We start from the raw sequence: 110,975 nt of genomic DNA, 5'->3' as shown, positions 1-110,975 counted from the left end.
GGCTCGCGACATGAGACGCCGCCCGTGCTGAAGACCCGCATCATCCCCTGCCTCGACGTGAAGGACGGGCGCGTCGTGAAGGGCGTGCGCTTCGAGGGCCTGCGCGACGCCGGCGACCCCGTCGAGGCCGCCAAGGTCTACGACGCGGCCGGCGCAGACGAGCTGTGCTTCCTCGACATCACCGCGAGCCGCGAGGCCCGAGGCACCCTGCTCGACATCGTCAGCCGGACCGCCGAGGCCTGCTTCATGCCGCTGACCGTCGGCGGCGGCGTGCGCACCGTCGAGGACGTGCGCGCGCTGCTGCTCGCCGGCGCCGACAAGGTCGCGATCAACACCGCCGCGGTGAAGGATCCCGACCTCGTGGCCCGGGCCGCCGAGAAGTTCGGCGCGCAGTGCATCGTGGTGGCGATCGACGCCAAGCGCGTCTCGCCCCCCGGCACGCCGGCCGCCTGGGAGATCTTCACCCATGGCGGCCGCGACCCGACCGGGATCGACGCCGTGGCCTTCGCGCGGCTGGTGGCCGAAAAGGGCGCCGGCGAGCTGCTCGTCACCTCCATGGACAAGGACGGGACGCGCTCCGGCTACGATCTCGCTTTGACGCGAGCGATCAGCGATGCCGTCACCGTGCCGGTGATCGCCTCGGGCGGCGTCGGCGGCCTCGACGACCTCGTGGCCGGCGTGGCCGAGGGCGGCGCCAGCGCCGTCCTGGCGGCCTCCATCTTCCATTTCGGGCAGGCGAGCGTCGCCGAGGCGAAGGCGCACATGGCGGCGGCCGGCCTCGCCATGCGCCTCGACGACCCGGCCTCTTCCGCGAGGGCGCCCCAGTGAGCAGCTACCTTCTGGCGAACGCCGACCTCCTCGATCCCGTGACCGGTCGCCAGACCGCCGGCGCGGTGCTGGTGAGGGACGGCCGCATCGCCGATATCGCCGCCGGCGCGGCGCCGGGCGCCCCGGCCGACGCGAAGCGCGTCGACTGCGCCGGCCGCGTGCTGACCCCCGGGCTGATCGACATGCGCGCCTTCGTGGGCGAGCCGGGGGCGGAGCACCGCGAGACCCTGGCCTCGGCGAGCGCCGCGGCGGCCGCGGGCGGCGTCACGACGCTCGTCTGCATGCCCGACACCAATCCGGTGATCGACGAGCCGGCCATCGTCGACTTCGTGCTCCGCCGCGCCCGCGACACGGCGAGCGTCAACGTCCTGCCGGCGGCCGCCATCACCAAGGGCTTGGCCGGCCGGGAGATGACCGAGTTCGGCCTGCTCAAGGAGGCCGGCGCGGTCGCGTTCACCGACGGGCTCAGGGCCGTGGCGAATGCCCAGGTTCTGCGCCGCGCCCTGACCTACGCCCGGGATTTCGACGCGCTGATCGTGCAGCACGTGGAGGAATCCGCCCTCGTCGCCGAGGGCGTCATGAACGAGGGCGAGCTCGCCTCGCGCCTCGGGCTCATGGGCATCCCCCGCGAGGCCGAGACCGTAATGCTGGAGCGCGACATCCGCCTCGTGCGGCTGACCGGCGCCCGCTACCACGCGGCGATGATCTCCTGCGCCGATTCGGTGGAGATCGTCCGCCGCGCCAAGCAGGACGGCCTGCCGGTGACCTGCGGCGTCTCGGTGAACAACCTCGTGCTCAACGAGAACGACATCGGCCATTACCGCACCTTCTGCCGGCTCTCGCCGCCCCTGCGCCACGAGACCGACCGTCAGGCGGTGGTGCGCGCCCTCGACGAGGGCGTGATCGACGTCGTCGTGTCCGACCACAACCCGCAGGACGTGGAGACCAAGCGCCTGCCCTTCGCCGAGGCGGCGGACGGGGCGCTGGGCATCGAGACGCTGCTCGGCGCCGCCATGCGCCTCGTCCACACCGGCGACCTCGCGCTGCCCAAGCTCGTCGCCGCGCTCACCGTGAATCCGGCGCGCATCCTCGGCCGCGAGGCCGGCCGGCTGGCGGTCGGCGCCCCCGCCGACCTCGTGCTGATCGATCCCGATCTCCCCTACGTCCTCGACAAGCGCCGGCTGAAGTCGCGCTCCAAGAACTCCCCCTTCGACGAGGCGCGACTTCAGGGCGCGGCGGTGCTGACGCTGGTCGGTGGCCGGATCGTCCACGCGGTCGACGACCTCGCGGCCGCCGCATGATGCCCCCCGATCTCGCGACCCCGGCCGCCCTCGGCGGCCTCGCCCTCGGCTACGCCCTGGGCTCGATCCCGTTCGGGCTGATCCTCACGAAGTTCGCCGGCCTCGGCGACGTGCGGGCGATCGGCTCCGGCAATATTGGCGCCACCAACGTGCTCCGCACCGGCCGCAAGGGCCTCGCCGCGGCGACGCTCCTGGGCGACGCCCTCAAGGGCACGGCGGCCGTCCTCATCGCCCGGCAGTTGGGCGAGGGCCCGGCGCTCGCGGCCGGGCTCGGCGCCTTCCTCGGCCACCTCTTCCCGGTCTGGCTAGGCTTCAAGGGCGGCAAGGGCGTCGCGACCCTCATCGGGGTGCTCCTCGCCTTCAGCCCGCCCGCCCTCGCGGCGTTCGCGGCGATCTGGCTCGGTCTCGCCTTCGCGCTCAAGTACTCGTCGCTGGCGGCGCTCGCCGCCTCCGCGGCCACACCCCTCGTCCTCTGGGCGCTGGGTGCCCCGACGCAGGCGTTGCTGTTCCTGCTCCTCGGCCTGCTGCTATGGTGGAAGCACGCGCCCAACATCCGCCGACTCGCGTCCGGCACCGAGGGGCGCATCGGCCAGAAGGGCTGAGTGCCGGCGCGCCGCGCCGACCTTCGGGCAGGTGTGGGGGTGGTGGATGCAGCTCACCGAGGCCCAGCGGCTCGACTGGCTGCGGCTGATCCGGACCGAGGGCGTCGGCCCCCGCACCTTCCGGAGGCTCGTGAACCGTTTCGGCGGCGCGGCTGCCGCACTCGACGCACTGCCGGAGCTCACCGGCCGCCAGGGGCGGCGGATCGTGCCACCAACCCGCGCTGAGGCCGAGGCCGAGCTGGCGGCCCTGACCCGCCTCGGCAGCCGGCTGATCGCCACCGGCGAGGCGGAATACCCGCGGCTCCTCACACAGGTCGACGCGGCGCCACCGCTTCTGGCCCTGCGCGGCGCACCGATCCTCAATCGGCCCGCCGCCGCCCTCGTCGGCTCGCGGAACGCATCGTCGGCGGGGCTCGCCTTCACGGAGCGGCTCGCCCGCGGGCTCGGCGAGGCAGGCCTCACGGTGATATCGGGCCTCGCCCGCGGCATCGACGCGCGCGCCCACAGGGCGAGCCTCCGGACCGGCACGATCGCCGTCATGGCCGGCGGCCAGGACCGGATCTACCCGGCGAGCCACGCGACCCTGGTCGAGGCCATCCTGGCGGAGGGCGGCGCGGTCCTCGCGGAGATGCCGATGGGCTGGGAGCCCCGGGGGCGGGACTTCCCGAGGCGCAACCGGATCATCTCCGGGCTGTCCTACGGGACGGTGGTGGTGGAGGCCGCGCGCCGCTCCGGCTCGCTGATCACGGCGCGCTACGCCCTGGAGCAGAACCGGGAGGTCTTCGCGGTTCCCGGCTCGCCGCTCGACCCGCGCGCCGAGGGCACCAACGACCTGATCCGCCAGGGCGCCACCCTGGTCTCCGAGGTGGACCACGTGCTGGAGGTGCTGGGACCGATCATCGAGCGCGGCCCGGACGCCGAGGCGGCCCCGGCGCGCGGGCGGCCGGACCTGGCCGAGCAGCCGGATTTCTGGGACGAGATCGCGCTCGACGCGGCTCTCGACCCGGGACCGGAGCGAGCCGACGGCGCGTCCGCCGACAATCCCGCGCGCGACGAGCCGCCCGAGGCCGAGGACGACCGGGCGCGGATCGTGGCCCTGCTCGGCCCGAGCCCGGTCGGCACCGATGAGCTGGCGCGGAGCGCCGGGGTCAGTGCCCGGACCGTGCAGAGCGTGCTGCTGGAACTGGAGCTCGACGGACGGATCGAGCGCCACGGCAGCGGCACCGTCTCGCTGGTCAGCCGCTGAGGGAGTCCTCTTCGGGATCGTCGTCCGCATCGGCGTCCGCGAGGTTGCGCATGACGTCGAGGCAGCCCTGGAGGATGTAGGCGGCGGCGAGCTTGTCCACGAGTTCGCCGCGCCGCGCCCGCGAGGCGTCGGCCTCGATCAGCGCGCGGGTGACCACGGCGGTCGAGAGGCGTTCGTCGAAGAAGACGTGGGGCAGGGGGAGGATCGGCGCGAGGTTGCGCATGAAGGCGCGGGTCGACTGCACCCGCGGCCCTTCGCTCCCGTCCATGTTGAGCGGCAGCCCGACGACGAGGCCGCCGACCGCGTGCTGCCGGCACAGGGCGGCGAGCCGCTGCGCGTCGGGGGTGAACTTCACCCTGCGGATCGTCTCCAGCGGCGTCGCGATCTGGCGGCCGAGATCCGACAGGGCGAGGCCGATCGTCTTGGTGCCGAGATCGATGCCGATCAGGCGGGCGCCGCCGCGAGACTCGGCCGCGAAGGCGCGAATCGCGTCGAAATTCATGGTTCCGCCCGCGCGGCGCGCGCCAGAAGGGCCTCGGTGACGCCCTCGAACCGGGCGGGGAGGGGCTCCGAGCCCGGTCCCAGGACCAGGGCCGCGGACGGCGCCGTGACCCGGGTGAAGAAGTCGTCGAGGCTCTCGCCGCCGAACCGCACCGTCTCCAGGTCAGGCGCCAGCAGCCAGACGTCGTACTCGCCGTCGGTCCCGGTGACGTCCCAGAACAGGAAGCTGCCGTCCTCGCCCGCGCCGAAGAAGCAGGCGCGCTCGACGACGCCGGCGTCGCCGCCATCGACGTCGAAGCGGTGCGGCTCCGCCCCGTCCTCCAGCATGGCGACCGCGGCGCCGACGCTGTGGGCGATGAGGGCCGCTTGGCTCACCAGATCGCAGGCCTCGAACGGTGCCGGCACGGCGACGCGGAACTGCCCGCCCGCGAGGCCAACGCCGCAGGTCCGGCAAAAGTCGCGGTAGGAGGCCGGCAGGGCGAAGCCCAGCGCTTCCGCCGCATGGTCGAGGGCCGCCTCATCCGGCACGAAGCCCGGCGCGAGCTCCTCGAAGACCGTCTCCCACATCGCTCCCGCTCCACCGTCCACAGACTTCGGTTCCTCCGCAGATCGCCCCCGGTGCGCGCGGAGCCGTTCGCGTCTAGGTAGGTTAATGTTCCGTTAAACCACGCTGTAGGGGTCCGCCTTGTCGACGAACGGCCAGCTCTCCTCTTCCGCTCCGTCCGGCCGCCGGCGGGCGATGCCGCGCAAGCACCGCTGGATGCTGCTCCTCGCCTTCGAGGTGCTGGTCGCGGGCTTCACCCAAGCCATGATCCAGCCGGTCCGGCAACCGGGAATCACCATCGAGATGTCGGTGACACCCCACCACGTCGTGACCTGATCCGCCCGTCCCCCGCCCGCGCCGAGCGCGCGGTCAGCCGGGTCCCGCGCGGCCGGCCGCCCTGCGGGCGGCGCGGCATAGCCCACCCGCGTTGCGGTGCGTCGAGCGCCGATGCTATAGCGCGACCGACTTCGGGAGAGCGCTCCCGGGCAGGGACGAACGGGACGGCATGTCGGTCGACGAGAAGACGGTTCGGCGCATCGCGCATCTGGCGCGGATCGCGGTCACCGACGACGAAGTCGGGCCCCTGCAGGGCGAGCTGAACGCCATCCTGTCCTTCGTCGAGCAGCTCGGCACGGTCGACGTCGCGGGCGTCGAACCGATGACCTCGGTGACGCCGATGGCGATGAAGAAGCGCGAGGACGTCGTCACGGAGGGCGGCCGCGCCGCCGACGTCGTCGCCAACGCACCCGAGACCGAGGACAATTACTTCCTGGTCCCGAAGGTGGTCGAGTAGGCCGAGGACGGCCCAAACCTTGCGGACCGGATTTCTGGCGGGCAGGCGCGCGGCGGCGCGCGCGGGGACGTGAACAGCGTGGATCCGAACGAACTTACCCTGGCCGAAGCGCGCGACGCCCTGAAGGCGAAGCGGATCTCGGCCCGCGAGCTGACCCAGGCCCATCTGGACGCCATGGCCAAGGCCCGCGTCCTGAACGCGTATATCCGGGAGACCCCGGACCGCGCCCTGGCGATGGCCGAGGCCTCGGACCAGAAGATCGCGTCCGGCGAGGCGCGGCCACTCGAGGGCATTCCCCTCGGCATCAAGGACCTGTTCTGCACGCACGGCGTGACGACTACGGCGGGCTCCAAGATCCTCGAGACCTTCGAGCCGCACTACGAATCGGCCGTGTCGGCCAATCTGTGGCGCGACGGCGCCGTGATGCTCGGCAAGCTGAACCTCGACGAGTTCGCCATGGGCTCGTCGAACGAGACCAGCGCCTACGGCAACGTGGTCTCGCCCTGGCGGCGCGCCGGATCGGACGCGCCGATCGTGCCCGGCGGCTCGTCGGGCGGCTCCGCCGCGGCGGTCGCCGCGCGCCTCTGCCTCGGCGCCACTGCGACCGATACCGGCGGCTCCATCCGGCAGCCCGCCGCCTTCACCGGCACGGTGGGGATCAAGCCGACCTACGGGCGCTGCTCGCGCTGGGGCACGGTGGCCTTCGCCTCCTCCCTCGACCAGGCCGGCCCGATCGCCCGGACGGTGCGCGACTGCGCCATCCTGCTCGGCTCCATGGCGGGCGCCGACGCCCGGGACACGACCTGCGCCGACCTCGCGGTGCCAGATTTCGAGGCCGCCGTGTCGCGCGGCGTGAAGGGCCTGACCATCGGCATCCCGAAGGAGTACCGGGTCGACGGGATGCCCGCGGAAATCCAGAAGCTCTGGGACGAGGGCGCGGCGTGGCTCAAGGCCGCCGGCGCGACGATCCGGGAGATCTCGCTGCCGCACACCGCCTACGCGCTGCCAGCCTACTACATCGTGGCCCCGGCCGAGGCCTCCTCGAACCTCGCGCGCTACGACGGCGTCCGCTACGGCCTGCGCGTGCCCGGCAAGGACATCGCCGGGATGTACGAGAACACCCGCGCCGCCGGCTTCGGCCGCGAGGTGAAGCGCCGGATCATGATCGGCACCTACGTGCTCTCGGCCGGATACTACGACGCCTACTACGTCCGCGCGCAGAAGATCCGCACGCTGATCAAGCGCGACTTCGAGGCCGCCTACGCGGCCGGGGTCGACGCGATCCTGACGCCGGCGACGCCGTCGGCCGCCTTCGGCATCGGCGAAAAGGCCTCGGCCGACCCGGTGGAGATGTACCTCAACGACGTGTTCACCGTGACGGTGAACATGGCCGGACTGCCGGGCATCGCCGTGCCGGCGGGGCTCGACGGCCAGGGCCTCCCGCTGGGCCTCCAGCTCATCGGCCGGCCCTTCGACGAGGAGACGCTGTTCGCGGTCGCGCAGGTGATCGAGGACGCGGCCGGTCGCACCGTCCTACCCGAGCCGTGGTGGTCATGACCGTCCCGTACTATCCCTGGACGGTCTGGATCTGGGCCGCGTTCGATCCGGCGCTGATCGTGGTGGCGGTCTATCTCGGCTGGACCGCCAGCCAGTTCGGCAAGGTCTTCATCGCGGCGATCGCGGCGCTCGGCTTCTCGGTGCTGTTCTCCTACGCGGTCAGCGCAGCGGGAATCCCGTGGCCGGCGCCGATCACCCGCGACGGCCCGACCTTCTTCCCGGTCCGCGCCGTCGCGGCCCTGCTCTGGGCCGTCGTGGGCTACGCCGCCCGGCAGGCGGTCGGACGCCGCGCTTGACCCTGCGGGCAGGGGCCTCCTAGAAAATCTCTCGCTCGACGCATGCGGCGCCTCCGCCGTCTCTGCGAGCGCAGCGAAGCGATCCGGCGGTGCAACGCCTGGAAGCCTCGCGCTTCCCTGGATCGCTTCGCTGCGCTCGCGAAGACGGCGACGCCTCGAACGCCAGCCGCCTTTCGGACCGACCATGAACGCACCCGTCGACCCCAAGAAGCTGATCAAGGGCGGCCTCCACGATTGGGAGGTGATCGTCGGCATGGAGATCCACGCCCAGGTGTCCAGCCGGGCGAAGCTGTTCTCCGGCGCCTCGACGGAGTTCGGGGCCGAGCCGAACGACCACGTCTCGCTGGTCGACGCCGCGATGCCCGGGATGCTGCCGGTGATCAACGCCGAGTGCGTCGCCCAGGCGGTGCGCACCGGCCTCGGCCTGAAGGCCAAGATCAACCTGCGCTCCGTGTTTGACCGGAAGAACTACTTCTATCCGGACCTGCCGCAGGGCTACCAGATCTCGCAGTACAAGGACCCGATCGTCGGCGAGGGCGAGGTCCTGGTGGATCTGGCCGACGGCGCCTCGATCACAGTGGGCATCGAGCGCCTGCACCTCGAGCAGGATGCGGGCAAGTCGCTGCACGACCAGGATCCGACCCGGAGCTTCGTCGACCTCAACCGGTCGGGCGTGGCGCTGATGGAGATCGTTTCCCGGCCCGACCTGCGATCGTCCGAGGAGGCGAAGGCCTACGTGACCAAGCTGCGCACGATCCTGCGCTACCTCGGCACCTGCGACGGCGACATGGAGAAGGGCTCGCTCCGCGCCGACGTGAACGTCTCGGTGCGCCGCCCCGGCGAGCCGCTGGGCACCCGCTGCGAGATCAAGAACGTCAACTCGATCCGCTTCATCGGGCAGGCGATCGAGACGGAGGCGCGGCGCCAGATCGCCATCCTCGAGGACGGCGGCAAGATCGACCAGGAGACGCGCCTATTCGACCCGACCAAGGGCGAGACGCGCTCGATGCGCTCGAAGGAAGAGGCGCACGACTACCGCTACTTCCCCGATCCGGACCTGCTGCCGCTGGAATTCGACCAGGCCTACGTCGACGCCCTGGCCGAGGGGCTGCCCGAGCTGCCGGACGCCAAGAAGGCGCGGTTCGTCTCGGCGTTCGGCCTCTCGCCCTACGATGCCGGCGTGCTGGTCGCCGAGCGCGCCTCCGCGGACTATTACGAGGCGGTGGCGAAGGGCCGGGACGGCAAGGCCGCGGCCAACTGGGTGATCAACGAGCTGTTCGGGCGCCTCAACAAGGAGGGGCTGTCCATCGACGCGACCCCGGTCTCGGCGGACCAGCTCGGCGCGATCATCGACCTGATCGGCGAGGGCGTCATCTCCGGCAAGATCGCCAAGGACCTGTTCGAGATCGTCTGGACCGAGGGCGGCGACCCGCGCGCCGTCGTCGAGAGCCGCGGCATGAAGCAGGTGACCGACACGGGCGCCATCGAGGCGGCGGTGGACCAGATCATCGCGGCGAATCCCGACAAGGTCGCCCAGGCCAAAGAGAAGCCGACCCTGCTCGGCTGGTTCGTCGGCCAGACCATGAAGGCCACCGGCGGCAAGGCGAACCCCGCGGCGGTGAACGCGCTGCTCAAGGCGAAGCTCGGGATCGAGTGAGCCTTCCGCGGCGAGCGGCCAGTCCGCGCCCGGCCTCGGGATGAGTGCTGGGATCGGATGGCCGTCGCTTCGACGTCGCCGGCTAGTCCCATGCTCGCCAAAGCCACGACGAGATCCCGCCGCGGCGATGCCGGGCAGGTGGGCCACGAACAGATCCTCGAAGAGAAACCGCGGCGGAACGGCTCGAAGTGGGGCCTTTCGCGCATTCGAAGGCGTGCCATGCGTGGCCGCTTCTGCGCCCCTGGAGCCGCGTCCGTCCGGCTGTTCGTGTTGTGCCGCTAGGTCTCGGGCCGAACCTGTCCCTGAACCGTCTAGGCGGCATTCCGCTGCGGTGGAGTCATCCCTGTCTCCTCCAGCTTCCGACGACCGACACCGCTGCGAAACCTGATCGCGTCGAGATTTCGTGCCGGTCCGTGCCCGCTCTGGCTAAGCACAGATGGAGACTGCGCCCGTCCTCCAAGTCGGTCAATAGCTATTTTCTCGGCAAAAGGCTTTTTCGATCCACTTGCCCCCGCCGCCGCACCGCAGCGCGTGAGAGCTCAATCACTTGGATCGATCCCGTGGCGCTGCGAAATATTGATTGGCCCGCAAGCTACTTGCCGGCGCCCATATTGTTCTCGACCAGAAAGCGGATGCCGCGGTCGAAGGACTCATCCGTGTCGCCGCGCAGGTCGACGCTGTAGGCCTTCTCGGGCGCGTCGCCGGTGAGGGACTTCACGTAGACATTGAGGTTGAGGATCAGGTTCGAGACTTTCTGCACCTCGCCGGTGATCGCGACATCCGCGCCGAGCTTGCGGGCGAAGTCATCCGCGCAGCCATTGCAGCGGCGCAGGTCGGCACTTCTGGTGACCACGTCCCGCATCGGCTCGGTCGAGACCACGACGAACAGGCCCTTCTTCTGGAGGAGGTCGCGCAGTTCGGCGCTGACCCGCTTCAGCCGCGCGGTGTCGGCGGCGTCACCCGGCACCGGCGATAGGTTCGAGAACTGGAAATCGAATACCGCGGCCCGCAGGGGCGCGGCCGCGGCCGGTCCCGCGGTCAGCAGGACGGTGGCGAGTGCGAGCAGTCGGTTCATCGTGATCTCCGGCGCGGATGCGTGTCCGGGAAACCGCGCCCCCGCCAACCGGGTCGCGTCCGCGCGGCGATTCAGCGCCGGTCGGCCTCCCGGGTGGGGCTGGCCGCCGGCTTTGCCAGGCCGGAGACGCGGTCGCGCAGGTCCATGAACCAGCTCGGTGCCGGGCCGCGGCCGCCGTTGACGAACACCGTCGCGGTCATGCCGGCGATGAGCGGGACGCCCGCCGGGACGCGGTCGATGCGGATGCGGACCGGCACCCGCTGGGCGAGGCGCACCCAGGTGTAGACGGGGTTGACGTCCGGCAGCCCCTGCGTGCTGGCGGCGGCGTTCGCCGTGGAGATGCCGAGCGTGATGCTGTGGACCGTGCCGGTCAGGTGCGGATCGAAGCCCATCAGCTTCACGTCGGCGGGGTCGCCGACGCGGATGTTGGACATCTTGGTCTCCTCGAAATAGCCGTCGATCCAGAAGGAGTCTGTGTCGACCACGTTGATGTTCGAGGTGCCGGTCCGGGCGTAGTCGCCGACCCGCATCAGCAGGTTGGTCACCCGTCCGTTGACGGTCGACCTCACCTGGGTGCGCTCCAGATTCACCTTGGCCTGCCGCAGCTGCGCCTGCGCGCTCTCCAGCGACGCCTCGGCGATCTTCGCGGCGCCTGCGAAGCGCTGCTTCTCCTCGATCGAGGTCGACACGGTCGAGAGCGCTTGGCGCCGGGCCGACTCGGCGTTCTTCACCTGCAGATCGGCCTCGCGATTCTTGACCTCGGCATCCGCCGAGGTGACGGCGACCTCGAAATCGACCGGGTCGATGACGTAGAGGACGTCGCCCTTGCGGACGTTCTGGTTGTCCTGGACCCGGACCTCGACGATCTGACCGGCGACCTGCGGGGCGATGTTGGCGACCTGGACCCGGACCGTGCCGTCGCGCGTCCAGGGCGCCGCCACGTAGAATTCCCACACGAAGGCTCCCGCCAGGATCGCCGCGAGCAGGATCACGCCGGTGGCCGCGAGGCGGAACACCTTGGCGGCCCGGCCCCGGCGCGGCACTGCGGGCAGCGGGTCGCTCCGCCCGGGCGCGCCGTCGCGGGCGGCGGACTTCGGATCGTCCTTGTCGGCGGTCGTGTCGGGCATCAGATGAACGCGATCAGGAGAGCGAGGACACAGACGTAGAGGCCGGCTTCGGCGAGCGGGGCGTTGGCGACGTAGCGGCTGAAGCGGATGCGGGCGAAGACGAGGCGAAGGACGACCAGGATCACGAACGCGGCGAGCGCGTAAGCGACGAAGGCCGTGACCAGCACCCCGCCGACATGGATGTCCTCGTGCATGGTTACCCCGGAAGAAGCGGCAATGAGAATAGCGCGATGTCGAGGCGTTGGAGGAATCGCCTGTGGCGGGCGATGGTTCGCGACGCGGTGACGAGGTCGCTGGCGGCACGGGCCGTCGTGAGCCGCACCGCCCGGTCCTGGCTGGAGGCAGCGCGGATCAGGTCGCGCGCCGCCATCTCGAGCCCGCGATCGTCGCCTGCCGCGAGGGCGTCCCGCGCCCGCGGGATCGCGCCGCGCAGGGCTCCGACCGACCAGAGGCGGCGCAGTTCCGCGTGGGCCCGGGCGGCGGCGGCCTCCAGGCGGGCGAGGGCGAAGGCGTGGTGCAGGTTCGCTTGCCGCACCGCCGCGCTCCCCGAGCTGTAGGCGGCGAACTGGAACAGCCGGTCGGCATTCAGGCTCGTGCGGGTGGTGGCGTCGCCGCCCTGGCCGACGAGGGCGTCGGCGAGCGCCCGCCGCGCCGAACCGAGGGCGAAGACCCGCTGCTGGGCCGGCGAGATCGGCAGGATGAGGCGGACGATGATCGACAGGATCACGGCCGCCACGACGACGAGGAACGCGTTCAGCAGGAAGCTCAGGGCGTCGTAAGTCTGCGGGTTCGAGGGCCCCAGCAGGACGGGGAAGAACACGATCAGGATGAAGCCGACCCCGAAGGTCTTCGGGTTCAGCGAGAGGAAGCAGCCCAGAAAGGTCACGGGCGCCATCACGAGCGCCAGCATCGGGAAGCCCTGGACGCCGTTGAGGAGCGCGAACCGTGCGATGCCCGCCAGGGCGGCGGCCAGCGTCATGCCGACGACGACGCCGTTCGCGAACTTCTTCGGGTCCGGCGTCATCGACGACAGTGCCGCGGTGGCGGCCACCTGGACCAGTGCGAACGAGGCCTGGGGCAGGCCGAGCGCCGCGAAGGTGGCGGCGGTGACCGCGAAACTCAGGGCCACCCGCAGGGCGCCGCGGAGGGCGACGGGGAAGTCGCGGTGGGTCGGCAGTTCGGCGTCGCGCAGGGGCCTGTGGCCGTCGGCCACGGCGCGGATGCCGTCCTGCGCGAAGGTCGCGGCGCAGACGAAGTCGAGGGCGCGCTGGAGCACAACGACCTCGTCGAGGGGACGGGTCGCGTCGCGGATGGCCGCGTCGACCAGGTCGCGCAGGCGCTCGTCGTCGCGGTCCAGGGCGTCGGGATCGGGCGCGTCGGCCACCCGCCGGCAGATCGCCATCGCCTCCGCGACGGCCGGGCTCGGATCGCGCAGGGACGCGGCCGCGGCCCCGAGGCCGCGGATCGACGCCGCCATCACGTAGAGCGCGGCGATGCAGCTGCGCGCGCCGGCCGCGCGGTACCGGCCGTCGTCCAGCTCGCCCGCGATGGCGCTGGCATCGGCCCGCATCGGCGCGATGGCGCGGATCAGCGCGGCGGTGCGCGGGGCGCCGAGATCCCCCGACGCCAGAGTCTCGCGGGCGTAGCCGCGCGTCTGGTCCCAGGCCGCGCGCAGCTGCGGCAGCAGCGCCCGCCACGTGCTCGGCGAGGCGAGGGCGTCGTTGATGAAGGTGATCACGACGATGCCGAGCACGATCGCGGCGACGCGGGACACGGCGGCGTCGAAGGTCCCCTGCGGATCGTCGATCTGGCCGAGCGCGATGATCGCCACAGTGTAGCCGGACAGCATCGCGCCGTAGGCCCGCGTGTCCTGCAGAAACTGGGCGACGAAGACGCAGAGGCCGAGCCAGACGGTGAAGCTGAGGAGCAGCAGCACCCGGTCCTGGCCGAAGAGCGCCATGAAGACGAGCGCCACCGCCGCGCCGACGAGCGTGCCGAGCAGGCGGTAGACCGCCTTCGAGATCGCCTGCCCCCGCTTGGGCTGGGCGAGGATCGCCACGCAGGTGGCGGCGGACGAGGCGCTGTCGAGCTGGAGCCAGAATGCGGCGGCCAGCGCCAGCATCATGGCGATCCAGATCCGCAGCGCGAAGGCCCAGGCGGCCGGCTTCGGCACCCAGGCATCGAGGAACGCCAGGACGCGGTCGCCGAGCGGTTCGGGGCGGCGATCTGCGACGGAGCCGGCGGGGGCCTCAGCCATGCCGGACCCCGCGCGGCGCGCTGTCCACCGCCCGACCGGACGGAGAAGGGTCCGTCATCGCCTCGTGCCTCCTGCCAACCCGCCGCGGATGTTCGAACGAACGGAACGCCCCGCGGTTCTAGCCGATCAGGCCTTGTCGCCACCTTTCAGGCGCTTGTTGCACTTGCTCCAGTACTGCGGCCATTTCGGTCCCTGCGCCGCCTTCTGCGCGTCGGTCAGGGCGCGCCACTCGGTGCCGCAGGTCTTCTGGCGATCGCGGGCGGCGGACTGGCCCGCGCTCGGCGCCCTGGCGGCCGGCGCCTCGGCGGCGGGCGGCGCCTTCGTGGGTGCTTCCTTAGCGGGTGATTCCTTGGCAGGTGGCTCCTTGGCGAGAGCCGGGCAGGCGGCGAGCAGCGGCGCGGACAGGACCGCGATCCTGACGAGACGATCGATCATCGGATGTTCCCCCTCGGGCGCCGTTCCGGCGCCCGAGCCGCAATCTCGCCGCTCTCCTGCGGCGCCGGCAAGCCCGGCCGCGCCGCCGCCGCCAGCCCCGGCGCAGCTTCGCCGTGCGACCGCGTCTACGGGCGCGGTGCCCTTGAGCGCGGCCGGGAAATCGTCTTCACTGCCGGGGCAATTCGGAAACGGCGGAGGACCACCGCGCCGCCGACGATCGGGTCCAGGAGCAGGCAGAGCATGGCAGCGGTGTCCGGGCGGCCGATCGACGTCCACACATGGAGTACGCCGAACGGCTGGAAGATCCCGATCATGCTGGAGGAGTGCGGGCTCCCCTATCGCATCGTTCCCGTGGACATCGCGAAGAACGAGCAGTTCGCGCCCGACTTCCTGGCGATCTCGCCCAACAACAAGATCCCGGCCATCGTCGATCCGGACGGTCCGGGCGGACTGCCGATCTCGGTCTTCGAATCAGGCGCGATCCTGCAGTATCTCGGCCGGAAGACCGGGCAGTTCTACCCGACCGACGAGCGCGCCCGCGTGGCGGTCGACGAATGGCTGTTCTGGCAGGTGGCGGGCTTCGGGCCGATGCTCGGGCAGACGCACCACTTCAAGATCTATGCGCCCGAGAAGCTGCCTTACGCGATCGACCGATTCACCGCCGAGGCCAAGCGCCTCTACGGCGTGCTGGAGCGGCGCCTCGAGGGGCGCGCCTTCCTGGCCGAGGACTACTCCGTCGCCGACATCGCGACGTTCACTTGGGCGAAGCTCAACTTCAAGCAGGGTGTCGACATCGACACCCTCCCGAACGTCGCCCGGTGGCTCGAGAGCATCCTGGCGAGGCCGGCAGTGCAGCGCGGCCTCGCGGCGATCTGACGAAGCTCAGTTCTTGTTGGCGGCCTGCTGGTTCACGTCCGGCACGCGCGTCCAGGTCTGCGACCCGCACAGGATCTTGAGCATGCAGCCCGACACGTTGAGCTCGGCCTCGCTCTCCCGCTCGAGGCTGACCGTGTAGATCTTGCCTTCCTCGATATTGTAGAGCTCGCCGGTGAACTTCGCGTCGTCCGGCTTCAGACCTTCGATCAGCTGGAGACCGATTACCGGACGGGCGCGCTTCTTCGGGTCGGGATTCTTGAGGTCGGTGCGCGGGGCGCCGTTGTCGAAGGTCGGCGTCTTGAGCCAGACGACCTTGCCGCAGACCAGCTTCTGGCCGGGGCCGCAGCGGTCGATCCGGATCTTGGCGCGGCCGTCGCCGGTGAGCCAGGTGCCGGACGGGTCCTTGCCCGTGTCGGCGGAGGCGGCGGTGAGGCCGGCGAGAAGCAGGCTGGCGCTGAGAGCGAGTCGCATGGTTCGTCTCCGGGATTGGGGCGCCGCGGGCGCCCGAGGGGTGGACGAAGTCGGTTGGTGCGCGACTGAGCCGCCGCAATCGGGCGATTTTTCGGCGGTGTTGCGGCAGAGCCACGGCCGCGCTTGCCCCGCCAGGGCGCGCCGGGCCGCTTGAGGCACCGGGGGGCGCCCGCTATAAGCCCGGCGCCGAAGCGAAATTCTCGCTGCCGCGGCGTGTCCGGATCGCCGGCGCGCCGCAGATCTTTTCCACAGACAGACCGGACGCACCATGGCCACCGAGCGCACCTTCTCGATCCTGAAGCCCGACGCGACGCGGCGGAACCTGACCGGCGCGGTCAACGCCGTCATCGAGGAGGCCGGCCTGCGCATCGTCGGCCAGCGCCGCATCCGCATGACCAAGGAGCAGGCCGAGAAGTTCTACGAGGTGCACAAGGAGCGCCCGTTCTTCGGCGAGCTCGTGACCTTCATGACCTCCGGCCCGGTGGTGGTTCAGGTCCTCGAGGGCGAGAACGCCGTCGCCAAGTACCGTGAGGTGATGGGTGCCACGAACCCGGCCCAGGCCGCCGAGGGCACGATCCGCAAGAAGTTCGCCGAGTCCGTCGGCGAGAACACCGTCCACGGCTCCGACAGCGCCGAGAACGCCAAGCTCGAGATCGCGCAGTTCTTCAAGGATTCCGACATCGCCGCCTGAGGCGAGGCGGCGCGCGGTGGCGGGTTGGGCACACCGACCCGCCATTCGCGCGCCCCGTACCCGGCGGCGCCGGGAATGCCGCCCTGTGTGACCGGGTCGTCCTTGACGGGACGGAGCCCGGGAGCGTCCAACGGCCGAGCTTAGCCAATCTCAGCCCCCGGACGACCCCGACCATGACGATGCGCCGCCTGCCCCTGCTGATCGCGACCGGCCTGTTCGCCCTCGGCGCGACCGCCGCCCTCGCGGGCGGATCCTCGGCCCCGTTCCAGCAGTACGAGCCGGACCCCGCTCTCAAGACCGCCAGCAAGACCAACCTCGAGGGCCGCGTGCGCCACGCCTGCACGGTGGTCCAGGCCCGCATGACCAGCGCCAGCGAGGCCTCCCTGGAGCGTCCCTGCGGCTGCTACGCGCGGCAGACGCTGCGCAGCCTCGACGCCTCCGAGATCGAGGCCTACCGGACCACCGGCTACTTCAACGACACCGCCCGCGCTAAGGCGCTCTCGGCCCTGGACAGCTGCAAGCTCCAGCGCCCGGTCTGAGCGCCCAGAGCTTCGAAGGCCTCCGGGTCCGCGCACCGTCTTCGTCGGCGGAGCAGCCCCGGGGGCGGAACATGGCGAGCGTGGCGCGGCCGGATCGCGGCGCCCCGCTCGCGCGGACGGAAACGCCCGTGCTACCGCCGCCTAGAGGCTGAACAGAGCGCCGTCCGGCGCCCTCTCGTCGATCACGACGCGATCGCCGTCCAGACGGGCGCGGCCGCCCGCCACCAGGGCGAGCACCGCGGGGTAGAGCCGCCGCTCCTGCACGATCACGCGGTCGGCGAGGCTGTCGGGATCGTCGTCCTGGCGGACCGGGACCGCAACCTGGGCGACGATCGGTCCGGCGTCGAGTTCCGGCACCACGAAGTGGACCGTGCAGCCGTGAAGGCGCACGCCCGCGTCCAGCGCCTGCCGGTGCGTGTGGGTGCCCTTGAACAGGGGCAGGAGCGACGGGTGGATGTTGAGCATCCGGCCGGCCCAGGACGCAACGAAGTCGGTCGTCAGGATCCGCATGAAGCCCGCGAGGCAGACGAGGTCGACCTCGGCCGCCCGCAGCGCCGCGTCGAGGGCGGCGTCGAAACCGGCCCGGTCGGCGAAGGCCCGGTGATCGATGGCCTGCGTCGGGATGCCGGCCTCGGCCGCTTGGGCGAGGCCGGCGGCCTCCGGGCGGTTCGACAGGACCAGCACGATCTCGGCCGGGAAGGCGGGATCCTTCGCGGCTTCCAGCAGCGCCAGCATGTTCGAGCCGCGCCCCGAGATGAGGATCGCGACGCGGGTCTTGCGGGCGGACGCCATCACAGGGCGAGGCGGCCGCTGAAGGTCACCGGCTCGGGGCCGCGCGCCGTGATCCGTCCGAGGCGGACCGGGGTCTCGCCGGCCCGGGTCAGGGCCTCGTCGACGTCGTCGACCGCGTCGGCGGCGGCGATCACCACCATGCCGATCCCGCAGTTGAAGGTCCGCAGCATCTCGGCCTCGGCGACGCCGCCCTCGCGGGCGAGCCAGCCGAAGACCGGCGGCGGGGTCACGGCATCGAGGTCGACGGCGATGCCGACTTCGTCCGGCAGGACCCGGGGGAGGTTGTCGGGGAAGCCGCCGCCCGTGATGTGGGCGAGCGCCCGGATCCCGTCGGTGGCGCCCAGCGCCGCGAGCAGCGGCTTCACGTAGATCCGGGTCGGCTCCAGCAGCGCCTCGCCGAGGCTGCGGCCCGGGGCGAACGGGGCCGGCGCGTCCCAGCCGAGACCCGTCTTCGCGACGATCCGGCGGACCAGCGAGAAGCCGTTGGAATGGACGCCGGAGGAGGGCAGGCCGAGCACGACGTCTCCGGGCCGGATGCCAAGCCGCGGCAGAAGCGCGCCGCGCTCGGCGGCGCCGACCGAGAAGCCCGCGAGGTCGTAGTCGGACCCGTCGTAGAGGCCCGGCATCTCGGCGGTCTCGCCGCCGATCAGCGCGCAGCCGGCCTGCCGGCAGCCCTCGGCGATGCCGCGCACGATGTCGGCGCCGACGCCGGGGACCAGCTTGCCGGTCGCGTAGTAGTCGAGGAAGAACAGCGGCTCGGCGCCCTGGACGATGATGTCGTTCACGCACATCGCCACGAGGTCGATGCCGATCGTGTCGTGGCGTCCGGTCTCGATGGCGATCTTGACCTTGGTGCCGACGCCGTCGTTGGCGGCGACCAGGATCGGGTCGCGGAAGCCCGCGGCCTTCAGGTCGAACAGGCCGCCGAACCCGCCGATCTCGGCGTCGGCGCCCGGGCGCCGGGTCGAGCGCACCAGCGGCTTGATCGTCTCGACCATGGCGTTGCCGGCATCGATATCGACGCCCGCCGCCGCGTAGGTCAGCCCCGTCTTCGGCTCGTTGCCGTCCTTGGCCGTCATGCCCGCGCCACCTCGCTGAATACTGGCCCCGCTCTAGCGGCTTCCCGCGCGCCGCGCGAGTCGTGCCGGCGGCGCCTTGATCGGCGCGCTCCGCATACCCACTCTGCCCGCTGGCGTGGTGTGCTGCTGGGGGGAGCGTCATCGTGCGCGCACGGGCTGTGATCGGGCTGGCCGCTGTCGTGGCCCTGGGATTGATCGTCTACCTCCTGCGGGAGGTGATGCTGCCGTTCGTGGCCGGCATCACGCTGGCCTACCTCCTCGACCCCCTGGCAGACCGGCTGGAGCGGCTCGGCCTCGGGCGTCTGGCGGCCAGCCTGCTGATCCTGGCGCTGTTCGTCGTCGTCCTCGTCGTGACGCTGCTGATCCTGATCCCGCTCACGGCCAACCAGGTCGTGGCGCTCGTCAACGCGCTGCCCGGAATGGTGTCGCGGCTCCAGGCGATCATCGCCGAGCGGTCCGGGACCCTGCTCGAGCGCGTCGGCGGCGCGAACGTCCTTAACGAGCTGCAATCCTCCGTGGGGACGCTCGCCACCCAGGCCGGCACGTGGCTCCTGGCCTTCCTGAAATCGCTCTGGTCGGGCAGCCAAGCGCTGATCTCGATCGCCTCCCTGCTGGTCGTGACGCCGGTCGTCGCCTTCTACATCCTCGTCGACTGGGACCGGATGGTCGCCGCCATCGACGGCTGGGTGCCGCCCCGGCATCGGGCGACGGTGCGCGAGCTGGCGCGTCAGATCGACGGGGCGGTCACCGGCTACGTCCGCGGCCAGACCCTGGTCTGCCTCATCCTGGGCAGCTTCTACGCCGTCGGCCTGTGGCTGGTCGGCCTCAACTTCGGCGTGCTGATCGGCCTGATCGCCGGGTTCCTGACCTTCATCCCCTACGTCGGCACGCTCACCGGCTTCATGCTCTCCGTGGGCGTCGCGCTCGTCCAGTTCTGGCCCTCCGGAGACTGGCTGCATCTCGGCCTGACCGTCGCCGTCTTCCTCGTCGGCCAGTTCCTGGAGGGCAACGTCATCTCGCCGAAGCTCGTCGGCGATTCCACGGGGCTGCACCCGGTCTGGCTAATGTTCGCCCTGCTCGCCTTCGGGACGCTGTTCGGCTTCGTCGGGCTGCTGCTCGCCGTCCCGATCGCGGCCTCGATCGGCGTGCTGGTCCGCTTCGCCCTGGCCCGCTACCTGGAGAGCCGCCTCTACCACGCCGGGCAGCCGATCCTGATCGAGCACGAGGGCAAGGACGCTTCGGCCTTGACCTCCGCGGGCGCGGGATGATCCTGAGCGGCCTATGCGCGAGAACGCCCCACCCCGGCAGCTGGCCTTCGACCTGCCGCTCGACCCCCGCTACGGGCGCGAGGATTTCCTCGTCGGACCGGCCAACGAGGCCGCCTACGCGCTGATCGAGGCGTGGCCGGACTGGCCCGACAGCGTCTTGGTCCTCACCGGCCCCTCCGGCAGCGGCAAGAGCCACCTCGCGGCGATCTGGGCCGAGCGGGCCCACGCCTGGACCCTCCCGGCCGCCGAGCTGGGTGCCGACGCGGTCCAGCACCTCGTCTCCAACGGGGCGCTGGTCGTGGAGGACATCGACCGGGCGGAGCGGCGCGACGAGGCGGCGCTGTTCCACCTGCTCAACCGCGCCCGCGAGCGAGGCTGCCCGGTTCTGCTGACCAGCGCCACGGGTATCGACGCCCTCGGCCTCACGACGCCTGATCTGCGCTCGCGGCTTCGCCTCGCGCCGCGCATCGCCATCGAGGCGCCGGACGACGCGCTCCTGCGTGCCGTCCTGGTCAAGCTGTTCGTGGACCGGCAGCTGGTGGTCGATCTCGGCGTCATCGAGGCGCTGGCCCTGCGGATCGACCGGTCGCTGGGCCGAGCCCGCGACGTCGTCGCCGAGCTCGACCGCGACGCCCTCGGGCGCGGCCGCCGCATCAGCCGGCCGCTCGCGCTGGCCGTCCTGCGCCGCATGGGGCTGGAGGACGAGCCGGACCCGAACGCCTGAAGGAGGAATACAGTGGCCGTCACGAAACTGTCGTGAAGGCCGCCGGTCTAGGGTGATACACGCTCCGCCGCCGCGAGGAGCAGAGACAGGGATCCGGGATGGAATCGACGCAGAAGCCCGTGGACCGCGACGCCGCCGATGAGGCGCCCGAGCCCCGTCGGCGCGCGACGGCCAATCCGGCGACGCGGCGGGCGGTCGCGCCCAAGCGCCTGCAGGCCGATCCGGTCGCGGAGGCGGCGGCTCCGGCGGAAGCCATTCCGGACGCCAACGACGAGTGGCCGGCCTCGGCGGCCGCGACTCCCGCGGAGCCGCCGGTCGGCGCGGCTCGCGAGCCGGTGGTGGAAGCCGGGCGAACCCTGCGCCACTCACCGGAGCGGTACGTGAATCGCGAGCTGTCCTGGCTGCAGTTCAACCGGCGGGTGCTGGAAGAGGCGTCGAACCCCAACCACCCGCTCCTGGAGCGCCTCCGCTTCCTGTCGATCTCGGCCAACAACCTCGACGAATTCTTCATGGTCCGCGTCGCCGGCCTCATCGATCAGGTCCGGGCGGGGATCACGGTCCCGTCGCAGGACGGCCTGTCGCCGTCCGAGCAACTCGTCCGGATCGGCACCGAGGTGTCGCGCCTCGCCGCCGACCAGCAGGCCCGCTGGCGGGAACTGCGCACAGAGCTGCACACGAGCGACATCGACATCGTCGAGCCCGCGGCCCTCACGGCCGAGCAGGCGGCGTGGCTGGAGGAGTACTTCCTCAACCACGTCTTCCCGGTCCTGACGCCGCTGGCGATCGATCCGGCCCACCCGTTCCCGTTCATCCCGAATCTCGGCACCACCATCGCGCTGATGCTGGTGCGGCCGAAGGACGGCCGGCTGCTGCGCGCGCTGATCCGGCTGCCTGGCGTCATCGACCGCTTCGTGCGCCTGCCGGTGAGCGACAGCGAGACTTCCGCCCGTCTGATCACCATCGAGCAGGTGATCGGGATGTTCACCGGGCGGCTCTTCCCGGGCTACCTCGTCAAGGGCAGCGGCGCGTTCCGCGTGGTCCGCGATTCCGACCTGGAGATCGAGGAGGAGGCGGAGGACCTCGTCCTGCATTTCGAGACGGCGCTGAAGCAGCGGCGGCGCGGCGTCGTGATCCGTCTCGAGGTCGAGGCGGGCATGTCGGAGGATCTGCGCAGCTTCGTCGCCGACGAGCTGGAGATCGCCGCGGACGCGATCTTCCTCGTGGAGGGCATGCTGGCCCTGAACGAGCTGTCCCAGGTCGTTGGGATCGACCGTCCCGACCTGAAGTTCAAGCCCTACAATCCCCGCTTCCCGGAGCGCATCCGCGAGAGCGGCGGCGACGTCTTCGCGGCGATCCGGCAGAAGGACTTCATCGTCCACCACCCGTACGAGTCCTTCGATTCGGTGGTGCAGTTCCTCGCGCAGGCCGCCCGTGACCCGAACGTGGTCGCGATCAAGCAGACGCTCTACCGGACCTCGTCCAACTCGCCGATCGTGGCGGCCCTCGCCGAGGCCGCGGAACTCGGCAAGTCCGTCACCGCCCTCGTGGAGCTGAAGGCGCGCTTCGACGAGGAGGCCAATATCCGCTGGGCGCGCAACCTCGAGAAGGCCGGCGCGCAGGTGGTGTTCGGCTTCGTCGAGCTGAAGACCCACGCCAAGCTGTCGCTGGTGGTCCGGCGGGAGGGCGACAAGCTCGTCACCTACTGTCACGTCGGCACCGGCAACTACCACCCGATCACCGCGCGCATCTACACGGACCTGTCGTTCTTCACGGCGGACCCCGCGATCGCGCGGGACGTGTCGCGGATCTTCAATTTCATCACCGGCTACGCCGAGCCGGCCGAGCTGGAGCGCATGGCGGTCTCGCCGCTGACCGCCAAGAACAAGCTCCTTGAGCACATCGAGGCCGAGGTCGCGCACGCTAAGGCCGGGCGCCCGGCCGCGATCTGGATCAAGTGCAACTCCCTGGTCGACAGCCAGATCATCGATGCGCTCTACGACGCCTCGGCGGCCGGGGTTCAGATCGACTGCGTGGTCCGCGGCATCTGCTGCCTGCGCCCGGGCATCCCCGGCCTGTCGGAGACGATCCGGGTGAAGTCGATCGTCGGTCGCTTCCTGGAGCACGGACGAATCTACGCCTTCGGCAACGGCGTCGGGCTGCCGCACCCCAAGGCGACGGTCTACATCTCCTCCGCCGACCTGATGAGCCGGAACCTCGACCGCCGCGTCGAGGCGCTGCTGCCGATCACCAACCCGACGGTGCATCAGCAGGTGCTCGACCAGATCATGCTGGCCAACCTTCTCGACAATCGTCAGAGCTGGCGGCTCCTGGCCTCGGGCGGCTGCGAGCGGATCCAGCCCGCCGAGGGAGAGGAGCCCTTCAACGCCCACAAGTATTTCATGACCAATCCCAGCCTCTCGGGGCGCGGCAAGGCCTCGAAGAAGTCGAGCCCGCGGGCGCTGAGCCGCCGCGCCCAACGCAGCTGAGTTTCGCTGCGCGGCGTCGCTGGGCTAAACCTCCCGCACGGCGCGCCGGCGGCGCGCCGGGCTGATGAAGGACTCGGACGTTTGGGCAGCCCTCTTGCCAACCTCACCCTCGCGCACGACGCGGAGGCGATCGACAACACCGCGCGCCATCCTGTGGCGATCATCGACATCGGCTCCAACTCGGTCCGCCTCGTCGCGTACGACGGACTGACCCGGGCGCCGACGCCGCTCTACAATGAGAAGGTGCTCTGCGGCCTGGGACGCAACGTCCTGACGACCGGCCGCCTGAACGAGGAGGCGGTGACGCGCGCACTCGCCGCCCTGGCGCGGTTCCGGGTGCTGTGCCAGACGATGCGCGTCAGGCAGGTGTACGTCCTCGCCACGGCGGCGGCGCGGGACGCCGAGAACGGTCCAGACTTTCTCCGCGCCGCCGAGGCGGCCTGTGGCCAGGAGATCCAGCTCCTCTCCGGGCGGCGCGAGGCCGAGCTGTCGGCCCTCGGCGTGGTCTCGGGATTCCACGCGCCGAACGGCGTCGTGGGCGACATGGGCGGCGGCTCGCTCGAGCTCGTGGACGTCCGCGGGGCGGTCGTCGGACAGGGGGTGACCATGCCCCTCGGCGGCCTCGCCCTGCAGGACCTGTCCGGCGGCTCGGTCAAGAAGGCCGCCAAGATCGTCCGCGAGTACATGCGCAAGGCCGCCCCGCAGCTCGAGACCCTGCGCGGGCGGACCTTCTACGCGGTCGGCGGCACGTGGCGGGCCATCGCGCGGCTCCATCAGGCGGCCCGCGGCTACCCCGTCCACGTGATGCACGGCTACACGGTGGAGCCCACCGACGAACTCAGCTTCCTGCAGGTCGTCGAGCAGACCGACGTGGCTCTGCTGCAGGACGTCGACGCGATCTCCGAGGCGCGGCGCCCGCTCCTCGCCTACGGCGCCGTCGTCCTCGAGGAGATCATCCGGGTCGGGCGCCCCCGCGAGGTGGCGATCTCGGCATCGGGCGTGCGCGAGGGCCTGCTGTTCGAGCAGCTCGACCGCGACACCCGTCTGATCGATCCGCTGCTGGCCTCGGCGTCGGAATTCAACGTTCTGCGCGCGCGCTCGCCCCGCCACGGCGAGGAGTTGATCACCTGGACGGACCGGTTCGTCGCGACGCTGGACGGCCACGAGACCACCGACGAGCGCCGTCTGCGGCACGCCGGCTGCCTGCTGTCCGACGTCGGCTGGCGGGCGCATCCGGATTACCGCGGTGAGCAGAGCATCGCGGTGATCCAGAATGCCGCGTTCGTCGGCGTGGATCATCCGGGCCGGGCCTATCTCGCCCTGGCGGTGTCCCTGAGGCACACCGGCCTGGCCCCCGAGAAGGCGAACCCGATGCTCCGGAGCGTGGCCGGTCCGCGCCTGTTCGAGCGCGCCCGCCTCCTGGGCGCCCTGCTCCGGATCGCCTTCCCGATCTCGGCCGGCATGGACGGCGCCCTCGGACGGGCGCCGCTCACCGTCGAGGAGGGCCGGGTGGTGCTGCGCCTGCCGCGGGACTGGGAGGCCCTGAACGGGGACCGCCTGCTGAACCGCGTCCGCGGCCTCGGGCGCATCATCGGCCTGGACGGGCGGGTCGAGCTCGCGGACGACGCGCCCTGATCCGCGCGGCGCGGGCGCCGAATCCGGGCAGGGCCTCGCTCGTCGCCGCGGTCCGGTCTCGCACGATGGCCCGGGCCCGTCGCGCGGGAGAGCTCACGCGGGCCGAGGCCGACGGCGGCCTCATGACCGTCGCACCGGCGCACGCCGCCGGAACGGTGAGTGTGCGCCTGCCGACCGAGATCGCCGCGGTAACGTCGGCTTAATTCACGAAGCCAACTTTTTTATTGGTTGATGTCGATTCTCCTCTGAATCCGGAATAGAGCGCGCCGCTCGCAAAATATGTCGGTGCGATAGACTGCCGAACACTGCCGAGCGGCAGCGTGAACGCGCGCGCCGTTCGCCCTATGATGCGAGCAACACGCAGATCCCACTCGCACATCGGAATGTTCACGCGATGAGATGGCTTGGCTACGTCTCGATTCGAGTCGTCATGTGCACGACGATACTCGCCATGGCGATGATGTTACTGGCCTACGCGGGGAATGCTCTGTTCGACGCGCGTCTTCAGGCGCGACAGGCCCGGGACGCGGTCACGCTGACCCGCGCGAGTCGCCAGTTGCTCGGGACGATCCTGCCGACACGCCTCGAGCGGGGGGCAGCGCTCGCCCTGGGCGGGGATGCCTCCGCCGACCCGGAGAGCCTGAAGGCCTACGCGACGAACCGGGACGCGATGGTCGCGGGCTTCGCGAGCGTTCAGGACCTGCTGCGGGACCGGGATCTGCCCTCCGTGACGGCGACGATGGCGAGGCTCAACGCGGCTCAGGACGCCGTGAACCTGCTCCGCCCCCGGATCGATGAAGCCCTGCGCGTACCGAAGCCGAAGCGGGACCCGGCGCTGCTGCCCGCCGTGCTGACGGCCTTTCAGGAACTTCTCGACGCGCTGACGGCGACCACGGACGCCGTGGATTCGGCTATTCCGCGCTCCGACGCCGTCCTGCAGCACTACCTCGTCCTCAAGCGGTCCGCCTGGGCGACCCGTGTCGCGATCGGGAACGTCGCCCTGCGCGTGCAGACCTCGCTGGCGGCGGGAACGTCGTGGTCGCTGCCCGAGACCGTGGCGGCGGCCGAGGAGCGGGTACGGGTCCAGTCGGCGTGGTCGAGCACCAGCGAGGCCGCCGCCCAGAGCTCGGACGCCGTGCGGTCCGCGTTCGAGAAGGCCAAGCGCAGCAATTTCGAGGGCGAGGCGGCGGAGGCGGCGCGCGCGATCTTCGACGCCCTGAGCCAGCATCGCGCGTCCCCCATCACGTTCCAAGACCTCCGTAAGCGAAACAGCGTCGAGCAGATGACGATCGTCGATCTCGCCAATGCCGCCCTCACCGAGATGGTGGCGCGGGCCGAGAGCCTCGCCGCGGAGGCGGACCGCGTTCTCCTGCACAGTGCCGCGGCGCTGCTGGCCGTCCTGCTGCTCGTCGGGCTGGGCCTCATGGCTCTGTTCGGGGGCGTGCTGCGCCCCCTCCGGATCATCGCCACCGCGATGCGCGCGCTGACGGGGGGCGACACCGCTGTCGCCGTCCCGGTGCAAGCGTACCGGAACGAGTTCGCGCCGATCATGGTGGCCGTGCAGGCCTTCCGGGACAATCTGATCCGCACGCGCGACCTCGAGGCCGGGGCCGAGCGGGCGCGGCTGGACGCCGACGACCAGCGCCGGGACAGCCTGCGCCAGATGGCGCAACGGTTCGAGGAGGCCGTCGGAGGCATGATCGGCTCGGTCGCGTCCTCGGCCAACGCCCTGCAGGTCACGGCGCAGACAATGACCGCGACGGCCACCCAGACGGCCGGGCAGTCGACGGCGGTCGCGGCCGCCGCCGAGCGGGCCTCGAGCAACGTCAACACCGTGGCGGCGGCCGCGGAGGAGCTCGGCACCTCCGTCCAGGAGATCGGGCGGCAGGCCGACGGATCGGCGGATCTCGCGCAGAGGGCCGCGGCCGAGGCCGACCGGACCGCCGCGCGCGTCCAGGACCTGAGCAGCGCCGTGGACCAGATCGGTGCCGTCGTGGGGCTGATCTCGTCGATCGCCGAGCAGACCAACCTGCTGGCGCTCAACGCCACCATCGAGGCGGCCCGCGCGGGCGCAGCCGGCCGCGGCTTCGCGGTGGTGGCTTCCGAGGTGAAGGCCCTCGCCGCGCAGACCGCCAAGGCCACCGACGAGATCTCCGGTCAGATCGCGCAGGTGCAGGCGTCCACCGGGCAGGCGGTGGAGGCCATCGCGGCGATCACCGCGCGGATCCGCGAGATCAACGGGGCGGCGACCACGATCGCGGCGGCCGTCGAGGAACAGGGTGCGGCGACCCAGGAGATCGTCCGCAACGTCGGGCAGGCGGCCACCGGCACAGGCGAGGTCACCACGACCATGACCGGCGTCGCGCAGGCGGCGGAGGGCACCGGCCTGGCCGCGAGCCAGGTTCTCGCGGCGGCCTCCGCCCTTTCGGACCAGTCGGACCGTCTGACCGCCGAGGTCGAACGGTTCCTGGCGAGCGTTCGCGTGTCCTACGCGGTCTCCGCCGCCCAGGTCGCGATCGTGCAGCGCAGCTTCGCGACGGTGCAGGCGCTCGGCGACACCGCGGCAGAGCTGTTCTACGGACGCCTGTTCGACATCGCGCCGCAGGTCCGGTCGCTCTTCCCGGACGACATGACCGCGCAGAAGCGCAAACTCGTCGCCATGCTGGCACTGGCGGTGGCCAACCTCGACAAGCCGGAGGCCCTCGTCGCCGCCGTGCGCGATCTCGGGGACCGGCACGTCGGCTACGGCGCGCTGCAGGCGCATTTCGAGGCGGTCGGGGCGGCACTGCTCTGGACCCTGGAGCAGGGACTCGGTCCGGACTTCACGCCGGAGGTGCGGGAAGCCTGGACCGAGACCTACCGGGTCATCGCCGGCCTCATGACGATGACCGGAGCCGCGAAGGCCGCGTGACCGGGTCAGGCGTCAGGCGACGCGATCGGAGAAGATCGCTTTCTTGACCACGGCGTGGACGCCCCAGTTGCCGTCCACGACCTGCGTGATCCCGAAATCGACCGCCACCGACATCAGCGAGATCGCCTCGTCCTCGGTGAGGCCCTTCGCGTGCATCAGGAACTGGCGCATCTTCCGGAAGGCGTCGCGCATGGCGAGGTCGATCGAGGATTTCTGGAAGATCGCGCTCTGCGCGTCCGGACCGAGATCCCGCAGGTAGTTCGGGTAGCTGAAGCCGGACAGAACCCAGTCGTCCCGGGTCTCGATCATCGGAAAGTCGAGCGCCTCCAGCGGCGTGCCGGGCAGGTCCGCCTTCTTGTGCAGGATGAACTGGAAGGTGCCGGTGAGCGAGCACTCGATCGCGGTGCCGCACAGTTCGGAATCGCCCTGGCTGGCGTGGGGATCGCCCACGGAGAACAGGGCGCCCGGCACCGCCACCGGGTAGTAGAGGGTCGCGCCCTTGCCGATCCGCCAGTTGTCGATGTTGCCGCCGGTGTAGCTCGGCGGGATCGTGTTCACCCGGTCGGCCTCGGCGGGCGCCACGCCCATCGTGCCGAAATGCGGCCGGATCGGCACGCGGATGCCCTTCAGGACCTCGAAGGTCTTCTGGGTCTTCGTGTGGTCCACCGGCAGGCCGGGATAGTCGATGGTCGGGTGGGAGACGCCGAACGGGTCGGTCACGCCCGGCCAGCGGAAGCTGTAGACCGCCCGGGCCCAGTCGCGCTCGCCGGTGGCGTCGACCTCGTAGATGGTCACGACCTCCCGGGGTTTATCGCCGGTGATCAGGTCGTTGTAGTGGTAGCCCCACCACGCCGCCGCGTTGCTGCCGAAGGCCAGTCCCTTGTACCTGGGATTGGCGCAGGGGCGGGGGGCGACGTCGAGGATGCGCACCTCCAGGACGTCGCCGGGCTCGGCGCCGCGGATCGCCACCGGGCCGGTGCAGATGTGCACGCCGAGGCCGCCGCCGGGGCCGACCTTGGCATCCATGGCGCCGGCCCCGCGGGGCGAGACGCCCATCTTGTCCTTGGTCCAGAGATAGACGCTCTCGGCGCCCGGATCGCCCTGGATCATGCGCTCGGCATCGTCGCTCGCCTGGTGGGTGAGCGTCTCGATCGTGACGAAGTCGCCCGAGCCGATCTCGACCTTGGGCTTGAGGCTGCGGCTGAAGAAGCCCCAGTGGACCGTCTCGGCATTCGCCGGCAGGTGGTAATGCGCCGTGGCGGCGATCTTGGCGCCGCTCGCCTGGGCCAGGGCCGGGCTCACGAGCGACGGACCGCCGGCCGCGAGGGCCGCGGCCGCGGCGCCGGTCGCCGCGAAGCCGCTCTTCAGGAAGGCGCGCCGCTCAGGCTCGAGATCCCGCCGGAACCGGCGGCGGTGCTCCTCGAAGGCGTGGCAGGTTGGATCGTCGCCCGCGCACATCGCGTCGTCTCCCGGTGGTTTCGTGGTCCCGGGGCGGGCAAGCAAATCGACGGCCACGCTGGCGGCCGCCGACGGGCGCCCCTCACTCCGAGAGCATGCCGACGCCGCCCTCCTCGGCGCGCGCGACGGCCTCGTCCGCCTGGGCCTCGACCACGGCGGCGGCCGTGACGTTGACGATGCCGCGCGCCGTCACCGACGGCGTCAGGATATGGGCGGGCTTGGCCGGGCCGATCAGGAGCGGGCCGACCGGCAGCGCGTCCGCCAGCACCTTCGCGAACTGGAAGGCGATGTTGGCGGCGTCGAGGTTCGGGAAGATCAGGACGTTGGCCGCGCCCTTGAGGCGCGAGCCTGGCAGGACACGCTCGCGCACCATCTCGTTGAGGGCGGAATCGGCCTGCATCTCACCGTCGACCTGCAGCTCGGGATTCCGCGTGTGCAGGAGCGCGAGGGCGTCGCGCATCTTCATCGCGGAGGGCGAATCCGACTGGCCGAAATCCGAGTGGCTGAGGAGCGCGATCTTCGGCGTCATCCCGAACCGGCTGACGTGGCTGGCACAGGCCTGCGCCACGTCGGCGATCTCCTCGGCGGTGGGGTTCTGGCGGACATGGGTGTCGGCCAGGAAGTAGGCGCCGTTATGCGTCACCACGAGGCTCATCGCGGCGCACTGCTCCACGCCCGGCGCGAGCCCGATCACGTCGCGGATGATGCGCAGGCGCGTCTCGAACCGGCCCTCCAGGCCGCAGATCAGCGCGTCGGCCTCGCCGCGGCGGACCGCGATGGCGCCGATCACCGTGTTGTTGGTGCGGACCAGGGTCCGGGCCGCGTCCGGCGTGATGCCGCGGCGACCGGCGACTTCCAGATAGGTCTGGACGTAGGCGCGGTAGCGGGGATCGTCCTCGGGATCGATCAGCTCGAAGTCGCGGCCGTGCACCATCGACAGGCCGAAGCGCTTCAGGCGGGTCTCGACCACCCGCGGCCGGCCGACCAGGATCGGCAGGGCGACCTTGTCCTCGACGATCGCCTGGACGGCGCGGAGCACGCGCTCGTCCTCGCCCTCGGCGTAGATCACGTGCTTGGGCTCGGCCTTCGCCTTCGAGAACAGCGGCTTCATGATCAGGCCGGACCGGTGCACGAACCGGTCGAGGCTCTCGACATAGGCGTCGAGGTCCGGGAGCGGCCGGCCGGCGACGCCGGAATCCATCGCGGCCTTGGCCACCGCCGGGGCGATGCGCAGGATCAGGCGCGGGTCGAAGGGGCTCGGGATCAGGGATTTCGGTCCGAACGGCCGGGCCTCGCCGCCGTAGGCGCGGGCGACCACGTCCGAGGTGGTCTCGTGGGCCAGGCCCGCGATCGCCTTGACGGCGGCCTTCTTCATCTCCTCGTTGATCTTGTGAGCGCCGACATCGAGCGCCCCGCGGAAGATGTAGGGGAAGCACAGGACGTTGTTGACCTGGTTCGGGAAGTCCGACCGGCCGGTGCAGATCATGGCGTCCGGCCGCTCCTTCTCGGCCAGATCCGGCATGATCTCCGGGTATGGGTTGGCGAGCGCCATGATCAGCGGCTTCTCGGCCATCTCCTTCAGGTACTCGGGCTTGAGCACGCCGCCGGCCGACAGGCCGATGAACACGTCCGCCCCCGGGATCACCTCGGCGAGCGTCCGCTTGTCGGTCTCCTGGGCGTAGACATCCTTCCACCGGTCCATCAGCTCGGCGCGGCCCTTGTAGACGACGCCCTTGATGTCGGTGACCGTGATGTTCTCGCGGGTCGCCCCGAGCGACACGAGGAGGTTGAGGCAGGCCAGAGCCGCCGCGCCGGCGCCGGACGTGACGATCCGGACGTCGGACAGGTTCTTGCCGGCGAGTTCCAGGCCGTTGAGGACGGCGGCGGCCACGATGATCGCGGTGCCGTGCTGGTCGTCGTGGAAGACCGGGATGTTCATCCGGGCCCGGCACTGCTCCTCGACCTCGAAGCACTCGGGCGCCTTGATGTCCTCGAGGTTGATGCCGCCGAAGGTCGGCTCGAGGGCGCAGACGACGTCGACGAGCTTCGACACGTCCTTCTGGTCGACCTCGATGTCGAAGACGTCGATGCCGGCGAACTTCTTGAACAGGACGGCCTTGCCCTCCATCACGGGCTTCGAGGCCAGCGGGCCGATATCGCCGAGGCCGAGCACGGCCGTGCCGTTGGACAGCACCGCCACGAGGTTCTGGCGCACCGTGAGTTCGGCGGCCTGCTGCGGGTCGTCGTGGATCGCCATGCAGGCCGCGGCGACGCCGGGCGAGTAGGCCAGGGCGAGGTCGCGCTGGTTGCCGAGCGGCTTGGTCGCCTGGATCTCCAGCTTCCCGGGCTTGGGCAGGCGGTGGTAGACGAGCGCCCCGGCCTTGAGGTCCTCGGACATGTTATCGGCCATCGCCCACGCTCCCGCTCACCTTTTTCACCGAGGACGACGCGGTCGCGCATCGCGCGGGCTCGCGTCATGACCGGTCTGTTGCACCGGCTGCGCAGGGGGCGCAACCCGCACAACGAGACCCGGATCCACCTCGCCAAGCTGGCGAGGACCCACGGGTTCTCCATAGGCGCTTATTCGTACGGGCGTCCAAAAGTCCGCTTCCCGGAGAGCGGGCGGCGGCTGACGATCGGCCGCTATTGTTCCATCGCTGACAAGGTCGAGATCCTGCTCGGCGGCGATCACCGCCTCGACTGGGCGTCGACTTATCCGTTCGCGGCGATGCGCGGGCTGTTCCCGGACGCCGCGGCGCCGGAGGATTTCCACGCCTCCCGGGGCGACGTGGTGATCGGGCACGATGTCTGGCTCGGATCGGGCTGCATGATCCTCTCGGGGGTGACCGTCGGGCACGGGGCCGTGGTGGCGGCCCGCGCCGTGGTGACCCGCGACGTGCCGGCCTACGCCGTGGTGGCGGGTAACCCGGCCAAGGTCGTGCGCCACCGCTTCGACGCGGCGACCGTCGAGGCGCTCGTGGCGGCGGCGTGGTGGGACCTCCCGCACGACGCGGTGACGCGGCTGGTGCCGCTGCTGCAGAGCGGGCGGATCGCCGACCTGCTCGCGGCGTTGCGCGCGGGCGCGGATTCCCGTACCGGCGGGGCCCGATACGAAGACCATCCGAGATCCGGACGATGACCGACACGCCCCCCGACCGCCTCGCTTCCAACCCGAACAGCCCTTTCTACGACGAGAAGGTGCTGGAGCGCGGGGTCGGTGTCCGGTTCAAGGGCGTCGAGAAGACGAACGTCGAGGAGTACTGCGTGAGCGAGGGCTGGGTCCGCCTCTCGGCCGGCAAGACCCTCGACCGAGCCGGCAACCCGATGACCGTGAAGCTGAAGGGCACCGTGGAGCCCTACTTCCGCGACCCCGCCGCGGACGTCTGATCCGCCACCCGCGCCAGGGCAGCCTCGAAGTTCCGGACGGCCTCGCGGACGAGGTTCCCGATCTGATCCGAGGAGCGCGGCCCGTCGATGACGAGGCTCGCGAGGATATCGGAGCGCCGGGCGCGCTGCTTGGCGGTGCGCCGGTGGTTCGAGACGCGCAGGTGCCAGGCGCAGTCCGGTCGCCGCAGGTAGAGGCTGTCGCCGCGCTCGTTCCGGGCGACGATCGCGAAGCCGTCCGCCTCCAGCATCCGCACCGCGCGAGCGAGCGTCTTCAGCGGCGGGAGAGGCCCGTCGGCGATCACGGCCCGGCCGGCTCGATCGTGCCGAGGCGGCGCCGCCCGAGCGCGCGCGCCTTCAGCGACAGGGCCGGCCGCTCGACCCCGTACCAGGACAGCGCCGCGACCGGCAGCGTGAGGGCGAGGGCCGGCACCAGCAGCGCGGGCCCGGAGGCGGCCGGCCACAGGGCGTGCAGGGCCTGCTGGACCGGCCAGCCGTAGAGATAGATCCCGTAGGAGAGGTCGGCCGCAGGGTCGAAAAGGCCGCGCGCGAGGGGGTCGAGGGCGAGCCAGACCACGCCGTAGGCCTCGGCGAGGAACAGAAGGGCCGGGTAGGCCGGCGTCCGCGCGAGGACGCAGGCGCCGAAGACCAGGCAGGCGAGGGCCGCCGCCGAGACACGCAGGCGGTCGCGCCACAGGTAGAGACACGCCCCGGCCGCGAAGATCAGCGGCAGGCGCAGCGCCGTCTCAGTGCCCTTGGGCAGGTCCGGACCGCGGAGACCGCAGGCGATCGTCAGGGCAAGCGCCAGGCCGGCCACGATCAGGGGCGCCGACCACCGGCGCCGGAGCAGGCCGCACAGGGCCGCGACGAGGACGCCGAGGTAGCACAGCACCTCGTACTTGAGCGTCCAGACCGTGCCGAGGGGTGCCCGGTAGGGGTGGGATTCGAAGACGCCGGGCAGGGCGGCGTTGCTCTTGAAGGTCGTCAGCGTCCCGCGGATGAACGACCACAGGACGGGATCGCGCCAGTACTCGGTGACGGGCAGGCGGGTCAGGGCCGCGCCGAGCCCGAGCGCGACGACGAGCGTCGCCGCCACGAGTCCCGGGAGGATCCGCAGGGTCCGGGCGAGGGCGTAGTCCCGGAGGCCGCGGCGGTCGCAGCTCATGGTGACCAGGAAGCCCGACACCGCGAAGAATCCGTTCACCGCGTGTTCGCCCAGCGTGTAGCCGGTGAGCCGGGCGAGGGGCTCGTCGCCGGCCGCGCCGGTCGCGACGCTGAACGCGTGGGACACCACGACGGCCAGAGCCAGCATCAGCCGCAGGCCGGTGAAGCCGTTGCGCCCGCGCGCCAGAGCGGTCACGATCGTCGGCGCACTCATCCGGTCAGACCCTCGCGGGCCAGCGCGGTCCGGCCGCGCAGGAAGGCGAGGGCGCCCGCGGCCGAGCCGCCGTAACGCTCGAGCCCGGCCCGCCGGAGGACCAGACCCGACAGCAGCGTCTTCGGCAGGTTGGCGCCCAAGACGGCGAGGCTCGGGTCCGGGAGGCCGTACTTCCGGCTGACATAGGCGCGCGACCACGCCTGATGCCAGCGCGCGCGGAACACCCGTCCCGGCTCCGGCGCCGACGATCGGCCGCGACCGTGCAGCGCCTCGGCGCGGTGGACGTGGATCAGGGCGCGGCCGCTGTCGGCCACACGCCGGCACAGGTCATCGTCCTCGTAGAACAGGAAGATGTTCTCGTCGAAGCCGCCGAGGTCGAGGAACAGGGCGCGCGGCATCATCAGGCAGGCCCCGGAGAGGAACGGCGCGCAGGCATCGCCCTGCGGCAGCGCGAGCCGGCCCGCGGGATTGGTCAGGTAGGGCGCGAGCAGGGACCGCGCCTGGAAGAAGAAGCGCCCGTCGGGTTCGACGAGGCGCGGGGCGATAAGCCCGGCATCCGGCCAGGTGCGGGCCGCGTCCAGCAGGGCGTCCACGGTGCCCGGCCGCAGCACGACGTCCGGGTTGACGACGAGGACGTGCTCCGCCGTCTCGGCCGCGCGGACGCCCCGGTTGTTGGCGCGGCCGTAGCCCTCGTTGCGGGCGTTGCGGATCACCTGCGCGCCGGCCGCCTCCGCGACCGACGCGGAGGCGTCCCGGCTGGCATTGTCCACGACGATCGCCGGCACATGCTCGCCGGCGAGCGCCGCGAGACAGGCCGGCAGCACGTCGGCGCTGTCGTGGGCGACGACGATCGCGACGAGGCTCGCCACCGCGGGGGACTATGGGCGCCTCAGGCCTTCTTCTCGGGCAGGTTGAGGCGGATGTGCAGCTCGCGCAGCTGCTTGGGGGTCGCCTCGGAGGGCGCGCCCATCATCAGGTCCTCGGCGCGCTGGTTCATCGGGAACAGCACGACCTCGCGGATGTTCGGCTCGTTGCACAGGAGCATGACGATGCGGTCCACGCCCGGCGCGATGCCGCCGTGCGGCGGGGCGCCCATGCGCAGGGCGTTGAGCATGCCGCCGAACTTCTGTTCCAGCACCTCGTGCCCGTAGCCCGCGATGGCGAAGGCCTTCTCCATCACGTCCGGACGATGGTTGCGGATCGCGCCCGAGGACAGCTCCACGCCGTTGCAGACGATGTCGTACTGGAACGCCTTGATCCCGAGGATCCGCTTGGTGTTCGCGCCGTTCTCGTCCTCGCTCGCAAGGGCGTCCAGATCGAGCGCGAGGAACTCCTCGCGGTCGATGTTCGGCATCGAGAACGGGTTGTGGGAGAAGTCGATCCGCTTCTCCTCCTCGCTCCACTCGTACATCGGGAAGTCGGTGATCCAGCAGAACGCGTACTGGTCCTTGTCGCAGAGGCCCAGCTCGTCGCCGATCCGGACGCGCGCCTTGCCGGCGAGCCCGGCCGCCTTGGCCTCCGGACCGGCGGAGAAGAACACGGCGTCGCCCGCCTTCGCGCCGGAGCGCTCGGCGATCAGGGCCTGAACCTCCGCCGGGATGAACTTGGCGATCGGTCCCTTGCCGGTGAGCGCGCCGTTCTCCTCCTCGAACACGACGTAGCCGAGGCCGGGCGCGCCCTCGGAGCGGGCCCAGTCGTTGAGCTTGTCGAAGAACGAGCGCGGCTGGCTCGCCGCCCCGGTCGCCGGGATCGCCCGGACGACGCCGCCGGAGGCGACCACGCCCTTGAACGCCTTGAACGCCACGTCCTCGCGGGCGAACAGGTCGGAGACGTCGGCGATGATCAGCGGGTTGCGCAGGTCCGGCTTGTCGACGCCGTACTTCAGCATCGAGTCCGCGTAGGTGATCCGCGGGAATTCCTTGGTGACGCGCTTGCCCTCGGCGAACTCCTCGAACACGCCGCGCAGCACCGGCTCCACCGCCTGGAACACGTCCTCCTGGGTGACGAAGCTCATCTCGATGTCGAGCTGGTAGAACTCGCCCGGCGAGCGGTCGGCGCGGGCGTCCTCGTCGCGGAAGCACGGGGCGATCTGGAAGTAGCGGTCGAAGCCCGCGATCATCGTCAGTTGCTTGAACTGCTGCGGCGCCTGCGGGAGCGCGTAAAACTTGCCGGGATGGACGCGCGACGGCACGAGGTAGTCGCGGGCGCCCTCGGGCGAGGAGGCTGTCAGGATCGGGGTCTGGAACTCGAAGAAGCCGCCGTCCCGCATCCGGCGGCGGAGCGAGTCGATGATCGCGCCGCGCTTCATGATGTTGGCGTGGAGCTTCTCCCGGCGCAGGTCGAGGAAGCGGTACCGGAGCCGCGTCTCCTCCGGATACTCGAGGTCTCCGAAGACCGGCAGCGGCAGCTCGCCCGCCGGCCCCAGCACCTCGAGGTCGTCGATGTAGACCTCGACCGCGCCGGTCGGCAGCTCGGCATTCTCGGTGCCGGCCGGGCGCGTGCGCACGCGCCCGTCGATCCGCACGACCCATTCCGAGCGCACGGCCTCGGCGGCCTTGAAGGCCGGGGAATCGGAATCGATCACGCACTGGGTCAGGCCGTAATGGTCCCGCAGATCGACGAACAGCACGCCCCCGTGGTCGCGGATGCGGTGGCACCAGCCGGAGAGGCGGACACTCTGCCCGACATCGGACGGGCGGAGCGCCCCGCAGGTGTGGGAACGGTAACGGTGCATGACGGGCTTCTTCTGTGGGAAGGCCGGCACCATTCACGCGAGGCCCCCCAAGTCAAGCGCGGGGCGCGCAGAACGGCGCCGAAAGCCGCGCGCGACTCGCCCGCCGGCCTACCGCAGGAGACCCCGAATCCCCATATCATCTCCATGAATGACAACCTCTTTTTCGATCTGGAGCGCCCCGCGAAGGCGGCGCCCGAACGCACCGCTGCCGGGTGGCGGACGCTGCCCCTCGAGGGCCGTTTCGACCTCGTCTACGAGGACGCGGCCGGGGCCTGGAGCAACCGCTCCCTCGACGCCCGCGAGCTCAGGCTCGGGCCGGGGCGGACGCTGCTCGGCGGCATCGATGCCCGGCGCGGCGGCTATCGCGGGTTCCGGGTCGACCGGATCCGCCGCCTCGTCGACGGGGCCACCGGCGAGCGGATCGAGACCGGCATCCTCGACCGCCTGCTCGCGCGCGCCGAGGCGCAGCGTCGGGCCGACGCGCTGCGGATCCGCCGGCAGGCGCGGGCGCGCCGGAAGGCGGAGGTCGCGGCCGTGGCGTGATCGCGGTCATCGGGCCGCGCCTGAACGCGTGAAAGATGGGGACCTGCGAAGCCGCGTCTCCCCATGTCCGCCGCGGTTGCGTATAGCCGGTGCATGGACCTGATCACCACCACTGACGCGCTGCGCCAGATCTGCACACGTCTCGCCGAGCAGCCCTTCGTGACCGTCGACACGGAGTTCATGCGCGAGACGACGTATTATCCGAAACTGTGCCTGATCCAGATGGCGGCACCGGACGGGACCGGCGTCCTGGTGGATCCGCTGGCGCCGGGGATCGACCTCGGGCCGTTCATCGCCCTCATGGCCGACGAGGGCACCGTCAAGGTGTTCCACTCCGCCCGCCAGGACCTGGAGATCATCTGGCTGATCGGCGGGATCCTGCCGCACCCGTTCTTCGACACGCAGGTCGCCGCCATGGTCTGCGGCTACGGCGATTCCGTCTCGTACGAGCAGCTCGTCAACGACGTCGCGAAGGCCAAGATCGATAAGTCCTCCCGCTTCACCGACTGGTCGCGGCGCCCGCTCTCGGAGGCGCAGCTGACCTACGCGCTGTCCGACGTCACCCACTTGGTGAAGATCTACGAAGTCCTCGTCGCCGAGCTGCTGCGGACCGACCGCGGCGCGTGGCTCGACGAGGAGATGGCGGTGCTGACGTCTCCCGAGACCTACCGCGCCGATCCCGCGCAGGCGTGGCGCCGCCTCTCCGGCCGCATGCGCAAGCCGCGGGAGATCGCCGTGCTGATGGAGGTCGCGGCCTGGCGCGAGAGCGAGGCGCAGACGCGCAACGTGCCGCGCGGGCGCGTCCTGAAGGACGAGGCGGTCATCGATATCGCGTCGGCGGCGCCGCGGAGCGCGGAGGCGCTCGGACGGCTGCGGACGATCCCGGCGGGCTTCGAGCGCTCCCGGACCGGGGCCGACATCGTCGCCGCCGTGGAGCGCGGTCTCGCCCGCGACACGAGCGCCGTCCGGATGCCCGAGCGCGTGCGGCGGAGCGGCGGCAACGGCGCGATCGTCGAGCTGCTGAAGGTCCTGCTGAAGGCGGTCTGCGAGGCCGAGGGCGTGGCGCCGAAGATCATCGCCACGGTCGACGATCTGGAGGCGGTCGCCGACGACGACGACGCCGAGGTCCCGGCGCTGCAGGGCTGGCGCCGGACGCTGTTCGGCGAGAAGGCGCTGGCGCTGAAGCAGGGACGGCTGGCCCTCTCGGTCGAGTCCGGTCGCATCGTGGTCCGTCCCCTGGAAGCCGAACCTGTCGGCGGCGGCGCCGACCCGGACCGATGACGCCGCGGCGGCACTGACCGCACAATCCGCACTGGCGGGCGTGACTCGCCGCGGGTCCGGGATTAAATGGCAATTCGGTTGCCGCTTAATCCCGCCCCTGCGTCCCGCGTATGTTCGAGCCGAACGAGATCCTCAAGACGCTGACCGGGCGCGGTCTCGTGTTGGCCGAAGGGTGTGAGGCCGTCCGCGTCCGCTACCGGGTCGTGGTCGAGAGGCGCGAAGGCGGTGTCGTCGCCTACGGCAATCTGTACGGCAGCTATGCGGGCCTGCGACCGGTCTGGCTCGAGCCCGATGCCCAGCTCCGCCTGTCCAACGGCCGTCGCCTCAACATCTCCGTGACCGACTTGGTCGGCGACACGGCCGAGTTCGAGAGCACCGGGCCGGTCGGCGCGGTCTGACGCCGGCAAGAGCCGTTCCGCAGATCCTGAAAGAGACCTCCTGGTCCGCGCGCGCGACCCATCCCGATTCTCAAAATCGGGATGATTCGGCAATTTGTCGCGCGCGAACCCCACCGATCACGCGGGGATCCGCGGAAAAACGGGATGCGGCGACTGGGCGCACAGCGGGCTTTCGGGAAAATTCGGCAACTCATAGCCGCCGAAGCGTCTTGCAGTGCAGTCCGCGGACCCGCAACGGCCGCGCGCCCGGGCGCGCCTGAATCCCGCCCACCGCGCGGGGGACGCATGCTTAAGCGCAGCAAAGCTCGCCTGTTTGCAAGGTCTGCATGGGAAACGGACACAACCCCGTGAGACCGAGGCCAGAGCAGGCAGCATCTCTTGTGCGTCGCAACATTTCTTTTCGCAAACGCATGACATCCGTCGTGCCTGTGTCACCCGAAAAGAAGCTTTCACCGTGTGCCCACAGGCCTCGAACAGCGAGTTGACGGCGCTCAAAAATCTCTTAAGGTCCGGGCAAGCCTCGGTTTCGAGGGAGACGCCTCAGGGATGGCGGCTCCTGGCTAGGGGATCAGTAGATCTCCTCGAAGTCCACTATGCCCGCTACCGAGGCGTCCATCCCTGTCGCAAACAGTCAGGTCGGAGTCCGAGCGACGCCACTCTCTTCGCGCGCCGTGAGAACTCTCAAGACTTGTCGGAGGAACCCATGAGAGCGGTACATCTCCTTGCGCTCGGCGCAGGTGTCGCGGCCGTCGCCGCGCCGGCGCTGGCCAATGAAAGCGTCATGAAGGGCATCGCCAACCCGGCGGAACAGGTTCTTCAGACGGTAGACTACGCGAATACGCGCTACTCGAAGCTCGATCAGATCAACGCCAAGAACGTCAAGGACCTGCAGGTCGCCTGGACGTTCTCGACCGGCGTGCTGCGCGGCCACGAGGGCTCGCCGCTCGTCGTCGGCAACATGATGTACGTGCACACGCCGTTCCCGAACATCGTGTACGCCCTCGACCTCGACCACGACGCGAAGATCGTCTGGAAGTACGAGCCGAAGCAGGATCCGTCCGTGATCCCGGTCATGTGCTGTGACACGGTCAACCGTGGTCTGGCCTACGCCGACGGCGCCATCCTCCTGCACCAGGCCGACACCACCCTCGTGTCGCTCGACGCCAAGACCGGCAAGGTCAACTGGTCGGTCGTGAACGGCGACCCGAAGAAGGGCGAGACCAACACCGCGACGGTTCTGCCGGTCAAGGACAAGGTCATCGTCGGCATCTCGGGCGGCGAGTTCGGCGTGCAGTGCCACGTCACCGCCTACGACCTGAAGACCGGCAAGAAGGTGTGGCGCGGCTACTCCGAGGGCCCGGACGATCAGCTGATCGTCGACCCGGAGAAGACCACCTCGCTCGGCAAGCCGATCGGCAAGGATTCCTCGCTGAAGACCTGGGAAGGCGATCAGTGGAAGACCGGCGGCGGCTGCACCTGGGGCTGGTTCTCGTACGACCCCAAGCTCGACCTGATGTACTACGGCTCGGGCAACCCCTCGACCTGGAACCCCAAGCAGCGTCCGGGCGACAACAAGTGGTCCATGACCATCTGGGCGCGTAACCCGGACACCGGCATGGCCAAGTGGGTCTACCAGATGACCCCCCACGACGAGTGGGACTACGACGGCATCAACGAGATGATCCTCACGGATCAGAAGATCGACGGCAAGGAGCAGCCGCTCCTGACCCACTTCGACCGTAACGGCTTCGGCTACACGCTGAACCGCGCGGACGGCACCCTCCTCGTCGCCGAGAAGTTCGACCCGGCCGTCAACTGGGCGACCAAGGTCGACATGGACAAGGGCTCGAAGAACTACGGCCGGCCGCTGGTCGTGTCGAAGTACTCGACCGAGCAGAACGGTGAGGACACCAACTCCAAGGGCATCTGCCCGGCGGCGCTGGGCACCAAGGATCAGCAGCCTGCGGCCTTCTCGCCGAAGACCAACCTGTTCTACGTGCCCACCAACCACGTCTGCATGGACTACGAGCCGTTCCGGGTGACCTACACCCCGGGCCAGCCCTACGTCGGTGCGACCCTCTCGATGTACCCGGCCCCGAACTCGCACGGCGGCATGGGCAACTTCATCGCGTGGGACGGCGTCAACGGCAAGATCAAGTGGACGAACCCCGAGCAGTTCTCGGTGTGGTCCGGTGCTCTGGCCACCGCTGGCGACGTCGTGTTCTACGGCACGCTTGAGGGCTACCTGAAGGCGGTCGACGACAAGACCGGCAAGGAGCTGTTCAAGTTCAAGACCCCGTCGGGCATCATCGGCAACGTGATGACCTACCAGCACAAGGGCAAGCAGTACGTGGGCGTCCTCTCGGGCGTCGGCGGCTGGGCCGGCATCGGCCTCGCGGCCGGCCTGACCGACCCGAACGCCGGCCTCGGCGCGGTGGGTGGCTACGCGGCTCTGTCGCAGTACACCAACCTCGGCGGTCAGCTGACGGTCTTCGCCCTGCCGAACTAATCGGCCGCAGGGTTTGAAGTGAAAAATGGTGCCGGCGCGGGTTCCCGCGCCGGCATCCTTGTGATTAGACTTTCTCGCAAGAGGCTGCGTCTCGGAGGGAGACCAAGAGCCTCGATCAAGGGAGACACATGCGTTGCTCAACCTCAGCAAGATCGTAACGCGGCCGGTTATCGCCGCCCTCGCCCTAGCGACCGTCTCGACGGTTGCCGTACATGCTGAGGATGCCAAGCCCGCCGACCCCAAGCTGGCGAATTCGCTCAACGCGAACGACAAGACCGCCGAGCAGGATGACAAGCTCCTGAAGAAGGACGCGGCCGTGAAGGTCGACGACGGCAAGTACTTCGACGCCGAGGGCCACCCGACGTTCCACGTGACCCAGGACGGCAAGATGCTCGACTGGTACACCTACTCGGGCTACCGCCGCTATCACGCCGAGTGCCACGTCTGCCACGGCCCGGACGGCATGGGCTCGACCTACGCGCCGGCCCTCAAGGACTCGCTGAAGCACCTCTCCTACGAGGAGTTCATCGGCATCCTGGCGGGCGGCAAGCAGGAAGTGAACGCCGCCGAGCAGAAGGTCATGCCGGCCTTCGGCGACAACAAGAACGTCATGTGCTACTCGGACGACCTCTACGTCTACCTCAAGGCGCGCGCCTCCGGCGCGATCGGGCGTATCCGTCCCTCCGAGCACGAGGGCAAGCCCGAGACCGCCAAGAAGGCTGAGAAGGAATGCATGGGCGGCTGATGTCGTCTCCTGCCCGGATCGCCGTTCTCTGCGCCCTGACTGTCTTCGGGGCGCAGGGCGCACTCGCCCAGCATCTGCCGGATACCGTCACCACGGACGTGCTGCGCGTCTGCGGTGATCCGGGCAACATGCCGTTCTCCGAACGCAAGGAGGACGGCTTCGAGAACAAGATCGCGGCGATCATCGCCGACGAGCTGAAGATCAAGGTCCGCTACTACTGGCTGACGCAGGGTCCGGGCTTCGTGCGCAACACGCTCGGAACCGGCCTCTGCGACGTCATCATGGGCCAGGCCTTCGGAAGCGACCTCGTCCAGACCACCAATCCCTATTATCGATCGGCCTACACGCTGGTCACCCGCGCGGGCGAACTCGACGGTGTGACGGCCCTCGACGACCCGCGGCTGAAGGGCAAGAGCATCGGCGTGATCGCCGGGACGCCGCCGGTCAACCGGATGGGCGAACTGGGCCTCGTCTCGGCCATGAAGGCCTACGCGCCCTACCAGCTCGACCCGTCCCGCAAGCACCAGACGGTCGCTGCCGAGATCGTCGCGGCCCTGGCCGCGAAGGAGATCGACGCGGCCGTCCTCTGGGGCCCGGCGGCGGGCTGGCTCGCCAAGCAGTCCGGCACGCCCATGAGCGTCGTGCCGCTGCTGAAGGAGCCGGAGCGTCCGCCGATGGCGTACCGGATCGCCATGGGTGTCCGGATCGGCGAGAACGACTGGAAGCGCTCGCTGAACACCATCCTGCGCAAGCGCAAGGCCGACATCGACAAGGTCCTTCGCGACTACGACGTGCCGCTCCTCGACGAGGAAGAGAACAAGCTCGTCGCCCCCGGCGAGCGCTGACGCGCAGCGCCGCGGCGCGCGCCGCCATCAGGCGCGCGCGATACCGGTCGAGTCGAGCTTCGCCAGGGCGTCCACCACGCACTCGCCGCCGATGACGAGGTCGGGCGCGATCTCCGCCAGCGGGACGAGCACGAAGGCCCGCTCGCGCACGTAGCGGTGCGGCAGGACGAGGCGCGCGTCGTCGATGCTGGCGCCCTCGTAGGCCAGGACGTCGATGTCGATCACACGGGGTCCCCAGCGCTCCTCGCGGATCCGGCCGAGGTCGTGCTCCACCCGGAGGCAGGCGTCGAGCAGCCCGTGCGGATCGAGGTCGGTCTCGACCGCCACGGCCCCGTTCAGGAACCACGGCTGATCGGTCTTTCCCCAGGGCGGGGTCCGGTAGTCGGCCGAGCGCGCCACGACGTCGATGCCCGGGATCGCGGCGAGACCGGTGACCGCGCGGTCGAGCATCGCGGCCATGTCGCCGACATTGCTGCCGATGCCGAGATACGCCCTCATCGACCGGCTCCGCGGCGGCGCGTGATCGCGACGCCGACGCTGTCCAGGATGGCGGGGACGGGCGCGCTCGGCTTGTCGACCTGAACGGTGATGGCGTCGACCTGCGCGAAGCGCGCGAGGATCTCCGCGGCGACCGTCTCGGCCAGGGCCTCGATCAGGTTGAACCGGCGCTCGGTGGCGATCGCGACCGCCACCGCCGTGAGATCCGCGTAGCTCACCGTGCCGGCCACGTCGTCGGAGCGGCCCGCCGGGCCGAGATCGAGTTCCGCTTCCAGGGAGATGTAGAAGCGCTGACCGAGCACCGCCTCCTCGGCCAGCACGCCGTGCCGGCCGAACACGGCGATCCGGGTGACGCGGATCAGGTCGCCCGGCATGCTCAGCGCGCCTCCGGCCGCATCACGGCGTCGACGACGCGCATCGCGTCGATATGTGCGGCCACGTCGTGCACGCGCACGATGTCGGCCCCGAGGGTCGCCGCGACGGCGTGGGCGGCGAGGGACCCGTGCAGGCGGTCCGCCGGACGGGTCTCGCGGTCGTGCAGGCGTCCGAGGAGCGACTTGCGCGAGACGCCGACGAGGACCGGAAAGCCGAGGGCGCGGATCTCGGGCAGCCGCCGCAGCGCCTCGAGATGCTGATTCCAGGTCTTGCCGAACCCGACCCCCGGGTCGAGCACGATCTCGGAATCCGCGAGGCCCGCCCGGTGGGCGATCGCGAGGGACCGCTCGAAGAAGGCCAGCATGTCGGCGACGATGTCGAGCTCCGGCTCGATCGTCTCGCGGTTGTGCATGATGATGACCGGCGCGCCGTGGGCGGCCGCGACGTTGGCGATGTCGGGCTCGCGCTGGAGGCCCCAGACGTCGTTCACGATCCGCGCGCCGGCCTCGAGCGCGGCGCGCGCCGTCGAGGCCTTGTAGGTGTCGATCGAGATCGGCACCGGCAGCCGCGGCGCCACGGCGCGGAGGACCGGCACGACGCGCGCCTGCTCCTCCTCGGCGGGGACCGGAACGTGGCCGGGCCGCGTCGATTCCCCGCCGACGTCGAGGATCGCCGCCCCCTCGGCGACCAGCCGCTCGGCCTGGGCCACGGCCTCGGCCTCCCCGGCGAACAGCCCGCCGTCGGAGAAGGAATCGGGCGTGACGTTGAGGATGCCCATGACCAGCGTGCGGCCGCCGAGCGCCGGCAGCAGGTCGGACAGGCGGGAAGAGGGGGTCACAGGCGGGTCCCGTTCACGAGCGCGGTTCGGGAGCCGGTGTGCGCGAATCGGGAGGCCGGCGCAACGCCGGCCTCGCCGTGCGGCTCAGACCTGCCCGTCAGCCGTGGTAGCAGCGGATCTCGGCCTCGGCCTGGGCGCGGCGCAGCTCCGCGACCTTGTCGTCGAAGATCTTGGTCGACTTGAACTCGTTCGCCCGGTTGCCGATGCCCTGCCGCATCGAGAGCACCGTGCTCGCCTGAACGTACTTGTCGTAGGGGAGGATCGCGGCGAGTTGGTCCAGCGAGCACGAGCATTTCTGCAGGCTCTCGCGGGTCTGGCCGTTGGCGGCCATGCAGCCGAACACGTAGTCGACCCGCGCGTCGGTCGGGTAGTCGTTCTCCTCGGCGGCCCAGCCGGTAAGGCCCGACAGCGTGAGGGCGAGGGCGGCCAGCGCGCCCCGTTCAGCCAGCCTTCTGATCATAGCTCAGCTTCTCCTCCAGCAGTTCGCCGCCGTCGGGGCTCTTCGACGACGCCTCGATCGAGACGATCTCGCCCGGGACCGAGGGCGCGGTCACGAAGGTATAGGTCATGTCGTCCATGCCGCGCATGCGCTGCGCCATCGAGTCGCCCGCGAACGGCTTCGTGACCACGCGCCAGCCGTCGACCTCGCGGCCGCCGATATCCACCTTGGTCGGCGTCACCGTCGCCTTCTCGCGCAGGCCCTTGCGGATCGCGAGCTTGAGGTAGCGCGGGTTCGCCTCCAGCACCTTCGCGACGGCCCGGAGATGGTTCTCGAGGAAGAGCGAGACGACCGGGTTGCCCGCCATGTCCTCGAACGGGCCGGCCGGCATCCGGTTCAGCCCGGAGAACATCACGACGCTGATGTCGCGGCCCTCGGCGGTCTTTCCGGGCGTCACCTTCAGCTGGATCGTGTCCTCGAGCGGCGCCCCGAACGGCCCCTTCGAGATCCCCGAGCGGCGCAGGTAATCGTAGGTCAGCGTCGAGCCCGCGGCCGTGTTCTTCATGTGCGGCTGGTCGAACAGCAGATCCGCCGCGGAGGGCGGGGCGGCGGCGTTCGCCGGGGTGACGGTGGCGGGCTTCGGCGCGTCCTCGGCGAGGGCCGGCAGCGCGGCCAGAGCCAGCGCGACCGACGTCGCGGCGAGGCCCCTCACGGCAAGACTTCTCACGAGTTCACTTCCTCCTTGAGCGGCGACCGGACGTTGCTGCCGATCGTCCGGTAGACGTAGTCGGGCGGGTTCTCGGCCGCCTCCTCGGTGGCGAGCGCCCGCACCTTGGCGTGGAGCGGCGAGAGCGAGCAGGCCGGGTCCGTGGCGGCCGCGTCGCCGGCGAGCGCGAGCGCCTGGCAGCGGCAGCCGCCCCAGTCCTTCTCGCGCCGGTCGCAGGAGCGGCAGGGCTCCTTCATCCAGTCGGTGCCGCGATAGGCCGTGAAGGCCGGCGAGTCGCGCCAGATCTCGCCGAGCGAGCGGTCGTTGACGTTCCAGAACTCCAGCCCCGGGATCGTCTCGGCCGCGTGGCAGGGCAGGACCTTGCCCTGGGGCGTGACGTTCATCAGCTTGCGGCCCCAGCCGCCCGCGCAGGCCTTCGGGTACTTCGCGTAATAGTCGGGCACGACGAGGTCGATGACGAGCTGGCCCTTCAGGCGCTCCCGGGCCGCCTCGACGATCCGGATCGATTCGTCGACCTGCGCCTTGTCGGGCATCAGGGCGGCGCGGTTGACGTAGGCCCAGCCGTAATACTGCGTGTGCGCCACCTCGAGCCGCTTGGCGCCCATCCTCACCGCGAGATCGATGAAGCCCGCCACCTCGTGGATGTTGCCGCGGTGGATCACCGAGTTCAGCGTGAGGGGAAGGCCGAGCGCGACCACCTTGGCGGCGAACTCGAACTTCTGCGGCTGGGCGTTCTTCAGGCCGCCGATCTTCTCGGCGTTCTGCGCGTCGACGCCCTGCACCGAGAGCTGCACGTGGTCGAGCCCGACATCGTAGAGTGCCTGCAGCTTCCCCAGCGCCCCGCCGACGCCGGACGTGATCAGGTTCGAGTACAGGCCGAGATCGGCACAGGTCTTGGTGATCTCGACGATGTCGTTGCGCGCCGTCGGCTCGCCGCCGGACAGGTGCACGTGCAGGACGCCGAGCGCCGCGGCCTCCCCGAGCACGCGCTGCCACGTCTGCGTGTCGAGCTCGCCCGACCGCCGGTCGAGCTCGAGCGGGTTCGAGCAGTACGGGCAGCGCAGCGGGCAGCGGTGGGTCAGCTCGGCGAGCAGACCGACCGGGGCCGGCGCGTCGGGGCGGTTCGGCGTCAGCGCGTTCATCGCTCGAGAACCCGTTTCTCCGCGAGGCCGTCGAGCATCACCAGGATGTCGGCCTCGATGGCGCGGGGATCGGCCGCGTAGGTCTTGCCCAGCTCGTCCGCGATGTCGGCGACGCTCCGCGCGCCGTCCACGAGCTTCAGGACCGCCACGGCGTTGTCGTCGAGGTCGAAGGTGCGCTCGGGGGCGAGCAGGACCCACTTGCCGCGGGTCTCGTCGTTGCGCAGCCGGACGCCGCGCGGCAGCCGCGGACGGTCGCCGGCCGCCATCTTCCCGCCGGCCGCTTCAGGCTTGGCCCGAGACGCCTCGGCCACCAGACCCTCGCCGGGCTGCCACGCGTCCGGCGGGACCATGCCGGGCGCCACGTAGGCGAAGTACAGGGCGTCGAGCTGCGTCCACAGCACGGTGCACTTGAACGTCAACGCCGCCATCGCCTGCCGCTGCAGCTCCGGCGTCGTGGCGTGCTGCTTGACGTAGTCCAGGGCGAAGTCCGCGTCCCGCGGCGCCTGGGTCAGGCGCTTGTCGAAATAGGCCAGCGTGTCCTTGGTGATGAAGTCGTAGTTCTTCAGCATCCCGGCCACGCGCTCGGAGATGATCGTCGGCGAGAACATCTCGGTCAGCGACGAGGCGATCGCCTCCAGGAGCGTCCGCTCGGAGACGAAGTGGACGTAGGCCTCGACCGAGAACTTCGTGGCCGACAGGATGCCGCGGGTCGACAGCACGTAGTCGCGGTCGAAGCCGACGCCCTCGGCCAGCTTGAGCCAGCGCTCGATGCCGCCGTCACCCTCGTGGTCGCCGTCGTGGTCGACGATCCGCTGGCGCCAGATCCGCCGCAGCGACGCGTCGGTCATCCGCGCCAGCACGGCGGCGTCCTTCACCGGAATCATCGCTTGGTAGTAGTAGCGATTCAGCGCCCAGGCCCGGACCTGGTCCTTCGACAGCTTGCCGTCGTGCAGCAGCCGGTGGAACGGGTGCAGGTTGTGGTAGCGGCGCGCGCCGATGTCGCGCAGGGCCGCCTCCAGTTCCTCGGGACTCAGGAGACGCTGGCTGTCGGCGGCATCGGGGGTCGGGAAAATGGCGTTCATGGCGTGTCCGGCGTCCGTCCTCAGGTCGCGTTTCCTGTGTTCCGATCCCGCCCTCGTGCGCGGGGCGACTGTCCGGGCTCAGCCACGATATAGTGCCGTCCCCCCGGGCGCCCAACCATCGCCGGCGAGCGTCCGTCGCGCATAAGGCCGCGGCGCGGGGATCCGGCAGGCCGTCGGCGCGGTGTCCTAGAGCGTCAGACCCAGCCCGTCATGCGCCACGGTCCAGCCGGCCGCCTCGACATCGGCCCGCTCCGGCGAGCCCTCGACCAGGACCGGGTTCGTGTTGTTGATGTGCACGAAGACGCGGCGCCCGATCTCGACCGAAGCCAGGGCCTCGATCGAGCCGTTCTCGCCGCGCATCGGCACGTGACCCATGCGCCAGCCGGTCTTGGTGCCGACGCCGGCCCGGATCATGTCGTCGTCGTGCAGGACGGTCCCGTCGAAGAGCAGCGCGTCCACGCCGGCGATGCGCGCGCGCAGACCGTCCGTCACCCGGGCACATCCGGGAATGTAGGCGAGGCGCCGGCCACCGGCCTCGATCAGGGCGCCGACCGTGGTCTCGGTCTCGGCGCCGATCTGCATGGTCTCGTCCTCCAGCCAGAGCGGCACCTTGCCGGGGACCGGGAAGAGGGTGACCGCCAGGCCGGGGAGGGGCTCGAAGCGTTGGTCCATGCCGATCGGCTGACGGGCGACGACGCCCTCGGCCATCACGTCGAAGACGCGGTTGGCATTGACCGAATCGAGGATCCCGCGCGTGCCGTAGAGCGTGTAGGGCTGACTTTCGCGCAGGGTCAGGAGACCCGCGACATGGTCGACGTCGCCGTTGGTCAGGAGCACGGCGCGGATCGGCGAGTGGCGCAGGCCCTCGCGCGGATGCATCTGCGCATTGTCGAAGAGCTGTTGCCGGATGTCCGGCGAGGCGTTGATCAGCAGCCAGTCCGACCCGTCCGCGGAGACCGCGATGCTCGACTGGGTCCGGGGCCGCACCCGGTCCGGCTCGGACCGCGCCAGCGTGCAGATGGGGCAGCGGCAATTCCACTGGGGAAGGCCGCCGCCGGCCGCGGAACCGAGGATCACGACGCGCATGGTGCGGCTCCCGAGATCCCCGGCCCGTGAAACTCAGTTGAAGGTGTCGATCTCGGCCGACTCGTAGCTCGTCACTTCCATGCCGACGCAGATCTCGGACACGATCGGGGCAGCCCACTTCATGGTGTTTCTCCTCAGGCAACATCTACACCGAGTGTCGCGCGGTTCCTAAGAGGACCCTAAGACACTGATGGCGCTCTCATTTCCGGCGCCGGAGAGGTATCGACGATTCACGCGCGGGCTTCAAGCACTAAGTTGCCGGATCCTCCCAAATTTTTGTGAGAGACTTCCTAAGCGTCCGGAAACCATCGCGAAATGGGCGGGCCTGCGACTAAAGTACAGGGGCCTACTGGCGGAAGTCGGGACCGCGCAGTTCCAGCATGAATCCTTTACCCCGCACGGTGACGAGGCCGGGCCCGCCGTAGCGCACGAAATCGGCCATCTTGGAGCGCAGGTAGCCGATATAGACGTCGACCACGTTGAGGGAGAGCCCGCCCTGGCTCGCCCACAGCCGGTCGAAGATGTCGGCGCGCGAGACCGGCTTGCCGATATTCTCCATCAGCATGGCCAGCAGGTCGGCCTCGCGGGGCGTGAGGCGGGCGCTCGCCTCGCCGCAGCTCGCCTGCCGGGTCTCGAGGTCGAGCATCAGCTTGCCGGCGTTGATGCGCGAGCGCGGCGCCTCCGCCTGCTCGCGGCGCATCAGGTGGGTTCGCAGGCGCGCGACCAGCTCGTCGAACTCGAAGGGCTTGATGATGTAGTCGTCGGCGCCGAGCGCTAGGCCCTCGGCCCGGTCGCGGATCTCGTCGCGGGCCGAGAGGAACAGGATCGCGCCCGGGAAGCCGCCCTCGCGCAGGGACCGGCAGACGTCGTGGCCCGAACCGTCCGGGAGGTTGATGTCGAGCAGCACCGCGCCGGGGGCCGGGTCGTGGGCCGCCTTCAGGGCCTCGTCGACGCAGGCCGCCGTCCCGACCTCGAATCCCTCGGCCTCGAGCCCTCGGGCGAGGAGGCCGCGGATGTCGATATCGTCCTCGACGATCAGGATCCGCGTCATGCGGCCGACTCCTTCACCTGCGCGCCCAGTTGGGCCCCCACTTGGACGCCAACGGCAGCGCCGTCGACCGGGCCCGTCTCCCATGCCGGATCGCAGGCCGGGATGTCCAGGGTGACCCGGGCCCCGCGCCCGTCCGGCCCGGGGCCGAGCCGGATCGTGCCGCCGTGCTGCTCCACGATCCACCGCGCGAGCGCGAGCCCGATGCCGAACCCGGTCTCGTCCGGTCCGGCGCCCGAGCCGCGCTTGAAGCGCTCGAACAGCGCGTCCTCCGGCGCGCCGAAGCCCGGTCCGTCATCCGTGATGGTGATCCGTCCGACCGGTCCGGGCCCTGCCGCCAGGGCGACCTCGACCCGGGTGAGGCCGGCGGCGTGGCGGAGCGCGTTGTCGACGAGGCTCTCGACGGTCTGGCGCATCCACTCGCGGTCGGCGAGGCACTCGACGTCCCGGGTGCCGGGATCGAGGGTGAGACCGACGCGGCGGCGCGCCGCCTCGGAGCTCATGTTGTCCACGGCCTCCGCCAGGACCTGGGCGAGCCCCAGGCGGCGCTTGTCGAACGCGATCTCGCCGGATTCCGAGCGCGCGACGCGCAGCAGGTCCTCGACGCGCAGCTTGAGGCGCTGCGCCCGCTTCTTGATCGTCGCGAAGACCGGTCCCGGATCGGTGCCCCGGGACGCGCCGCGCAGGGCGAGGTCGCACTCGCCCAGGATCACCGTCAGCGGCGTGCGCAGTTCGTGGCTGACATCGGCGAAGAAGCGGCGGCGGGACTGATCGACGGCCTCGAGCCGGGCGTTGGCGGCGCGCAGATCGGCGGTGCGGGCCGCCACGGTGTCCTCCAGCGCCGCCCGGTCGGCCGCGACCCGCGATTCCCGGCGAGCGAGGCGGGCGGCCATGCGGTTGACGTTGGTCATGAGCAGGCCGAGCTCGTCCCGCGTGGCGACGGAGAGGCGCGTGTCCAGGGCGCCGTGGCCGATGGCGCTCGCGGCGCGGCGGACCTCCTCGATGCGGGCCAGGGTCGGCCGGGTGACGCCGCGGTAGAGGATCGCCAGCAGCACGAGGGCCGCGGCCACCGCGGCGGCGGCCGCCACCCGCAGGCGCTCCGAGAGCGCCCGGGCCTCCTCGGAGCCGAGCGCCATGCTGCGCCGCTCGGCCTCGATCAGGAACGAGAGCGGCTGACCGGTCATGGCACCGAAACCGTTGAGCGCGCCCTTGATCGCGTCCTGACGCCGCTCCGGCTCGGTCTGGCGGCTGATCAGCGACACCTGCCGGTCCAGCACGGCGCGCGCCGCGCGCAGCTGCGCCATGGGGCGGGTGCGGGCGGCGTACTGCATCCGGTCGGCCGGGTCGTCGCTCGGCGGGAAGCTCTTGGCGAGCGCCTCGTCCACGGTGGTCAGGGCGCGGTCGGCGTTGTCGCGGGCGATCGCCATCGCCTCGGGCTGGCCGTCGGGATTGCCGACGGTCTCCACCGCCGCGAGACCGAACTGCGTGAGGCGGCCGGACAGCTCGGCCAGCAGCTCCAGGCGCCGCTGGGCCTCAAGGGTCCGGTCGACGGTGCGCTCCGCCGCCCCGATGGCCGCCAACGCGGCCGCGGCGGCCAGCACCACCACGATGGCGGTGCCGCCGAGCAGCAGCGCGAAGCGGACCTTCAGCGAGCGCATCGTCCCCGTCCCGCCCTCAATCCCGCCGTGCAGGCGGGCCCGAGCATGGCACCGCCGGAGCGCCGAACCAAGGTCCCGTCACAGGTCCTTCGGCAGGCTGCCCTTCGCGGCGCAGCGCCAGCGCTCCACGTGCCATTCCGGATGCGCCGCCTGCCAGGTCGCGAGCGCGCTCTGCGAGTTGCGCAGGCACACGAAGGGGCTCGATCTCTCGAAGGACATCTCGATCCGGTCCTCGCGGCAGGTCGAGAGCTGGGCGACGAGACAGATCGACAGCAGCAGCAGCATGGGCGCCTCCCCGGGCTGCCGGCCTCGTGCGGGCCGGCTTGGCCGGGAGCATAGGACGCGTCCACGCCCCTTGCCCAGGCGGCGTCAGGCCGCGACCCAGATCTCGCCCTTGGCGATCGTCGCGAGGTCGCCGGAGTAGCGGCGCAGCGGCTTGCCGAGGAGGTCGGCGTGCTCGGCGCTCAGGCCGCGCAGGGCCTTGGCCAGCAGCCGCAGGAACACGAGGTCGTGCGTCCCGGTCTCCACGAAGGTCGGCGACATCCGGCCGTGGCTGCCGACGAGGAGCGTCCCGCGGCGCATGCCGAAGCCGGGATGATCGCCCACGGCGAGCGCCGCCAGGGTGCCGGCGATCATGCGCGAGCCCGCGAAGGCGCCCGCGCGCCCGGCCACGATCGTCCCGCGCCGCATCCGGTCGCCGAGATGGGCGCCGGTGCTGCCGCGGATGATCAGCGTCGCGCCGTCGAGGCCGGCCTTCGCGGCGTAGACCGCGCCACCGGCGTAGTCCCCGGCATCGCCCTCGACGGTGATCGTGCCGCCGGTGGCGCCGGAGGCTGCGTAAGGTCCGGCATGGCCGGTGACGGTCAGGCTGCCGCCCGCCATGCCGGCGCCGAGGCGCTGGCCGACATCGCCGGTCACCCGGATCGTACCTTCGGACAGCGACGCCCCGACCCGGTCGAGGCGCTCGTGGCCGCCCTCGATGGTCAGGGTGTCGGAGCCGTCCAGCGCGACCGCGAAGCAGTCGCCGAGGCGCACGCCGGTCCGGGTCGTCCCGATCTCGAGGCGCTCGGCCTCGCCCTGGGACAGGCGGCTGAGCGCCCGCGGGTTGACGTTCAGGAGGTCCAGGCGCTCGGGCGGGGCCGCGCGCAGGGTGAGGGTGCTCACGGCTCAGCCCTCCGGCTTGGCGCTGTCGCGCGCGATCAGGTCGCGCAGGTGGTAGTGGTGGCGGCCGAGATTGCCGCCGTAATTGCCGGCCGTGACGGCGATCAGGCCGTGCTTGCCGCCGATCTCGGTGGCGGCGTGCAGGCCGGCGCGCATCGAGTCGGACACGCCCTGCGAGGTGAGGGCGTCGATCACGATCTCCAGCACCACGCCGCACTCGGCCGGGAGCGCCGAGCCGGCGCGGCCCTTCAGGGTCGGGCAGTAGGCATCGTTCGTCGAGGCCATCATGCCCTTGGTCCGGCCGCCGACCTTGGAGCCGGAGCGGACGATGCCGCCCGGGAACGGCAGGATCGCGCCCGGGACCGCCTTGGCGGCCTCGACGGCGATCTCGGCGACCTTGAGCGTCTCGGCGTGGTTCCGCCCGAGGAACAGCAGGTTGCCGCCGCCGACCGCACCGTCGACGGCCCGGACCGAATCCTCGCAGAGGAACTCGCCGTCCATCACCGGGATGCGCCAGTAGCGCCGGGCCTTGCCGGTGGCGTCGGGCAGGCGCTTGGCCACCGCGAACCCGTCGCCGAAATAGCGGATCGCGCCGCCGAGCTTGATCTTGGTCGGCCCGTCGACACCCGCGTAGCAGGCGGTGCCCGGGCAGGTGAGGATGCACTGCCCGACGCGCTTGATCAGCTGGTCCTTGAGGCCGTTCGGCTCGAAGCCGAACAGCAGGATGCGCACGCCCGGCCGACCGTCCGGGGTCTCCTCGGGCGACAGCTCGGCGTCGATGCCGGCCTCGGCGCCGCAGCCGATCACCGAGGTGGCGAAGCCGGTCATCGTGGTCGCGGCGATCATCGCCCACTTGGCGGTGTCGTTCGTGACGATGATGGCCGTGCCGGCCACGTCGAACGCCTCCGCGAAGGTGTCGACGACCGGGATGCCGTTGAGGGTGAGGTCAGACATCGTACTTCCCGCGGCTCGCCCCGCTGATCACGCCCGGCATGGCACCGCCTCGAAATTCTCCCGGCCCTCGCCGAAGGCCGCGTCGGGCACGGCGAAGCTGTCGAGGCCCTCGCCGAACCGCTCCGTGAGGTAGCTGTCGGCGCGCTTCGCCATGGCCTTGTCGGACTCGACGGTCAGCGACAGCGTGCGGCCGGCGCGCCACTCCACGACCTCGCCGTCCTCGACGATCGGCACGCCGTCCTTGAGGACGAGCTTGGCGGCGGTGAACATCGCGGTGCGGTTCGCGTCGTCGCGGTAGACCGCGACGTCGGCCCGGGCGCCGGCCCGCAGGTGGCCGCGGTCGGCGAGGCCGAGGAGCTTCGCCGGTCCGGACCGGGTCAGCTGCGCGATCTCCGAGAGCGTGTACTCGCGCTCCAGCCCGGGGAGGCTCGACCGCTCGCCGACCACGCTCGGCAGCGTCGCGATCTCGCGGTCGCGCTCCGACTTGTCCATCAGCAGGTGGATGATGCGGGGATACTGTGTGAACGGGCCGCCGTTCGGGTGATCGGTGGTCAGGATCGTCCGCTCCGGGTCGGTGGAGAGCAGCATGATCTCCAGGCCGATCGCCCATTGCAGCGAGCTGGTCGGGCCCCGGGGCCGGTACAGGAACGGCACCACGCCGCCGCCCTCGGCGTCGCCCGCGTTGAGGACCCACTTCTTCGGCTTGGCGCCCTTCCGGCCGGCGAATTGGCGGAGGATGTCGAGGGACACCGTCACGGTCTGGCCGAACACGACCTGCCCGATATCGAGGGTGGCGTTCGGGTTGTCGGTGATCGCCTGCGCGATCCGCTCGGCGGCCGAGCGGAAGCCGCCGGTGCCGGGATTGGCCGGATCGACCGCGCCGTAGGCGTAGAACTGCGCGTGGGCGAAGTGGATGCGCCGTCCCTCCGCCGCGTCCAGCGTCGCCATGAAGCTGTCGTCGGCCCCGGGCAGGCCGAGGTTGTTGCAGTGGACATGCAGCGGGTGCGGGACGCCGATCTCCTCGACCGCGTCGAGGAGCGAGCCCATGATCTGACGGGTCGAGAGCCCGTAGCAGGGGATCTCGTCGTCGAGCGACAGGCGCAGGGCCCCGTCCTTGAAGGCCGAGGCGCCGCCGGCGTTGATGCACTTGACCCCGAGGCCGCGCGATTGGGCGACCGACAGGGCGACGAGGTCGCGCACGGCGTTGCCGCCCTGGCCCTCGCGCAGGAGCTGCAGGAGCTGGTCGTCGTTGCCCATCACGGTCAGGGCGCCGCGGTCGAGCAGCGGGATGTCGGCGAGTTCGAGCTGCGTGCCCAGCGCGTGGGTCGGCGGCATCGCCGGCTCGACGGCCGTGGTGTAGCCCATCCGCGCGTAGGTCGAGCCGATCCAGGCCGCCGCCCCGCCCGCGTGGGCGAAGGGATGGCCGTCGGGCGCCGCCTCGCTGACGTAGAGGTCGGGCAGGAGCAGCCGCGAGGTGATCACGTTGCCGCCGGCGATGTGCGAGTGCACCTCCACGCCGCCCGCCATCACCACGCAGCCCGCGGCGTCGATCACGGCGTCGGGCTCGCGGCCCGGCGGATCGATCACGCGGCCGTCCTCGATCCAGACGTCGCCCACGGAATCGCGGGACGCGGTCGGATCGACGACGCGCCCGCCCCGGATCACGCTCAGCATGCGGGTTCACTCCTCGACGCGGCCGGGCCCGTGACCAGGCGCTCCTTCAGGGCGCCCAGCACCGACGCGGCCGACGGCAGATCCGACGGCGCCGAGGCCGGCCAGAAGGTCAGCGCGGCGCGCTGCTCGTTCCACAACACGCCGCCGTGGTCGCGGCCGGGCTGGCCGACCGCGATCACCACCTCGGCGGCCCCGGCCTCACCGTCCGCGACCAGCGCGACGGAGGGGACGTTCGACAGCCAGTCCGGGCGCGACACCGGGACGGCGCCGAGCCAGAGAACGGCGTCGACCTCGCCGGCGGCGACCTGCCGGGTGGCGTCGAAGCGCCAGGGATCGTGCTCGGGCACGCGGCGCCCGAAGCCGCTGCGCGGCGCCTGCCCGGTGAGCCAGGCCGAGACCGGCACCACCGCCCGGTCCTGACCGGTGCCGCCGACCGCGAGGGTGAAGCAGCGCGTCGTCTCGCTGAGCTCCATGGCGAGGCCCTGGAGCATCTCGATGCCGACCTCGCCGAGTTCGGCGGCGTCGTAGAGGAGGATTCCGTACTGCGCGGCGGCGAGCTGCGCGGCGATCTGGCCGGGGAGATCATCGCCGGCGAGGTGGCCGCGGGCGTGGGCGCGCAGCACGCCGACCGCCTCGGTCAGCCCGCCCTCGGCCGGCCAGGACAGGGACGCGGTGGCGTTGGCACCGACGGCCAGCAGAATGCGGTCCGACCCGGCGGCGCGACCGCGGCCGGGCTTGCCGTCGACGAGGCGCTTCAGGAGCGGCGCCTGCCAGGGGGCGGCGCCGACCACCAGCACCACGTCGGCGCGCCCGACGGCCTCGGCGGGTGTCGAGGTCAGCGCCCCGACCCGGCTCAGCGCCCCGAGGTCCGCGTAGGTGCCGGCCGCGCCGGCGGTGTCGACGGAGGCGCCGATGCGCCCCGCGAGATCGTAGGCCGCGCGGATTGCGGCCACGTCGGCGCTGAGGCCGGCGATCACCGGCGCGCGCGCTTTGGCGAGGAGGGATGCGGCCGCCTCGATGGCGGTGCCCGCGTCCGTCGCGCCACCCTTCACCCAGGCTGCCATGCTCCCTCTCGCAACGTTCTTGCTTGGTTTCGGAGCGGGCGACGGCCGTAAGACCGGACGAAGCGGGTGCCCCTCGAGCCCGAGGGTTCCCCACCGAATCGGAATGGCTCATCCGCCCGGCATGTCCGGGCAGGCGGCAAACTCGGCGCGCCGTCGCGGGCCTAGGTTTGCCTTCATCCGCGCACCGCGGCAAGGGGGTCCGGCGGCGATGCGCGTCGGGAAGTGAATCGCGGGTATCGGTTCACCGCCGCGCGCGCTCTCCGCGATCGATCAGCCCTGCGCCGTCGGCGGGCACGATCCGCGCGCGTCCACGTTGCCCGGTTCCGGGCCGCGTGTGACAAGCGCGCCGCGCAGGGGCCGGGCCTGCGGGATTCGAGACGGGATTCGAGGGAAGAGCGTTGGGCGAGGTCCCCGAACGGAACGAGGCGACGGCGGACGGTACCGTGCGGGTCGAGGCACCGGCGCGGCTGCATTTCGGCTTCCTGGACCTGCATGGCGGGCTCGGCCGGCGCTTCGGCAGCATCGGGCTGGCCATCGACGCACCATCCCTGGCCCTGACCGCCCGCCGGGCCGCCCGGCCCACCGTCACGGGCCCGGAATCCGACCGGGTGCGCGGCTACGTCGAGGCCGCCGCCGCCCATCTCGGGCGCGGCGGGGACGTCGCCATCGATGTCGAGCGGGTGATCCCGGCCCATGCCGGGTTCGGCTCCGGCACGCAGCTCGCCCTCGCGGTGGCGGCCGCGATGGCGCGCCTCAACGGCGAGCCGTTCGCGGCGGAGGCCTTCGCGGCAACCCTGGACCGGGGCAACCGGTCCGGCGTCGGCCTGTGCGCCTTCACGGAGGGCGGCCTGATCGTCGACGGCGGCCGCGGCGCGGATGGCGGGCCGCCGCCGGTCATCGCGCGCCTGCCCTATCCCGAGGCCTGGCGGATCGTCCTGATCCTCGATCCGAGCATGGCCGGCGTGCACGGGACGCGCGAGGTCGAGGCGTTCCGCGACCTGCCGCGCTTCCCCGAGGCCCAGGCCGCCGAGATCTGCCGGATCGCGCTGATGCAGGTGCTGCCCGCCGTCGCCCTGGCGGAGCCGCAGGGCTTCGGCGCCGGCATCACCCGGATCCAGACGCTGATCGGCGACCATTTCGCGCCCCATCAGGGCGGCCGCTACGCCAGCACCGCGGTGGCGGAGGCGCTCGCCAGCGTCGCCGCGCGGGGCGTCGCGGGCTACGGCCAGTCCTCCTGGGGGCCGACCGGCTTCGCGCTGGTCCCGTCCGAGGCGGAGGCCCGCGCCCTGGTGGCCGACCTCGACCGGGGCGGCCCCCTCCGGTTCGTCATCGCCCGGGGCCGCAACGGTGGCGCTTCGGTAACCGGTCCGGCGTGAGCCGGCCGCCCCGGGCTTGACCCGGGGCGCCGCTCCGGGTTTGGACGGAGAGAAGGCGCCTCTCTTCTCGCGCGCCGCACGAGGATTCCATGGCCCGCTCGATCCTCCACATGCTGACGCCGCTCCGGCACATGAGCCCGTTCGACGTGAACATGGCCGTGGATGCCGGCTTCGAGACGGTGGTGACCTACGCGGAGGTCAGCCTCGCCGACGTCGTCACCCTGACGCAGGATTCGATCTTCTCGCGGTCGCCGGCCGACGGGACGCGGACGGGCATCTTCATCGGCGGCAAGAACGCCGAGGACGCCCTCGACATGGTCGACCGCGCCAAGAAGGCCTTCGTGCCGCCCTTCGTGAACCACGTCTTCGCCGACCCGGCGGGCTCGTTCACCACCGGCGCCGCCATGGTGGCGCAGGTCTCCCGCGCCCTGCGGCAGAAGTTCAACACCGACCTCAAGGGCAAGCGCATCGTGATCTTCGGCGGCGCGGGCGTCGTCGCCTACGTGGCCGCGGTGATCGGCGCCCTGCAGGGCGCGACCACCGTCCTGGTCGGCCACGACGGCGAGGAGCGCGTCTCGAAGATCGCCTTCACGATGAAGTGGCGCTTCGGCATCGAGGTCGGCGCCGTCGACGGCACGACGCCCGACGATCGCCGCGCGGCCATCCGCGACGCCGACGTCATCCTCTCGGCCGGCCCGGCGGGCATCCCGATCCTCACCGCGGAGGATCTGAAATCCGCGCCGAAGCTGCTCGTGGCGTCCGACGTCAACGCCGTGCCGCCCGCCGGCATCGCGGGGATCGACGTCAACGCGGTGGACGTCGCGCTGCCCACCGGCAAGGGGGTCGGTATCGGCGCGCTGGCCGTCGGCGACGTGAAATACAAGACGCAGCGGCGCCTGTTCGACCGGATGCTCGCCTCCGACACGCCGCTGTGCCTCGACTTCCGCGACGCTTACGAGCTCGCCGTGGAGATCGCCGGCTAGGCCGCTCCCGGACCGGATGCCGATGGCGGACGCGGTCCTGATCGCCGCGCAGGCCGGGCGCGCCCTGGCCGAGGCGGCGCGGCGCGCGGGGCTTCGGCCCTACGTCGCCGACCTGTTCGGCGATTCCGACACCCGCGCGCTGGCCGAGGCCTACCGGCAACTGCCGGGCCGCTTCGGCACCGGCCCCGCCGCCGACGCCACCCTGGCGGCGCTCGACGACCTCGCGGCGCTGGCCGGGAACCCGGTCGGCCTGATCCTGGGCAGCGGCTTCGAGGATGCCCCCGACCTGATCGCGCGCCTCTCCGCGCGGCACCGGCTCATCGGCGCCTCGGCCGGGACCGTCGCCGCCCTGAAGGATCCCGTGGCCTTCGCGGCCCTGTGCGCGCGCCTCGGCGTGCCGCATCCGGCCGTGGCGGCCGCGCCGCCGGCGGACCCCGCGGGCTGGTTGGTCAAGCGGATCGGGGGTTCCGGCGGCAGCCACATCCGGCCGGCCACCCGGTCGCCCGCGCCGGCGGGCCACTATCTCCAGGCGCGCGTGCCGGGGCGGCCCCACGCCCTGAACGTCCTCGCCGACGGCCGAACGATCCGTGTCCTCGCGGTCACCGAGCAATGGTGCGCGCCGTCGCCGATCCGGCCGTTCCGTTACGCCGGGGCGCTCGCCTGCGGCGCCGGCGAATCCCCGGCGCTCCCCGCCCACGTCGTGCAGGCCGTCGCCGCCGGGACCGAGCGGATCGTCGCCGCGACGGGCCTGCGCGGCCTCGCCAGCGCCGACCTGCTGGTCGACGGGACCCAGTGGTGGCTCACGGAGATCAACCCGAGGCCCGGCGCGACCCTCGACGTCCTCGACCGGCGCGGGACGCCGCTGCTCGCGGCCCACATCGCCGCCTGCCTCGGCACGATGCCGGAGCCCGGCCCGCATCCGGCGGGTGCGGCGGCCGCGCAGATCTGTTACGCGGACCGTGAGCTTGCGCCTGTGCCGGACCTCGATTGGCCGGACTGCGTGCGCGACCGCCCGTGCCCCGGCTCGGTGGTCCGCCGCGACGCGCCGCTCTGCACGGTGCTGGCCGAAGGCGCGGACCGGGCGGAGGTGCTCGCCCTGTTGGAAACGCGGACGGCACACCTGCGGGCTGTCTGCGCGGCGAAGAAAACACACCCCGAGGAAGCCCCGTCATGAGTGCCAGCCCGTCCTATCCCAGCATCAACGCGCTCTCCGGCCCCCTGGTCGAGCGGCTCGTGGCCGACGCCGCGACCCTGCGGCTGTCCGTGTCGCAGGCTGCCGGCGGCGCCCGCATGGTCGATGCCGGCGCCCAGGCGCGGGGCTCGATCGAGGCCGGGCGGCGCATCGCCGAGATCTGCCTCGGCGGCCTCGGCACCGTCACGATCGCGCCGAGCGGGCCGATCGCGTCCTGGCCCTACTCGGTGACGGTGCATTCCGCCGACCCGGTGCTCGCCTGCCTCGGCAGCCAGTACGCGGGCTGGAGCCTCGCGGACGAGACCGGGGATTCGGGCTTCTTCGCCCTCGGCTCGGGCCCGGGCCGCGCGGTGGCGGCCGTCGAGGAGCTGTATCAGGAACTCGGCTTCCGCGATTCCGCCACGAAGACCGCCCTCGTGCTGGAAGCGGCCGGCGGACCGCCCGAGAGCGTCGTCGCCAAGGTCGCGGAGGCCTCCGGCCTTAAGCCCGAGGACCTGACCTTCATCTTCGCGCCGACCCAGAGCCTCGCCGGCTCCACGCAGGTCGTGGCCCGCGTCCTGGAGGTCGCCCTCCACAAGGCCCACACGGTCGGCTTCGACCTGCACGCCATCGTGGACGGGATCGGCTCGGCGCCGCTGTCGCCGCCGCACCCGGACTTCATCAAGGCGATGGGCCGGACCAACGACGCGATCATCTACGGCGGCCGGGTCCAGCTCTTCGTGGACGCCGACGATGCCGACGCGAAGCAGCTCGCCGAGCAATTGCCCTCCACGACCTCGAGCGACCACGGCGCGCCCTTTGCCGACATCTTCGCGCGGGTGAACGGCGACTTCTACAAGATCGACGGCGCCCTGTTCTCGCCGGCCGAGGCGATCGTCACGTCGGTGCGCTCCGGCGCGACCTACCGCGGCGGCCGCCTGGAGCCGACGCTGGTCGAAGCGTCCTTCGCCTGAGGGCACGCGGGGCGCCCCTCCCGCGCGGCGGGGACCCCAGTCCGATCCACCGAGCGACAGAACCTCGGGCCGCCCCGGAGGCGGGCGGCCCCGTGACGATCAGGACCCCCATGCGCATCGGGCTCGCGGCCGATAACGGCACCTGGCACAAGAACCGCCTGCTCGCGGCCCTGCGCGCGAGCGGCGTCGAGCCGGTGCTGTTCTCCCTCGCCGACGTGGCCGTGGTCACGGGCGGCGGCGAGCCGCTGCGCGTGCCGGGCTTCGCCGACGCGCTGCCGGACGGCGTGCTGATGCGGACCATCGCGGGCGGCACCTTCGAGGCGACGACGATGCGGCTGGGCGTTCTGCACGCCCTGGTCGCCGCGGGGGTCACCGTCTGGAACGCGCCGACCGCGATCGAGCGCTCGGTCGACAAGGCGGCGACCTCGCTGCTCATCGACCGGGCCGGCCTGCCGACCCCGGCGACCTGGGTGTTCTCGAAGCGCGAGGCGGCCGCGGCCCTGGTCGCCGCCGAGGCGCGGCCGGGCGCGCCGCTGGTCCTGAAGCCGCTGTTCGGCTCGCAGGGGGAGGGGCTCGCCCTGATCGAGCGCCCTGAGGACCTGCCCGACGAGGAGGCGGTGGCCCGGGTCTACTACCTCCAGCGCTACGTGCCGCGCCGGGACGGCCTGTGGCGCGACTACCGGGTGTTCGTCTGCGACGGCCGGGCGATCGCCGGCATGATCCGCGAGGGCGACGGCTGGATCACCAACGTCCACAGGGGCGGCCGGCCGCTGCCCTGGGCGATGCCGCGCGCCGCCGCCGAGCTGGCCGAGGCCGCCGCCACCGCGGTCGGCGTCGACTATTCCGGCGTCGACCTCGTCGAGGACGGGGAGGGCGGGTTCTCGGTCCTCGAGGTCAATTCCATGCCGGCCTGGTCGGGGCTCCAGACCGTGTGCGAGGCCGACATCGCCGCCGCGGTGGTGCGCGGCTTCCTCGCCGCGGCCCGCGGCGCCAGCCGCCCCCGGCTCGTGGTGGTATGAGCGGGGCCGGCCTCGACGCGGCGCTGATCGGCACGCTCTACCGGGCGGCCTGCCTCGCGGAGCTCGACGCCCTCAAGCCCGGCAACGTCCACGCCTACGCGCCCGGCCACCGCATGGTGCTGGCGGATTTCGTCACGAGCGCCGACGTCTCGGCCCCGCCCCTGGCCCGCCCGGGCACGGGCGTCGGGGCGCGGGTCCGCGACGGCGTTGCCGCCACCGTGGCGGCGGTGGGCCAGAACACCAATCTCGGCATCCTGCTGCTCTGCGCGCCGCTCGCGGTCGCGGCCGAGGAGGACCGGACCGTCGCTGCGGTGCTCGACACGCTGGACGGCGCGGATTCGGAGGCCGTCTTCGCGGGCATCCGCCGCGCGAATCCGGGCGGCCTCGGCGAGGCCGCCCGGCACGACGTCGCCGAGGCGGCGCCTGGCGCCCTGCGCGACGCCATGGCAGAGGCCGCCGACCGGGACCGGATCGCCCGCGCCTACGTCACGGGTTTCGCGGACGTGCCGGCGATCGGGCTCGCGGCCCTGCGCGAAGCCCGCGCCGCCGGGCTCGACCCGACCTGGTGCACGACCGCGATCCACCTCGCCTTCCTGCGCGCCGTCCCGGACAGCCACGTCGCGCGCAAGCACGGCGCGGCCGCGGCCGAGGGCGTCCGCCGGGAAGTCGAGGCGGCACTCGCCGGGATCGACCTCGCCGCGCGGCCGGTCGACGCGCTGCTGGCCCTCGACGCGTCGCTGAAGGCGCGGTCGATCAATCCCGGCACGAGCGCGGATTTCACCGTCGCGACGCTGTTCTGGGACGCGCTCGCGGGCGCCGGCGCCCGGCTGGCCTGAGCCGCGTGCACGATCCGGTGTCCATAGCGCCGGGCGGATGGAAATTCCTTCGTGTCAGGGCCTTGCGCGGGTTGTGAGCCGCAGGGGCCCGCTGTAGGGTCCGCCGCGCTGTCCGGCCCAACCGGCTCGGCCCAACCGGCTCGGCCGGCATGGTCGGGCGCCGATAACAAGGATGGCTTCCCGGCCGCGGCACCGCCCGGCGCGCGGCTCTATTTCGGAATCCAGGGAGAGACACCGAATGGCGAAGATCACCAAGGTTCAGGTCGGCGAAGCGCTCGTCGGCGACGGCAACGAGGTCGCCCACATCGACCTCATCATCGGACCGCGCGGTTCGCCGGCCGAGACGGCTTTCTGCAACGGCCTCGTGAACAACAAGCACGGCTTCACCAGCCTGCTCGCGGTCATCGCGCCGAACCTGCCGTGCAAGCCGAACACCCTGATGTTCAACAAGGTCACCATCAACGACGCCCGTCAGGCCGTCCAGATGTTCGGCCCGGCCCAGCACGGCGTTGCCAAGGCCGTGCAGGACGCGGTGGCCGAGGGCATCATCCCGGCGGACGAGGCCGACGACCTGTACATCCTGGTCGGCGTGTTCATCCACTGGGAGGCGGCCGACGACGCCAAGATCCAGAAGTACAACTACGAGGCCACCAAGCTGTCGATCCAGCGCGCCGTGAACGGCGAGCCGAAGGCCTCGACGGTCACCGAGCAGCGCAACTCGGCGCAGCACCCCTTCGCCGCCAACGCTTAGATCGGGGACGGTCCTGGGCAGAGCGAGCCTCCGCCCGCACCGCGGGGCCTGCTCCAGCGACTGGCTTCGATCTTCCTTGGCCGATAATTAGGCCCCTGAACGGGACGGCGCGAGCCGTCCCGTTTTTTGTTGATCGCCCACCGCCCGGACCGCCGCGCCACATCGCGGCCGGGCGAGGCGCCGACGTACAGGTGACGCGGCGTCGAAGCTCCGCGGTCGCTGGTGGAGAACGGGATCGGCGCGCGCGAAAACTCTATCGTCCCGGCCGCACCGGGCAGAGCCGCGAGGTGAGGTCATGCCTGCATCGGACGAAGTGTCCGCAATCCTGCGCGATGACTGGATTCACGGCGGCCACTTGGTCCTCGCCGCGGATCCCGACACGTCCGACCACGCGGCGATCCATGCCTGGATCCTCGACTTCATGCAGACAGGCGCGGACGATCCCGATCAGGACAGCATCCGATCCCTGATCTACCACGGCCTGAACTTCGATATCCCGTTCCAGGCGACGGAGCGCGTCCGGCAATCCTTGATCGCCACCGTGCGGGCGCGTCTCGCGGCCGAAGCGTCGCGTCGCGGCCTCTGACCGGCCAGCGCCCCGCGGGCCACCGCGGCAGGCCGGCGCCAAGAGAAAAGGGGCCGCCTCGCGGCGACCCCCTTCCTTCGTCTCAGCGGATGGCTCGGACTTAGAAGTCCATGCCGCCCATGCCGCCGCCCGGCATGGCCGGAGCGGGGCTGTCCTTCTTCGGCGCGTCGGCGACCATCGCCTCGGTGGTCACCAGCAGACCGGCGACCGAGGCCGCGTCCTGCAGGGCGGTGCGCACCACCTTGGCCGGGTCGACGATGCCGGCCTGGATCATGTCGACGTACTCTTCGGTCTGGGCGTTGAAGCCGAAGGTCTCCGAGGAGGTGTTGTCGGTGATCTTGCCGACCACGATCGAGCCTTCCACGCCCGCGTTCTGGGCGATCTGGCGGAGCGGGGCCTCGAGCGCCTTCAGGACGATCTTGATGCCGGCCTGCACGTCCGGGATCTCGGACTTCAGCTCGGCGACCGCCTTCTTGGCGCGCAGCAGCGCGGTGCCGCCGCCCGGGACGATGCCTTCCTCGACCGCCGCGCGGGTGGCGTTGAGGGCGTCGTCGACGCGGTCCTTCTTCTCCTTCACCTCGACCTCGGTCGCGCCGCCGACGCGGATCACCGCGACGCCGCCCGCGAGCTTGGCCAGGCGCTCCTGGAGCTTCTCGCGGTCGTAGTCCGAGGTGGTCTCCTCGATCTGCGCCTTGATCTGCGAGATGCGGCCCTCGATGTCGGACTTCTCGCCGACGCCGTCGATGATCGTGGTGTTCTCCTTCTCGATGCGCACGCGCTTGGCGCGGCCGAGCATGGGGAGCGTCACGTTCTCGAGCTTGATGCCGAGGTCCTCGGCGATCATCTGGCCCTTGGTCAGGATCGCGATGTCCTCGAGCATCGCCTTCCGGCGGTCACCGAAGCCCGGCGCCTTGACGGCCGCGACCTTGAGGCCGCCGCGGAGCTTGTTGACGACGAGGGTGGCCAGAGCCTCGCCCTCGATGTCCTCGGCGATGATCAGGAGCGGCTTGCCGGTCTGAACAACCGCCTCGAGCACCGGCAGCATGGCCTGGAGCGACGAGAGCTTCTTCTCGTGGATGAGGATGTAGGGGTCCTCGAGCTCGGCGACCATCTTCTCCGCGTTCGTGATGAAGTACGGGGAGAGGTAGCCGCGGTCGAACTGCATGCCCTCGACGACGTCGAGCTCGGTCTCGGCCGTCTTGGCCTCCTCGACCGTGATCACGCCCTCGTTGCCCACCTTCTGCATGGCGTGGGCGATCATCTCGCCGATCTCTTTGTCGCCGTTGGCGGAGATCGTGCCGACCTGGGCGACCTCGTCGGAGGTCGAGACCTTCTTGGCGCGCGCGATGATGTCCTTCACGGCGGCCTGGGTGGCGAGGTCGATGCCGCGCTTCAGGTCCATCGGGTTGATGCCGGCGGCGACGTACTTGGCGCCCTCGCGGACGATGGCCTGGGCCAGCACGGTCGCGGTGGTGGTGCCGTCACCCGCGATGTCGTTGGTCTTCGAGGCCACTTCGCGCACCATCTGGGCGCCCATGTTCTCGAACTTGTCGGCGAGCTCGATCTCCTTGGCGACCGTCACACCGTCCTTGGTGATGCGCGGGGCGCCGAAGCTCTTCTCGATCACGACGTTGCGGCCCTTCGGGCCGAGCGTCACCTTCACCGCGTCGGCGAGGATGTCGACGCCGCGCAGCATCTTATCGCGGGCGTCGGCGGAGAAACGAACGTCTTTCGCTGCCATTGTGTGCCTCTTAGCTGGTTGTTGAACCCCGAGTCCGGGACGGCCTCAAAGGGCGATGGCGGGTGACCCGATCAGGCGGCGACGACGCCCATGATGTCGGATTCCTTCATGATCAGGAGGTCCTGACCGTCGATCTTGACCTCGGTGCCGGACCACTTGCCGAACAGGACGCGGTCGCCAGCCTTCACGTCGAGCGCGTTGACGCGGCCGGCCTCGTCGCGGGCGCCGGGACCGACGGCGACGACCTCGCCCTCCTGCGGCTTCTCCTTGGCGGTGTCCGGGATGATGATGCCGCCCTTGGTCTTCTCTTCGCCTTCGATGCGACGGACGACCACGCGGTCGTGCAGCGGACGGAACTTCATGAGCTGCCCTCTTGCTTCAGGTCTTGAGTTGGCGTTGATGCGGCCGGCGGGACCGCTCGCAAACTCGACTGTTAGCACTCTGTCTCGGCGAGTGCCAAAGACGGCCGCGAGATAGGCGCGGGCGGGTTCCGAGTCAAGGCTGTCGCACCCCCGCGCGACGGTGCGATGACGCGCTGGCGGCCCCGTTCCCCCTCATGGATAACGCGCTCTCATGCTGAGCCTGCACGGACCCGAAGGCCCGGTGGCGCTGCGACCCGGCGGCCCGATCGCGCGCGACACCGTGTGGCTCGACCTGAACGACCCCACGCCGGAAGAGGCTGCGGCGGTCGAGGCCGCGACCGGCCTGCGGGTGCCGTCGCGGGCGGCGCTCTCGGAGGTCGAGACGTCGAGCCGCCTGCGCCGCGTGAAGGGCGGCCTCTCACTCTCGACCCCGATGATCACGTTCGAGCAGAGCGCGTCGCAGCTAAAGCCGCTGGGCTTCCTGCTGACCAAGGATCACCTCGTCACGATCCGCTTCCACGACCTGCGCGCCATCGAGGCGTCCGCGAAGCGCATCGCCGACGGCGACGGCAGCACGACGCCGAGCGAGATCTTCCTCGTCGTGCTGGAGGAACTGGTCGACAGCCTCGCCGACGCCCTCGAGGATATGGGCTCCGAGCTCGACACGCTCTCGACCCGCATCTTCGACTTCGACGTCCGCGGCGCCGAGCGGCGGCGCCTGGAGAGGCCGCCGCCCCGGCGCCGCGACCTCGCCCTGCGGCGGATCCTGCGCGGCATCAGCAACCGCGGGAAGGTTCTGGGCAAGATCCGGTCGAGCCTGCTCGGGCTCGAACGGATCATCCCGTTCGTCGCCGCGGCCTGCGACAGCCTCGGCCTGCCGGAGGATGCGCGCTTCGAGACGATCAAGCGGGACATCGAATCCCTCGACGAGTTCGAGACCCGGCTCGCCGAGAACGTGCAGTTCCTGCTCGACGCCGCGCTCGGCCTGATCACGATCGAGCAGAACAACGTCTTCCGGGTCCTCACCGTCGTCTCGGTGGTCGGCGTCCCGCCGACGCTGATCGCGTCGATCTACGGCATGAATTTCAAGCACATGCCCGAGCTGGATTGGGCGCTCGGATATCCCTACGCGCTCGGCCTGATCCTCATCAGCGCGGTCGCACCGATCGTATACTTTCGCATGCGCGGCTGGTTCTAATATTTACAAGCATGCTTCGGATCTGACGGCATTTATACTTGAATACAATCTCGCCGACGGCGTCGATCCGGACCCGGGCGCGCAGAGCGCGCGGCGCTTCAAGCATTCGCTCTCTGCCAGACAACCCTTAATCTGGACGAATGCCGAAATAAGGATTTCATTAACGCTGCGACGCTATACCCGACACCGGGGGAACGCGAGCAGCACCATGTTCAATCGCACTGTTTTCAATGAAGCCCAGGCCAAGATCGACGCGCTCGACCGCTCGCTGGCGATCATCGAGTTCTCGATGGACGGAACGGTCCTTCACGCGAACGAGAACTTTCTGCGATTGATGAAATACAGCCTCAGCGACGTCCAGAACCGCCATCACCGCATCTTCGTCGACAAGAGCTATGCCGAATCCGCTGACTACGCGTCGTTCTGGAGCAAGCTGAAGGACGGCCAGTACGTCACGGGCGAGTTCCTGCGCCTCGACAAGGAGGGCGACTCGGTCTGGCTCGAGGCCACGTATAATCCTGTCCTCGACGCGCGCGGCAAGCCCATCAAGGTCGTCAAGTTCGCCGCGGATATCTCGGCGAAGAAGAAGGAGATCAACCGGCTCCTGACGATGATCGACAACGTTCCGGTGGCGGTCATGACGGCCGATCTGAAGGACAACTTCAAGATCGACTACATGAACGCCACGTCGCGCAAGACGCTCGGCACGATCGACCAGCACCTGCCGGTGAAGGTCGACGACATGCTCGGCCGCTCGTTCGACATCTTCCACAAGAACCCCAGCCACCAGCGCACCATGCTGGCCGACGCGAGCCGGCTGCCGCACAGCACCAAGATCAAGGTCGGGCCCGAGACCCTCAACCTGCGAGTCACGGCCGTGAACGACGAGAAGGGGCAGTACCTCGGTCCGATGCTGACCTGGGCGGTCGTCACCGCGCAGGTGAACATGGAGACCGACGTCAAGCGGGTCGTCGAGGCCGTCGGCTCCGCCATCCAGGAGATGCAGAGCTCGGCCGTGGGCCTGATGCAGTCGGCCGAATCCGCGCGTCACAAGGCGTCGTCGGTCGCGTCGAACTCCGAGCAGATGAACGGCGCGATCCAGGAGATCTCCGGCCAGGTCGGGCGGGTCTCGGAGCGCGCGCAGCAGATCGCCGCTCAGGCGGGGACCACCGACGCGACCATGCGCCAGCTCGCCGAGAACGCCCGCAAGGTCGACGCGGTGGTGGGCATGATCAAGTCGATCGCCGACCAGACCAACCTGCTCGCCCTGAACGCCACGATCGAGGCGGCCCGCGCGGGCGCCGCCGGGCGCGGCTTCGCCGTGGTGGCCTCCGAGGTGAAGGCGCTCGCCGAGCAGACCGCGAAGGCGACCGGCGAGATCACGCAGCAGGTCTCGGCGATCCAGAGCGCGACCGGCGAGGCGGTCGGCGCCATCGAGATGATCACGGCCGCGGTGGACGAATTGTCCAAGCTCACCCTGGCGATGGCGAGCGCCGTCGAGGAGCAGGCGGTCTCGACCCACGAGATGGCGGGCAATATCGGCGGCGTCTCGGAGGCCGCCAACGCCACCGGTCAGCTCGCCCAAACGGTCCAGGGCATCGCCGAGAGCCTTGCCGGCCACTCGACGAGCCTGTCGGAGAGCGTGATCCGGTTCATGAAGACGGCCTGATCGGGCGGCTCAGTCCCGGGCGAGCTGCGCCCGGCCGATGGCGAAGACCCGCCCGTCCCCGAGGAGATGGGCGGTGAAGCCGTCGGGGAACAGGCTCTCGATCGCCCGGTCGCGGACGTTCAGGCCGCCGGCGTAGGCCCCGAAGGCCGGCATCACGAGGCGGGTGCCGTCCGTGACGAAGCAGCGGCGGCGCACCGCCCGCCCGCGCATCGCCACCTTCCCGCAGGGATGGAGATGGCCGGCGATCTCGCCGGGCACGGGCTCCGGGCTCGGCTCGTGGCGCAGGACGAGGCCCCCCAGCGTCAGCGCGTCCGCGTAGCGGCCGCCGACGCCCTCGTTCACGGCCGCGTCGTGGTTGCCGGCGATCCAGACCCAGTCCCGCCCCTCCTGCAGGGCCGCCACCAGGGCGCGGTCGCCCGGCTCCATGCGCTCGGGACCGCGGGCGTCGTGGAAGGAATCGCCCAGCGCCACCACCCGGGCCGGATCGTGCCGCACCACCGCCTCGTGCAGGCAGGCGAGCGTCTCGCGGGTGTCGTAGGGCGGCAGGAACTGGCCGGAGCGGGCCGCGTAGGACGAGCCCTTCTCCAGGTGGAGGTCGGACACGATCAGCGTCCGGTGCTCGGGCAGCCAGAGGCCGCCGCAGAGGTCCAGCACCAGGGTCTCGCCCGCGAGCATCAGGGTGGGGTGCTTGTGAGTCTTCTCGAGTCTCAGGCCGGCCGCCAAGATCGCATCCTCGGTGTCGTCGGGGGAGGGCGGATCGGCGGTCAGGACAGAGCCTCTTGGAGAAGCTCCGCCTCGGCCTCGGCCAGGATCTCGTCGGCGCCCTCGCCGTAGACCCGCTCGCGCCCGATCTCGAGCATCACGGATACGGAGAGCGGCGAGACCCGGTCGAGAGACCTGTGGATGATTCGCCCCTGGATGCGCTCTAGCATCATGCCGAGGCGCCTCACGTCGAGGAGTCCGGTTGCCGCATCCTGCCGCGCGGCCCGCAGCAGCAGGTGGTCGGGCTGGTGCTTGCGCAGCACGTCGTAGATCAGGTCGGTCGAGATCGTGACCTGCCGGCCGGACTTCTTCTGGCCCGGGTGATGGCGCTCGATCAGCCCGGCGATCACCGCGCATTGCCGGAAGGTGCGCTTCATCATGGCCGATTCGTCGAGCCACGCCTCCAGATCGTCGCCCAGCATGTCGACGGCGAAGAGGTCGCCGATGAAGTCCGGATCGATCGCGGCGCGCTCCGAGACGTCGCGGGTCGACCAGATGGCGATGCCGTAATCGTTGGCCGCGAAGCCGAGCGGGCGCAGGCCGGAACGCTCCAGGCGCCGGGTCAGCAGCATGCCGAGGGTCTGGTGGGCGAGGCGGCCCTCGAACGGGAAGGCCGTCAGGTAGTAGCGCTTGCCCCGCGGGAAGGTCTCCACCAGCAGGTCGCGCTCGCCCGGCAGGACGGAGCGGCGGCGCTGCTGGAGCAGGTAGGCGCCGATCTGCTCGGGCAGGCGGTCCCATTCGAACGGGTCGGCGATCAGCGCGCGCACGCGGGCGGCCAGGAAAGTCGAGAGCGGGAACTTCGCGCCCGCGTAGGACGGGATCGCCGGGTCGGTGCCGGCCGGCGCGCGGGTGACGAGGCACTCGTCCTCGGCGAGCCCCTCGAAGCGCAGGGTCTCGCCGGCGAACAGGAACGTGTCGCCGACCGTCAACGTCTCGGCGAACTCGTCCTCGATCTCCCCGAGCACGCGGCCGGTCTTCGGCAGCACCGTGCCGGGCTTGCCGCGCAGGGTCCGGCCGAGGCGGACCCTCACCCGGGCCGCCTCGACGATCGTGCCGACATTCATCCGGTAGGCCTGGGCGGTGCGGGCGTCGCGCACGCGCCAGAGCCCGTCCGCACCGCGCAGGATCTTGGCGAAGCGCTCGTAGGCGCGCAGCGCGTAGCCGCCGGTGGCGACGTAGTCGACCACCTGCTCGAACGATTCCCAGGTCAGCCCGGCGTAGGGCGCGGCCGAGACGATCTCGTCGTAGAGGTGGAGCGGATCGAAGGCGTCGGCGCAGGCCATGCCGAGGACGTGCTGGGCGAGGACGTCGAGGGCGCCCTGGCGGGCGTCCGGCGTGTCCTGGGCGGCCTCCTCCACGGCGTCGAGGGCCGCCTGGCACTCCAGCATCTCGAAGCGGTTGCCCGGAACGAGGTAGGCCTTCGAGGGCTCGTCCATGCGGTGGTTGGCCCGGCCGATCCGCTGCATGATGCGGCTGGCGCCCTTCGGCGCGCCGACATTGACCACGAGGTCGACGTCGCCCCAGTCGATGCCGAGGTCGAGGGTCGCGGTGCAGACGATCGCCCGGAGCTGGCCCGCCGCCATCGCGGCCTCGACCCGGCGACGCTGCTGGGCGTCGAGCGAGCCGTGGTGGATCGCGATCGGCAGGGCGTCGTCGTTAAGCCGCCACAGCTCCTGGAACGTGTACTCGGCCTGGAGGCGGGTGTTCACGAAGACCAGCGTGGTCCGGTGCTCCCGGATGAGGTCGTAGATCGCCGGCATCGAGTGCCACGCGGTGTGGCCGGAGATCGGCAGCGCCCGGCCGAGATCGAGCATCCGCAGGTCCGCCTTCGCGCCGCCGGCGACGGTGACGAGATCGGCCATGGGCGGCGCGACGGGCTCCCCGTCCCGTCCGGGAGAGGGTCGGGGTGGGGGAGGAGATGCGTCAGGACTGGACGCGCCGTCCCCGCGCGCGGCGGGAGGAGGGGGAAGCGGCCCCTGCGGCACCAGGTACTTCCGCAGCTCGTCCGGTTCCCGCACCGTGGCCGACAGCCCGATCGCCGCGAGGCCGGGGCTCAGCCGGTGCAACCGCGCCAGCGCCAGGGACAGCAGGTCGCCGCGCTTCGAGGTCACCAGCGCGTGCAGCTCGTCGAGCACCACGCAGCGCAATCCGGAGAAGAATTCCGCCGCCTCGCGATGGGCGATCAGCAGCGCCAGCTGCTCGGGCGTGGTCAGCAGGATGTCCGGCGGCCGGCTGATCTGGCGGGTGCGCTTGTGGGCCGGGGTGTCGCCGGTGCGGGTCTCGACGCGCACCGGCAGCGCCATCTCGGCGATCGGCGCGTCCAGGTTGCGGGCGATGTCGACCGCGAGCGCCTTCAGGGGCGAGACGTAGAGGGTGTGGAGGCCCGCCGCCTTCCGCTGGGGGCCACGCTCGGCGAGGGCCACGAGGCTCGGCAGGAAGCCGGCCAGCGTCTTGCCGGCCCCGGTCGGCGCCACCAGCAGGGCAGAGCGGCCGGCGCCGGCGATCCGCAGGAGATCGAGCTGGTGCGATCGGGGCGCCCAGCCGCGCCCGGCGAACCAGGCGCGGAACCGCTCCGGCAGGATCTCGGACGGGTCGCTCAGGCGAGCGCCATCAGGAAGCGGTCGATCAGCTCGAGCGCCCGCTCGCTCATCGGGCTCGGGTAGCGGGCGAAGACGTGGCAGCCGCCGGGATAGATCGCCGTGTGGCCGCCATTGCCCGCCGCCGCCCAGCGCGCCGACATGTACAGCGTGTCGTCGAGGAGTGGGTCGGCGGTGCCGATGGTGAACAGGGCCGGCGGCAGACCCTTCAGGTCGGCGTAGATCGGCGACACGTCCGGCCGGCGCCGGTCGATGCCCTCCCGGACGTAGCCGTCGGCGAACTTGGTCAGGTCGCGGGTGTTCACGACCAGCCGCTCCTCGCCCCAGTTCCGCACCGATGGAGTGAGACCGAGATCGAAGAAGCCGGCGTTGAGGTTGGCGCCCCGGAAGGCCCGCGGCAGGTTGTGCTTGTCGCGCAGCCGCAGCAGCACCATCACGGCGAGGTGCGCCCCCACCGACTCGCCGCCGATGGTCAGCGCGTGGATGCCGAACTCGGTCTTGCCCGGACCGGCCAGCCACAGGGCCGCCGCCTCGCAGTCGAGCAGCGCCGCCGGATACGGGTGCTCGGGGGCGAGGCGGTACTCGACCGACAGGGCGACGAAGCCGCAGGTGTCGGCGATGCGCTCCAGCCAGGGATCCTGCTCGTCGGCGGAGCCCCAGACCCAGCCGCCGCGGTGGATGTGCAGGTAGGCGCCGCGCAGCTTCGTGCCGGGCTTGGGCCGGACGACGCGGAGCTTGAGCGGGCCGCCGGGCCCGTCGATCGTCAGCCACTCGGCCCGGGCGCTGTGCGGCATGGCGGGCGCCGCCTTGGTGCCCAGACGGCGCCGCTCGCGCACCTCGGCGATCGGCAGCGACCAGGGATCGGGCAGCGCGGCGTGCGCCGAGACGATCTCGGCATTGAGCCGGAGCGTCTCGGGATCGATCGTCGCCGGGTCGAACAGGGCGTGGTCGATCATCGTGCGTATGGTCCCGTCGGCACTCAGAGCCTCTCACACCAATTCCCGATTCCCGGGAGTTCTCCCTTTGGCCGAGGCCGCGCCGCGAGAGTCCCGCGGCGTAGTCCACCCCGTCCGGCATCTTGGCGCGCGCGACGCCGCTTGCCATCTGCACGGCGCGCGAGAAACCCGCCAACGCCTGATCCGCGCTCGAGTTTCGACGCGGTGTGGTGTGCCGGTCACGGTTCCGCCCGCTTCGTCGCCGATCCGAGGGCCCTGAGGCTTCACGAGGACGCAATGCTCGTCGATCACGACCGGCGCCGGCAAGGCTATCAGCAGGGCGCCCCGCCAAACGCCCCCTATGGCGCGGACAGCTACCGGTCGCGCCCCTCCGCCCTGCGGCGGTTCCTCGGCGGCTCGCCGGCCGGCGTGTTCCTGCGGCTCCTGTTCCTGTCGGTGCTGGTCGGCGCCTTCATGTCGATGCTCGGCCTGACGCCGGGGCGGCTGTTCTGGCACGTCTACGATTCGGCGCGGGCGCTGGTGGAGGTCGGGCTCGCCTCGCTCCACGATTTCGGCGGCTGGATCGTCGCCGGGGCGATCGTCGTCGTGCCGCTCTGGCTGATCGCGCGCCTCTTCGCCGTTTCCCGCTGACGGGGTCCGGGGCCGATCCGGCACGGTCGCGCCCCGACGTCCCAGCGCGCCGCGGGTTCGGGCAGATCGGCCGCCCGCCACCGCAACCCGCCGATGCGATCGGAGCGCTTTTCGCGGGCGGCGCGTCTCCGTAGCGTGCGGCATGATGCACACCGTCGCCAGCCCGGCCCGCCCGACGAACCGCCGCGTCCTGGCCCTGGCGCTGCCCATGACGATCGCCAACGTCACGACACCGATGCTCGGCTTCATCGGGGCGGCGGTGATCGGGCGGCTTGGCGACGCGGCGCTGCTCGGGGCCATCGCCCTCGGCGCGGTGATCTTCGACGCAATCTTCTGGTCGTTCGGGGCGCTCCGCATGGCGACCGCCGGCCTGACCGCGCAGGCGGTCGGAGGGCGCGACGACGCTGAGGTCGAACGCATCCTGGCGCGGGCGCTGGCGGCGGGCGCCCTGATCGGGCTCGTCCTGGTAGCCCTGCAGGGGCCCCTCGCGCAGCTCGCCCTCGCGATCAGCGGGGCGAGCGCGGCGGTCATCGCCGGTCTCGCGACCTACTTCCACATCCGCATCCTGTCCGCGCCCTTCGTGCTGGCGAGCTACGGCGTGCTCGGCTCGGTCCTGGGCCGCGGGCGCACCGATCTCGGCTTGCTGCTGCAGATCGCCATCAACCTGACCAACGTCGCGCTGACGCTCATTCTGGTCCTGGGCTTCGGCCTGGGCCTCGCCGGCGCGGCGCTGGCAACCCTCGGCGCCGAGGCGCTCGGGCTCGGGCTCGGGCTGATACTCCTGGCGCGGCTCGGCTCCCGGCCCTTCCGGGTGCCGCTGCGCGACCTCCGCGACGCCGCGGCGCTCCGCCGGACGCTCAGCGTCAACGGCGACGTCATCCTGCGGACGCTCGCGCTGATCACCGGCATCGTGCTGTTCTCGGCGCTCGGCGCCCGGCAGGGCGACGTGGTCCTGGCCGCGAACTCGGTCCTGTGGAATCTGTTCCTGATCGGCGGTTTCTTCCTCGACGGCTTCGCCACGGCGGCCGAGACCCTGTGCGGCCAGGCCGTCGGCGCCCGGGACCGGGAGGCGTTCGACGCGGCCGCCACACTGAGCCTGCGCTGGTGCCTCGGCTTCGGCCTCGCGGTCAGCCTGGTGTCTCTGGCGGGCGGCCCGGCCTTCATCGATGCCGTGACCACGAACGGTCCGGTCCGCGAGGCGGCCCGGTCCTACCTCGTCCTCGCCGCCCTGGCGCCGCTCGCCGCCGCGGCGCCCTTCGCGTATGACGGGATCTATATCGGCGCGACCTGGACGCGGGCGATGCGCAACCTGATGGTGTGCGCGCTCGCCGCCTACTGCGCGATCCTCGCGCTCGTCGAGAGCCTGGGCTTCGGCAATACCGGGCTGTGGCTGGCCTTCGTGAGCTTCCTGGGCGCCCGGGGCCTCGGACAGGCGATCGCGTTCCCGCGCCTCGCCCGGGACACGTTCCGGACGCCGGCCGCGGCCGCCCTCGAACCGGCGGCCTAGGCGGCAGCCGCGCGCGACCTCGAGGCGTGCTAGCGCGGATCCTTCCAGGTGGTGGGCTGGGCCGGCGGCGCGGCGCGGGCCACGGAGCCGGTGGTCCGCGGTACGGCGGCCTCCGCCCGCCGCGGGTACGACCGGCGCGGGGCCGCGTAGCCGTAGCGGCGTCCCCGGCGGACGTGCCGGCGCCCGCGCTCCGACGAGTTCCCCACGAAGCCGCCGACCACGGCCCCCGCGACGGCGCCGATCGGGCCGCCGACCAGCGCCCCCGCGACCGCGCCGGAGCCGACGCCGAGGGTGGTCCGGCTCTGGGCCCGGGCCGCCTCAGGTGCCGCCAATGTTCCGAGCAAGGCGAGGGTGACCAAGACTTTGCGCATCGTAGAGATCCCGGACTTCGAGAATTGGTTTCGTCCGGCCTTTAAGCGGCGGAACATGACCAAACCGCGGCTTCGATCTGCGGAGAGACGGCGCGGTATCAAACCGCGCGGGGACTCACCCGCCCCGACCTTTAGGGTGTGGCGCGGCCGGGTTCGTGCTTTAGGGTGCAGCGCAACGACGGGAGGCCGCGCGACGGCCCAGGAGGGAGAAGCCGATGGCCACGACCACCGATCTGCGCCTGCGCCGCAGCGTGCTCTACATGCCCGGCTCGAACCAGCGGGCGCTCGACAAGGCCAAGTCCCTGCCGGTGGACAGCATCATCCTCGACCTCGAGGACGCCGTCGGCCCGGAGGAGAAGGAGCTCGCCCGCGATCAGGTCTGCGCCGCGGTGAAGAGCGGCGCCTACGGCAGCCGCGAGCTGGTCATCCGGGTCAACGCCCCGCAGACCCCGTGGGGCGAGGCGGATCTCCACGCCGCCATCGAGGCCGAGCCCGACGCGATTCTGATGCCGAAGGTCTCGTCCCCCGCCGTGCTGGAGAGCATCGCCGACCGGCTCGAATCCCTCGACGCGCCGGACGGCATCGCGATCTGGGCGATGATCGAGACTCCGGCCTCGATCCTCAATATCCAGGAGATCGCCCGGGCGAAGCGCGACCCGCGCAACCGGCTGACCTGCCTCGTGCTCGGCACCAACGACCTCGCCAAGGACACCTGGGCCAAGATCGTCCCCGGCCGCGTGCCGATGCTGCCCTGGATGATGATGGCGCTGGCCGCCGCGCGGGCGGAGGGGCTCGCGATCCTCGACGGCGTCTACAACGACATCGCCGACACAGAGGGCTGCCGCGACGAGTGCCGGCAGGCCCGGGACCTGGGCTTCGACGGCAAGACCCTGATCCACCCGACGCAGCTGGAGCCGGCCAACACGTCCTTCGCTCCGACAGAGGAGGAGGTGCGCCGGGCCAAGCTGGTGATCGAGGCGTTCGAGCGCCCGGAATACGCCAAGCGCGGCGCGATCAAGCTGGAGGGCCGGCTCTACGAGCGGCAGCATCTCGGCGTGAACCGGCGGGCGGTCACCTGGGCCGAGGCGATCAAGGCGAAGGGGTTCTGAGCGCGTCCGTCCCCGCCGGAGCGAAGCGATCCAGGGCAGCGCCACGCCCGAGTCTGTCGCGGTCCCTGGGTTACTTCGCTACGCGCGTGATGACGGCACCGACGGCCCTGAATCGGCGGTGGTGTAGCGCGTCCGCTGGGTGCGCCCGTCGCGGGCCGTGACGGCGACGAGGCCCGCCTCGTCCAGGCCCGAGAGGGCGCGCAGCACCAGGGCGTGCTCCACCCCGAAGGTGCGGGCGAAGGCGCGGCTGTCGCCCGGCAGGCCGAGGTCGAGCGCCGCCAGGAGGCCCGCCGCCAGCGGGTCGAGATCCGGGCGGGCGGCCGAAACCTGGTCGAGGGCGGCGACGAACGCCGCCTCGTCGGGCTCCGCGCTCACGCGGCCGCGCGCGCCTGCAGGGTGACCAGCACCGACTTGGAGGTCGGCGTGTCGCTCTTCTCGCCGTAGGTCGAGAGCGGCACGAGCACGTTCAGCTCCGGATAGTAGCCGGCCAGCGCCCCCCGCGGCATGTCGAAGGGCACGAGGCGGAAATCCTCCGCCCGGCGGGTGATGCCGTCGTCGTGCGTGCCGACGACGTCGACCCGGTCGCCGAGCCGGTCGCGGATCTCCGCGAGGTCGTCCGGGTGGGCGAAGATCACGCGGCGCTCGCCGTAGACGCCGCGGTAGCGGTCATCCAGGCCGTAGATCGTCGTGTTGTACTGGTCGTGACTGCGGAAGGTCTGCAGCACGTAGGTGTCGCGCGTCTTCCGGGCGGCCTGGTGCTCGGTCTCGATCGGGAGGGCGTCGGCCGAGAAGGTGGCCCGGCCGGTGGCGGTCTCGAACACCCGCTCGGCGGCGAGGTTGCGCAGCATGAAGCCGCGCGGCTTGCGCACCCGGGTGTTGTAGCCGGTGAAGCCCGGGATCGTGGCGGCGATCGCCTCGCGGATCCGGTCGTAATCCGCGGCGAAGCCGGCCCAGTCGATGGCGGCGGAGCCGACGGTCGCCTGCGCCATGCCGGCGATGATGGCGATCTCGGAGCGCAGTTCCTTCGAGGCGGGCTTGTTGATGCCGCCCGACCCGTGGACCATGCTCATCGAATCCTCGACGGTCACGATCTGGATCTTGCCCTCGGCGCCCCGGTCGATCTCGGTGCGGCCCAGACAGGGTAGCAGGTAGCCGACCGCACCGGGCACCAGATGGGCGTGGTTGAGCTTGGTGGCGATGTGCACGGTGAGCCGGCACGAGGCCAGCGCCTGCGCCACGACGGGCGTGTCGGGCGTCGCCCGCAGGAAGTTGCCGCCGAGCCCGATGAAGGCCTTCGCGGTGCCGTCGCGCATGGCCCGGATCGCCGCCAGGACGTTGTGGCCGTGCCGGCGCGGCATGGCGAGGCCGAAATGCTGCTCCAGGGAATCCAGGAAGGCGGCGGACGGGCGCTCGTTGATGCCGACCGTGCGGTCGCCCTGCACGTTCGAGTGGCCGCGGACCGGGCAGAGGCCCGCGCCGGCCCGGCCGATATGGCCGCGTAGGAACAGCAGGTTGGCGATCTCCCGGATCGTCGCAACCGAATGGCGGTGCTGGGTCACGCCCATGGCCCAGGTCGCGATGACCCGCTGGGCGCCGAGGTAGACGTCCGCCATCGCGGCGATCTCGTCCACGGTCAGGCCCGACTGGTCGAGGATCGCGTCCCAGGACGTCGCCTCGACGGCGGCGCGGTAGGCCTCGAGCCCGGCGGTGTGGTGCTCGAGGAAGGCGCGGTCGAGGAGCGAGGGCCGGCCGGCCGCCAGCGCCTCGGCGTCGCGGGCGAACACGACCTTGGCGATGCCCCGGAAGGCCGCCATGTCGCCGCCCGAGCGCGGCTGCAGGTAGTGGCTGGCGATGGGGCGGCTGGCGCCGCGCAGCATCTCGACGGTGTTCTGCGGGTCGGCGAAGCGCTCCAGGCCGCGCTCCCGGACCGGGTTCAGCACCACGACCTTGGCGCCGCGCTCGGCCGCCCGGCGCAGGTCGCCGAGCATGCGCGGGTGGTTGGTGCCGGGATTCTGGCCGACGCAGAAGATCGCGTCCGCCTTCTCGAAATCCTCCAGCAGGACCGTGCCCTTGCCGATGCCGATGGCGTCGATCAGCGCGACGCCGCTCGCCTCGTGGCACATGTTCGAGCAGTCGGGGAAGTTGTTGGTCCCGTAGGCGCGGGCGAAGAGCTGGTACAGGTACGCCGCTTCGTTGGAGGCGCGGCCCGAGGTGTAGAACTCGGCTTGATCGGGATGGTCGAGCCCCCGCAGGGTGGCGCCGATCTCCGCGAAGGCCTCGTCCCAGCTCACCGGCAGGTAGCGGTCGCTCGCCGCGTCGTAGCGCATCGGGTGCGTCAGGCGGCCCTGGCCCTCCAGGGCGTAGTCGCTCCAGGTGCGCAGCTCGGTCAGGGTGTGCTTGGCGAAGAAGGACGGCTTCGTGCGCTTGTCGGTCGCCTCCCAGGAGACCGCCTTCACGCCGTTCTCGCAGAACTCAAAGGACGAGCCGTGCTCCGGGTCGCCCCAGGCGCAGCCGGGGCAGTCGAACCCGTCGGGCTGGTTCGCCTTCAGCAGCGCGCGGGCGCCGGTGAGGGGCGCGCGGCTGCCGAGCAGGTGCTTGCCGCAGCTCTTCAGAGCACCCCAGCCGCCGGCGGCGGAGGAGCGCTTGGTGGACCCTTCAGATTGGGCCATGAACCGTCCTGGATTGGCTGACGCGATGTGTCTCGCAACCGCGAGATAAACGCCTCTCCGACGCCCTCACAATGGCGTGCCGGCGCAGGCCCCTCATGCATGGGGCACAGGCTAAGCTCCCGCTGTGCAAAGCATTTCTAAACTGCGACCCGAAAAAAATTGTCCGGTGCGGCGCCGCGACGGGCTCGCCCGCGCCGGCTCAGTCCCCGCGGGCGAGGTCGGCGGCGTCGCGCCCGACGACCTGCCGGAGCGAGGCGATGCCGGCCTCGCTCATGCGCCGCAGGAGCCCGTCCTTGATGCGCCCGACGAGGCCCGGCCCCTCGTAGACCAGCGCCGAGTAGAGCTGCACGAGGCTCGCCCCGGCCCGGATCTTGGTCCAGGCCGCCTCGGCCGAATCGACGCCGCCGACCCCGATGAGCGGCAGCGCGTCCCCGACGCGCAGGCGCGTCTGGGCGAGCATCCGCGTCGCCGGGCCGAAGAGCGGCCGCCCCGAGAGGCCGCCCGTCTCCCGCGCGAGACCCTGCTCGCGCAGGCTCGCCGGGCGGGCCACCGTGGTGTTGGACACCACGAGGGCCTGGACCCCGCGCCGCTGCGCCGTCGCGCAGACCGCGTCGAGGGCGTCCAGCGCCATGTCGGGGGCGATCTTGAGGAGGATCGCCGCGCCGGCGCCTGCCGCGTCCCGGGCCTCGACCGTGCGGGCGAGCAGCTCGTCGAGGAAGGCCTCACCCTGGAGGTCGCGCAGGCCCGGCGTGTTGGGCGAGGAGACGTTGACCGTGACGAAGTCGACGAGCGGCGCGAGGGCTGCGGTGCAGGCGGCGTAGTCGGCGAGGCGGTCGGCGGATTCCTTGTTCGCGCCGATGTTGACGCCGACGATACCGGCTCGCCCCCTCCGGGCGCGCAGACGGTCGGCTACCACCTCCAGCCCCTCGCTGTTGAGGCCGAAGCGGTTGATCACGGCGCGGTCGTCGGGGAGGCGGAAGACCCGCGGCCGCGGGTTGCCGGGCTGGGGCCGCGGCACGACCCCGCCGACCTCGACGAAGCCGAAGCCGAGGCCCAGCAGCGCGTCGGGAACGCGCGCGCCCTTGTCGAAGCCGGCCGCGAGGCCGACCGGGTTGGGAAAGCGGCGGCCGAGCAGGTCGACGGCGAGGCGCGGGTCGTCCGCCGGCCGCGGCCCCGCGGGCAGGAACGCCAGGGCGGCGAGGGTCAGGTCGTGCGCGCGCTCCGCGTCGAGACGGTGCAGCAGCGGTCGGACGAGGGGGAAGGCGGCCGCGATCATGCCGGCAGGATCCCGGCGGGGAAGGCGTGCCGGCCGTCGGCGCCCAGCGGCATATCGTCCACCGCGACCACGGCGGACAGCGGCAGCGGGCCGTAGAGATGCGGGAACAGGTCGCCGCCGCGAGAGGGCTCGTAGCGCAGGCCGTCGCCGAGGGCGTCGGCCTCGACCGCGACGAGGAGCAGGTAGTCCTGCCCGGCGAAGTGCCGGGCCGCCGTCTCAGCGACCTGTGCGGCCGTCGAGAAGTGGATGAAGCCGTCCTGATGATCGATCGGGGCGCCCGTGAACCGGCCCGCGGCCTCGGCCTCGCGCCACAGAGGGCGCGGACAGATCTTGTAGATGAGCGGCATCGAAGCTCCCCGGAGACGACGCTGCGATAGAGGCGCCGGGCCGCGGCGGCAACCGCGCCGCGCCCCGCCCGATTCGAGGAGCGATTGCAATCTGCCGCCCGTAGTTCTACTTTCCTACGACTAGGCTGGACGTCACACAGCCCCGTCCGGACCGGCAGAGCGGATCCGGAAAGCAGATTGTCAAGTATCTCCGCGCGTACCCGGCGGGTGTCAAACGGACCCGGCGGGCGAACCGTCTCCGTGCCTCCGAGGCAGCCGGATCCCGGCTGGTGAGACGGGGGTGCCGGCCCGCTCAGGCTGAGCTTCCGAGCCCGCTATGCTGTCGCACGAGCAGATCTGGAACGCCATCGACCGGCTCGCCGAGCGCCACGGCTACTCGGCCTCGGGCCTCGCCCGCCGCGCCGGCCTCGACGCGACCAGCTTCAACCGGTCGAAGCGCGTGGGCGCCGACGGCCGCAAGCGCTGGCCGTCCACCGAATCCGTGTCGAAGGTCCTGGCCGCCACCGGCTCGAGCCTCGACGAGTTCCTGCGGCTCATCGAGGCCCGCGAGATTCCCGCCCGCACGATGGTGCCGCTGATCGGCCTGACCCAGGCCGGGGCCGGCCGCCTGTTCACCGACGAGGGCATGCCCACCGGGGGCGCCGGCTGGGAGGAGATCGAGTTTCCGGATCTCGGCGAGGAGCGGGCCTTCGCGCTGGAGATCCAGGGCGATTCCATGCTGCCGCTGTTCCGGGACGGCGACGTCCTGATCGTGTCGCCGACGGCCAGCGTGCGCAAGGGCGACCGCGTCGTGGTCCGCCTGCACGGCGGCGAGGTCCTGGCCAAGGAGCTGCGGCGGCGTACCGCCCGGACCGTGGAACTGGCCTCCCTGAACCCCGAGCACGAGGACCGGGTCCTCAATCTCGGCGAGGTGGCCTGGATGGCCCGGGTGATGTGGGTGCGCCAGTAGGCGGTGCCCGGACGGGTCGGCACGCCGGTCGACGCGCGGATCCTCCCGCGGATCCACGCTTGGCCGTGAGGCCGTTCATCGCTATCGCTGGCCCGTCGCGGACCTTCCGCATCCGCTGAGCGCGAACGCAGCATGGCGCAGCCCGGGACGGATCACAGCGCGGCCGAAGGCGGGTCGCTGGCGGACGAGGCCCGCAGGCTCCTCGACGCGCTGCCGACGCCCAGCCTGGTGCTCGATCCGCAGGGCCGTGTCCGCCACGCCAATCCCGCCCTGGAGCGGATCGCCGGCTACCCGGCGGAGCGGCTCGTCGCGCAGGGACTCGATCTGATCCTGGCGCAGCGCACGGGCCCCCTCGATCCCGCCGGCGCCGAGCCTCAGGAATTCCTGGCCACGCGCGCGGACGGGACGAGCTTCTGGGCCCGCCTGGAGACGGCGGCCCTGCCCGGAACCCCGTTCCGCATCGGCCAGATCCGCGACGAGACGGCCCGGCGCGAAGCTGAGGGCGCGCTCGCGCTCTCCCGCCAGCGCGAGGCGCTGGGGCTCCTGACCAACAGCGTCGCCCACGAGTTCAACAATTTCCTGCAGATCCTGATCGGCTACATCGACGGGCTCAAGCGGCGGCTCGGGGACCGGCAGGAGCCGTTCGTCCAGCGGGCGATCGCCCGCTCGGCCGACGCCACCGAGCGCGCGGCGATCCTGACCCGGCACCTGCTCGCCTATTCGCGCCGCATCGCGCCGGACGTCCGGTCGGTCGACCTCGACGCCATCGTGGCCGACCTCGCTGCCCGCCTCGAGCCCGACCTGCCGCCTGGGATCCGCCTCACCGTGGCGGCGACGCCGGGCCTGCCGCGGGCGATCAGCAATCCCACGCAGATCGAGTTCGCCCTGCGGCATCTCGTCGCCAATGCCTGCGAGGCGATGCCGTCGGGCGGGACGCTGACCCTGTCGACCTTCCGGGTGGATCCCGGCGACCGCTCCCTGCAGCAGCCGGGCCAGGGGAGCGTCGGGATCGCGGTCGGCGACACCGGGCAGGGCATGTCGCCCGAGATGCTCGCCCGTGCCCTGGCGCCGTTCCAGACCAGCCACGAGGCCGGGCGCGGCGCGGGCCTCGCGATCGTCCACGGTCTCATGAAGCGGCAGAACGGGACCATTACCCTCGACAGCCGCAGCGGGGAGGGGACGCAGGTGCGCCTCTCCTTCCCGGCCGCCCCGGAGCGCACGCTCCACTAGAGCCGTGCCATTCACGCGATGGGCGCGACGGGCGGGCTCGGAATGCGCAGCACCGATCCGGTGGAAAACGTCGCCCGGGCGACGGCGGCCAGGACTAAAACCGCTGCCCGACCGTTCCCATATCGTCACTGGCGCTCAGCGCCACCCGGTTCTCGTCCTCTGAGGCGTGTACATGTTTACTGAGATTTCGCGCCGCCGGCGTGTGGCCGCCCTCCTGGCGCTGGCCGCTGCGCTGACCGTCGCGGCACCCGTCGTGGAAGCCCGTCCGGGCGGCGGCGGGTCCGTCGGGTCCCGCGGCTCGCGCACCTACACGGCGCCGTCCGCCACGCCGACCGCTCCGGGCGGCGGCACGACGATGCAGCGCTCGCAGACCGCGCCTTCGCCCGGCATGGGCAGCCCCGGCATGCAGGCCCCGGCCGCGCCCGGTCGCCGCTTCGGCGGCGGCTTCTTCGCGGGCCTGCTCGGCGCCGGCCTGATCGGCGCGCTGCTCGGGGGCGGCTTCTTCGGCGGTCTCGGTGGCCTCGCCTCGATGATCGGCCTCCTGTTCCAGGTCGGTCTCGTCGTGCTCGTGGTGATGCTGGCCCTGCGGTTCTTCCGCCGCCGGAACGAGCCGGCCGGCGCCGGCGCGCCCTACGCGCGCTCGTCGCTCGACGATCAGCCGGGCGCCCGCGGCCCGATGGGTGGCGCTCCGGGCGGCGCTCCGGGCGGCCCGGCTCCCGGCGGCATGTTCGGCGGTGGGCAGCGCCCGCCGCAGACACGCCCGGTGCAGATCGGCCCGGCCGATTACCAGGCCTTCGAGCGCCTGCTCGGCGACATCCAGGACGCCTACTCGCGCGAGGATCGGGTGACCCTGGGCAACCTGTCGACGCCCGAGATGGTCAGCTACTTCGACGAGGAGCTGCGCGGCAACGCGGCCCGCGGCGTGGTGAACAAGATCTCGGACGTGAAGCTGCTGCAGGGCGACCTCGCGGAGGCCTGGGGCGAGGACCGCACCGACTACGCGACCGTAGCCATGCGCTACGCCCTCAAGGACGTGATGATCGAACGGTCGAGCGGCCGCGTCGTCTCCACGGACTCGTCCGAGGCGACGGAGCTCTGGACGTTCCTGCGCCAGCCCGGCCGCGGCTGGGTGCTCTCGGCGATCCAGCAGACCCGCTGACCCGGCAGCGCTCCGGCCTCCGGGCCGGAGCCACGGCTCTCCTTCAGGCCGGCGTCCCCACCGGGGCGCCGGCCTTTCTGTGCGCGTCCCACCGATTGGCGAGATCGACGAACCCGGACACCGGGATCTCCTCGGCGCGCGCGGTCTCGGACAGGCCGGCGGCGGCCAGCAGGGCGCCGGCCCCGGGCGTCAAGGCCTTGAGGCTCTGGCGCAGCATCTTCCGCCGCTGGCCGAAGGCCGCCCGGGTGACGGCTTCGAGCGCGCCGGCGCGGCAGGGCAGGGGCTGGGCGCGCGGAACCAGCCGGACCACGCTCGAGGTCACCTTGGGCGGCGGCACGAAGGCCGAGGGGCTGACGTCGAACAGGATCTCGGCCTCCGTGCGCCAGCCGCACAGGACGCCGAGCCGGCCGTAATCGGCCCGCTCCTCCGGGCCGGCGACGATCCGCGCGGCGACCTCCCGCTGGAACATCAGCACGGCCTGGTCCCACCAGGGCGGCCAGACCTCCCCGTCGAGCCAGCCGGTGAGCAGGGCGGTCCCGACATTGTAGGGCAGGTTGGCGACGATCCGCGCCGGCGCCTCGCCCACCAGCGGCCGCGGGTCGAAGGCGAGGGCGTCGGCGTCGACCACCTCGAGCCGGCCGGGATAGTGGGCGGCGATCTCGGCGAGGGCCGGCAGGGCGCGCGGGTCGCGCTCGATCGCCACGACGCGGGCGGCGCCCTCGGCGAGGAGCGCGCGGGTCAGCCCCCCCGGGCCCGGTCCGACCTCCACCACGGTCACCCCCGCGAGCGGACCGGCCGCCCGGGCGATCCGGCCGGTCAGGTTGAGGTCGTAGAGGAAGTTCTGGCCGAGCGCCTTCTTCGGCTCCAGGCCGTGGCGGGCGACGACCTCGCGCAGCGGGGGAAGACCGTCCCCGGCGCTCATGCTGGCCGCCTCACAGCTCGTCCTCGGGATCGAAGTGGCGGGCGCCGACGGGCCGGGGACGGCCGGCATAGACGCTGAACGGGATGATCTCGGCCCCGGCGGGGGCCTCGCTCCGCGCCGCCGCGTTGGCGGCCAGCCGGTCGGCGAGGCGCAGGGCCGCCATGAGGCTGTCCGGCCGGGCGACGCCCTGGCCGGCGATGTCGAAGGCCGTCCCGTGGTCCGGCGAGGTGCGCACGAAGGGCAGGCCGAGGGTGACGTTCACGCCGTCGTCGAACGCGATCGTCTTGATCGGGATCAGGGCCTGATCGTGCGTGGGCGCGAGGGCGACGTCGTAGGTCTCGCGGGCGCGGGCGTGGAACAGGGTGTCCGCGGGGAGCGGCCCGCGGATGTCGATGCCCCGCGCCCGCAGGCGTGCCACCGCGGGGGCGAGGACGTCGCGGTCCTCGCGGCCGATCGTTCCGGCCTCGCCCGCGTGCGGGTTCAGGCCGGCGAGGACGAGGCGCGGCTCGGGCAGGCCGAACCGTTCCCGCAGGTCCCGGGCGACGATCGCGGCGGTCTCCTCGACGAGTTCCTGGGTGAGCAGGTCCGGAACGTCCCTCAGCGGCACGTGGATCGTCACCGGCACGACCGAGAGGCCGGCGCTCCAGATCATCATCACCGGCCGGGGCGGCGTCACGCCGGGCGGTACCGCGAGGGCGGCCAGGAACTCGGTGTGCCCGGGATGGGCGAAGCCCGTCCGGGTCAGCACGAACTTGGCGATCGGGTTGGTCACCACCGCGCTCGCGCGCCCGGCCTTCACGAACTCCACCGCCGCGGTGATCGACTCGATGGTCGCGCCGGCATTGCCGGAATCGGGGACGCCGGGATCGGCCGCGACGCGGGCGCCGCTCGGCAAGGGCACCACGGGGAGCGCGCGCGGGAACACCTCGGCGGCCGTCTCGGGATCGACCTCCGCCACCGGGACGGGGCGGTCGAGGCGGTGGGCGAGGCGCTCGACGAAGTCGGGATCGGCCATCAGGAAGAACGGCGGCAACGGATCCGCCCCGCCGCGCCCGAGCCACGCGCTGAGCGCCAGCTCCGGGCCGATGCCGGCGGGATCTCCGAGGGTGAGGGCGAGGGGCGGCATGGGCGCTCTATAGCGCCCGCGCGGCGCGGGCGCATCCTCGGCAGCTCAGACCGAGCGGCGGGATCGCGGCGGGCGACGCGCCGGACCGGCGCGCCGCCGGTCCCGGTTCCTCAGCGGATCGAGGCGATGCCGTCGGCGGTGGTGGCGGTCCCGACGTTCTGGCGCAGGTCGGCCTCGCCCAGGGTCTTCAGCTCGACTCGCAGCAGCACCGTCTGGTTGCGCTCGCGGACGCCCGTCGCGGTCGCGATCGGCGAGTTGATGTAGTTCAGCGAGACGGTGGTGCACTCGTCCTGGTAGCCGCCGCCGAAGCTCGCGCCCGACAGGTAGAAGCGGCCCGGGTTCTGGTAGATCGGCACGGTCCCGATCGGGTTCGCCAGGTACGAGCTCAGCGCGTCCGTGTAGGTGTTGCGCACGTCGAGGTAGTGGGTCAGGTCGACGAGCAGCGAGCCCGACACGAACCAGTTCGGCGTGATGTTGTAGGTCGCGGTGGCGGTGATGCCCTCGCGGTAGTGGCTGTAGCCCAGCAGCGGCTGCGCCTCGTAGTACGAGTAGAAGGCCGAGAGGGTGAGCGGCAGGAACGGCGCGAACCGCGCCGTCGCGCCGGTCTCGAACCGCGCCACGTGGAAGTCGGACTGGTTGAACCGGGCCCGGCTGATGAACGTGATGTTCTGGTTCGGCGAGACCTGGAAACGCCCGACGAAGTCCGAGCGCTGCGTCTCGAGCCCCGAATCCAGGCCGGTGTTGGCGATGTCGCCGCGGCGGAACGAGTTGACGCCCGCGAGCTGGATGGACTCGCCGAACAGGACGTTCGCGTACCAGCCGGACGGGGTCACGACGGAGTACTGGCCGCCGAGATTGGTGCGCACGCCGCCCTCGACCCGGTCGTAGCCCGAGAACTTGTCCCACTCGAACAGCGAGGTGTCGTCGAAGACGAGACTCTGCGCGTCCTCGTTCGGCAGGCGGCCGATCCGGGTCTCCGACGGGCGCGCGATGATCTGGCCGATCGGCTCCAGGGTGTGGACGCCGAGGGCCCCGAAATTGGCGACGAACGGGTAGCGGTAGTCGAGGCCGATCGCCGGCATGACCCGCCCGGCAAAGCCCTGGTCGACGTGCGCGACCTGCGGGACGAGGTCGTTCTGGTAGCCCGAGAAGCTCGTGCTGTTGAAGAACGCGTCCGTGCGCAGGTAGGCGAAGGGCGTGAATTTCTGGCCCAGATCGTCGATGAAACTGCGGCGCCAGGACAGCTCCGCGGAGGCGCGGGTGTTCGTGCCGGCGAGCCCGTCGATGGCGCACAGGCCGCGCTGGAAGACCGTGCAGGTCTGGTACAGCGGGAAGCTGACGCCGTTGACGCTCGGCGAGAACAGGTAGCTCGAGGTCCGCGGCAGGCCCTGGTACTGCGTGGTCTCGCGGGTCAGGCTGGTGATGTTCGCCTGGAAGCGCACCTCGCCGCCGATCTCCGATGGGCCGTTGATCCGCTTGTCGTAGTCGATCACCGGCGCCACGATCGGCTGCTGCTTCTGCCAGTCGAAGCTCGACAGGCCCTTGAAGTAGTAGCCCCGCGCCTCGAACCACGAGCGGTCGCCCTGGCCGATCAGGAAGGCCGTCGAGGTGGCCTCACGGAAATAGTCCGTGGTGATGTTCTGGTTGCGGATCCGGTAATTGTCGAGGAACCACTTGTCGGTCACGCCGACGAGGTCCCAGCCCGTGCGCCAGCGCGGGTTGATGTAGAACCGGCCCTGCGATTCGACGGAGCCGCGGAAGTCGCGCTCGCCGGCGCCGAGGGGGCTCGGCAGGAACGCCGAAGGCGTCGTCTGCGAGATGCCCGACAGGCGGATGTTGTAGAAGCCGTTGTCGATCCGCTGGCGGAACTCGCCCTGCGCGAGCAGGCCCTGGCGGCTGAGCAGGGTCGGCGTCAGCGTCAGGTCGTAATTCGGCGCGAGGTTGATGAAGTACGGGAGCGACACGCCGTTGCCGAGCGCGGTCGTCGTGACGAAGCGCGGCGTCAGGAAGCCGGTCTTGCGTTTCACCGTCGGGTCCGGCGCCTCGAAATACGGCAGGTAGGCCACCGGGATGCCGGCGATCTCGAGCGTCGAGTCGTCGAAGTAGACCGTGTGGGTCTCGTTGTCGTGGATGATCTTCTTCGCCTTGATCTGCCACAGCGGCGGCGTCTCAGGGTTGTCCTTGCACGGCTCGCAGGCCGTGTAGCTGCCGGACTCGAAGCTCGTCTGCTCGCCGTTCAGGCGCTCGGCCCGCGGCGCGGAGAAGCGGGTGCGCACCGTCTCGAACTTCCGCTGCACGGTCTGCTGCCCGCGGAAGGCGTCGACGAAGCCGGTCTTGAAGTCGTCGGTGAGCTCCATGCGCGCGCCGGTCACGACGCCGCCGTCGGCCTCGGTGAGGCGGACATTGCCCTCGGCGAAGACCCGGCCGGAATTCCGGTCGTAGCGCACGCGGTCGGCCTGCAGGGTCCGTGGGCCGTAATGCAGCTCGGCGTTGCCCCGGGCCGTCACGGTGCCGCGGTCGTTGTCGTAGATCAGCTCGTCGGCCTCGACGAGCAGCTTGTCGCCCGGCTTGCCGGCCGCGACGGCGGGCAGGCCCTGGGCATGGGCGGACAGGCCCCCGGCCAGCGGCGCGGCGAGCGCCAGCGCGGCCCGGAAACCAGCCTTCCGCAGGATGTCGGCGACCTTACGCAACGCGCGTCCCAACCCCTGTGACGTCTGCCGCCACCAACCTCAACACCCGTCTCCCGTCCCGCGAAGGATCGCGGAAGTCAGCCGTCTTCCTGGTACAGAAGCGTGAGCGTACCGAGAAGACTGCCTACCACGGCCGGGAACCAGGCCGCCACCGGTGCGGCGACGAGTCCGGATGCTCCGAGCCCCTCCATGACCTGTCGGACCACGTAGAGGGCGAAGCCGGCCGCGACGCCACCGAGGACGAGTTTACCGACACCACCAAAGCGGAAGAACCGTAAGGAAACGGTTGCGGCGACGATGACCATGGCCACGAACAGCACCGGCCGCGCCCACAGGACATCGTACTGGAGACGGTAGCGGGTGGCGTCCAAACCGGCCCGCTCGGTCCGCGCGATCGTTGTGGGAAGTTGCCAGAAAGGCACAGATTCCGGGGGGGTGAACCCCTGACGCACCTGTCCGGGGTCGAGGTTCGAGGCGATCAGGTAGGTGTCGAACGACTCAGGCGGTGCGCCCGGTGTGAGAACGCGCACATCGGAGAGTTCCCAGTAGCCGTCGTGGAGCGTCGCGCGGGCCGCGACGAGCTGCTCGGCGAACTTGCCGGCGCCGTCGAAGGTGAAGACCGACACGCCCGCCAGGGTGGTCGTGCCCTCGATGGCGGTCTCGGCGCGCAGGATCGCCTCGCCATCGAGGCCCTTCTGTCGGATCCAGAGGTCCTTGCCCGAACTCGCCTTGGTGGATTTGGCGAAGATCTTCGCCTCGATCTCGGTGGAGCGCTGCTTCAGCATCGCGGAGACCGGGTTGTAGACCCCGACCGCCAGCGCGCCGAGGGCGAGGGCCACGAAGAAGCCGGGCTGCAGGAACTGCCAGGCCGAGATCCCGGCCGCGCGGGCGACCACCAGTTCCAGCTTGCGCGAGAGCTGGAGCAGGGCCGCCATGGAGCCGAACAGGACAGCGAAGGGCAGGACGCCCTCCGCCACCGCGGGGGTGCGGTAGAGCGAGAGCTGCGCCATCAGGCCGGCGGACGCGCCCTGAGCCTCGCCGGCGCGGCGGAGCAGCTCGACGAAGTCGAGCGTGTAGACCAGCGCGAACACGGTGATGAAGACACCGAGCACCGTGCGGAGGAACCGGGCGGCGAAGTACCGCCCGAGAGTGGGACCGATCAGCATCATCGGATCTAGGCCGCCGGCGCGAGGCGCGGGCCGCGGAACCGGCCGCGGACGGCGCGGGCCAGGGCGGCGTTGAAGGCGCGCACCCGGGGCCCGTAGAAGATGAGGAGGCTCGACAGGAGGATCGCCAGCAGCGGCACGCCGTAGACTGCCAGGACCGCGGCGGGGCTGCGCGCGGCGGCGCTGACCGCCGCGAAGCCGCCGATGCGCAGCGCCACGACGGCGACGATCGCGCCGGCGATCGCGACGCCGCGCCCCTGCCGGGTCGTGCGGGGATCGCCCAGAGCCGCGAAGGCGATGAAGACCAGGGCCAGCGGGTAGAGGCAGGCGGAGAGCCGGTCGTGCAGCTCGGCTCGGAACCGGCCCTTCTGCAGCTTGTAGTAACCCTCCGTCGTGTCGGGGAACAGGAGCTGCGCCGTCGAGCGCTCGCGCGGCTTGTAGATCGTGTCGGAATCCGGGGGCGCGAAGGCCGCGAGGTCGATCGTGTAGCGCTCGAAGGTCAGGATCGAGGAATCGCGGGAGTCCTTCTGCTGCTGGTGGACGCTGCCGTTCTCCAGGATCAGGTAGCTCTGGCCGTCGACGTCGACCGCGTTGCCGCGCTCGGCGAGGTAGACCTTGGTCTTCCCGGCCTCGCGCCGGTCCTGGATGAACAGCCCCTTGAGGGTGCCGCCCGGCCCGCGCTCGCGGAAGTGGAAGGTGATGCCGTTGTCGAGCTGGGTGAACTGTCCTTCCTTGACGACGTTCGCGATGAAGTCGCCGCGCACCCGGGTGATCACGTCGCGCAGCTCCTGGAAGCTCGCGGGCATGACCACCACGACCAGGAATCCCACCAGGAAGCTGACGAACAGCGCCAGGGTGAGGAAGGGCCGCAGCAGCGAGCGCGGCGGCATCCCGGCCGCCGACATGACGATCAGCTCGGAATCGCCGTTCAGCTTGTTGAGCGCGTAGATCGTGCCGATGAACAGCGCCACGGGGGCGATGACGACGACGAGGGTCGGCAGCGACAGGCCGGTGACGAAGAGGAAGACCAGCAGCGTCTGGCCCTTGGCGGTCACGAGATCGAGCTCGCGCAGGGCCTGGGTCAGCCAGATGGTGCCCGTCAGCCCGATCAGGCAGGCGAGGGTGGCGCCCAGGGCGATCCGAAAGATGTAGCGCTCGATCTGCCTCATCGGCCCGGCAGTCCCGCTCGTCCTCTCGCGCCCTCGAGGCGGCAGGGACCCGACAAAAGGGGCGATTCCAGGGCTGTCACGCCGCGTTGCGTTCTCCGTCTCAGCGGCTACACAGGGCGGATCGCCCGCGCCTCGGCGCGCGGGTGCGTAGTACGGCTCCGGAATAACGGGCAGGGCGACGGGTATGGCGGACGGTATCGAGGTCGGTTTCGGTCCCCTGGAGCAGAGCGGCCAGGGCCCCGGCGGATCCGGCGATCTCGTGGTCTTCGTCGGCGACGACCTGTCGCTCGGGTCGGCCGCCCGCGAGGCGCTGGGCGCCTCCGGGGCGGATCTCGTGGCGCGTGCCGCGGCCTCCGAGAAGTTCAAGGGCCGCTCGCTCAGCGCCCTGTCCCTGCCGGCCCCGGCGGGCGTCGGCGCCGACCGCCTCGTGGTCGTGGGCCTGGGCTCGGAGAAGGACCGGGCCAAGACCGACTGGCCGGCGCTCGGCGGCTTCACCGCCGGCAAGGTGGCGGGACGGACCGCCCGGGTCGTGCTCGACTGGCCGGGCGCGACGGTCACGGCGGCGCAGGCCGGCGAGTTCGCTCTCGGCGCGCGCCTGCGGACTTACGCGTTCGACCGCTACAAGACCAAGAAGAAGCCCGACGCCGACGACAAGACCGTCACCGCGCTGACCCTTCTGCTCGCCGATCACGGCGCGGCCGCCCGCGAGGGCGAGGGCGCCAAGAGCCTGTCCGACGGCGTGGTCCTGGCCCGCGACCTCGTGAACGAGCCGCCGAACGTGCTCTTCCCGGCTGAGTTCGCCCGCCGCGCCTCGGAACTCGCCAAGCTCGGCGTCGAGATCGAAGTGCTGGAGCCGGCCCGGATGCGGGAACTCGGCATGGGCGCGCTGCTCGCGGTGGCGCAGGGCTCGGCCCGCGAGCCGCGGATCGTGATCATGCGCTGGAACGGCGGCCCCGCGGCCGAGGCGCCCGTGGCCCTCATCGGCAAGGGCGTCGTGTTCGATTCCGGCGGCGTCTCGATCAAGCCGGGCGGCGGCATGGAGGACATGAAGGGCGACATGGGCGGCGCCGCCGCCGTCGTCGGCGCGCTCCACGCGCTCGCCGCCCGCAAGGCGCGCTGCAACGTGGTCGGCGCCATCGGCATCGTGGAGAACATGCCGGACGGCGGCTCGTACCGCCCGTCCGACATCCTGACCTCCATGTCGGGCCAGACCATCGAGGTGATCAACACCGACGCCGAGGGCCGGCTGGTGCTGGCCGACGTGATCACCCACGTCATCCGCAGCACCAAGCCCAAGGCCATCGTCGACCTCGCGACGCTGACCGGCGCGATCATCGTGGCGCTGGGCCAGGACATCGCCGGCATGTTCTCGAACGACGACACGCTGGCGGGCAACATCCACGCCGCCGGCGAGGCGACCGGCGAGAAGGTCTGGCGGATGCCGCTGATCCCCGCCTACGACAAGGCGATCGATTCCAAGTTCGCCGACATGAAGAACACCGGCGGCCGCCATGGCGGCGCTGCCACCGCGGCCTCGTTCATCAAGCGCTACGTCGAGGACGTGCCGTGGGCGCATCTCGACATCGCCGGCGTGGCGATGTCGTCGAACGCCAGCGAGATCAACCGCAGCTGGGGCGCGGGCTGGGGCGTGCGGCTCCTCGACCGGCTGATCCGCGACCATTACGAGGCCCGCTAGAGCGGCCGCGGCTTTCCTGACCCCGCGCGCCTCTCCGGCTGATCCCAGCATGGCCGTACACGCTAACGCCGCGCTCGACCGGGTCGGCTCGGGCGCCGGGACGTCCGGAGGCCGCGCCGGCGGCCTTCTGGCAGCGGCGGGGCCGATCCTCGCCATGCTGGCCGCCCTGGCTCTCGTCGCGGCGACCGGCCTGAGCCAGCGCGACGCCGTGCCGGAGGCCCTCGAGCCCTGGATCTTCGGCTACTTCATCGCCCGCTACCCGCTCTTCGCCTTCGCGCTGGTCTACGGGCTCGGCCACCTCGCGCGGGTGGTGACGGGCCCGGGCCCGGGCTCCGCGCCGCGCCGGATCGTGTTCGGACTGGCGGGCGCGGCCGCGCTCCTCGCCGCCGGGCTCTACCCGACCTTCGGCGGGCTCGTCCTGCGCGGCGCCTTCGCCACCGGGGGCATGGCCTTCCTCACCCACCAGCCCCTGTGGCTGGCCTACGGACTCGGCGCCGCCGTGGGCGCGCTGACGTTCGGCGGCGTCCTCGGCCTGTTCGCGGTCGCGGCCAACCGGCCCCTGCGGCCGCGGCTGCGCCGGGTCGGCTACGGCGCGCTCGCCTTCCTGACCCTGTGGCTCGGCGCGATCCTGATCGGCCTCGCCGGCGACCTGGGCGTCGGCCCCTGGCCCCGGCGGGCCATGCGGCCGGAGGAGGCCGCGCTCGCCGCCGGCCTGCTGATCGCGGCGGCCCTGCCCCACACCGTGCTGGCAACATTGCGCCGGCATCGTCCAGCCCTCTGACCCCCCTGCCTTGCGGGCCGGCCTCCGTTCCCGCAGAGTCCGCGCGACAGGCGTTGCGGGACTCGGCCCCCGAGAGTCGGGCCCGCGGGAGGCATCGCGATGCATGAGGCGAACGTGATGGAGCACGGCGCTCGAGCCACCACGGCCGGAGCGATGCCGGGCCACGGGGCCTCCGATCGGCCCTGGCTGCCCTTCTATCCGCCCGGCGTCCCCGCGGAGATCGACGTCGCGGGCCTCGGGACCTTGGTCGACCTGTTCGAGACCAGCGTGACCGCCTTCGCAAGCCGGCCGGCGATGCTGTGCTTCGGCTCGACCATGACCTACGCGACCCTCGGCCAGCAGGCGCGCGACCTCGCGGCCTGGCTGCGCGGACAGGGTCTGGCGAAGGGCGACCGCGTGGCGATCATGCTGCCGAACGTCCCCGCCTACGCCGTGGCGATCTTCGGCGTCCTCCTGGCGGGGGGAACGGTGGTCAACACCAACCCGCTCTACACGCCCCGGGAATGCGTGCAGCAGATCAACGATTCTGGCGCGCGGATCCTGATCGTCCTGGAGAATTTCGGCGCCACCATCGCGGCGGCGCTGCCGGACGTGGCCCTGGAGCGGGTCGTCCTCGTGGGTCCGGGCGACGGGCTGGGGCTGAAGGGGCGGGTGATCAACCTCGCGAGCCGGCACGTCCGCAAGGCGGTGCCGCCGTTCCGCCTGCCGGAAGGGCTGGCGATCCCGTTCGCCACCGTGCTCCGCCAGGGCCGGACGATGCCGCGCGCGTCCGCCGCGGTCGACCCGGAGGACCTCGCCTTCCTGCAATATACCGGGGGCACCACCGGCATCGCCAAGGCGGCGATGCTGAGCCACCGCAACATCATGGCGAACGTCGAGCAGTCGCAGCTCTGGTTCAACTCGAAGGATCCGAGCGTCGCGCGCTGCGTGGTCACGGCGCTGCCGCTCTACCACATCTTCGCGCTCACCGCGTGCTTCTTCCAGTTCATGCGGAGCGGCGGCTCCTGCCTGCTGATCCCCAATCCGCGCGACTGCGACGGCATGGTCAAGACCCTGAGCCGCACGCGCTTCACCCACCTGATGGGCGTGAACACGCTGTTCAACGTCCTGATCAATCATCCGAAGATCGGCACGGTGGATTTCGCCCACCTCGACTTCGTGGTCGGCGGCGGCACGGCCGTCCAGCGGGCGGTGGCCGAGCGCTGGAAGGCCCTGACCGGCAACACGATCATCGAGGGCTACGGCCTGTCGGAGACCTCGCCGGTCGTGTGCGTCAACCCGCGGGGCATGCGCGACTTCTCCGGCACGATCGGCTACCCGCTGCCCTCCACGGAGGTCTCGATCCGCGCCGTCTCCGGCGAGCCCCTCCCGGCCGGGCAGCCGGGCGAGATCTGCGTGCGCGGCCCGCAGGTGATGCGCGGCTACTGGAATCGGCCGGAGGAGACCGCGCGGGCGATGACCGCGGACGGGTTCTTCCGGACGGGCGACGTCGCGATCCTGCAGGCGGACGGCCAGGTCCGGATCGTCGACCGGATGAAGGACATGATCCTCGTGTCCGGCTTCAACGTCTATCCGAACGAGGTCGAGGACGTGCTGGCGGCCCACCCGGCCGTGCTCGAATGCGCGGTGGTCGGCGCGCCGAGCGAGGAGACCGGCGAGATGGTGGTGGCCCACGTGGTCCTCAAGGACCCGTCGGTCTCCACCGATATCCTGCGGGCGCATGCCCGCACCCAGCTCACCGGCTACAAGGTTCCCCGCCGCGTAGTGCTCCACGAGACCCTGCCGAAGACCAATGTCGGCAAGGTGCTGCGGCGGATGCTGCGCGACGAGACGCCGCCGGCCTGAGCGTCGCCCTCGCGGCAAAAGACGGCCTGCGTCCCGGTGCCGCTCACGGGCGGCGTAACTCCTGCGCGCCGTTCGCCGAAAGGTCAGGCTGCGGCGCTTGCGCCCCTGTCGGCCGCGGCCGATCTGTGGGTTGTGCAGGCAGGAGATCCGAGGAGACGGCCATGTTGATCAAGCGCAGGCGCGGTTGGGAGATTCCGGAGCATCTGGCGACGCCGGAAGCCGTCTTCCTCAATCGGCGGGCCCTGATCGGCGGCGCGGCCGGGCTCGCTGCCGGCTCGCTCCTGGGTGGGCGCGCGGCCCTCGCGGCGGCGGGCGACCAGCCGCTCTACCCGGCGCCGCAGAACCCCGCCTACACGCTCGACCGCCCCCTGACACCGGAGCGCTTCAGCGCCGACTACAACAATTTCTACGAGTTCGGCACGTCGAAGACGGTGCTGCCGGCGGCCAACGCCCTCAAGACGCAGCCCTGGACCCTGAAGATCGACGGGCTCGTCGAGAAGCCGTTCGAGATCGGCGTCGACGACCTGATCCGGAAGGTCGGCCTGGAGGAGCGTCTCTACCGTCACCGCTGCGTCGAGGCGTGGTCGATGGCGGTGCCCTGGACCGGATTCCCGCTGGCGAAGCTCGTGGCGCTGGCCAAGCCCGCCTCCGGCGCGAAGTACATCCGCTTCGAGACGTTCATGGACAAGGCGATGGCGCCCGGCCAGCGGGCGTTCTTCTATCCCTGGCCCTACACGGAGGGCCTGACCCTGGCTGAGGCCGGGAACGACCTCGCCTTCATGGTCACGGGGATCTACGGCAAGCCGCTGCCCAACCAGTTCGGGGCGCCGATCCGCGTCGCGGTGCCGTGGAAGTACGGGTTCAAGTCGGCCAAGTCACTGGTGAAGATCTCGTTCACGGCCGACCGGCCGAAGACCTTCTGGGAGGGTCTGCAGGCCTCGGAGTACGGCTTCTGGGCCAACGTGAACCCGGCCGTGCCGCACCCGCGCTGGAGCCAGGCGACCGAGCGCGTCCTCGGCACCGATCAGCGCGTACCGACGTTGATCTACAACGGCTACGGCGAGCAGGTCGCCGGCCTCTACAAGGGCCTCGAGGGCGAGCGCCTGTTCGTGTGAGCACGCGCCTGCCGGAGCCGTGCTGATCTGGCGCGGCTTCCGGAGCGACGACGCGGCTCCTACGCTGCCCGGCCGACGAGGTCGACGGTCCGCGGCCTAGCGCGGGCAGGCATGGGCCCGCTCGAAGGCCTGCAGATCCGCCACCGTCGCCTGCTCCTGACGCGAGAGCGGCACGCGATCCATGGCGTCGTACCGGCAATCGGCGTTGCCGAAGGTCCGGATCGCCCGCGGCGTGCTGAAGCAGTAGCCCGCCTGCTTGTAGATCAGATTGCGTTGGTACCAAGCTTCCGCGCAGTCATCCGCCATCGCGCCGGTGGAGCCCGCGACGAGGATCAGAGCGTAGAGAGCAGCGCGCATCGAATCGTCTCCGTGAGGAGACGGATCCAACCATCGGATGCTCAGTAGGTCCAGCGCTGCGCCTTCGAGACGAGGAAGTCGCGGAACGCCTGCACGCGAGCGACCGAGCGCATCTCCTCGGCGTAGACGAGGTAGCTCTCCAGGCTCGGCATCTCGGTCTCGCGCAGCACCTGCACGAGCTGCTGGCCGCCATCCACCGCGTAATCGGGCAAGATGCCGATGCCGGCGCCGGCCTCCATGGCGCGCTGCAGGGCGCCGATATTGTTCACCGTCAGGTGGACCTGGCGACGCTCGCGGCCCTCGCGGCCCGCATCGGCGAGCCAGTGGGCGGCCAGCAGGTACGAGGGCTCGTTGCCGCCGAAGGAGACGAGGCGGTGGTCGTCGAGCTCCTCGATGGTCTTGGGCTCGCCGAACCGCTTCACGTAATCCGGACTGGCGAAGGCGTGGTAGTGCACGGTGAACAGCCGCCGCTGGATCAGGTCCGGCTGCGCCGGGCGGCGCATGCGGATTGCCACGTCGGCCTCGCGCATGGCCAGATCGAGCTCCTCGTTGGTGAGGATCAGCTCGATGCGCACGTCCGGGTAAAGGTCCAGGAACTCGCCGACCCGCTGCGACAGCCAGGACGTGCCGAGGCCGACCGTGGTGGTGACCTTGAGGTCGCCGGTCGGCCGCTCGGAGGTCTCGACGAGGCGCGCCCGGGTATTCTCCAGGCGCAGCTTCATGTCCCGCGCGGCGCGGAACAGCAGGTCGCCCTGCTCGGTGAGCAGGAGGCCGCGGGCGTGGCGATGGAAGAGCGGCGCCTTGAGCTCGCGCTCCAGGGCGCTGATCTGGCGGCTGACCGCCGATTGGCTGAGCCCGATATCGTCACCCGCCTTGGTGAAGCTCCCCGCCTCCGCGACGTTGAGGAAGATCCGGATCTTGTCCCAGTCCAAGGCGAGAACCCCTACCAGCGCGCGCCCGCGGGTCGCGCCCGGGGTGGAGAAGGGGCGCGAAGCGGCGGGCAGATCACCGGGCGAACTGCGCGGTGCCGCGTGCGGATGGCCGCTCTCGACACCGCGCGGGCATGCAATCGGTGCATCCCGGCGCAGTCAGCACTCCTATGCACACGGTGCATGGTCCTGCGCAAGCATAAGCAGCGCGAACTTGTTGAAATGCCGGGCCCGACGGCTTCGCGCGAGAAGTGCGGAAGCCTATCCGGCCGTCATTCCGCCGCGGCGGCCTGGACCGGGCTCTCGCCGATCTCGAGATTGGCCAGGAACTTCTCCGCCTCCAGAGCCGCCATGCAGCCCATGCCGGCGGCGGTGATCGCCTGGCGGTAGACGTCGTCCGTGACGTCGCCGGCGGCGAACACGCCCGGGATCTCGGTCTCGGTCGTGCCGGGCTTCACGGTGAGATAGCCGCCGTGGCGCATGGGCAGCTGACCCTCGAAGATGGCGGTCGCCGGCTGATGGCCGATCGCCACGAACACGCCGTCGGCCTTCACCTCGCTGATCTCGCCCGAACGCGGATCCTTGAGACGGACGTGCGTCACGTTCGGTGCCGGCTTCTGCACGCCGCAGATCTCGGCGATCTCGCGGTGCCACAGCACCTCGACGTTCGGGTGCTTGAACAGGCGCTCCTGTAGGATCCGCTCGGCGCGGAAGCTGTCGCGGCGGTGGACCACCGTCACCTTGCTGGCGATGTTGGCGAGGTACAGGGCCTCCTCGACCGCGGTGTTGCCGCCGCCGACCACCACGACGTCCTTGCCGCGGAAGAAGAACCCGTCGCAGGTCGCGCAGGCCGAGACGCCGCCGCCCTGGAACGCCGCCTCGGACGGGATGCCGAGCCACTTGGCCTGCGCCCCGGTGGCGATGACCAGGGCGTCGCACGAGTAGGTCTCGCCGGAATCGGCCTCGAGGCGGAACGGCCGCTGCTTGAGATCGACCTTCGTGATGTATTCCGAGACGATACGGGTACCGACGTGCTCGGCCTGGAGGCGCATCTGCTCCATCAGCCAGGGGCCCTGGATGGCCTCGGCGAAGCCCGGGTAGTTCTCGACATCCGTGGTGATCATGAGCTGGCCGCCCGGCTGGAAGCCGGAGATCAGCAGCGGCTCGACCATGGCGCGGGCGGCGTAGATCGCCGCCGTGTAGCCGGCGGGTCCCGAGCCGATGATCACGAGCTTGGCGTGGGTGTGGGCCATCTGTCTCGGTCTCCTCAGGCCGGTCCGGCCGCGCGGCGCGCGGCATAGGCGTCGGCGAGCGCCCGGGCGATCACCGGAGTCGCGTCGATCGGCTTGTACGTCAGATCTGCCAACTGACCGGTGAACGGTCGCAGCGCCCCGGCGATCGCCAGCCCGGCGAACATGCGCCGATGCCGGATATAGGTACGCGGCAGGTCGAACAGCAGGACCGGCGCGCCTGTGGACACCGCCTCGCTGACCATGTTGGCCGAGTCGGAGGTCACGACGATCGCCTCGGCGAGCGCCAGCATGGCCACGTAGGGGTTGTCGCCGCTCCCGTCCCAGAGGAACCCCCCGGTCTCGGCGGCGAGCACCTTCACGGCGTCGCGGAGCGGGTTCGGCGTCCGGCGGGAGATCGTCACCATCAGCCGGCAGCCCTGCGCGGCCAGCCCGCGCAGATCCTCCACGAGGCGGTTCATGTCGGTCTTGCGGTAGCTCAGGTGACGGCTGTCGCCGCCGACCAGCACCGCCACCCGCGGGCCGTCGAGGCGCGCGAGCCGCGGATCCGGCCGGGCCCGGGCCGCGGCCAGGCGCGCCGCGGTGACGAGGTGCGGCGCCGTGAGCGTGGTGAAGACGTTGGGACCGCGCAGATCGTCGTAATCCGGCACCCAGATGAAGTCGGCGCTGTCGGCGCCGGTCCGCGGATCCTTCAGGAAGGCCGTGAAGGTCCGGCCGCCGGTCGCGCGCCGCACGGTCCGCAGGTACGGGACCGACCGGCGGCCGGAGGCGATCAGGATGTCGGGGTAGGGGCCCGACAGGGCGCCGGCCCGGCGGCGCGGGCCCTCGCGCGGGTCGATCGGCCCCCAGGGCGCCATCCAGCCGAATGGTCCTGAGGCCGGCACCTTCCGGATCTCGAAGTCGAGACCCAGGGTCTCGGCGATGCCGACGCACTGGTTCTCGTCGCCGGCCTTGCCGTCCGTGACGATCCAGGCGCGGGCGCGGGCGAGCTCGGGCAGGCGCTCGCGCCGCGGGTCCGAATTGCTGACCGGCGCGCTCTGCGCCTCCGACACGTCGATGCTTGCCATGCTCCTCACCGGATACGCCCCACGCTGCCGACCGGGGCCGGCGGCCGCCTTCTAATCCCGCGGCAGGTCGCGGGCGAGCCACTGGGCGTAGATGTCGGCGATGGCGGCGAGCCGGCGCTGCTCGAATTGCGGATCGTACCACGCGCCGCCGTAGCTCGACGGCGTCGCGGTCATCTGCGGGTAGCGCCCGAGCACCTGCCCCTTGGGCCCGACGAGCAGCGCCTCGCCCTCCATGTAGTCGGTCTCGAAATTGCCGCCCAGGCCGCGCAGGGAGCCGCTGCCGACATAGGGCCGGAGCGACAAGCTCGTCACGACCACGACGAGGCGCGGCCCGCGGCCGCTGATCCGACCGGCGAAGTTCTTCCGCAGGGCGTCGGTCAGGTCGCCGGCCAGCGCCTCGGCCTGCAGCCCCGCGCCCTTGTTCAGGAGCGGCCGCACGTCGACCCGGACGTCGGAGAAGACCGGAGTCGGCGGAAAGTCGCTCGCCGCCGCGGACCCCGCGACGGCACCGAGGAGCAGGCCGGCGAGCCGGCCCCACGTACGCGGGCGCATCCGCTCAGCCGCCGTACTGGACGGCGACGACCTCGTAGGACTTGCCGCCCCCGGGCGTGGTGACCTCGACCGTGTCGCCGACGCCCTTGCCGATCAGCGCACGGGCGATCGGCGAGGTGATCGAGACCCGGCCCGAGCGCACGTCGGCCTCCGGCTCTCCCACGATCTGGTAGGTCTTCTCCTCCTCCGTGTCCTCGTCGACGAGCTTCACGGTGGCGCCGAACTTGATCCTGTCACCCGAGAGCTTCGTGACGTCGATCACTTCGGCCCGCGCGATCATGCTCTCCAGTTCGAGGACGCGGCCCTCGTTGTGGGACTGCGCCTCCTTGGCGGCGTGGTACTCGGCGTTCTCCGACAGGTCGCCGAGCGCGCGGGCCTCCGCGATCGCCTGGATGATGCGCTGGCGCTCCACCTGCTGGCGGTGCTTCAGCTCCTCTTCGAGGGCTGCCAGCCCGCGCACCGTGATCGGAACCTTGTCTATCGCCATCGTCTCGCGCCACAATGAAGAGGCCCGGCCGAGAGTGCAGCACTCTCCCCGGGCCATGAAATGAAGTCAGCGGAACCCTGAGGTTCAGGCCGCGAAGTATTCCTGCAACGCGCGGACCTTGAGATCGCCTTCTAGATAGGCCTTGATCCCCTCGGCCGCGGCCATCGCGCCGGCTAGAGTGGTGTAATACGGCACCTTATGCAAGAGGGCCGCGCGCCGGAGCGAGCGCGAGTCCGAGAGGGCGCCGGCCCCCTCGGTGGTGTTCAGGACGAGGTGGATCCCGCCGTTCTTGATCGCGTCGACCACATGCGGCCGGCCCTCGAGAACCTTGTTGATCCGCTCGGCCGGAACGCCGTTCTCCGCGAGGTAGCGCTGCGTGCCGCCGGTCGCCAGGATGGTGAAGCCGAGATCGGACAGGAGCTTCATGGTCGGCAGGATGCGGGCCTTGTCGGCATCCCGCACCGAGACGAACACGGCGCCCGCCTTCGGCACCTGCGTGCCGGAGCCGAGCTGGCTCTTGGCGAAGGCAACGCCGAAGCTGGCGTCGAGCCCGATCACCTCGCCGGTCGAGCGCATCTCCGGGCCGAGCAGCACGTCGACGCCGGGGAAGCGCGCGAAGGGGAAGACCGCTTCCTTCACGGCGATGTGCGGCAGGGTCTTCGGCTTGAGGCCGAAGGTCTCGAGCGGCTCGCCGGCCATGATCCGGGCGGCGATCTTGGCGATCGGCTCGCCGATGACCTTGGCGACGAACGGCACCGTGCGCGAGGCGCGGGGGTTCACCTCCAGCACGTAGATGACCCCATCCTTGATGGCGTACTGGACGTTCATCAGCCCGACGACGTTGAGCGCCAGCGCCATGGCCTTGGTCTGCCGCTCCAGCTCGTCCACGATCTCGGGCGAGAGCGAGCGCGGCGGCAGCGAGCAGGCCGAATCGCCGGAATGGATGCCGGCCTCCTCGATGTGCTCCATGATGCCGGCGATGAACACGTCCTTGCCGTCGCAGACCGCGTCGACATCGACCTCGACCGCGTCCGAGAGGTAGCGGTCGAACAGGAGCGGGTTCTTGCCCAGCACCGTGTTGATCTGGCCGGTCTTGTCGTTCGGGTAGCGGGCCTTCACCTCGGAGGGGATCAGGCTCGGCAGCGTGTCGAGCAGGTAGTCGGCGAACTGCGTCTCGTCGCGGATGATCGCCATGGCGCGGCCGCCGAGCACGTAGCTCGGGCGGACCACGAAGGGCAGGCCGAGCGTCTCGGCCACCAGCCGGCTCTGCTCGACCGAGTAGGCGATGCCGTTCTTCGGCTGCTTCATCGCGAGCTTGTCGAGGAGCCGCTTGAACTGGTCCCGGTCCTCGGCGAGGTCGATCGCGTCGGGCGAAGTGCCGAGGATCGGCACGCCGGCGGCCTCGAGGGCGCGGGCGAGCTTCAGCGGGGTCTGGCCGCCGAACTGCACGATCACGCCGTGCAGGGTGCCGGCCTGCCGCTCGGTCTCGATGATCTCCAGCACATCCTCGGCGGTCAGCGGCTCGAAGTAGAGCCGGTCCGAGGTGTCGTAGTCGGTCGAGACCGTCTCCGGGTTGCAGTTGACCATGATGGTCTCGTAGCCGGCGTCCGACAGCGCGAAGCAGGCGTGGCAGCAGCAATAGTCGAACTCGATGCCCTGGCCGATGCGGTTGGGGCCGCCGCCGAGAATCACGACCTTCTTGCGGTCCGAGGGCTGCGCCTCGTCGACCACCGCGCCCGCGAAGGGCGCCACGTAGGTGGAGTACATGTAGGCGGTGGGCGACTTGAACTCGGCCGCGCAGGTGTCGATCCGCTTGTAGACCGGGCGCACCGCCAGGGCGCGCCGGGCCGCGCTGACGGCGGCCTCGTCGGTCTTGGCCAGAACCGCGAGGCGGGCATCCGAGAAACCGGCGGCCTTGAGCTGGCGGAAGGCGCCGGCCGTCTTCGGCAGGCCGTGGGCCTTCACGCGGTTCTCCAGATCGATGATCGCCTGAAGCTGCTCCAGGAACCACGGGTCGATCTTGCAGGAGGCGTAGACCTGCTCGTGGCTCACGCCGAGCCGCAGGGCCTGCGCGACCTTGAGCAGCCGGTCCGGGGTCGGGGTGCCGATCGCCGCCTTGATGGCGTTGTGGTCGTCGCCTTTGCCGAGCCCCTCGATCTCGATGTCGTCGAGGCCGGTCAGGCCGGTCTCGAGCGAGCGCAGAGCCTTCTGAAGCGATTCGGCGAAGCAGCGGCCGATCGCCATGGCCTCGCCCACCGACTTCATGGCGGTGGTCAGCGTCGGCTCGGCGCCCGGGAACTTCTCGAAGGCGAAGCGCGGGATCTTGGTGACGACGTAGTCGATCGTCGGCTCGAACGAGGCCGGCGTCGCGCCGCCGGTGATGTCGTTGGCGATCTCGTCGAGCGTGTAGCCGACCGCGAGCTTGGCCGCGACCTTGGCGATCGGGAAGCCGGTCGCCTTCGAGGCGAGCGCCGAGGAGCGCGAGACGCGCGGGTTCATCTCGATCACGATCATGCGCCCGTTCTCGGGGTTGATCGCGAACTGCACGTTGGAGCCGCCGGTCTCGACGCCGATCTCGCGGAGCACCGCCAGCGATGCGTCGCGCATCACTTGGTACTCCTTGTCGGTGAGCGTCAGCGCCGGCGCGACGGTGATCGAATCGCCCGTGTGGACCCCCATCGGGTCGATGTTCTCGATGGAGCAGACGATGATGCAGTTGTCGTTCCGGTCCCGGACGACCTCCATCTCGTACTCTTTCCAGCCGAGCACGCTCTCCTCGATGAGCACCTCGTTGGTCGGCGACGCGTCGATGCCGCGCTCGACGATGTCGAGGAACTCCTCGCGGTTGTACGCGATGCCGCCGCCGGTGCCGCCCATGGTGAAGGACGGCCGGATGATCGCCGGCAGGCCGACCTCGGCCAGAGCGATCAGCGCCTGCCCGATCGCGTGCTCACCGTAGCGCTTGCGCCGCTCGGTCTCACCCGCGGCCCAGCTCTTCTCGTAGGCCGCCAGCGCGGCCTGGCGCGCCGCCGGATCGCTGTTCGCCGCCTCGATCCTGGCGATCTCGGCCAGGTAGGCCTGACGGTCCGCCTTCTTGGCGGCGGACGCGTTGGCTAGCGCCGATTTCGGGGTGTCGAGCCCGATCTTGGTCATGGCGTCGCGGAACAGGCTCCGGTCCTCGGCCTTGTCGATGGCCTCGGCGGTGGCGCCGATCATCTGCACGCCGTACTTCGCGAGCACGCCCATCTTCTGCAGCGACAGGGCGCAGTTGAGCGCCGTCTGGCCGCCCATCGTGGGCAGGATCGCGTCGGGGCGCTCCTTCTCGATGATCTTGGCGACGATCTCCGGGGTGATCGGCTCGACGTAGGTCGCGTCCGCCATGTCCGGGTCGGTCATGATGGTCGCGGGGTTCGAGTTCACCAGGACGATGCGGTAGCCCTCCTCGCGGAGCGCCTTGCAGGCCTGAGTGCCGGAATAATCGAACTCGCAGGCCTGTCCGATGATGATCGGACCCGCACCGATGATCAGGATCGAGGAGATGTCGGTGCGTTTGGGCATCGTGGGCCTTCTCAGGCCAAGCGCGCCCGATCGGGCACGGCTCGACTGAGCCCTGCTCCCGGACGCGCGTGGCGGGAATGTCGTTGAGCCCCGCGTTTACACGGGCGACGGGCGCATTGGAAGGCCGGGACAACCGCGCAGTCTGGCCGCGCGCCCGGCGCATGGATGCGGCATCGATCCTTCGATTTGGAGGATTTATAAATTCTCACAAGAATTCATCGATTTCTTGCAGGAAATCGACACCGGACCTTAAGCTCCGATGGATCGGCTAGCGCGCCGATCGACATCATCATCGTTCGAGACTGAAAATGCCCAGGCCAGCGACACTCTTCGCGATACTTCTGATCGGCTCGATAACGGGCGCGAACGCTTCGGAGGTCGCCATCAAGACTTTGAACAGCGGTCCGGGCGGGATGATGGTCTTCGACCCGGCCTTCGTGAAAATCCAGCCCGGCGACACGGTGCGGTTCGTGCCGGCCGACAAGGGTCACAATGCCGAGCTGATCAAGGGGATGGCGCCCGAGGGCGCGACGCCGTTCAAGACGGTGGTCGGCAAGGAGGAGGCCGTGACCTTCGACAAGCCCGGCCTCTACGGCATCAAGTGCTCGCCGCACTACATCATGGGGATGGTCGGCCTCGTCCAGGTCGGCGACAGGCCCGAGAACCTGGAGGCGGCCCGGGCGGTGCCGCAGAACAAGCTGGCCGCCAAGCGGTTCGAGCCGCTGTTCGAGAAGGTCCAGTAGGCGCCGGGGCGGCTCTGGCCGCCCCGATCCGTCTCAGAAGCCGGCGTGGAGCGCGGCGACCGCCCGGTCGATCGAGAGGTAGAACACTCCGAAGGCCACCAATGCGGCGGCCGCGAATTCCACGGCGACGTTCGAGAGCGTCTGCGCGCGGCGCAGGGCCTCGCGGCCGAAATAGACCGAGACCCAGGCGAGGGCGAGGACCGCCGGCATGGCGAAGAGGTAGGACACCGTGCTCTCGACGCGGTCGAAGCCGCCGGTCGGATCGATCAGCGCCCGGATGTTGCGCACCCAGGGGGCGTAGACGGCGGCGTAGAGGGCGGTCAGCCAGGACAGGCCCGCGGCGACGCCGAGATGGAAGGTGAAGCTGCGGTGCAGGCGGGAGAAATCGTCGCGCGCCTCGTCGATGGTCATCCGGCAATCCCCTGCGACGGGCCGCCGTCGCCGGGCGCGGATGCGCCGCCGTTCAGGGGCCGTCGTGGGCTCCCTTAAGCCGTCCGATCTGGCGGATTTTATGGCCCCGCCGCGGCCCGATTGGGGTCGGGACGCAGGACTGAAAGGCCGCGCCGCGGCTCCGCGGCGCTCGCGAGGACGACGCGTCAGGCGCGCTCGGGTTCGCCCGAGCGCATCAGCGTCACGAAGCGCTCGAAGAGGTAGTGGCTGTCGCGCGGGCCGGGGGAGGCCTCCGGGTGGTGCTGCACCGAGAAGGCCGGGCGGTCGGTGAGGGTCAGGCCGCAATTCGAGCCGTCGAACAGCGACACGTGGGTCTCCACGGCCGTCTCCGGCAGGCTGTCCGGGTCCACCGCGAAGCCGTGGTTCATCGACACGATCTCGACCTTGCCGGTGGTCTTATCCTTCACCGGGTGGTTCGCGCCGTGGTGGCCCTGGCCCATCTTCACGGTCCGGCCGCCGAGGGCCAGACCCATCAGCTGGTGGCCGAGGCAGATGCCGAAGGTCGGCACCTTCTCGTCCAGGAGCTTGCGAATCACCGGGACCGCGTAGGCGCCGGTGGCGGCCGGGTCGCCGGGGCCGTTCGACAGGAACACGCCGTCCGGCTTCAGCGCCAGGATCTCCTCGGCCGTCGTGGTGGCCGGCACGACGGTGACGTCGCAGCCGGCCTGGGCGAGGAGGCGCAGGATGTTGCGCTTCACGCCGTAATCGATGGCCACGACCCTGAGGCCCTCGCCGGGTGCGCGCGTGCCGTAGCCGTTGCCCAGCGCCCAGACGGTCTCGGACCATTCCGACGGCGCGCGGCTCGTCACCGGCGGAACGAGGTCCAGCCCCTCCATCGGCGCGAGGGCCGCCGCGCGGGCCTTGAGGGCCTCGCGGTCGAAATTGCCCTGGGGATCGTTGGCGATCACGGCGTTGGGCATGCCCTGGTCGCGGATGCGGGCCGTGAGCGCCCGGGTGTCGACGCCGGTGATGCCGACGATGCCGCGCGCCCTGAGCCACCCGTCGAGATGCGACGAGGACCGCCAGTTCGACGGGTTCGTCACCGCCGAGGCGATGACGGTGCCGCGGACGCCCGAGGCCGGCGCCGCCTCCAGGCTCTCCAGATCCTCGTCGTTGGTGCCGACGTTGCCGATATGCGGGAAGGTGAAGGTGACGATCTGACCGGCATAGGACGGGTCCGTCAGGATCTCCTGGTAGCCGGTCATCGCGGTGTTGAAGCAGACCTCGCCGTCGGCCACGCCGGTCTGGCCGATGCCGAATCCCTCCAGGATGGTGCCGTCGGCCAGCACCAGCAGGGCCGTCGCGACGGGCTCGGCCCAGGGCTCGGGAGCCTGAGGCTCGGGGGCATGCGCGGCGGCGTCTTGCAGCATGGGCTGAGTCTCGCTTATGTCCGGCCGAAGGCGGGCGCCGGGTTGCGGCGCTCTCGGCTTGCGGCATGATCGTGTGCGGCGCTCTTAGCGAGCGGCCCGCGATGGGGTCAATGTGGCTCCGCTGCCGGCAGGGCTCAACACCCGCAAATCGCAGGCCAGCCCCCCGCTTCGACCGTTGGAAGGTTCATCGAGATGCTGCGCGCGCGCTTCACCACCGAGATGAAGGAGGCCATGAAGGCCGGCGACAAGGAGCGGCTGGCGACCGTCCGGATGATTCAGGCCGCCCTGAAAGACCGGGACATCGAGGCCCGCGGCAACGGCAAGGAGCCGATCTCCGACGAGGAGATCCTGTCGCTGCTCCAGAAGATGATCAAGCAGCGCACCGAATCGGCCGCGGTCTACGAGCAGGGCGGCCGGCCGGAACTCGCCGCCAACGAGCGCGCCGAGATCGCCATCGTCGAGACGTTCCTGCCGAAGCAGATGGACGAGACCGAGACGAAGGCCGCGGTCGAGGCGGCGATCCTCGAGACCGGCGCGGCCGGCCCGAAGGACATGGGCAAGGTGATCGCCGCCCTGAAGGGCACCTTCGCGGGCCGCATGGATTTCGGCAAGGCGAGCGGCCTGGTGAAGGCCGCGCTGGCGGCGAAGGGCTGAACCTCTCCCCGCAATCCTCCACCGGATTCCGGGCGTGTGAGGGACTCGGTCACGCCTCTCGCGCTATAGGAGCGGGTTCACGCAACCCGTCCCAGGCCCCGTGCGCTATCCGCCCCACATCCTGGAAGAGATCCGTTCCCGGCTGCCGGCCTCGTCGGTGGTCGGCCGCCGCGTGCAGTTGAAGAAGGCCGGACGCGAGTGGCGCGGCCTGTCGCCGTTCAACGCCGAGAAGACGCCATCCTTCTACGTGAACGATCAGAAGCAGTTCTATCACTGCTTCTCGTCCTCCAAGCACGGGGACATCTTCACCTTCCTGATGGAGACGGAGGGCCTCAGCTTCCCCGAGGCGGTCGAGCGGCTGGCGGGCGAGGCCGGCGTCAGCCTGCCGGCGCCCACCGAGGACAACCGGGCCAGCGAGCAGAAGCGGGCCGGGGCGATCGAGGTCATGGAGATGGCCGCGCGCTGGTTCGAGGAGCGCCTCCGGTCGGGCCAGGGCAGCGAGGCCCGCGCCTATCTCGAGCGGCGCGGGTTGCGGGACGAGACGCAGCTGGCCTTCCGCCTCGGCTACGCGCCGGGCGAGCGCTACGCCCTGCGCGACCACCTCGCCGGGCAGGGGGTCGAGAAGGCGCTGATGGTCGAACTCGGCCTGCTCGCGGCGGGGGAGGGGGTCTCCGTCCCCTACGACTATTTCCGCGACCGGGTGATGTTCCCGATCACCGACACCCGCGGCCGGGTCGTGGCCTTCGGCGGCCGGGCGCTCGCCAAGGAGGTGCGCGCCAAGTACCTCAACTCGCCGGAGACGCCGCTCTTCCACAAGGGCCGGACGCTCTACAACCTGCACGGCGCCCGCAAGGCCGCGCATGATCGCGGCTCGATCATCGCGGTGGAGGGCTACGTCGACGTCATCGCCATGACGCTCGCGGGCCATCCCGAGACGGTGGCGCCGCTGGGCACCGCTCTCACCGAGGACCAGCTCGGGCTGCTCTGGCGCCACGCCGACGAGCCGATCCTGTGCTTCGACGGCGACAAGGCCGGCCAGCGGGCGGCCTTCCGGGCCCTCGACATCGCGCTGCCGCTCCTCGAGCCCGGCCGCTCGCTGCGGATCGCGCTGCTGCCGGGCGGCCAGGATCCGGACGACCTGCTGCGCTCGGGCGGCCCGACGGCCATCGACCAGGTGCTCGCGGCCGCGCTTCCCCTCTCGGAGCTGCTGTGGCGGCGCGCCCTCGAGGCGGGACCGGTCGACACGCCGGAGCGCCGCGCCGGCCTAACCCAGACCCTGCGCACCACCGTCGCGACGATCCGCGACGAGACCGTGCGGCGCTACTACCGCGACGATGTCGAGGAGCGCCTGCGCGGCCTGTCGCCCCGCGCCAACCGCGCCGCCGGCGCGGCCCCGCGCGGACGCCAGCGCTTCGCCCGGCCCGGCGAGCCCGTCTCGCCGCGCATCACCGGGAGCCCGAGTCCCTCGGTGACGGCCTCGGCGGGCTTCACGGGCGCCGCCCCGGTGCGCGAGGCGGTGATCGTCGGCACCCTGCTGGCCCATCCCGAGATGATGGCGGAGTTCGGAGAGGAGGCGGCCGAGCTCGACTTCGCCGATCCCGACGCCCGGGCGCTGCTGTCGGTCCTGCTGGCCTGCGCGGCCGAGGACGAGGACACGGCGCCCGAGGTGTTGCAGAACCGCATCAATCGCGCCGGACTCACAGGGGCGGCCGACCGAATCCTCGCCCTGGCCCGCTCGCGGGACCGCACGACCCTGGCCCCGCACGCCGATCCTGCCCACCGCGCAGACGCGCTCCGACAGGCGATGATCTTGCACCGGCAGGCAGGAGCGCTACATAGCGAACTTCGCGAAGCACGGCAGGCGTTTGAGGACGATCCGACCGATGCCGGGTGGGCATGGCTCTGCGAAGTGAAGGCGAGGCTGGAAACCGTCATCGCCGCCGAGGCGGAGGCCGATGCACCGGTGTCGAGCGACTCGACGGCCGTGTGATGCCTGTGTCATGGCGGTGGCGGGGTGACGTGTCCCGCCATAGTTAACAATCGGTCAAGCCTCGGGCTTGCATACGGAAACCGACGACTCACGGCGACCGGAGCGATCCGGCGCCGAT

The 110,975-nt window shown here is 71.1% G+C and carries 104 protein-coding genes; 48 read left to right on the top strand and 56 right to left on the bottom strand.

Annotated features, from left to right (window positions below; translation table 11 throughout):
* Positions 1 to 24: 24 nt before the first annotated feature.
* Genes hisF through dprA form a run of 4 tightly spaced genes read left to right on the top strand, consistent with a single transcriptional unit; the run spans position 25 to position 3,977 of the window.
* Positions 25 to 828 (top strand): imidazole glycerol phosphate synthase subunit HisF, encoded by an 804-nt coding sequence (gene hisF, locus ABIC30_RS05575; RefSeq protein ID WP_091678406.1) that lies wholly within the window; start codon positions 25 to 27, stop codon positions 826 to 828.
* The gene (locus tag ABIC30_RS05570; protein WP_091978066.1) at positions 825 to 2,129 is read left to right on the top strand and encodes a dihydroorotase; all 1,305 of its coding nucleotides are present in this window, start codon (positions 825 to 827) and stop codon (positions 2,127 to 2,129) included. Before hisF ends, ABIC30_RS05570 begins: the two co-directional genes overlap by 4 nt.
* On the top strand, positions 2,129 to 2,731 hold the full coding sequence (gene plsY, locus ABIC30_RS05565; protein ID WP_331326601.1) for a glycerol-3-phosphate 1-O-acyltransferase PlsY: 603 nt from the start codon (positions 2,129 to 2,131) through the stop codon (positions 2,729 to 2,731). The genes ABIC30_RS05570 and plsY overlap by 1 nt, the downstream gene beginning before the upstream one ends.
* A 46-nt stretch (positions 2,732 to 2,777) precedes the next feature.
* Positions 2,778 to 3,977 carry a DNA-processing protein DprA gene (dprA, locus tag ABIC30_RS05560; RefSeq protein WP_354454345.1) on the top strand — a complete coding sequence of 400 codons (1,200 nt, stop codon included), beginning with the start codon at positions 2,778 to 2,780 and terminating at the stop codon, positions 3,975 to 3,977.
* Here the strand turns inward: dprA and ruvX are convergent.
* Complete coding sequence (gene ruvX, locus ABIC30_RS05555; protein ID WP_020091786.1) at positions 3,967 to 4,479, bottom strand: Holliday junction resolvase RuvX; 513 nt, start codon at positions 4,477 to 4,479, stop codon at positions 3,967 to 3,969. The genes dprA and ruvX overlap by 11 nt on opposite strands.
* Positions 4,476 to 5,045, bottom strand: coding sequence for an SMI1/KNR4 family protein (locus ABIC30_RS05550; protein ID WP_331326448.1), 570 nt, complete (start codon positions 5,043 to 5,045; stop codon positions 4,476 to 4,478). The genes ruvX and ABIC30_RS05550 overlap by 4 nt, the downstream gene beginning before the upstream one ends.
* Before the next feature lie 172 nt (positions 5,046 to 5,217).
* Here ABIC30_RS05550 and ABIC30_RS05545 point away from each other — a divergent pair, with 172 nt between their 5' ends.
* The 5 genes from ABIC30_RS05545 (at position 5,218) to gatB (ending at position 9,325) form a co-directional block, all read left to right on the top strand.
* On the top strand, positions 5,218 to 5,358 hold the full coding sequence (locus ABIC30_RS05545) for a hypothetical protein (RefSeq protein ID WP_012317484.1): 141 nt from the start codon (positions 5,218 to 5,220) through the stop codon (positions 5,356 to 5,358).
* A 169-nt stretch (positions 5,359 to 5,527) separates the two neighbouring features.
* On the top strand, positions 5,528 to 5,815 hold the full coding sequence (gatC, locus tag ABIC30_RS05540; protein ID WP_020091789.1) for an Asp-tRNA(Asn)/Glu-tRNA(Gln) amidotransferase subunit GatC: 288 nt from the start codon (positions 5,528 to 5,530) through the stop codon (positions 5,813 to 5,815).
* 78 nt (positions 5,816 to 5,893) lie between these two features.
* Entirely contained in the window at positions 5,894 to 7,372 is a 1,479-nt protein-coding gene (gene gatA, locus ABIC30_RS05535) for an Asp-tRNA(Asn)/Glu-tRNA(Gln) amidotransferase subunit GatA (RefSeq protein ID WP_020091790.1), read from the top strand.
* Positions 7,369 to 7,668 (top strand): hypothetical protein, encoded by a 300-nt coding sequence (locus tag ABIC30_RS05530; protein WP_331326600.1) that lies wholly within the window; start codon positions 7,369 to 7,371, stop codon positions 7,666 to 7,668. Before gatA ends, ABIC30_RS05530 begins: the two co-directional genes overlap by 4 nt.
* 184 nt (positions 7,669 to 7,852) lie before the next feature.
* On the top strand, positions 7,853 to 9,325 hold the full coding sequence (gatB, locus tag ABIC30_RS05525) for an Asp-tRNA(Asn)/Glu-tRNA(Gln) amidotransferase subunit GatB (RefSeq protein WP_091978070.1): 1,473 nt from the start codon (positions 7,853 to 7,855) through the stop codon (positions 9,323 to 9,325).
* 592 nt (positions 9,326 to 9,917) lie between these two features.
* Here gatB and ABIC30_RS05520 read toward each other — a convergent pair.
* The 5 genes from ABIC30_RS05520 to ABIC30_RS05500 all read right to left on the bottom strand — a co-directional run bounded on the left by ABIC30_RS05520 (position 9,918) and on the right by ABIC30_RS05500 (position 14,219).
* Positions 9,918 to 10,400 carry a DUF3280 domain-containing protein gene (locus tag ABIC30_RS05520; protein WP_331326447.1) on the bottom strand — a complete coding sequence of 161 codons (483 nt, stop codon included), beginning with the start codon at positions 10,398 to 10,400 and terminating at the stop codon, positions 9,918 to 9,920.
* A 71-nt stretch (positions 10,401 to 10,471) separates the two neighbouring features.
* Entirely contained in the window at positions 10,472 to 11,527 is a 1,056-nt protein-coding gene (locus ABIC30_RS05515) for an efflux RND transporter periplasmic adaptor subunit (protein WP_354454341.1), read from the bottom strand.
* Positions 11,527 to 11,721 carry a DUF1656 domain-containing protein gene (locus ABIC30_RS05510; RefSeq protein WP_020091795.1) on the bottom strand — a complete coding sequence of 65 codons (195 nt, stop codon included), beginning with the start codon at positions 11,719 to 11,721 and terminating at the stop codon, positions 11,527 to 11,529. The genes ABIC30_RS05515 and ABIC30_RS05510 overlap by 1 nt, the downstream gene beginning before the upstream one ends.
* 2 nt (positions 11,722 to 11,723) lie before the next feature.
* Positions 11,724 to 13,784: an FUSC family protein gene (locus ABIC30_RS05505; RefSeq protein ID WP_331326446.1), complete on the bottom strand. Its 2,061-nt coding sequence runs from the start codon at positions 13,782 to 13,784 to the stop codon at positions 11,724 to 11,726.
* Between the two features lie 126 nt (positions 13,785 to 13,910).
* The gene (locus tag ABIC30_RS05500; protein WP_020091797.1) at positions 13,911 to 14,219 is read right to left on the bottom strand and encodes a hypothetical protein; all 309 of its coding nucleotides are present in this window, start codon (positions 14,217 to 14,219) and stop codon (positions 13,911 to 13,913) included.
* A gap of 240 nt (positions 14,220 to 14,459) precedes the next feature.
* Between ABIC30_RS05500 and ABIC30_RS05495 the strand changes: the two genes are divergently transcribed.
* Positions 14,460 to 15,095 carry a glutathione S-transferase N-terminal domain-containing protein gene (locus tag ABIC30_RS05495; protein WP_026604736.1) on the top strand — a complete coding sequence of 212 codons (636 nt, stop codon included), beginning with the start codon at positions 14,460 to 14,462 and terminating at the stop codon, positions 15,093 to 15,095.
* Between the two features lie 6 nt (positions 15,096 to 15,101).
* Here the strand turns inward: ABIC30_RS05495 and ABIC30_RS05490 are convergent, their stop codons facing one another.
* Positions 15,102 to 15,566: a DUF2147 domain-containing protein gene (locus ABIC30_RS05490; RefSeq protein ID WP_020091800.1), complete on the bottom strand. Its 465-nt coding sequence runs from the start codon at positions 15,564 to 15,566 to the stop codon at positions 15,102 to 15,104.
* A gap of 268 nt (positions 15,567 to 15,834) precedes the next feature.
* Between ABIC30_RS05490 and ndk the strand changes: the two genes are divergently transcribed.
* Complete coding sequence (gene ndk / locus ABIC30_RS05485; protein WP_012317495.1) at positions 15,835 to 16,257, top strand: nucleoside-diphosphate kinase; 423 nt, start codon at positions 15,835 to 15,837, stop codon at positions 16,255 to 16,257.
* A gap of 173 nt (positions 16,258 to 16,430) precedes the next feature.
* Positions 16,431 to 16,796: a hypothetical protein gene (locus tag ABIC30_RS05480; protein WP_020091801.1), complete on the top strand. Its 366-nt coding sequence runs from the start codon at positions 16,431 to 16,433 to the stop codon at positions 16,794 to 16,796.
* Between the two features lie 141 nt (positions 16,797 to 16,937).
* Here ABIC30_RS05480 and purN read toward each other — a convergent pair whose 3' ends face one another.
* Positions 16,938 to 17,588 carry a phosphoribosylglycinamide formyltransferase gene (purN, locus tag ABIC30_RS05475; protein ID WP_020091802.1) on the bottom strand — a complete coding sequence of 217 codons (651 nt, stop codon included), beginning with the start codon at positions 17,586 to 17,588 and terminating at the stop codon, positions 16,938 to 16,940.
* Positions 17,588 to 18,667, bottom strand: coding sequence for a phosphoribosylformylglycinamidine cyclo-ligase (gene purM, locus ABIC30_RS05470; protein ID WP_020091803.1), 1,080 nt, complete (start codon positions 18,665 to 18,667; stop codon positions 17,588 to 17,590). The genes purN and purM overlap by 1 nt, the downstream gene beginning before the upstream one ends.
* Before the next feature lie 143 nt (positions 18,668 to 18,810).
* On the opposite strand from purM, the gene ABIC30_RS05465 reads away from it, so the two are divergent.
* The 5 genes from ABIC30_RS05465 to ABIC30_RS05445 all read left to right on the top strand — a co-directional run bounded on the left by ABIC30_RS05465 (position 18,811) and on the right by ABIC30_RS05445 (position 27,691).
* The gene (locus ABIC30_RS05465; RefSeq protein WP_026604737.1) at positions 18,811 to 19,935 is read left to right on the top strand and encodes an AI-2E family transporter; all 1,125 of its coding nucleotides are present in this window, start codon (positions 18,811 to 18,813) and stop codon (positions 19,933 to 19,935) included.
* 13 nt (positions 19,936 to 19,948) lie between these two features.
* The gene (locus tag ABIC30_RS05460) at positions 19,949 to 20,659 is read left to right on the top strand and encodes a P-loop NTPase family protein (protein ID WP_020091805.1); all 711 of its coding nucleotides are present in this window, start codon (positions 19,949 to 19,951) and stop codon (positions 20,657 to 20,659) included.
* A 98-nt stretch (positions 20,660 to 20,757) separates the two neighbouring features.
* On the top strand, positions 20,758 to 23,145 hold the full coding sequence (locus ABIC30_RS05455; RefSeq protein WP_020091806.1) for an RNA degradosome polyphosphate kinase: 2,388 nt from the start codon (positions 20,758 to 20,760) through the stop codon (positions 23,143 to 23,145).
* Positions 23,146 to 23,226: 81 nt separating this feature from the next.
* Entirely contained in the window at positions 23,227 to 24,780 is a 1,554-nt protein-coding gene (ppx, locus tag ABIC30_RS05450) for an exopolyphosphatase (RefSeq protein WP_331326445.1), read from the top strand.
* 451 nt (positions 24,781 to 25,231) lie between these two features.
* Positions 25,232 to 27,691, top strand: coding sequence for a methyl-accepting chemotaxis protein (locus ABIC30_RS05445; protein ID WP_502915815.1), 2,460 nt, complete (start codon positions 25,232 to 25,234; stop codon positions 27,689 to 27,691).
* A 12-nt stretch (positions 27,692 to 27,703) separates the two neighbouring features.
* Here ABIC30_RS05445 and ABIC30_RS05440 read toward each other — a convergent pair whose 3' ends face one another.
* Positions 27,704 to 29,149, bottom strand: a complete 1,446-nt coding sequence (locus ABIC30_RS05440) for an acetamidase/formamidase family protein (protein ID WP_020091809.1) — start codon at positions 29,147 to 29,149, stop codon at positions 27,704 to 27,706.
* A gap of 82 nt (positions 29,150 to 29,231) precedes the next feature.
* On the bottom strand, positions 29,232 to 31,559 hold the full coding sequence (locus ABIC30_RS05435; RefSeq protein WP_354454335.1) for an NADP-dependent malic enzyme: 2,328 nt from the start codon (positions 31,557 to 31,559) through the stop codon (positions 29,232 to 29,234).
* A 66-nt stretch (positions 31,560 to 31,625) separates the two neighbouring features.
* Here ABIC30_RS05435 and ABIC30_RS05430 point away from each other — a divergent pair, with 66 nt between their 5' ends.
* Both ABIC30_RS05430 and ABIC30_RS05425 read left to right on the top strand, forming a co-directional pair.
* Positions 31,626 to 32,288, top strand: coding sequence for a CatB-related O-acetyltransferase (locus ABIC30_RS05430; protein WP_331326441.1), 663 nt, complete (start codon positions 31,626 to 31,628; stop codon positions 32,286 to 32,288).
* Positions 32,285 to 32,536, top strand: a complete 252-nt coding sequence (locus ABIC30_RS05425) for a DUF3297 family protein (protein WP_331326440.1) — start codon at positions 32,285 to 32,287, stop codon at positions 32,534 to 32,536. The genes ABIC30_RS05430 and ABIC30_RS05425 overlap by 4 nt, the downstream gene beginning before the upstream one ends.
* Here the strand turns inward: ABIC30_RS05425 and ABIC30_RS05420 are convergent.
* From ABIC30_RS05420 to aspS, 4 genes are read right to left on the bottom strand one after another with little or no spacing between them, the layout of a single operon-like run.
* The gene (locus ABIC30_RS05420; protein ID WP_331326439.1) at positions 32,506 to 32,838 is read right to left on the bottom strand and encodes a hypothetical protein; all 333 of its coding nucleotides are present in this window, start codon (positions 32,836 to 32,838) and stop codon (positions 32,506 to 32,508) included. The two genes, ABIC30_RS05425 and ABIC30_RS05420, sit on opposite strands and share 31 nt — an antisense overlap.
* Positions 32,835 to 33,911: an acyltransferase family protein gene (locus ABIC30_RS05415; protein WP_331326438.1), complete on the bottom strand. Its 1,077-nt coding sequence runs from the start codon at positions 33,909 to 33,911 to the stop codon at positions 32,835 to 32,837. The genes ABIC30_RS05420 and ABIC30_RS05415 overlap by 4 nt, the downstream gene beginning before the upstream one ends.
* Positions 33,908 to 34,780: a glycosyltransferase family 2 protein gene (locus ABIC30_RS05410; RefSeq protein ID WP_331326437.1), complete on the bottom strand. Its 873-nt coding sequence runs from the start codon at positions 34,778 to 34,780 to the stop codon at positions 33,908 to 33,910. The genes ABIC30_RS05415 and ABIC30_RS05410 overlap by 4 nt, the downstream gene beginning before the upstream one ends.
* Before the next feature lie 20 nt (positions 34,781 to 34,800).
* Entirely contained in the window at positions 34,801 to 36,645 is a 1,845-nt protein-coding gene (gene aspS / locus ABIC30_RS05405) for an aspartate--tRNA ligase (RefSeq protein WP_091978105.1), read from the bottom strand.
* A gap of 144 nt (positions 36,646 to 36,789) precedes the next feature.
* On the opposite strand from aspS, the gene ABIC30_RS05400 reads away from it, so the two are divergent.
* The 6 genes from ABIC30_RS05400 (at position 36,790) to xoxJ (ending at position 42,966) form a co-directional block, all read left to right on the top strand.
* Positions 36,790 to 37,188 (top strand): hypothetical protein, encoded by a 399-nt coding sequence (locus ABIC30_RS05400; RefSeq protein WP_331326436.1) that lies wholly within the window; start codon positions 36,790 to 36,792, stop codon positions 37,186 to 37,188.
* Positions 37,189 to 37,281: 93 nt separating this feature from the next.
* The gene (gene rnd / locus ABIC30_RS05395; RefSeq protein WP_056522182.1) at positions 37,282 to 38,469 is read left to right on the top strand and encodes a ribonuclease D; all 1,188 of its coding nucleotides are present in this window, start codon (positions 37,282 to 37,284) and stop codon (positions 38,467 to 38,469) included.
* A gap of 110 nt (positions 38,470 to 38,579) precedes the next feature.
* Complete coding sequence (locus ABIC30_RS05390; RefSeq protein WP_331326435.1) at positions 38,580 to 38,867, top strand: hypothetical protein; 288 nt, start codon at positions 38,580 to 38,582, stop codon at positions 38,865 to 38,867.
* Positions 38,868 to 39,570: 703 nt separating this feature from the next.
* Complete coding sequence (xoxF1, locus tag ABIC30_RS05385) at positions 39,571 to 41,376, top strand: lanthanide-dependent methanol dehydrogenase XoxF1 (protein WP_026604740.1); 1,806 nt, start codon at positions 39,571 to 39,573, stop codon at positions 41,374 to 41,376.
* 133 nt (positions 41,377 to 41,509) lie between these two features.
* The gene (locus ABIC30_RS05380) at positions 41,510 to 42,121 is read left to right on the top strand and encodes a c-type cytochrome, methanol metabolism-related (protein ID WP_020091821.1); all 612 of its coding nucleotides are present in this window, start codon (positions 41,510 to 41,512) and stop codon (positions 42,119 to 42,121) included.
* Positions 42,121 to 42,966 (top strand): rare earth element methanol dehydrogenase accessory protein XoxJ, encoded by an 846-nt coding sequence (xoxJ, locus tag ABIC30_RS05375; RefSeq protein WP_244526844.1) that lies wholly within the window; start codon positions 42,121 to 42,123, stop codon positions 42,964 to 42,966. The genes ABIC30_RS05380 and xoxJ overlap by 1 nt, the downstream gene beginning before the upstream one ends.
* A gap of 27 nt (positions 42,967 to 42,993) precedes the next feature.
* On the opposite strand, the gene folK is transcribed toward xoxJ, so the two are convergent.
* From folK to ABIC30_RS05295, 16 genes are all read right to left on the bottom strand, one after another.
* Complete coding sequence (folK, locus tag ABIC30_RS05370; protein ID WP_331326434.1) at positions 42,994 to 43,464, bottom strand: 2-amino-4-hydroxy-6-hydroxymethyldihydropteridine diphosphokinase; 471 nt, start codon at positions 43,462 to 43,464, stop codon at positions 42,994 to 42,996.
* The gene (folB, locus tag ABIC30_RS05365) at positions 43,461 to 43,838 is read right to left on the bottom strand and encodes a dihydroneopterin aldolase (RefSeq protein WP_331326433.1); all 378 of its coding nucleotides are present in this window, start codon (positions 43,836 to 43,838) and stop codon (positions 43,461 to 43,463) included. The genes folK and folB overlap by 4 nt, the downstream gene beginning before the upstream one ends.
* A gap of 2 nt (positions 43,839 to 43,840) precedes the next feature.
* Entirely contained in the window at positions 43,841 to 44,677 is an 837-nt protein-coding gene (folP, locus tag ABIC30_RS05360) for a dihydropteroate synthase (protein WP_331326432.1), read from the bottom strand.
* 97 nt (positions 44,678 to 44,774) lie between these two features.
* Entirely contained in the window at positions 44,775 to 45,137 is a 363-nt protein-coding gene (locus ABIC30_RS05355) for a hypothetical protein (RefSeq protein WP_091978084.1), read from the bottom strand.
* Positions 45,118 to 45,843 carry a hypothetical protein gene (locus tag ABIC30_RS05350; RefSeq protein ID WP_354454329.1) on the bottom strand — a complete coding sequence of 242 codons (726 nt, stop codon included), beginning with the start codon at positions 45,841 to 45,843 and terminating at the stop codon, positions 45,118 to 45,120. The genes ABIC30_RS05355 and ABIC30_RS05350 overlap by 20 nt, the downstream gene beginning before the upstream one ends.
* Positions 45,840 to 46,985 (bottom strand): pyrroloquinoline quinone biosynthesis protein PqqE, encoded by a 1,146-nt coding sequence (pqqE, locus tag ABIC30_RS05345; protein ID WP_354454327.1) that lies wholly within the window; start codon positions 46,983 to 46,985, stop codon positions 45,840 to 45,842. The genes ABIC30_RS05350 and pqqE overlap by 4 nt, the downstream gene beginning before the upstream one ends.
* Complete coding sequence (pqqC, locus tag ABIC30_RS05340) at positions 46,982 to 48,067, bottom strand: pyrroloquinoline-quinone synthase PqqC (RefSeq protein ID WP_354454326.1); 1,086 nt, start codon at positions 48,065 to 48,067, stop codon at positions 46,982 to 46,984. The genes pqqE and pqqC overlap by 4 nt, the downstream gene beginning before the upstream one ends.
* 186 nt (positions 48,068 to 48,253) lie before the next feature.
* Positions 48,254 to 49,153, bottom strand: a complete 900-nt coding sequence (gene pqqB, locus ABIC30_RS05335; RefSeq protein ID WP_354454324.1) for a pyrroloquinoline quinone biosynthesis protein PqqB — start codon at positions 49,151 to 49,153, stop codon at positions 48,254 to 48,256.
* Between the two features lie 33 nt (positions 49,154 to 49,186).
* Entirely contained in the window at positions 49,187 to 49,276 is a 90-nt protein-coding gene (pqqA, locus tag ABIC30_RS05330; RefSeq protein ID WP_012317526.1) for a pyrroloquinoline quinone precursor peptide PqqA, read from the bottom strand.
* Between the two features lie 223 nt (positions 49,277 to 49,499).
* Positions 49,500 to 50,204 (bottom strand): response regulator transcription factor, encoded by a 705-nt coding sequence (locus tag ABIC30_RS05325; RefSeq protein ID WP_354454322.1) that lies wholly within the window; start codon positions 50,202 to 50,204, stop codon positions 49,500 to 49,502.
* Entirely contained in the window at positions 50,201 to 51,859 is a 1,659-nt protein-coding gene (locus tag ABIC30_RS05320; RefSeq protein ID WP_354454320.1) for a sensor histidine kinase, read from the bottom strand. The genes ABIC30_RS05325 and ABIC30_RS05320 overlap by 4 nt, the downstream gene beginning before the upstream one ends.
* Positions 51,860 to 51,937: 78 nt before the next feature.
* Entirely contained in the window at positions 51,938 to 52,144 is a 207-nt protein-coding gene (locus ABIC30_RS05315) for a hypothetical protein (protein ID WP_354454318.1), read from the bottom strand.
* 84 nt (positions 52,145 to 52,228) lie between these two features.
* Positions 52,229 to 53,023, bottom strand: a complete 795-nt coding sequence (locus ABIC30_RS05310) for a formylmethanofuran dehydrogenase subunit C (protein WP_354454316.1) — start codon at positions 53,021 to 53,023, stop codon at positions 52,229 to 52,231.
* A gap of 3 nt (positions 53,024 to 53,026) precedes the next feature.
* Positions 53,027 to 53,974: a formylmethanofuran--tetrahydromethanopterin N-formyltransferase gene (fhcD, locus tag ABIC30_RS05305; protein WP_020091835.1), complete on the bottom strand. Its 948-nt coding sequence runs from the start codon at positions 53,972 to 53,974 to the stop codon at positions 53,027 to 53,029.
* Between the two features lie 27 nt (positions 53,975 to 54,001).
* Positions 54,002 to 55,648: a formylmethanofuran dehydrogenase subunit A gene (locus tag ABIC30_RS05300; protein ID WP_331326427.1), complete on the bottom strand. Its 1,647-nt coding sequence runs from the start codon at positions 55,646 to 55,648 to the stop codon at positions 54,002 to 54,004.
* On the bottom strand, positions 55,642 to 56,712 hold the full coding sequence (locus ABIC30_RS05295; protein WP_354454313.1) for a formyltransferase: 1,071 nt from the start codon (positions 56,710 to 56,712) through the stop codon (positions 55,642 to 55,644). The genes ABIC30_RS05300 and ABIC30_RS05295 overlap by 7 nt, the downstream gene beginning before the upstream one ends.
* A 398-nt stretch (positions 56,713 to 57,110) precedes the next feature.
* Between ABIC30_RS05295 and ABIC30_RS05290 the strand changes: the two genes are divergently transcribed.
* From ABIC30_RS05290 to ABIC30_RS05255, 8 genes are all read left to right on the top strand, one after another.
* Entirely contained in the window at positions 57,111 to 58,088 is a 978-nt protein-coding gene (locus tag ABIC30_RS05290; protein WP_331326426.1) for a beta-ribofuranosylaminobenzene 5'-phosphate synthase family protein, read from the top strand.
* Positions 58,089 to 58,177: 89 nt separating this feature from the next.
* Positions 58,178 to 59,071, top strand: a complete 894-nt coding sequence (locus tag ABIC30_RS05285; protein WP_056521160.1) for an NAD(P)-dependent methylenetetrahydromethanopterin dehydrogenase — start codon at positions 58,178 to 58,180, stop codon at positions 59,069 to 59,071.
* A 22-nt stretch (positions 59,072 to 59,093) separates the two neighbouring features.
* Entirely contained in the window at positions 59,094 to 60,245 is a 1,152-nt protein-coding gene (locus ABIC30_RS05280) for an ATP-grasp domain-containing protein (RefSeq protein ID WP_354454310.1), read from the top strand.
* Positions 60,242 to 61,216, top strand: a complete 975-nt coding sequence (gene mch / locus ABIC30_RS05275; RefSeq protein ID WP_331326424.1) for a methenyltetrahydromethanopterin cyclohydrolase — start codon at positions 60,242 to 60,244, stop codon at positions 61,214 to 61,216. Before ABIC30_RS05280 ends, mch begins: the two co-directional genes overlap by 4 nt.
* A 110-nt stretch (positions 61,217 to 61,326) precedes the next feature.
* Positions 61,327 to 62,235, top strand: a complete 909-nt coding sequence (locus ABIC30_RS05270) for an ATP-grasp domain-containing protein (protein WP_331326599.1) — start codon at positions 61,327 to 61,329, stop codon at positions 62,233 to 62,235.
* The gene (locus ABIC30_RS05265; RefSeq protein ID WP_354454308.1) at positions 62,232 to 63,071 is read left to right on the top strand and encodes a triphosphoribosyl-dephospho-CoA synthase; all 840 of its coding nucleotides are present in this window, start codon (positions 62,232 to 62,234) and stop codon (positions 63,069 to 63,071) included. Before ABIC30_RS05270 ends, ABIC30_RS05265 begins: the two co-directional genes overlap by 4 nt.
* A gap of 238 nt (positions 63,072 to 63,309) precedes the next feature.
* Positions 63,310 to 63,822, top strand: a complete 513-nt coding sequence (gene fae / locus ABIC30_RS05260; RefSeq protein WP_012317540.1) for a 5,6,7,8-tetrahydromethanopterin hydro-lyase — start codon at positions 63,310 to 63,312, stop codon at positions 63,820 to 63,822.
* A gap of 295 nt (positions 63,823 to 64,117) precedes the next feature.
* Entirely contained in the window at positions 64,118 to 64,408 is a 291-nt protein-coding gene (locus ABIC30_RS05255) for a hypothetical protein (RefSeq protein WP_331326423.1), read from the top strand.
* A 100-nt stretch (positions 64,409 to 64,508) separates the two neighbouring features.
* Here the strand turns inward: ABIC30_RS05255 and groL are convergent, their stop codons facing one another.
* Both groL and groES read right to left on the bottom strand, forming a co-directional pair.
* Positions 64,509 to 66,149 carry a chaperonin GroEL gene (groL, locus tag ABIC30_RS05250; protein ID WP_132366947.1) on the bottom strand — a complete coding sequence of 547 codons (1,641 nt, stop codon included), beginning with the start codon at positions 66,147 to 66,149 and terminating at the stop codon, positions 64,509 to 64,511.
* A gap of 71 nt (positions 66,150 to 66,220) precedes the next feature.
* The gene (groES, locus tag ABIC30_RS05245) at positions 66,221 to 66,511 is read right to left on the bottom strand and encodes a co-chaperone GroES (RefSeq protein WP_020093567.1); all 291 of its coding nucleotides are present in this window, start codon (positions 66,509 to 66,511) and stop codon (positions 66,221 to 66,223) included.
* Positions 66,512 to 66,722: 211 nt separating this feature from the next.
* Here groES and ABIC30_RS05240 point away from each other — a divergent pair, with 211 nt between their 5' ends.
* Positions 66,723 to 67,709 carry a CorA family divalent cation transporter gene (locus ABIC30_RS05240; protein ID WP_331326422.1) on the top strand — a complete coding sequence of 329 codons (987 nt, stop codon included), beginning with the start codon at positions 66,723 to 66,725 and terminating at the stop codon, positions 67,707 to 67,709.
* Between the two features lie 208 nt (positions 67,710 to 67,917).
* A complete protein-coding gene (locus ABIC30_RS05235) occupies positions 67,918 to 69,378 on the top strand; it encodes a methyl-accepting chemotaxis protein (RefSeq protein ID WP_331326421.1) in 1,461 nt (486 codons plus the stop codon).
* Positions 69,379 to 69,387: 9 nt separating this feature from the next.
* On the opposite strand, the gene pdeM is transcribed toward ABIC30_RS05235, so the two are convergent.
* The 3 genes from pdeM to ABIC30_RS05220 are packed head-to-tail and all read right to left on the bottom strand — an operon-like array spanning position 69,388 to position 73,693.
* Positions 69,388 to 70,101 carry a ligase-associated DNA damage response endonuclease PdeM gene (gene pdeM, locus ABIC30_RS05230; RefSeq protein WP_020093564.1) on the bottom strand — a complete coding sequence of 238 codons (714 nt, stop codon included), beginning with the start codon at positions 70,099 to 70,101 and terminating at the stop codon, positions 69,388 to 69,390.
* A gap of 41 nt (positions 70,102 to 70,142) precedes the next feature.
* The gene (locus ABIC30_RS05225; protein ID WP_026604995.1) at positions 70,143 to 72,740 is read right to left on the bottom strand and encodes a ligase-associated DNA damage response DEXH box helicase; all 2,598 of its coding nucleotides are present in this window, start codon (positions 72,738 to 72,740) and stop codon (positions 70,143 to 70,145) included.
* Positions 72,737 to 73,693 (bottom strand): alpha/beta hydrolase, encoded by a 957-nt coding sequence (locus tag ABIC30_RS05220; protein ID WP_020093562.1) that lies wholly within the window; start codon positions 73,691 to 73,693, stop codon positions 72,737 to 72,739. Before ABIC30_RS05220 ends, ABIC30_RS05225 begins: the two co-directional genes overlap by 4 nt.
* Positions 73,694 to 73,969: 276 nt before the next feature.
* On the opposite strand from ABIC30_RS05220, the gene ABIC30_RS05215 reads away from it, so the two are divergent.
* The gene (locus ABIC30_RS05215) at positions 73,970 to 74,323 is read left to right on the top strand and encodes a DUF6460 domain-containing protein (RefSeq protein WP_020093561.1); all 354 of its coding nucleotides are present in this window, start codon (positions 73,970 to 73,972) and stop codon (positions 74,321 to 74,323) included.
* A 142-nt stretch (positions 74,324 to 74,465) separates the two neighbouring features.
* On the top strand, positions 74,466 to 75,830 hold the full coding sequence (locus tag ABIC30_RS05210) for an MATE family efflux transporter (protein ID WP_020093560.1): 1,365 nt from the start codon (positions 74,466 to 74,468) through the stop codon (positions 75,828 to 75,830).
* A gap of 29 nt (positions 75,831 to 75,859) precedes the next feature.
* Here the strand turns inward: ABIC30_RS05210 and ABIC30_RS05205 are convergent, their stop codons facing one another.
* The gene (locus ABIC30_RS05205; RefSeq protein ID WP_026604994.1) at positions 75,860 to 76,201 is read right to left on the bottom strand and encodes a YMGG-like glycine zipper-containing protein; all 342 of its coding nucleotides are present in this window, start codon (positions 76,199 to 76,201) and stop codon (positions 75,860 to 75,862) included.
* Positions 76,202 to 76,416: 215 nt separating this feature from the next.
* On the opposite strand from ABIC30_RS05205, the gene ABIC30_RS05200 reads away from it, so the two are divergent.
* A complete protein-coding gene (locus tag ABIC30_RS05200) occupies positions 76,417 to 77,310 on the top strand; it encodes an HpcH/HpaI aldolase/citrate lyase family protein (RefSeq protein ID WP_020093558.1) in 894 nt (297 codons plus the stop codon).
* Positions 77,311 to 77,388: 78 nt separating this feature from the next.
* On the opposite strand, the gene ABIC30_RS05195 is transcribed toward ABIC30_RS05200, so the two are convergent.
* The 4 genes from ABIC30_RS05195 to ABIC30_RS05180 form a co-directional block, all read right to left on the bottom strand.
* On the bottom strand, positions 77,389 to 77,685 hold the full coding sequence (locus tag ABIC30_RS05195; RefSeq protein WP_020093557.1) for a hypothetical protein: 297 nt from the start codon (positions 77,683 to 77,685) through the stop codon (positions 77,389 to 77,391).
* Positions 77,682 to 79,979: an FdhF/YdeP family oxidoreductase gene (locus ABIC30_RS05190; protein ID WP_331326419.1), complete on the bottom strand. Its 2,298-nt coding sequence runs from the start codon at positions 79,977 to 79,979 to the stop codon at positions 77,682 to 77,684. The genes ABIC30_RS05195 and ABIC30_RS05190 overlap by 4 nt, the downstream gene beginning before the upstream one ends.
* A gap of 199 nt (positions 79,980 to 80,178) precedes the next feature.
* Positions 80,179 to 81,255, bottom strand: coding sequence for a quinone-dependent dihydroorotate dehydrogenase (locus tag ABIC30_RS05185; protein WP_331326418.1), 1,077 nt, complete (start codon positions 81,253 to 81,255; stop codon positions 80,179 to 80,181).
* Entirely contained in the window at positions 81,252 to 81,602 is a 351-nt protein-coding gene (locus ABIC30_RS05180) for a DUF952 domain-containing protein (protein ID WP_331326417.1), read from the bottom strand. Before ABIC30_RS05180 ends, ABIC30_RS05185 begins: the two co-directional genes overlap by 4 nt.
* Positions 81,603 to 81,918: 316 nt before the next feature.
* Here ABIC30_RS05180 and ABIC30_RS05175 point away from each other — a divergent pair, with 316 nt between their 5' ends.
* From ABIC30_RS05175 to ABIC30_RS05165, 3 genes are all read left to right on the top strand, one after another.
* A complete protein-coding gene (locus ABIC30_RS05175) occupies positions 81,919 to 82,551 on the top strand; it encodes a S24 family peptidase (RefSeq protein WP_012317556.1) in 633 nt (210 codons plus the stop codon).
* Between the two features lie 132 nt (positions 82,552 to 82,683).
* Positions 82,684 to 83,781, top strand: a complete 1,098-nt coding sequence (locus tag ABIC30_RS05170; RefSeq protein ID WP_331326416.1) for a two-component system sensor histidine kinase NtrB — start codon at positions 82,684 to 82,686, stop codon at positions 83,779 to 83,781.
* 172 nt (positions 83,782 to 83,953) lie between these two features.
* Positions 83,954 to 84,940, top strand: a complete 987-nt coding sequence (locus tag ABIC30_RS05165; protein WP_354454301.1) for a TIM44-like domain-containing protein — start codon at positions 83,954 to 83,956, stop codon at positions 84,938 to 84,940.
* A gap of 43 nt (positions 84,941 to 84,983) precedes the next feature.
* Here the strand turns inward: ABIC30_RS05165 and rsmA are convergent, their stop codons facing one another.
* The 5 genes from rsmA to lptF form a co-directional block, all read right to left on the bottom strand.
* Positions 84,984 to 85,862, bottom strand: coding sequence for a 16S rRNA (adenine(1518)-N(6)/adenine(1519)-N(6))-dimethyltransferase RsmA (gene rsmA / locus ABIC30_RS05160; protein ID WP_331326414.1), 879 nt, complete (start codon positions 85,860 to 85,862; stop codon positions 84,984 to 84,986).
* 10 nt (positions 85,863 to 85,872) lie between these two features.
* A complete protein-coding gene (gene pdxA / locus ABIC30_RS05155) occupies positions 85,873 to 86,988 on the bottom strand; it encodes a 4-hydroxythreonine-4-phosphate dehydrogenase PdxA (protein ID WP_331326413.1) in 1,116 nt (371 codons plus the stop codon).
* A gap of 110 nt (positions 86,989 to 87,098) precedes the next feature.
* A complete protein-coding gene (locus ABIC30_RS05150; RefSeq protein WP_331326412.1) occupies positions 87,099 to 89,678 on the bottom strand; it encodes an LPS-assembly protein LptD in 2,580 nt (859 codons plus the stop codon).
* Between the two features lie 77 nt (positions 89,679 to 89,755).
* A complete protein-coding gene (lptG, locus tag ABIC30_RS05145) occupies positions 89,756 to 90,844 on the bottom strand; it encodes an LPS export ABC transporter permease LptG (RefSeq protein ID WP_331326598.1) in 1,089 nt (362 codons plus the stop codon).
* An 8-nt stretch (positions 90,845 to 90,852) separates the two neighbouring features.
* Entirely contained in the window at positions 90,853 to 92,013 is a 1,161-nt protein-coding gene (lptF, locus tag ABIC30_RS05140; protein ID WP_020093547.1) for an LPS export ABC transporter permease LptF, read from the bottom strand.
* A 184-nt stretch (positions 92,014 to 92,197) separates the two neighbouring features.
* Here lptF and ABIC30_RS05135 point away from each other — a divergent pair, with 184 nt between their 5' ends.
* From ABIC30_RS05135 to msrP, 4 genes are all read left to right on the top strand, one after another.
* Positions 92,198 to 93,709, top strand: a complete 1,512-nt coding sequence (locus ABIC30_RS05135) for a leucyl aminopeptidase (protein ID WP_091680146.1) — start codon at positions 92,198 to 92,200, stop codon at positions 93,707 to 93,709.
* Between the two features lie 49 nt (positions 93,710 to 93,758).
* Positions 93,759 to 94,490, top strand: coding sequence for a hypothetical protein (locus tag ABIC30_RS05130; RefSeq protein ID WP_331326411.1), 732 nt, complete (start codon positions 93,759 to 93,761; stop codon positions 94,488 to 94,490).
* A gap of 99 nt (positions 94,491 to 94,589) precedes the next feature.
* The gene (locus ABIC30_RS05125; protein WP_331326410.1) at positions 94,590 to 96,335 is read left to right on the top strand and encodes an AMP-binding protein; all 1,746 of its coding nucleotides are present in this window, start codon (positions 94,590 to 94,592) and stop codon (positions 96,333 to 96,335) included.
* 161 nt (positions 96,336 to 96,496) lie between these two features.
* Positions 96,497 to 97,450 carry a protein-methionine-sulfoxide reductase catalytic subunit MsrP gene (gene msrP / locus ABIC30_RS05120; protein WP_091680143.1) on the top strand — a complete coding sequence of 318 codons (954 nt, stop codon included), beginning with the start codon at positions 96,497 to 96,499 and terminating at the stop codon, positions 97,448 to 97,450.
* A gap of 96 nt (positions 97,451 to 97,546) precedes the next feature.
* On the opposite strand, the gene ABIC30_RS05115 is transcribed toward msrP, so the two are convergent.
* From ABIC30_RS05115 to carB, 7 genes are all read right to left on the bottom strand, one after another.
* Positions 97,547 to 97,807, bottom strand: a complete 261-nt coding sequence (locus ABIC30_RS05115; RefSeq protein WP_056522408.1) for a YARHG domain-containing protein — start codon at positions 97,805 to 97,807, stop codon at positions 97,547 to 97,549.
* A gap of 41 nt (positions 97,808 to 97,848) precedes the next feature.
* Positions 97,849 to 98,739 carry a LysR family transcriptional regulator gene (locus tag ABIC30_RS05110; RefSeq protein WP_012317569.1) on the bottom strand — a complete coding sequence of 297 codons (891 nt, stop codon included), beginning with the start codon at positions 98,737 to 98,739 and terminating at the stop codon, positions 97,849 to 97,851.
* Between the two features lie 269 nt (positions 98,740 to 99,008).
* Positions 99,009 to 99,989, bottom strand: coding sequence for a thioredoxin-disulfide reductase (gene trxB, locus ABIC30_RS05105; RefSeq protein WP_020093541.1), 981 nt, complete (start codon positions 99,987 to 99,989; stop codon positions 99,009 to 99,011).
* A 14-nt stretch (positions 99,990 to 100,003) separates the two neighbouring features.
* Complete coding sequence (locus tag ABIC30_RS05100; protein ID WP_020093540.1) at positions 100,004 to 101,053, bottom strand: mitochondrial fission ELM1 family protein; 1,050 nt, start codon at positions 101,051 to 101,053, stop codon at positions 100,004 to 100,006.
* Positions 101,054 to 101,104: 51 nt separating this feature from the next.
* Positions 101,105 to 101,605 (bottom strand): hypothetical protein, encoded by a 501-nt coding sequence (locus ABIC30_RS05095; RefSeq protein ID WP_331326409.1) that lies wholly within the window; start codon positions 101,603 to 101,605, stop codon positions 101,105 to 101,107.
* Between the two features lie 4 nt (positions 101,606 to 101,609).
* The gene (greA, locus tag ABIC30_RS05090) at positions 101,610 to 102,086 is read right to left on the bottom strand and encodes a transcription elongation factor GreA (protein WP_170855149.1); all 477 of its coding nucleotides are present in this window, start codon (positions 102,084 to 102,086) and stop codon (positions 101,610 to 101,612) included.
* Positions 102,087 to 102,176: 90 nt separating this feature from the next.
* The gene (gene carB / locus ABIC30_RS05085; protein WP_331326408.1) at positions 102,177 to 105,650 is read right to left on the bottom strand and encodes a carbamoyl-phosphate synthase large subunit; all 3,474 of its coding nucleotides are present in this window, start codon (positions 105,648 to 105,650) and stop codon (positions 102,177 to 102,179) included.
* 308 nt (positions 105,651 to 105,958) lie between these two features.
* On the opposite strand from carB, the gene ABIC30_RS05080 reads away from it, so the two are divergent.
* A complete protein-coding gene (locus ABIC30_RS05080; RefSeq protein ID WP_354454295.1) occupies positions 105,959 to 106,393 on the top strand; it encodes a pseudoazurin in 435 nt (144 codons plus the stop codon).
* A 33-nt stretch (positions 106,394 to 106,426) separates the two neighbouring features.
* On the opposite strand, the gene ABIC30_RS05075 is transcribed toward ABIC30_RS05080, so the two are convergent.
* Positions 106,427 to 106,804: a hypothetical protein gene (locus ABIC30_RS05075; RefSeq protein WP_020093535.1), complete on the bottom strand. Its 378-nt coding sequence runs from the start codon at positions 106,802 to 106,804 to the stop codon at positions 106,427 to 106,429.
* A 185-nt stretch (positions 106,805 to 106,989) separates the two neighbouring features.
* Entirely contained in the window at positions 106,990 to 108,213 is a 1,224-nt protein-coding gene (gene carA / locus ABIC30_RS05070; protein WP_091977106.1) for a glutamine-hydrolyzing carbamoyl-phosphate synthase small subunit, read from the bottom strand.
* 192 nt (positions 108,214 to 108,405) lie between these two features.
* On the opposite strand from carA, the gene ABIC30_RS05065 reads away from it, so the two are divergent.
* Together ABIC30_RS05065 and dnaG are read left to right on the top strand one after the other, a co-directional pair.
* Positions 108,406 to 108,867: a GatB/YqeY domain-containing protein gene (locus ABIC30_RS05065; RefSeq protein WP_020093533.1), complete on the top strand. Its 462-nt coding sequence runs from the start codon at positions 108,406 to 108,408 to the stop codon at positions 108,865 to 108,867.
* Positions 108,868 to 108,967: 100 nt separating this feature from the next.
* On the top strand, positions 108,968 to 110,857 hold the full coding sequence (gene dnaG / locus ABIC30_RS05060) for a DNA primase (protein WP_354454292.1): 1,890 nt from the start codon (positions 108,968 to 108,970) through the stop codon (positions 110,855 to 110,857).
* Positions 110,858 to 110,975 lie beyond the last annotated feature (118 nt).

The sequence above is a fragment of the Methylobacterium sp. 1030 genome, assembly GCF_040544715.1.
In the GTDB taxonomy this organism is placed as follows: domain Bacteria; phylum Pseudomonadota; class Alphaproteobacteria; order Rhizobiales; family Beijerinckiaceae; genus Methylobacterium.
Note: the sequence above shows the minus strand (reverse complement) of the source record. Positions and strands in the feature narration are given on the sequence as shown.

What these genes read in the sequence shown, in the direction of transcription:
- xoxF1 (WP_026604740.1), top strand. Translation starts at nt 39,571, where the DNA reads ATGAGAGCGGTACATCTCCTTGCGCTCGGCGCAGGTGTCGCGGCCGTC.
- fhcD (WP_020091835.1), bottom strand. Translation starts at nt 53,974, where the DNA reads ATGTCTGACCTCACCCTCAACGGCATCCCGGTCGTCGACACCTTCGCG.
- ABIC30_RS05100 (WP_020093540.1), bottom strand. Translation starts at nt 101,053, where the DNA reads ATGGCAAGCATCGACGTGTCGGAGGCGCAGAGCGCGCCGGTCAGCAAT.
- ABIC30_RS05170 (WP_331326416.1), top strand. Translation starts at nt 82,684, where the DNA reads ATGGCGCAGCCCGGGACGGATCACAGCGCGGCCGAAGGCGGGTCGCTG.
- ABIC30_RS05445 (WP_502915815.1), top strand. Translation starts at nt 25,232, where the DNA reads ATGGCGATGATGTTACTGGCCTACGCGGGGAATGCTCTGTTCGACGCG.
- ABIC30_RS05125 (WP_331326410.1), top strand. Translation starts at nt 94,590, where the DNA reads ATGCATGAGGCGAACGTGATGGAGCACGGCGCTCGAGCCACCACGGCC.
- ndk (WP_012317495.1), top strand. Translation starts at nt 15,835, where the DNA reads ATGGCCACCGAGCGCACCTTCTCGATCCTGAAGCCCGACGCGACGCGG.
- ABIC30_RS05325 (WP_354454322.1), bottom strand. Translation starts at nt 50,204, where the DNA reads ATGACGCGGATCCTGATCGTCGAGGACGATATCGACATCCGCGGCCTC.
- ABIC30_RS05550 (WP_331326448.1), bottom strand. Translation starts at nt 5,045, where the DNA reads ATGTGGGAGACGGTCTTCGAGGAGCTCGCGCCGGGCTTCGTGCCGGAT.
- carB (WP_331326408.1), bottom strand. Translation starts at nt 105,650, where the DNA reads ATGCCCAAACGCACCGACATCTCCTCGATCCTGATCATCGGTGCGGGT.
- ABIC30_RS05210 (WP_020093560.1), top strand. Translation starts at nt 74,466, where the DNA reads ATGATGCACACCGTCGCCAGCCCGGCCCGCCCGACGAACCGCCGCGTC.
- ABIC30_RS05285 (WP_056521160.1), top strand. Translation starts at nt 58,178, where the DNA reads ATGGCCCGCTCGATCCTCCACATGCTGACGCCGCTCCGGCACATGAGC.
- ABIC30_RS05500 (WP_020091797.1), bottom strand. Translation starts at nt 14,219, where the DNA reads ATGATCGATCGTCTCGTCAGGATCGCGGTCCTGTCCGCGCCGCTGCTC.
- ruvX (WP_020091786.1), bottom strand. Translation starts at nt 4,479, where the DNA reads ATGAATTTCGACGCGATTCGCGCCTTCGCGGCCGAGTCTCGCGGCGGC.
- lptF (WP_020093547.1), bottom strand. Translation starts at nt 92,013, where the DNA reads ATGAGGCAGATCGAGCGCTACATCTTTCGGATCGCCCTGGGCGCCACC.
- ABIC30_RS05240 (WP_331326422.1), top strand. Translation starts at nt 66,723, where the DNA reads ATGCTGAGCCTGCACGGACCCGAAGGCCCGGTGGCGCTGCGACCCGGC.
- ABIC30_RS05235 (WP_331326421.1), top strand. Translation starts at nt 67,918, where the DNA reads ATGTTCAATCGCACTGTTTTCAATGAAGCCCAGGCCAAGATCGACGCG.
- trxB (WP_020093541.1), bottom strand. Translation starts at nt 99,989, where the DNA reads ATGGCCCACACCCACGCCAAGCTCGTGATCATCGGCTCGGGACCCGCC.
- ABIC30_RS05220 (WP_020093562.1), bottom strand. Translation starts at nt 73,693, where the DNA reads ATGATCGACCACGCCCTGTTCGACCCGGCGACGATCGATCCCGAGACG.
- ABIC30_RS05415 (WP_331326438.1), bottom strand. Translation starts at nt 33,911, where the DNA reads ATGAGTGCGCCGACGATCGTGACCGCTCTGGCGCGCGGGCGCAACGGC.
- ABIC30_RS05135 (WP_091680146.1), top strand. Translation starts at nt 92,198, where the DNA reads ATGGCGGACGGTATCGAGGTCGGTTTCGGTCCCCTGGAGCAGAGCGGC.
- ABIC30_RS05315 (WP_354454318.1), bottom strand. Translation starts at nt 52,144, where the DNA reads ATGCTGCTGCTGCTGTCGATCTGTCTCGTCGCCCAGCTCTCGACCTGC.
- pqqC (WP_354454326.1), bottom strand. Translation starts at nt 48,067, where the DNA reads ATGAACGCCATTTTCCCGACCCCCGATGCCGCCGACAGCCAGCGTCTC.
- ABIC30_RS05165 (WP_354454301.1), top strand. Translation starts at nt 83,954, where the DNA reads ATGTTTACTGAGATTTCGCGCCGCCGGCGTGTGGCCGCCCTCCTGGCG.
- ABIC30_RS05270 (WP_331326599.1), top strand. Translation starts at nt 61,327, where the DNA reads ATGCGCATCGGGCTCGCGGCCGATAACGGCACCTGGCACAAGAACCGC.
- ABIC30_RS05355 (WP_091978084.1), bottom strand. Translation starts at nt 45,137, where the DNA reads ATGATCAGAAGGCTGGCTGAACGGGGCGCGCTGGCCGCCCTCGCCCTC.
- ABIC30_RS05255 (WP_331326423.1), top strand. Translation starts at nt 64,118, where the DNA reads ATGCCTGCATCGGACGAAGTGTCCGCAATCCTGCGCGATGACTGGATT.
- aspS (WP_091978105.1), bottom strand. Translation starts at nt 36,645, where the DNA reads ATGCACCGTTACCGTTCCCACACCTGCGGGGCGCTCCGCCCGTCCGAT.
- pdxA (WP_331326413.1), bottom strand. Translation starts at nt 86,988, where the DNA reads ATGCCGCCCCTCGCCCTCACCCTCGGAGATCCCGCCGGCATCGGCCCG.
- ABIC30_RS05115 (WP_056522408.1), bottom strand. Translation starts at nt 97,807, where the DNA reads ATGCGCGCTGCTCTCTACGCTCTGATCCTCGTCGCGGGCTCCACCGGC.
- purM (WP_020091803.1), bottom strand. Translation starts at nt 18,667, where the DNA reads ATGACGGCCAAGGACGGCAACGAGCCGAAGACGGGGCTGACCTACGCG.
- ABIC30_RS05425 (WP_331326440.1), top strand. Translation starts at nt 32,285, where the DNA reads ATGACCGACACGCCCCCCGACCGCCTCGCTTCCAACCCGAACAGCCCT.
- ABIC30_RS05265 (WP_354454308.1), top strand. Translation starts at nt 62,232, where the DNA reads ATGAGCGGGGCCGGCCTCGACGCGGCGCTGATCGGCACGCTCTACCGG.
- groES (WP_020093567.1), bottom strand. Translation starts at nt 66,511, where the DNA reads ATGAAGTTCCGTCCGCTGCACGACCGCGTGGTCGTCCGTCGCATCGAA.
- ABIC30_RS05280 (WP_354454310.1), top strand. Translation starts at nt 59,094, where the DNA reads ATGGCGGACGCGGTCCTGATCGCCGCGCAGGCCGGGCGCGCCCTGGCC.
- carA (WP_091977106.1), bottom strand. Translation starts at nt 108,213, where the DNA reads ATGCTGCAAGACGCCGCCGCGCATGCCCCCGAGCCTCAGGCTCCCGAG.
- gatB (WP_091978070.1), top strand. Translation starts at nt 7,853, where the DNA reads ATGAACGCACCCGTCGACCCCAAGAAGCTGATCAAGGGCGGCCTCCAC.
- ABIC30_RS05455 (WP_020091806.1), top strand. Translation starts at nt 20,758, where the DNA reads ATGGAATCGACGCAGAAGCCCGTGGACCGCGACGCCGCCGATGAGGCG.
- ABIC30_RS05215 (WP_020093561.1), top strand. Translation starts at nt 73,970, where the DNA reads ATGCTCGTCGATCACGACCGGCGCCGGCAAGGCTATCAGCAGGGCGCC.
- ABIC30_RS05520 (WP_331326447.1), bottom strand. Translation starts at nt 10,400, where the DNA reads ATGAACCGACTGCTCGCACTCGCCACCGTCCTGCTGACCGCGGGACCG.
- xoxJ (WP_244526844.1), top strand. Translation starts at nt 42,121, where the DNA reads ATGTCGTCTCCTGCCCGGATCGCCGTTCTCTGCGCCCTGACTGTCTTC.
- ABIC30_RS05095 (WP_331326409.1), bottom strand. Translation starts at nt 101,605, where the DNA reads ATGCGCCCGCGTACGTGGGGCCGGCTCGCCGGCCTGCTCCTCGGTGCC.
- ABIC30_RS05400 (WP_331326436.1), top strand. Translation starts at nt 36,790, where the DNA reads ATGAATGACAACCTCTTTTTCGATCTGGAGCGCCCCGCGAAGGCGGCG.
- ABIC30_RS05080 (WP_354454295.1), top strand. Translation starts at nt 105,959, where the DNA reads ATGCCCAGGCCAGCGACACTCTTCGCGATACTTCTGATCGGCTCGATA.
- gatC (WP_020091789.1), top strand. Translation starts at nt 5,528, where the DNA reads ATGTCGGTCGACGAGAAGACGGTTCGGCGCATCGCGCATCTGGCGCGG.
- lptG (WP_331326598.1), bottom strand. Translation starts at nt 90,844, where the DNA reads ATGCTGATCGGTCCCACTCTCGGGCGGTACTTCGCCGCCCGGTTCCTC.
- pqqE (WP_354454327.1), bottom strand. Translation starts at nt 46,985, where the DNA reads ATGAACGCGCTGACGCCGAACCGCCCCGACGCGCCGGCCCCGGTCGGT.
- fae (WP_012317540.1), top strand. Translation starts at nt 63,310, where the DNA reads ATGGCGAAGATCACCAAGGTTCAGGTCGGCGAAGCGCTCGTCGGCGAC.
- ABIC30_RS05300 (WP_331326427.1), bottom strand. Translation starts at nt 55,648, where the DNA reads ATGCTGAGCGTGATCCGGGGCGGGCGCGTCGTCGATCCGACCGCGTCC.
- pqqA (WP_012317526.1), bottom strand. Translation starts at nt 49,276, where the DNA reads ATGAAGTGGGCTGCCCCGATCGTGTCCGAGATCTGCGTCGGCATGGAA.
- plsY (WP_331326601.1), top strand. Translation starts at nt 2,129, where the DNA reads ATGCCCCCCGATCTCGCGACCCCGGCCGCCCTCGGCGGCCTCGCCCTC.
- ABIC30_RS05460 (WP_020091805.1), top strand. Translation starts at nt 19,949, where the DNA reads ATGCGCGAGAACGCCCCACCCCGGCAGCTGGCCTTCGACCTGCCGCTC.
- ABIC30_RS05430 (WP_331326441.1), top strand. Translation starts at nt 31,626, where the DNA reads ATGACCGGTCTGTTGCACCGGCTGCGCAGGGGGCGCAACCCGCACAAC.
- ABIC30_RS05480 (WP_020091801.1), top strand. Translation starts at nt 16,431, where the DNA reads ATGACGATGCGCCGCCTGCCCCTGCTGATCGCGACCGGCCTGTTCGCC.
- ABIC30_RS05510 (WP_020091795.1), bottom strand. Translation starts at nt 11,721, where the DNA reads ATGCACGAGGACATCCATGTCGGCGGGGTGCTGGTCACGGCCTTCGTC.
- dprA (WP_354454345.1), top strand. Translation starts at nt 2,778, where the DNA reads ATGCAGCTCACCGAGGCCCAGCGGCTCGACTGGCTGCGGCTGATCCGG.
- rsmA (WP_331326414.1), bottom strand. Translation starts at nt 85,862, where the DNA reads ATGAGCGCCGGGGACGGTCTTCCCCCGCTGCGCGAGGTCGTCGCCCGC.
- ABIC30_RS05175 (WP_012317556.1), top strand. Translation starts at nt 81,919, where the DNA reads ATGCTGTCGCACGAGCAGATCTGGAACGCCATCGACCGGCTCGCCGAG.
- ABIC30_RS05130 (WP_331326411.1), top strand. Translation starts at nt 93,759, where the DNA reads ATGGCCGTACACGCTAACGCCGCGCTCGACCGGGTCGGCTCGGGCGCC.
- folK (WP_331326434.1), bottom strand. Translation starts at nt 43,464, where the DNA reads ATGAGGGCGTATCTCGGCATCGGCAGCAATGTCGGCGACATGGCCGCG.
- ABIC30_RS05505 (WP_331326446.1), bottom strand. Translation starts at nt 13,784, where the DNA reads ATGGCTGAGGCCCCCGCCGGCTCCGTCGCAGATCGCCGCCCCGAACCG.
- ABIC30_RS05440 (WP_020091809.1), bottom strand. Translation starts at nt 29,149, where the DNA reads ATGTGCGCGGGCGACGATCCAACCTGCCACGCCTTCGAGGAGCACCGC.
- ABIC30_RS05295 (WP_354454313.1), bottom strand. Translation starts at nt 56,712, where the DNA reads ATGGCAGCCTGGGTGAAGGGTGGCGCGACGGACGCGGGCACCGCCATC.
- ABIC30_RS05390 (WP_331326435.1), top strand. Translation starts at nt 38,580, where the DNA reads ATGTTCGAGCCGAACGAGATCCTCAAGACGCTGACCGGGCGCGGTCTC.
- mch (WP_331326424.1), top strand. Translation starts at nt 60,242, where the DNA reads ATGAGTGCCAGCCCGTCCTATCCCAGCATCAACGCGCTCTCCGGCCCC.
- groL (WP_132366947.1), bottom strand. Translation starts at nt 66,149, where the DNA reads ATGGCAGCGAAAGACGTTCGTTTCTCCGCCGACGCCCGCGATAAGATG.
- ABIC30_RS05435 (WP_354454335.1), bottom strand. Translation starts at nt 31,559, where the DNA reads ATGGCCGATAACATGTCCGAGGACCTCAAGGCCGGGGCGCTCGTCTAC.
- ABIC30_RS05075 (WP_020093535.1), bottom strand. Translation starts at nt 106,804, where the DNA reads ATGACCATCGACGAGGCGCGCGACGATTTCTCCCGCCTGCACCGCAGC.
- rnd (WP_056522182.1), top strand. Translation starts at nt 37,282, where the DNA reads ATGGACCTGATCACCACCACTGACGCGCTGCGCCAGATCTGCACACGT.
- folB (WP_331326433.1), bottom strand. Translation starts at nt 43,838, where the DNA reads ATGCCGGGCGACCTGATCCGCGTCACCCGGATCGCCGTGTTCGGCCGG.
- ABIC30_RS05065 (WP_020093533.1), top strand. Translation starts at nt 108,406, where the DNA reads ATGCTGCGCGCGCGCTTCACCACCGAGATGAAGGAGGCCATGAAGGCC.
- ABIC30_RS05190 (WP_331326419.1), bottom strand. Translation starts at nt 79,979, where the DNA reads ATGGCCCAATCTGAAGGGTCCACCAAGCGCTCCTCCGCCGCCGGCGGC.
- ABIC30_RS05200 (WP_020093558.1), top strand. Translation starts at nt 76,417, where the DNA reads ATGGCCACGACCACCGATCTGCGCCTGCGCCGCAGCGTGCTCTACATG.
- ABIC30_RS05185 (WP_331326418.1), bottom strand. Translation starts at nt 81,255, where the DNA reads ATGATCGCGGCCGCCTTCCCCCTCGTCCGACCGCTGCTGCACCGTCTC.
- ABIC30_RS05320 (WP_354454320.1), bottom strand. Translation starts at nt 51,859, where the DNA reads ATGCGCTCGCTGAAGGTCCGCTTCGCGCTGCTGCTCGGCGGCACCGCC.
- pqqB (WP_354454324.1), bottom strand. Translation starts at nt 49,153, where the DNA reads ATGCGCGTCGTGATCCTCGGTTCCGCGGCCGGCGGCGGCCTTCCCCAG.
- purN (WP_020091802.1), bottom strand. Translation starts at nt 17,588, where the DNA reads ATGGCGTCCGCCCGCAAGACCCGCGTCGCGATCCTCATCTCGGGGCGC.
- ABIC30_RS05205 (WP_026604994.1), bottom strand. Translation starts at nt 76,201, where the DNA reads ATGCGCAAAGTCTTGGTCACCCTCGCCTTGCTCGGAACATTGGCGGCA.
- ABIC30_RS05490 (WP_020091800.1), bottom strand. Translation starts at nt 15,566, where the DNA reads ATGCGACTCGCTCTCAGCGCCAGCCTGCTTCTCGCCGGCCTCACCGCC.
- ABIC30_RS05495 (WP_026604736.1), top strand. Translation starts at nt 14,460, where the DNA reads ATGGCAGCGGTGTCCGGGCGGCCGATCGACGTCCACACATGGAGTACG.
- ABIC30_RS05545 (WP_012317484.1), top strand. Translation starts at nt 5,218, where the DNA reads ATGCCGCGCAAGCACCGCTGGATGCTGCTCCTCGCCTTCGAGGTGCTG.
- ABIC30_RS05180 (WP_331326417.1), bottom strand. Translation starts at nt 81,602, where the DNA reads ATGCCGCTCATCTACAAGATCTGTCCGCGCCCTCTGTGGCGCGAGGCC.
- ABIC30_RS05530 (WP_331326600.1), top strand. Translation starts at nt 7,369, where the DNA reads ATGACCGTCCCGTACTATCCCTGGACGGTCTGGATCTGGGCCGCGTTC.
- msrP (WP_091680143.1), top strand. Translation starts at nt 96,497, where the DNA reads ATGTTGATCAAGCGCAGGCGCGGTTGGGAGATTCCGGAGCATCTGGCG.
- ABIC30_RS05515 (WP_354454341.1), bottom strand. Translation starts at nt 11,527, where the DNA reads ATGCCCGACACGACCGCCGACAAGGACGATCCGAAGTCCGCCGCCCGC.